Origin of the sequence: Pseudomonas sp. UYEF17, from assembly GCF_040546125.1 — a bacterium.
Lineage (GTDB): Bacteria > Pseudomonadota > Gammaproteobacteria > Pseudomonadales > Pseudomonadaceae > Aquipseudomonas > Aquipseudomonas putida_Z.
Genome location: NZ_JBEPNE010000008.1, coordinates 57672 through 171020, shown reverse-complemented (window position 1 = coordinate 171020; position 113349 = coordinate 57672). Strand labels below are relative to the sequence as shown.

Sequence of the window (113349 nt, the reverse complement as noted above, 5' to 3'; positions counted from 1 at the left end):
TGCCCGCCGGCTTGTTCAAAGGCCTGCACCATCGCCTCGATCACCTGGGTCGAGGCCAACAGGTTGCCCGCCGCCGCACATTGCTCACCGGCGAGGGCGTAGTGCGTGCCCAAGGCTTCCTTGCCAGTGAACAGCGCCACCTGGCCATGGCTGTCGATCACCGTGAGCTGGCGGTACTCGCTCCAGCCATTGGCGCTCAGCACCCGGTCCAGCGCAGCGGCAGGCGGCAACTGGCCCTGCTCCAGGGCATCGAGGATCTGCGGGCCCAGCGCCGGCAAGGTGATGTTCTGGGTGGCGACCGCACCCACACCGGCACGCACCCACGGGCAGCGGGCGCCCACGGCGATGCTCGAAGAGCTGATGGCGATACCGACCTGGCCGGTTTCCTGGCAACGACCGATGATGGAAAAAGTCATGTCATGGTTCCTGTTGTGCTGTGCGATACACGGCATTCTGGGTTGAACCTTTCGGCCGGCGAAACGACCTTTTTCCGAGGGGTTAGGCAGGAAAAAACTTTGCTCTGGCTGAGATCGAGCGCCGCCCGCGCGGCGCTTCGCAGCACAAGGCTGCTCCTACATCTGTTTCGGGCCAATCATTCCTGTCGGCAAAGCGCGCGGCCCCTTGGCGCCCACCTCGATATCGTGACTGGCAAACAAGGCGGTCGCGTGCGCTGGCATAGGCGTTACTGGCCCGAAACAGATGTAGGAGCAGCCTTGTGCTGCGAAGCGCCGCGCGGGCGGCGCTCGATTTGCGCACCACCTAAAAAACCACGACAGGCACCTGACCAACCCACCCCTGCAAGCCACAGAATCCAGGCCCTTCGCCGTTTTATCGGCAAGCCCCAGCTAAATACTATTTTCGCCATTTCCACGGCATCCCTAGTCTGGCCCCAGGCAACGGCGGTCCTCCAAACCGACCTGACAAAAACCGCCTGAACAAGGGCTCGGACATGACACTGAACAACCTCGAAATCGACACCCTCGTCGTCGGCGCCGGCCAGGCCGGCGTGGCCATGAGCGAACACCTGAGCAAGCTTGGCGTGCCGCACCTGGTGCTGGAGCGCAAGCGTATCGCCGAGGCCTGGCGCACCGGCCGCTGGGACTCGCTGGTAGCCAACGGCCCGGTCTGGCACGACCGCTTCCCGGGGCTGGAATTCAACCTCGACGCCGACGCCTTCGCCGGCAAGGACCAGGTGGCCGACTACTTCGAGCAGTACGTACGCAAGTACAACCTGCCCGTACGCACCGGCATCGAAGTGAAGAAAGTGCTGCGCAACAGCGACCGCCCCGGTTTTACCATCGAAACCAATGAAGGCGTGATTCGCGCCAACCGCGTGGTCGCCGCCACCGGCCCGTTCCAGAAGCCGGTGATCCCGGCCATCGCGCCGAAAGACAGCAACCTGCACCAGATCCATTCCGCTGCCTATTACAACCCCGAGCAGTTGCCAGAAGGCGCTGTGCTGGTGGTCGGCGCCGGTTCCTCGGGCGTGCAGATCGCCGAAGAACTGATGCGTGCCGGGCGCCAGGTGTACCTCTCGGTCGGCGCCCACGATCGCCCACCACGCGCTTACCGCAACCGCGACTTCTGCTGGTGGCTGGGCGTGCTGGGTGAGTGGGATGCGGAAATCGCCAAGCCTGGCCGCGAGCACGTGACCATTGCCGTCAGTGGCGCCCGTGGCGGCCACACCGTGGACTTCCGCGCCCTCGCCCACCAGGGCATGACCCTGGTCGGCCTGACCCAGTCGTTCGAGAACGGCGTGGCGCGCTTCCAGGACAACCTGGTCGAGAACATCAACCGCGGCGACGAAAACTACCTGGCCCTGCTGGATGCCGCCGATGCCTACATCGAACGCAACGGCCTGGACCTGCCGGAAGAACCCGAAGCCCGCAAACGCCTGGCCGACCCTGAGTGCATGCGCAACCCGCTGCAGCAGCTGGATCTGGCCAAGGCCGGCGTCACCAGCATCATCTGGGCCACCGGTTACGGTGTCGACTTCAGCTGGCTGCAGGTAGACACCTTCGACGCCAACGGCAAGCCCCAGCACCAACGCGGCGTGGCCCGCGAGCCGGGTGTGTACTTCCTTGGCCTGCCGTGGCTGTCGCGTCGTGGCTCGTCGTTCATCTGGGGCGTGTGGCACGACGCCAAGCACGTCGCCGGCCACATCGCCACGCAACGCACCTATACCGCCTACCGCGACCGCGAACAACGCGCAGCGGATGAGCAGCAACAACCCAAGATCAGCAACGTCAGCACCCTCGGAGCCCACTGATGCCTACCCATACCCGCATCCGCATGTTCAACACCAAGGTCACCTACCCCAACCAGACCCTGGACAACGACCTGTGCCAGGCGGTACGCGCCGGCAACACCATCTACGTGCGCGGCCAGGTCGGCACCGATTTCGAAGGCAACCTGGTGGGCCTGGGTGACCCACGGGCGCAGGCCGAGCAGGCGATGAAGAACGTCAAGCAACTGCTCGAAGAAGCCGGCTCGGACCTGTCGCACATCGTCAAGACCACCACCTACATCACCGACCCGCGCTTCCGCGAGCCGGTGTACAAGGAGGTAGGCAAGTGGCTCAAGGGCGTGTTCCCGATTTCCACCGGGCTGGTGGTGGCCGGGTTGGCCCAGGCCGAGTGGCTGATGGAGATCGATGTGATCGCCGTGGTGCCTGATTCGGTCTGACCGATCGGTTCAACCTGTAGGAGCGGCCTTGTGTCGCGAAAGGGCTGCAAAGCAGCCCCAGCAATTTCAGCTGTTGCGCATCAATCCTGGGGCCGCGTTGCGGCCCTTTCGCGACACAAGGCCGCTCCTACAGGGAATGCGCCAGCATTTAGAATGGGCTAGAAACCCACTGTTGCCGACAGCAGGTAGGTACGCGGCGTGGACAGCGTCAGCCCCGGCTCGCTGTCATCCGAAGCCCCGGCCGAACTCCAGTAGCGGTCGTCCAGCACGTTCTCGACACTGGCGCGCAAGGTAACCTGGGTGGCCTCCACCTTGAACGCATAACGCGCCCCCAGGTCGTAACGCTCCCAACCCTCGATCTGCTTGCTGTTGTTCTGGTCCAGGTACTGCGAGCTCGAGTGGATGCCCCGCGCCGTCAGGGTCAGGCCGTTCACCCCGGGCACGTCCCATTCGGCGCCAAGGTTGACGTTGTACTCGGGCGTGGCCGGCGCGCGGTTGCCATCGTAGGCGCCACCGATGGTGTCGGTCAGTTCGCTGTCGATGTACATCACCCCGCCCAGCACGCGCACGCCTTGCACGGGCTCGCCGAACACGCTCAGTTCGATACCGCGGTTGTCGCGCTTGCCATTGGGGCCGAACACCCGCGACGTGGGGTTGGTTTCGTAGGCGGGCTGGCGGATGCGGAAGGCACTGGCGGTAAAGGCGACCTGGCCCAGGTCGTACTTGGCCCCCACCTCGACCTGGCGGCTGGTGAACGGCGGAAAGATCTGGTCTTCGTTGACCGATGTCGACGGCGCGATCTTGCCCTGGCTCAGGCCCTCCATGTAGTTGGCATACAACGACAGCTGGTCGGTAACCTTGAGCAGCACACCGCCCGAGGGCGATACCTTCTCTTCATCGTAGGCGGTATCCCCCTTGATACCGTCGCTCCAGTCATCCACCTGCACCCGCTGCCAGCGCGCGCCCAGGGTCAGCAGCAGGCGGTCGTCGAAAAAGCCCAGGGTGTCGGCCAGGGCCACGCCGGAAAAGCGGTTTTCCGTGTACACCTCAGGGTCGATGCGGGTTGGCGTGCCCGGTGTCGGCGTGGCCACCGGGTGGTAGAGGTTACTGGGCGCCGAGGCGTAGCGGGCGCCACCGTTGGTGAAGTCCATGTAAAAGTAGGTGGCGGCCAGGTTCAGTTCGTGGCTGACCGGCCCGGTATGGAACCAGTTGCGCACGCCGGCCATGGCGGTACGCACGGTTTCATCCCGGGTGAAGTCGCGCGGCTGCACGGTGAAGTCGCCGGCATCGTTGCTGATGGACACGTTGTGGCGCAGGAAGTCATGGTTGCTCTTGCGCGCACCGACCGCGCCATAGGCCAGCAGCGACTCGCTGATATCGTACTCGGCATGCAGCGCACCGAAGGTGTCGTTGGTGCGCGCCTTGCTCCAGGCCTGGGCGTAATTGTGGCGTACGTCGTTGGCATCCGGCACCTTGGCGTTGGCACCGATCAGCACCCGCTCCTGCGGTGCATCGGTGTCGCGCTCGGTATGGCCGAGGTCTGCCGAAAGCCGCAGGCGCTCGCCACGAAAGTCCAGGCCCAGCACCGCCATTTCGCGCTCGACACGCTGGTGGTCCCATTCGGTATCGCCTGCCTGTTTCACGCCATTGAAACGCACGCCGAACTGCTGGCCTTCGCCAAAGCGCCGGCCAATGTCCACCGCACCGCCTGCCTGGCCCGCCGAAGCATAACTGCCGGTAAACTCGGTGAGCGGCTGGTCGCCGGCCCGCTTGGGCTGCACATTGATGCCGCCGCCGACACTGCCTCGCGGCGAAATGCCGTTGATCAGCTGGCTGGGGCCTTTGATGATGTCGACCCGGTCGGCCATTTCCATGTCGATCGAGTAGGTCGGCAGGATGCCGTACAGGCCGTTGTAGGCCACATCGCTGTTGAACAGGCTGAAGCCGCGAATGGTGAACTGCTCGAAGCGCCCACCCGCCGGGTTGGTGGCGCGCACCGATGGGTCGCTGGCGATCAGTTCGCCCAAGGTCCGCGCCTGCTGATTCTTCACCAGTTCGCTGGTGTAACTGGTGATGCTGAACGGGGTTTCCATGAAATCGCGCGTGCCGAGCAAGCCCTGTGAACCCTGACGGGCCACCTGGCCACCGGCATAGGGTTGCGTTTCGTTGCCTGCGGCCAGGCCACCGACGATGCTGGTCGGGGCGATTTCCAGCGCACCACTCGCCTGGGGGGCCGGCATCAACGTGAAAGCACCCTCGCCCACCGGCAGCAACTGCAGGCCACTGCCGCGCAGCAGCTGGGTGAAGCCTTCGTCGACACTGAAGCTGCCGGACAAGCCATTGCTCTGCCGGCCGTTGACCAGCGCCGGGTCCAGCGACAGGCTGACCCCGGCCTGGTCGGCAAACTGGGTAAGTGCGGCACCCAGGCTGGCGGCTGGCACCTGATAGCTGCGCCGGGCAGGTTCATCGGCCCAGGCCGGTGCACACAACAACAGGCTCATGGCGAACAACGGATGTGCCGCACGCGCCAGTGGGCGCAGGCGGCTGGACATGACAACAGGCATTGAACAAGGCTCCCCTTTATTTGCTCCTACCGGTAATGACCGGTGAGCGAAAAAAAGGGGACAGCCTCATGCGCGATTTTCTTGCGCGGCCAGGCTCACCCAGTAACGCGTGCGCGTGTGCACCTGCAACGGCAGGCTGGCGGCGAGCAAGGCCAGCACCCGGTCGGTGTCGTCGAGGCGGAAGGTACCGGTCACGCGCAGGGCCTCCAGTTCGGGCGCCCAGCGCAGCACGCCGGGGCGGTACCTGCGCAGCTCGTGCAGCAGCTCGCCCAAGGGGCGGTCCTCCAGGCGCAGCACGCCTTCGCGCCAGCCCAGCGGCCAGGCGTCCAGGCCGGTGACAGGGCCAACTCCGGCCACTTGCAGGCTGGCTTGCTGCCCGGCCTGCAGCAGCAGTGCCGGGCCTTGCCTCGGCTGCAGGTTGGCCGTGCCCTTGAGCACCGATACCCGGCAAGCCTGATCGACCAGGCGCAGGCACACCTCGCCGGCATCCAGCGCGACCTGGCCATAGGGCACCTGCAACGTCAGGCTCAGGTTGCCGGGCAACCTGACTGCCACTTCGCCACGCAGCAATGTCAGGCGACGCGCGCCCAGGTCGATATCCACCGCACTGTCGGTGTTCAACTGCACGAATGTGCCATCGCTCAGCAGCACCTGCCGGCGCTCCCCGACCGCGGTGTGCATGTCGGCGGTCCAGGCCTCCAGCGGCAGTTCGCGGCTTGCCAGCCAGGCCGCCGGCAACAATGCCGCCACGCCCAGGGCCTGCTTGAGCAGCGCCCGGCGGCCGCTATCCGGGCGGTCCAGGGTGGCCATGGCCAATGCGCCGGGTAGCGCGGAAAAGCGCTGGCGCAACAGCAGTGCCTTTTGCCAGGCGTGTTCGTGCAAGGTGCTGCTGGTGCGCCATTGTTCCAGGCGCTGCAGGTCACCCTCGCTGGCAGCGCCAGAGTCCACCAGCGCCAGCCAGCGCGCGGCGGCCTGCAGTGCCTCGCGGGTTTCAGGGGAATGGCTGGTCATTACAGTTCGGCCAGCAGGCAATGCTCGTAGGCTTGCGCCATGTAGCGTTTGACCGAGCGCTCGCAAACACCCAGGCGCTTGCCGATCTCGGCATAGCCCAGGCCCTCCAGCTGGCTCCAGAGAAAGGCCTTGCGTACCGGCGCCTTGAGGCCGTCGAGCAACTCGTCGAGGGCTTGCAGGGTTTCCAGCAGCAGCCAACGCTGCTCTGGCGAGGGCACATGCTGCTCGGGCAACTGCGCCAGTGCATCGAGGTAGGCTTGTTCCAGGCTGCGCCGCTGGTGGAAGTTGCTCAGCAGGCGCTTGCCCACGGTCAGCAGGTAGGCACGCGGTTCGCGAATGTCTGCCAGCGGCTGGGCGCTGGTTAGGATACGCAGGAAGGTATCCTGGCTGAGGTCGGCGGCATCCCAGGCATTGCCCATGCGCCGCCGCAGCCAGGTTTCCAGCCAGCCACGATGTTCCCGGTACAGGGCAGGCAGGCTATGCTCCGGTGGCGGCGCGGCGTCGATCATGGGGAAGGCCCTGCGGTGGCGTAAATAAGATTAATTCTAATTTACACCATGCCGCAGAACCAAGCGGTTTGTTACCTGTCAGGCAATCGCCGCATCCACCAGCACCTGCGCTTCCTGCACCAGGCGCTGCAGGTGCGCCTCGTCGATGAAGCTTTCGGCGTAGATCTTGTAGATGTCCTCGGTGCCCGAAGGGCGCGCGGCGAACCAGCCATTGGCAGTCATCACCTTCAGCCCGCCAATCGCCTGGCCGTTGCCCGGTGCATGGCTGAGGATCTGCACGATCGGCTCACCCGCCAATTCGGTCGACTTCACCTGCTCCGGCGCCAGCTTGCTCAACAAAGCCTTTTGCCGGGCATCGGCCTTGGCTTCGACACGGGTGGCGAACGGCTTGCCCAGCGCCTCGGTCAGGTCGGCGTAGGCCTGGCTCGGGTTGCGCCCGGTGCGGGCAGTCATCTCGGCAGCCAGCAAGGCCGGGATCAGCCCGTCCTTGTCGGTGGCCCAGACCGAGCCATCGCGGCGCAGGAACGAAGCCCCCGCGCTTTCCTCGCCACCAAAGCCCAACGTGCCGTCGAACAGGCCCTGGGCGAAGAACTTGAAGCCCACCGGCACTTCGTACAGCTCACGGCCCAGGCGCTGGGTGACGCGGTCGATCAGGCCGCTGGAGACCACGGTCTTGCCGACGGCGGCATCGCTGCGCCATTGCGGGCGGTGGCGGTACAGGTAGTCGATGGCCACGGCCAGGTAGTTGTTCGGCTGCTGCAGGCCATCGGGGGTGACGATGCCATGGCGATCGTGGTCCGGGTCGCAGGCGAAAGCCACGTCGAAGCGTTCGCGCAGGCCGATCAGGCCCTGCATGGCATAGGGCGAGGATGGGTCCATGCGTATCTGGCCGTCCCAGTCGACGGTCATGAAGCGGAAGGTCGGGTCGACCTCGGTGTTCACCACTTCCAGGTCCAGCTGGTAATGCTCGGCAATCGCCGACCAGTAGCGCACCCCTGCTCCGCCCAGCGGGTCGACGCCCAGGCGCAGCTTGGCGCTGCGGATGACGTCGAAGTCGATGACGTTTTCCAGGTCGGCCACGTAGTTGCTCACGTAGTCGTGGCGCTGGGTAGTGGATGCCTGCAGCGCCTGGGTATGGTCCATGCGCTTGACGCCCGCCAGGTCAGCGGCAAGCAGTTCGTTGGCCTTGGCCTCGATCCACTTGGTCACATCGCTGTCGGCCGGGCCGCCATTGGGCGGGTTGTACTTGAAGCCACCACTCTGCGGCGGGTTGTGCGACGGGGTGATGACGATGCCGTCGGCCAGGCCCTGCTCGCGGCCACGGTTATGGCAGAGGATGGCATGGGAAACCGCTGGTGTTGGCGTGTATTCGTCGTCCTTGGACAGCATTACCTGCACGCCATTGGCAGCCAGCACTTCCAGGGCGCTGGCGGTAGCCGGTGCCGACAGTGCGTGGGTGTCGGCGCCGATGAACAGCGGGCCATCGATGCCCTTCTCCTGGCGATACAGGCAGATGGCCTGGGTAATGGCCAGGACGTGGTACTCGTTGAAGCTCAATTCAAGCGAAGTGCCACGGTGCCCCGAGGTGCCGAAGGCCACCCGCTGGGCCGCCACGGCAGCGTCGGGGCGGCCGGTGTAGTAGGCGGTGAGCAGCCGGGGAATATCGACCAGCACGCTGGCCGGAGCCGGCTTGCCTGCCAAAGGACTGAGCGTCATGCAGAAACCTCGAGTTCAACGGATGTTGGTGTTGGAGCGTGCAGTGTACTGAGAGTTGCAATGCCGCGCGATGGGCGGCAGCAAAGAATCAGTGAGCACACCGCATACCCTGTGGGAGCGGCTTTAGCCGCGAAGAACCCAACGCGGTGCATGGCACCGGCTGCGCCGGTGTTCGCGGCTAAAGCCGCTCCCACAGGGTACTTGCCAGCCACCGCGGTGGCTGCTTCGCGGGCTCGCCCGCTCCCACAATGGACCCGAGCATGTCCCTCGTCTCTGTAATGACCGTCTAGAGTGGTACCCATACCCCCGAAAACGAGGTTCCATGGCTTTCCACCGCCTGACCCACACCCACCCGCGCCTGAGCATCGCCACTGTGGTCGGCCTGCTCGGCGCCTGGCTGATCCCTGCCGGCGACAGCGTGCAGCACATCCTCGCCGGCTGGAATCTTGGCGTATGGCTGTACCTGCTGCTGGTGCTCTACCTGACCTTGAGCGCCAATGCGGAAAAGGTACGCAAGGTCGCCCGCGTCGAAGACGAAAACGCCGGCCTGGTCCTGCTCACCGTGTGCATCGCCGCCATCGCCAGCCTCGCCGCCGTCACCCTGCAACTGGTGTCCAGCCGTGGCCTGCAAGGCACGGCGCTGGCCCTGCACTACCTCTATACCGGCCTGACCGTGGCTGGCTCCTGGCTGCTGATCGGCTGCATTTTCAGCCTGCACTACGCGCGGCTGTTCTATACCGGACAAAATCACGAACCGCCGCTGCGCTTCACCGATGGCGAACGCAACCCCGATTACTGGGACTTTCACTACTTCTCGTTCACCATCAGCATGGCCGTGCAAACCTCCGATGTGGGCGTCGCTGGGCGGGGCCTACGGCGGGTAGTGCTGGCACATTCACTAGTGGGGTTCGTATTCAACACGGCGATCCTGGGATTCACCATCAACATCGCTGCGGGGTTGCTCGGCTGATTGCACCGCTCGTCCGAAAACATCGTGCGGAGATGTCGATCAAAGTGGCAGAACCTGGCGGGTTATCTGCCCTCAACGTGCCGGGAAAACGTTTGCCTTGCGGGCCTGCGCCAAATGCCCTGCATGACAAGGATGTGACCGCTGTCATGCATTAGCACATTTGTCGTATTTGCAGCCGAGAATACTCCGTGGCAGGTGCTATGGTTACTTTCCCGGCGGCCGCATCGATGTGGCCACCCGCTCACCACGTCCAGGTACGGACAAGGAGGCTGGCATGAACAAGATGACGTTCCCCAACGCCTGCCAGGTGATGCGCTGGCATTTCCACCCGCTGGGCTTCGAAGCCAGCATGGATGCGCCGCGCAGCATGGTCGCGCGGCTGTTCGACCGCGCCACCGGCGAAACCCTGCTGGCGATTGCCGGCATTCCCTGCTCGGCGATCATGGCCGCCGCCGATGTAGAGCGCATCATCGAGGCCGTCGAGGCGGAGATGGATACCTTCATGCCCGCCTTCGCCTTGCGCGACGCGGTCTAACCCACTGCGGTACTTTCCTGGCGCATGGCCTGCAACTTGCCCATGAACTGCTCGGCCGGCACCGGCTGGCCCAGCAGGTAGCCTTGCAGCGAATCGCAGCCCAGGCGGGTCAGGAAGTCCTGCTGCCTGTCAGTCTCCACCCCTTCGGCGACGATGCGCAGGCCCAGCGCCTGGCCCAGCGCCACGATTGCCGAAACGATCGCCGCATCGTCGCTGTCCTGCTCCAGGTCGCGCACGAAACCGCGGTCGATCTTCAGCTCGTTGGCCGGCAGGCGCTTGAGGTACATCAGGCTGGAGTAGCCGGTGCCGAAGTCATCGATGGACAGGTCCACGCCCATGTCGGACAGCCGCTGCAGCACTGTCAGGCTGGCATCGGCGTCGTGCATGGCGGTGGTTTCGGTAATTTCCAGGGTCAGGCAGTTGGCCGGCAGGCTGTTCTGCTGCAGGGCCCGGGCCACGCTCTCGACCAGCCCGGCATGGCAGAACTGGATGGCCGACAGGTTCACCGCCATGCGCCAGCCGTGGTGCCCCTGGTCCAGCCACTGGCGCATCTGCCGGCAAGCCTCGATGAGCACCCATTCGCCAATGGGAATGATCAAGCCGGTCTTTTCCGCCAGGCCGATGAAACGGTCGGGCAGCAACAGGCCCTGCTGCGGGTGCTCCCAGCGCAGCAAGGCCTCGGCACCGATCGGCTGGCAATTCTGGGCGTCGAACTTGGGCTGGTAGTGCAGGCGGAACTGACGCTGCTCCAGGGCCTGGCGCAGGTCCTGCAGTAGCTGCAATTGCTGGCGGGCGTTGCTGTTCATCGACACGTCGAAGAAGCTATAGCCATTCTTGCCGGCGCTCTTGGCGTGGTACATGGCGGCGTCGGCATTGCGCAACAGCTCGTGCTGGTCCTGGCCATTGCCCGGGTACAGGACGATGCCCAGGCTCGCCGTCAGCTGCAGGTCATGCTCGGCCACGCGGAACGGCCGTGATACCAGGTTGACCTGCTTGACCGCCACATCCATGGCATCGTTCGGCTCGCGCAGCTGCACCAGCAGCACGAATTCGTCACCGCCGATGCGCGCCAACGTGTCCTGGCTATGCAGGTGCCCGCGCAGGCGGGTCGCCACCGCCTTGAGCAGCAAGTCGCCGACGTGGTGGCCGAAGGCATCGTTGACGGGCTTGAAACCGTCCAGGTCGATGAACATCAGGGCAAAGCAGCCGCCCTGCTCCGCTACCTTGGCGATGGCCTGCTCGATGCGGTCGGCCAGCAAAGTACGGTTGGGCAGGTCGGTGAGGGTGTCGTGCAGGGCCAGCTGGGTCAGTTCCTGGTTGGCCAGGGTCAGCGAACGGGCCAGCTCGGCGGTGCGTGCCTCCAGGCGGGCGTCCAGCACCGAGGTGAGCAAGGCCACCGCCAGTACCGCCAGGGTGGTGATCAGCACCAGGTAGACCAGGCCGTCGCCTTGCAGGCCTCCCCCGGCCAGCGCACCGCAGAAGCTGCCTTCGGGGAAATTCGCCGCGGCCATGCCGGTGTAGTGCATGCCGACGATGGCAAAGCCCATCACCACCGCCGCCAGGCCGCGAATCTGCCGCACATAAGGGGTGTGCGCGCGCAGACGGAAGGCGATCCACAAGGCCGCTGCCGAGGCGCCCACGGCAATCAGCAGCGAGGCCCCGAACAGCGTCGGGTCATAGTCGATGCCCGGCAGCATGCGCAGCGCGGCCATGCCGGTGTAGTGCATGCAGGCGATGCCGGCGCCCATGATCAGCGCGCCAAACGCCAGCTGCTGCCAAGGCAGGCTCGGCTGGCTGACCAGCCACAAGGCAAAGCCCGAGGACAACACGGCAATCAGCAGGGAGAACGCGGTCAGGGCAAGGTCGTAGCCCAGGTCGATGGGCAGGCTGAAGGCGAGCATGCCGATGAAGTGCATCGACCACACGCCGATGCCCATGGCCAGCGCGCCACCCCCCATCCACAGGCAGGCAGCCCGGCCTTTGGCCGTGGCGATGCGGCCGGTCAGGTCAAGGGCGGTATAGGACGCCAGGATCGCCACGCACAGCGAAATCAACACCAGCGAAGAGGAGTAGCTACCGGTCAGCATTGGGAGTTCCAGCGACGGGACGGGAGGCCCGGAAAAAGCTGACGATTGTACTCAAGCTTAGGCGAAACGCACGGGGTTTTTGCGAATGGGAATGGATCCAAAGACTGCGAGGGCCTGGACGGATGCGCGGTAGCTGTAGGAGCGGCCTTGTGTCGCGATCGGGCTGCGAAGCGGCCCCAGCGATCTGTGCTTGTACACAAAGTTCTGGGGCCGCTCTGCGGCCCGATCGCGACACAAGGCCGCTCCTACAGGGGTACGCGTCTGCGGGTCGGTTCAATCCTGCTCGGCGAAGGCTTGCCCGGCATCCCAACCACCACCCAGCGCGGCAACAAGCTGCACGCTTGCCACCAGGCGACCCTGCAGCAGGTTCAACACACTGCGCTCGTTGCTCAGCGCCGTGGTCTGCACGTTGACCACATCCAGGTAGCCGATCAGCCCGGCGCGGTACTGGTTCTCGGTCAGGCGCAGCGACTCGCGAGCGGCATCCAGTGCCTCCTGGCGCACCACCGCCTCATCGCCATACACCTTCAACTGCACCAGCAGGTTTTCCACTTCCTTGAAGCCGTCGAGCACGGTCTGGCGGTACTGCGCCACGGTCTGGTCATATACCGCCACCGTGCGGTCCACCTCGGCACTGCGCTTGCCGGCGTCGAACAAGGTCAGCGCCAGCTGCGGGCCTACGGACCAGTAGCGGTTGGGCAGTTCGATCCAGTTGCTGAAGCTGCTGCTGGAGTAACCACCACTCATGCTCAGGCTCAGGTCCGGGAAATACGCCGCCCGCGACACGCCGATGTTGGCGTTGGCAGCCATCACGTTACGCTCGGCCGCAGCGATGTCCGGGCGTCGCTCCAGCAACTGCGAAGGCAAGGCCACCGGAATTTGCGGCAGCGCCGGAATGGCCTTGCTGTCGGCCAGGGCGAAGTCCGCCGGGGCCTTGCCCAGCAACACGGCAATGGCGTTCTCGAACTGCGCGCGCTGCCAGATCAGGTCGATCAGGTCGGCCTGGGTGCTCTTGAGCTGGGTACGCGCCTGGGCCACCGCATCCGGGCCGGCGACGCCGGCGCGGTACTGGTTTTCGTTCATTCGCAGGGAACGCTCATAAGCTGCCACGGTGGCTTCCAACAGGCGCTTCTGCTCGTCGATCACCCGCAACTGCAGGTAGTTCTGCACCAGTTCCGACTGCTGGCTGAGGCGGATCGAGGCCAGGTCGGCCAGGCTGGCTTCGGCACTGGCTTCGTTGGCATTGAGGGTTTCGCGCAGCTTGCCCCACAGGTCGATTTCCCAGCTGACGCCGAGCTGGGCGTTGTAGGTGTTGCGAATGCCGCTGCTGTTGTTGGACAGGCTCGAACTGGAGCTGCCGGTGCCCTGGGCCGAGCGGTTCTTGCTGACGCTCAGGTCCAGGCTGGGGAACAGTGCCGCTCGGCTGCTGCGCACCAGCGCCTGGGCCTGGCGGTACTGGGCCTCCGATTGCGCCACGGTCTGGTTGCTGCGGTTGAGCTCTTCGACCAGCGCATTGAGCCCGGCATCGCCGTAGATTTCCCACCAGGCGCCGCGGGCAATGGCATCGGACGGCGTGGCCTGGGTCCAGCCTTCGGCATGCTTGAACTGCGCCGTGCTGCTCAGCTCCGGGCGGTGGTAGTCCGGGCTCAGGGTGCAGGCGCTGAGCAAGGCGACGCACAACCCGGCGCCGAGCAGGCGCGAGCCACGCCCACGGGTCAGCGTCTGCAGGGCGCGGTGAAGTGGGGTCTGGGCAAAAGTCATAGCGGGGTTTCCAGGGCGGCGTCGGTGCGCACGCCACGCCAACGGTTGAAACGGTGACGCAGGCGGTCCAGGTACAGGTAGACCACCGGTGTCGTGTAAAGGGTGAGGATCTGGCTGAACACCAGGCCGCCAATGATGGTCAGGCCCAGTGGCTGGCGCATTTCCGCGCCTTCGGCGCGGCTCAGCAGCAGCGGCAAGGCACCGAGGATGGCCGCCAGGGTAGTCATCAGGATCGGCCGCAGACGCAGCAGGCAGGCCCGGCGGATCGACTCTTCCGGTGTCAGGCCCTGGTGGCGCTCCAGCTGCAAGGCCAGGTCGATCATCAGGATGGCGTTCTTCTTCACCACGCCGATCAGCAGGAACAGCCCCAGCAGCGAGATCAGGCTGAACTCGCCGCCGGTGACGTACAGCGCCAGCAAGGCACCGACGCCGGCCGAGGGCAGTGTCGAGAGGATGGTCAGCGGGTGAATGTAGCTTTCGTAGAGGATGCCCAGCACCAGGTAGACCAGCACCAGCGCGCCAAGGATCATCAGCGGCTGGCCTTCCTGGGTCTTGGCGAAGGCATCGGCGGTACCACCAAGCTTGGCGATCACTTCCTCGGGCAAGCCCAGCTTGGCCACCGCACGCTCCAGCGCCGCCATGGCCTGGTCGGGGCTGTAGCCTTCGGCGACGTCGAAGGCGATGCTTTCGGCGGCGAACTGGCCTTCGTGGCTGACCCGGTCGTTGGCCAGGCTGTTCTCGTAGTGGGCGATGGTCGACAGCGGTACGCGGGCACCGTCGGCGGTAATCACCTGTACCTGCTCGAGGGTGCTCGGGTCCCAGGCGTACTTCGGGTTGATCTCCAGCACTACCTGGTACTGGTTGAGGCTGTCGTAGATGGTGGAGATCTGGCGCTGGCTGTAGGCGTTGTTCAGCACCGTGGTGACCATGTCCATGTCGATGCCCAGGCGCTTGGCCTGGTCGCGGTCGACCACCAGGGTCACCTGCTGGGTGCCGGCACCGTCGCGGGCGTCGATGGCCGTCAGTTGCGGCAGTGCACGCAGCGCCGCCACCACTTTCGGGAACCATTCGCGCAACGCCGTCAGGTCACCGCTCTGCAGGGAATACAGGTACTGCGAGGAGGTCTGGTCGCGGCCCCCGCCGCCCAGTTGCAGGTCCTGGTCGGCCATCAGGAACAGGCGCCCGCCAGGTACCTTGGGCATTTCCTTGCGCAGGCGCTCGATCACCTTCTGCGCGTCGATCTTGCGCTCGTTGATCGGTTTCAGGCGCACCAGCACCATGGCGTTGTTGGTGCCACTGTTGCCGCCGATGAAGCCGGCAACGCTCTGCACCGCCGGGTCGGCCAGCAAGGCGCGGCGGTAGATTTCCATTTTCGGTTGCATCACGCTGAACGACAGGCCGTCGTCGCCACGGATGAAGCCCATCAGTTGGCCGGTGTCCTGCTGCGGCATCAGCGTCTTGGGCACCACCACGTACAGGGCGATGTTGATGCCGATGGTGGCCAGCAGGCTGATCAGCGTCAGGCGCTTGTGGCGCAAGGCCCAGCCCAGGCTGCGGTCATAGGCATCGACCATGCGCTGGTGCAACTGGTCGCTCCAGCGCTGCAGGCGGTTCTGCTCGGCCTGGTGCGGCTTGAGCCAGCGGGCGCACAGCATCGGCGTGAGGGTCAGCGACACCACCAGCGACACGATGATCGCCGCCGCCAGGGTGATGGAGAACTCCTGGAACAGGTTGCGCACGATGCCGCCCATGAACAGGATGGAGACGAACACCGCCACCAGCGACACGTTCATCGACAGCAAGGTGAAACCCACTTCCTTGGCACCCAGGAAGGCCGCCTTCATCGGCGGCTGGCCGTCCTCGATGTGCCGGGAGATGTTCTCCAGCACCACGATGGCGTCGTCCACCACCAGGCCGGTGGCAAGAATAAGCGCCATCAGCGACAGGTTGTTGAGCGAGAACCCGCACAGGTACATGACCGCGAAGGTGCCCACCAGCGACACCGGCACCGCCAGGCTGGGGATCAGCGAGGCCCGCAGGCTGCCGAGGAACAGGTAGACCACCAGGATCACCAGCACCACGGCGATCAGCAGGGTGTGCTCGGCTTCCTTGAGGGTTGCCTTGATCACTGGCGAGCGGTCCATGGCCACGTTCAGTTGCACGCTGGCCGGCAGCAGCGACTGCAGGGCCGGCAGCTGCGCCTTGATCTGGTCGACCGTTTCGATGATGTTGGCGCCGGTCTGGCGGTTGACCACCAGCAGCACCGCGCTCTGGTCATTGAAGAAGCCGCTGTTGTAGCGGTTCTCGACGCCGTCGGTGATGGTCGCCACGTCGGACAGGCGCAGGATGGTGCCGTTCTGCTGGCGGATCACCACGGGCTCGTAGTCCTTGGCGCTTTCCAGCTGGTCATTGGCACGCACCTGCCAGTTGCGCTCGGCGTCCTCGACAAAGCCCATCGGCCGGCGCTGGTTGGCGTTGGACACCGCAGTGCGCACTTCATCCAGTGACAGGCCGTACTGGTTGAGCAATTGCGGCTCCACGGCAATGCGCACCGCCGGCAACGAACTGCCGCCGATCTGCACCTCCCCTACCCCAGGCACCTGGGCCAGGCTCTGCGACAGGATGGTGTCGGCCAGGTCGTACAGCTGGCCCTTCTGCAGCACGTCCGAGGTCAGCGACAGCACCATGATCGGTGCCTGCGACGGGTTGATCTTCTTGTAGGTGGGCATGCTGCGCATACCACTGGGCAGCAGGTTGCGGGTGGCGTTGATCGCCGCCTGCACCTCGCGCGCCGCACCGTCGATGTCGCGGCCCATCTCGAAGCCGATGATCACCCGTGTGGAGCCCTGGTTGGAGCTGCTGGTCAGGGTGGTCACGCCGGCAATGCTGCCCAGCTTGCGCTCCAGCGGCGTGGCCACGGTGGAGGCCATCACCTCCGGGCTGGCGCCGGACAGGTTGGCCGACACCACGATCACCGGGAAATCCATTTGTGGCAGCGGCGCCACCGGCAGCAGGCCGAAGCTGACCCCGCCCAGCAGCATGATCGCCAGGCTCAACAGCATGGTCGCCACCGGGCGACGGATGAAAGGACCGGACAGGTTCATGCCTCGGCCTGCTTCACGTCAGTGGCCGGGCGCCAGCGGCGGGCCAGGCGGTCGAAGTACAGGTAGATGACCGGGGTGGTGAACAACGTCAGCACCTGGCTGACCAGCAACCCGCCGACCATCACCAGGCCCAACGGCTGGCGCAGCTCGGCGCCGGAACCGGTGGCGAGCATCAGCGGCACGGCGCCGAACAGCGCGGCCAGGGTGGTCATCAGGATCGGCCGGAAGCGCAGCAGCGCCGCCTGGTAGATGGCATCGCGCGGGCTCATGCCCTGCTGGCGCTCGGCCTCGAGGGCGAAGTCGATCATCATGATCGCGTTCTTCTTGACGATGCCGATCAGCAGGATGATGCCGATGATGGCGATCATGCCCAGGTCGTTGCCGCTGATGAGCAAGGCCAGCAAGGCGCCGACCGCCGCCGACGGCAGGGTCGAAAGAATGGTCACCGGGTGGATGTAGCTCTCGTACAGCACGCCCAGCACGATGTACATGGTCACCACCGCCGCCAGGATCAACAGCAAGGTGCTCGACAGCGATGCCTGGAAGGCCTCCGCCGCGCCCTGGAAGCGGGTCTGCACGCCCAGCGGCATGCCGATGTCCTTCTGCACCTGCTCGATCACCTGCACCGCCTTGCCCAGCGAAGCGCCGTGGGCCAGGTTGAACGACAAGGTCACCGCCGGGAACTGGCCAATGTGGGAAATGGCCAGCTGGGCCTGGCGCTGCTCGATGCGCGCCAGCGCCGACAGGCGCACCTGGCCGCCATCGGTGGCCTTGACGTGGATCGATTCCAGCGCCTGCGGGCCGATCACCGCCGCATCCTGCGACTGCAGCACCACGCGGTACTGGCTGGCCTGGGTGTAGATGGTCGAGATCTGGCGCTGGCCGAAGGCGTCGTACAGGGCGTTGGTGATCTGCGACACGCTGATGCCCAGGCGGCTGGCCATGTCGCGGTCGATCACCAGGTACACCTGCAGGCCCTTGTCCTGCAGGTCGCTGGCCACGTCGGCCAGTTCCGGGCGCTGCTGCAGCGCCTGCACCAGCTTGCCGCTCCACTGCGCCAGCAGGTCGGCGTCCGGCGACGACAGGCTGAACTGGTACTGGGTACGACTGACCCGGTCTTCGATGCTCAGGTCCTGCACCGGCTGCATGAACAGGCGGATGCCCACCAGCCGGTCGACTTGCGGCTGCAGGCGGTTGATCACTTCGCTGGCAGTGACATCACGCTCGCCATGAGGCTTGAGGTTGATCAGCAGGCGGCCGCTGTTGAGCGTGGCGTTGTCGCCATCGACACCGATGTAGGACGACAGGCTCTGTACCGCCGGGTCCTGCAGGATCACCTTGCTCAGGGCTTGCTGGCGTTCGCTCATGGCGGCGAACGAGGTGGACTGCGGCGCTTCGGAAATGCCCTGGATCACCCCGGTGTCCTGCACCGGGAAGAAGCCCTTGGGCACCACCATGTACAGGAATACGGTGAGCGCCAGGCTGGCCACGGCCACCAGCAGCGTCAGCGGCTGGCGCTTGAGTACCCACTGCAGGGCGCTGCCGTAGTGCCTGATCAGCCAGTCGATCCAGGCGCCACTGGCGCGGTAGAACCGGCCCTGTTCCTCTTCCTTGGGCTCGCGCTTGAGCAGGCGTGCGCACATCATCGGCGTGAGGGTCAGCGACACCACCAGGGAAATCAGGATGGCCACCGCCAGGGTAATGGCGAACTCGCGGAACAGGCGGCCGACCACATCGGCCATGAACAGCAGCGGGATCAGTACTGCAATCAGCGAGAAGGTCAGCGAGATCAGGGTGAAGCCGATTTGCCGGGCGCCCTTGAGCGCAGCCTGCATGGGCGTCTCGCCCTCCTCGATGTGCCGGGAGATGTTCTCCAGCATGACGATGGCGTCGTCGACCACGAAACCGGTGGCGATGGTCAGGGCCATCAGCGTCAGGTTGTTGACCGAGAAGCCGGCCAGGTACATCACGCCGAAGGTACCGATCAGCGACAACGGCACGGCTATCGACGGAATGAGGGTGGCACTGAAACGGCGCAGGAAGACGAACGTGACCATTACCACCAGGGCGATGGCGATCAGCAGTTCGTGCTGCACGTCCTTGACCGCGGCGCGGATGGTCTGGGTGCGGTCGGTGAGCACCGAAACATCGAGGCCGGCCGGCAGGTTATCGGTGATCGACGGCAGCAGGGCCTTGATGCGGTCGACCACTTCGATGACGTTGGCGCCCGGCTGGCGCTGGATGTTCAGCAGCACCGCATGGTTTTCGTTGGCCCAGGCAGCCAGGCGCTCGTTTTCCGCGCCGTCGACAATTTCCGCGACGTCCTTCAGGCGCAGCGGTGCACCGTTGTTGTAGGCCAGGATCAGGTTGGCGTATTCCTCAGGGGAGCGCAGCTGGTCGTTGGCATCGAGCATCGACACCCGGGTCGGGCCGTCGAAGTTGCCCTTGGGCTGGTTGACGTTGGAGGCGCCGATCAGAGTGCGTACGTCCTCCAGGTTCAGGCCGTTGGCGGCCAGGGCATCGACGTTGACCTTGATCCGCACCGCCTGGCGCTGGCCACCGGCGATGCTGACCATGCCCACACCGCTGATCTGCGCGAGCTTCTGGGCCACGCGGGTATCGACCAGGTCGTTGAGCTTGGGCAGCGGCATGGTCTTGCTGGAGATGGCCAGGGTCAGCACCGGGGTGTCGGCCGGGTTGACCTTGTTGTAAACCGGCGGCGCCGGCAGGTCGCTGGGCAGCAGGTTGCTGGCGGCGTTGATCGCGGCCTGCACCTGTTGCTCGGCAACGTCCATGTTCATGTCGAGGTTGAAGCGCAGGGTCAGCACCGAGGCGCCGCCGGAGCTGGTCGACGCCATCTGCTCCAGGCCCGGCATCTGCCCGAACTGGCGTTCCAGCGGTGCGGTAACGGCGCTGGTCATGACCTGCGGGCTGGCACCGGGGTACAGGGTCATGACCCGGATGGTCGGGTAATCCACCTGCGGCAAGGCGGAAACCGGCAGCAGCTTGTAGGCGATCAGGCCGGCCAGGACGATGGCCAGCATGCTCAGCGTGGTGGCAACCGGCCGCAGGATGAACAGACGCGAGAGGTTCATGCGCCCGCCTTGCCTGCTGCGCTACCAGGCTGTGCTTTACCGGGCTGCACATCACCAGTGCTTGCCGAACCCTTGGCTTCCTGGCCTTGCAGGTGCTGGCCCGGGGTGGTCGGCACCTGCGAGCTGTCTTCGACCACTTCTACCTTGGTGCCTTCGCGCAGGCGGTCGGTGCCTTCCAGCACCAGGCGGTCGCCGGCCTTCAGGCCTTCGAGGATGACGCTGTTCTCGCCGTCGCTGGCGCCGACCTTGAGCTTGCGGATGTTGACCGTGTTCTGGTCATTGACCACGTAGGCGAAGGAGCCGTCATTGCCGAACTGGATGGCCGCCGCCGGGGCCATGGTCACCTGCTTGAGGGTGTCGGCCAGCAGGCGCACGTTGACGAACTGGTTGGGGAACAGGGCCAGGTCCTTGTTCTCGAAGCGGCCCTTGAACTTGAGGGTGCCGGTGGTGGTGTCGATCTGGTTGTCGATGCTGCCCAGCACGCCGGTGGACTGCAGCTTGCTGTCACTGCGGTCCCAGGCTTCGACCGGCAGGCTGGCACCGCTGCGGTAGCGTTTCAGCACGGTGCTCAGCTCGGTTTCCGGCAGGGTGAAGGCAACGCTGATCGGCTCGGTCTGGGTGATTACCACCAGCGCGGTGGTGTCGTTGGCGGCCACCAGGTTGCCCAGGTCGAGCTGGCGCAGGCCCACGCGGCCATTGATCGGCGCGCGGATCTGGGTGAAATCGAGGTTCAGGCGGGCGTCGTTGACCTGCGCCTGGTTGGTCTTCACCAGCCCCTGGAACTGCGCCACCTGCGCTTCGGCGGTGTCGAGGGTTTGCTTGGCGATGCTGTCTTCGGCGTACAGGCCTTTATAGCGGGCCAGGTCGACCTGGGCGTTCTTCAGCTGCGCCTGGTTCTGCGCCAGGGTGCCTTCGGCCTGTTGCAGGGCGATGCGGTACGAGCGCGGGTCGATCTCGGCGAGCAGGTCGCCGGCCTTGACCTGCTGGCCTTCCTTGAAGTGGATCTTGACCAGCTCGCCAGCCACGCGGCTGCGCACGTTGACGGTGTTGGTCGCGGTGACGGTGCCCAGGGCCTTGTAGTACAGCGGGAAGTCGCCCACCCGCACCGGCTCGACGCGCACCGGCACCGGGTCGCTGGAGCCGCCGAAGCCCGGGCGACCGCCCATCATGCCCATGCCCTTGCCACCGCGCCCGCCACCGGCTTCTTTAGGCGCAGGCGCCGCTGCGGGCCACAGCCACCAGGCCAGTGCAGCCACCAGCAGCAGGATCAGCAGGCCTACGAGCCAGCGACGAGGGGAACGGGAATTGGACGCTTGCATGGGTTGAACGAACCTTGTTCGGAATGACGACTTGGGGAGGATGAACGATAAGCACTGGCATCGTTTTAGCAAAGCGCCTTTACCAGAGGTTTACCTTTGCCTGACGTTGCCAAGGGGTTGAACTTTAAATGAAAACGGCCCGGAACGCGTTCCGGGCCGTTTACAGGGTGTTGCTTGGAGCGGTGGCGGGCTGAAAGGTTTCGGTTGCCTGTGCCGGCCCCTTCGCGGGTAAACCCGCTCCCACAGGGATATCACAGCTTTTGAAACCTGTGCCGTACCTGTGGGAGCGGGTTTACCCGCGAAGAGGCCGGTACAGGACTCAGCCGACCTACCCCACAACCCTTACTTCAGCACAGCCAGCGCTGCGTCGTAGTTCGGCTCATCAGCGATTTCGCCAACCAGCTCGCTGTGCAGCACCTTGTCGTTTTCGTCCAGTACCACCACGGCACGGGCAGCCAGGCCGGCCAGCGGGCCATCGGCGATGGCCACGCCGTAGTTTTCGAGGAACTCGCGGCCACGCAGGGTCGACAGGTTCTTCACGTTGTCCAGGCCTTCGGCGCCGCAGAAGCGTGCCTGGGCGAACGGCAGGTCGGCGGAGATGCACAGCACCACAGTGTTGGCCACATCGTTGGCCTGGGCGTTGAACTTGCGCACGGAGGTAGCGCAGGTCGGGGTGTCGACGCTCGGGAAGATGTTCAGCACCTTGCGCTTGCCGGCGTAGTCTTTCAGCGACTTGTCAGCCAGGCCTTCACCTACCAGGGAGAAAGCCGGAGCCTGGGCGCCGGTTTTCGGCAGTTCGCCGTTGACCTGAACCGGGTTGCCTTTGAGAGTCACTTGAGCCATGACGAAATCCTTATGCGGGGTTTGAAAAGGACACTGAGTTAAGCATGAAGGCGGCCGGGTGCCTATGGGGGCAGGTGAAATTGTTCTGTTGCCGGACAATTCTTGTGGACAAAAAAATGCCCGGGTGGCAACAAGCGACCCGGGCATTACTGTTGCAGATGGCGTATCAGCCCAGCAGGCCGTATACCACCGAGGTCAGCGCAACCAGGCCGACTACCACCACGAACACGTTGGAGGCAGCACCGCTGTACTTGCGCATGGATGGCACGCGGCGAATGGCGTACATCGGCATCAGGAACAGCAGCACCGCGAGGATCGGGCCACCGAGCGACTCGATCATGCCGAGGATGCTCGGGTTGAGGGTGGCGACGATCCAGCACACCACCAGCATCAGCGCGGCAACCACGCGGTCCAGGACCTTGGCGCTCGGGCGAGCGCCAGCCTTTGTGATGATGCCTTTCAGGCCTTCGCTGGCGCCGATGTAGTGGCCGAGGAACGACTTGGCGATGGCCACGAAGGCGATCAGCGGCGCAGCGAACGCGATGGTCGGGTTGCTGAAGTGGTTGGCCAGGTACGACAGGATCGACAGGTTCTGCGCCTTGGCCTCGGCCAGCTGGGCGCTGCTCAGGGTGAGCACGCAGCTGAACACGAAGAACAGCACCATCACCACCATCAGCAGGTGGGCACGGCGCAGGATCTGGCCGCTACGCTCATCGGCATGCTCGCCGTAGCGGCGCTTCTGGTCGACGGCAAAGGCGGAGATGATCGGCGAGTGGTTGAACGAGAACACCATCACCGGAATCGCCAGCCACAAGGTGTGCAGGAAGGCCGAGGCCGGTGGCACCTGGGTGGCGCTGTCGAGAATGCCACCGGTCCAGTGCGGCACCAGGTACAGGCCCAGCAATGCCAGGGCGACGATGAACGGGTAGACCAGCAGGCTCATGACCTTGACCGTGGCCTGCTCCCCGCAGCGCACGATGGCCAGCAGGCCGAGGATCAGCACGAACGACAGGATGGCCCGTGGCGGCGGCTGCATGTGCAGCTGGTGCTCCATGAAGCTGGACACGGTGTTGGTCAGCGCCACGCTATAGATAAGCAGGATCGGGAAGATCGCGAAGAAGTACAGCACGGTGATCGAGGCGCCGGCGGTAATGCCGAAGTGTTCCTTGACCACTTCGGTGATATCGCCGTCATTGCGCCCGGAAAGGACGAAGCGGGTCAGCCCGCGGTGAGCGAAATAGGTCATCGGGAAGGCCAGTATGGCCAGGATCAGCAACGGCCAGAAGCCGCCAAGGCCGGCGTTGATCGGCAGGAACAGGGTTCCGGCGCCGATCGCTGTGCCGAACAGGCCCAGCATCCAGGTGGTGTCGTGACGCGACCAGCTGCCGAGGGTGGCGGGGGTCGATTCTGCAAAGCGTTGTTCAACGCTTGGGGCCTGCTCATTCATTCCGGGTGAAGCTCCACTCGCAAGACTGCAACAGGCTGAGAATGGCGAAATAGACGTTTCGCCCAACTCAACCGAAAAAGGGAGCGCGATTGTGCACGGAAAGGTTGCACTTGCGAAGCCCTTTTCCGAGGAGCGGTTGCACTTGTCTTTACAAGCGGGTTGTGCCGGTGGACTGCAGGAAGGATTTGGGAGGTGTAGGAGCGGCCTTGTGTCGCGAAAGGGCCGCAAAGCGGCCCCGGCAATATTCGCGGCGAAGCTGCAAACGCCGGGGGCGCTGCGCACCCCTTTCGCGACACAAGGCCGCTCCTACAAAGGCCGCACCCCACAGAAGCGGCCTTGTGCGGTGTTACTTCTGGACGGCGGCGAAGGCTTCGGCAACCCGTTGCAGGTTGGCCGGGCGCAGGCCGGACATGCATACGCGGCCGCTGTCGATCAGGTACACGCCGAACTCGTCACGCAGGCGGCGCACCTGCTCGACGCTGAAGCCGGTGTAGCTGAACATGCCGCGCTGGCGCAGGAAGAACTGGAAGTCCTGGCCTGGCAGCAGCACGGCCAGGGCATCGACCAGCGCCTGGCGCATGTCGAGGATACGTTTGCGCATCACTTCGACTTCCTCGGCCCACTGGGCATTGAGGGCGGCATCGCTGAGCACGCCAGCAACCAGCTGGGCGCCGAAGTTGGGCGGGCTGGAGTAGTTGCGGCGCACGGTAGCCTTGAGCTGGCCGAGCACGCTCTGGGCAGTGGCGTCATCGTCGCAGACCACCGACAGGCCGCCGACACGCTCGCCGTACAGCGAGAAGATCTTCGAGAACGAGTTGCTGACCAGGCACGGCACGCCGGCGCGGGCCATTTCGCGGATGGCGTAGGCGTCTTCCACCAGGCCTTCGGCGAAGCCCTGGTAGGCGATGTCGAGGAACGGGATCAGCTGGCGTGCCTTGACCACTTCAACCACCTGCTGCCACTGGTGCTGTTCCAGGTCGGCGCCGGTGGGGTTGTGGCAGCACGGGTGCAGCAGCACCACGCTGTTGGCCGGCAGAGTCTGCAGGGTGGCCAGCATGCCGTTGAAGTCCACGCCACGGGTGGCCTGGTCGAAGTACGGGTAGGTATGCACCTTGAAGCCGGCGCCTTCGAAGATGGCGCGGTGGTTGTCCCAGGTCGGGTTGCTGACCCAGACTTCGGACTGCGGGAAGTAGCGCTTGAGGAAGTCGGCACCGACCTTGAGGGCGCCGGAACCACCCACGGTCTGCACGGTGGCCACGCGCCCGCCGGTCACGGCCGGGTGATCGGCACCGAACAGCAGTGCCTGGATCGCCTGGCGGTAGCTGGCCAGGCCTTCCATCGGCAGGTACAGCGAGGCTTCGTGGTCCTGGCCGGCGATGCGTTTTTCCACCGCATCCACAGCCGCCAGTTGCGGCACCACGCCGGCCTCATCGTAGTACAGGCCGATACTCAGGTTGACCTTGTCGGCGCGCGGGTCGGCCTTGAAGGTTTCCATCAACGAGAGGATCGGGTCGCCGGCATAGGCATCGACATGTTTGAACACAGCGTGCAGCTCCTTGGATCAGGACAGTTCGAAAAGGCAGCCCTGAGCATACCCGGAGTGCGGGCTCAGGAACATCAACTATTGTGCAAGGTTGTCTATGCAACATTGCATGGCTGAGGATTGGTGCAGGCAGTGAGGGCCTCATCGCCGGCAAGCCAGCTCCCACAGGTACACCACAGGCCTTGAGGTTTGTGGTGTACCTGTGGGAGCTGGCTTGCCGGCGATAGGGCCAGGTCAGCCAAGCAACTCTTTCAGGCCTTGCAACTCCTGCTCGGTCACCGCCACCCCCTCCTCCTCGGCCACCTCGCGCTCGCGGTAACGCCGCTCGCCCGGCATGCGCGTCAGCCCTACCGCCTGCATCTGCTCGACCAGTTCGCGGCTGCGCTGGGCAAACCGCTCGCCCTCGGCCTTGTTCGGGTCGATGACGATGATCAGCTGCCCGGTCCACGGCGTCTTCGCCCCCGGGTGCCCCGACCAGTCGAACTCCCAGGAGAAATGCCCGCCGGTCAGCGCCGCCGCCAGCAACTCGACCATCATCGACAAGGCCGAGCCCTTGTGCCCGCCAAATGGCAGCAAGGCGCCGCCTTCCAGAATCGCCTTGGGGTCGGTGGTCGGCTCACCATTGGCATCCACCCCCATGCCCTCCGGCAATTGCTGGCCAGCGCGCGCGGCAATCTGCACGTCGCCATGGGCCATGGCACTGGTGGCCATGTCGAAGACGATCGGGTCATGTTCGGCGCAAGGTGCGGCAAAGGCGATGGGGTTGGTGCCGAACAGCGGCTTGCGGGCGCCGTGCGGCACCACGCAGGTCATGCTGTTGACCACGCTCAGGGCTACCAGGCCTTCGTCGGCGAATGGCTCCACATCGGGCCACAGCGCGGCGAAGTGGTGCGAGTTGTGGATCGCCAGCACGGCGATACCAGCGTTGCGTGCCTTCGCCACCAGAAGTTCACGGGCCGCCGCCAGCGCCGGCTGGGCGAAGCCGCCTGCGGCATCGACGCGCACATAACCGGGCGCCACGTCGCTGACCTTCGGCGTGGCCTGGCCATCGACCCAGCCGCTGGCCAATGTCGAAACATAGCCAGGCATGCGGAACACCCCATGGCTATGGGCACCATCGCGCTGGGCGCTGGCGCAGTTGTGGGCCAGCACCCGGGCCACGCTTTCGCTGCAGCCATGGCGCTGGAAGATGCTCTGCAACAGGCCCTGCAGCTCGGTAAAAGGCACACGCACGACGGTGCTGGTGGAAGGTGCGGACATCTGAAGCTCCTTGTTGGAATTGGAATGGCTACAGCGTTGCAACGACAAAAACTTTCCTGCATGTGACAGCTATCTGTCAAATGTTGACTTGATGACAGAAAACAGCCATTTTCTTTCGCAAGCCTTACCCCTGGAGCCGCAGCATGAGCCAACTGATCAAGCAACGCCTGGAAAACAGCCTCGAAGGGGCCGCTGCTTCGGGCCGCAAGATCGCCAGCTACATGCTCGCCAACCTGCATGAACTGCCGTTTCAGACCTCGGCCAGCATTGCCGTCAAGCTGGGCGTCAGCGAATCCAGCGTCGGCCGTTTCTGCCGCTCATTGGGTTATGCCCATCTCAAGGCGTTGAAGCAAGACCTGCAGAACGACCTGGGCGATGGCCCGTGGCTGGTGGGCGACCGCCTGCAAGATTACCGCCAGAACCAGGACGCCAGCGACAACGCCGGCAGCCTGGAGCTGGAAATCGCTGCCCTGGTGCGCGTGCACGAGTATCGCCAGAGCAGCGCCTGGCACAGCGTCGCCCAGCGCCTGGCAAGCAAGCAGCGGGTGTTCATCGCCGGCTTCCAGACCGAGCGCGGCATCGCCATGTGCATGAGCCACCTGCTGCAGTACCTGCGCGATGGCGTGCAGCTGGTGGATATGAGTGCCGGGCACTTTGGCGAAGTATTGCTGGGCCGCGCCGAAGACAGCGCCCTGGTGGTGTTCGAAGCCCGCCGTTATTCCCGCCATGCCCTGCTGTTGTGCCAGAAGGCACGCGAGGCTGGCATTGCGGTCACCCTGGTGACCGACCCCTTCTGTGACTGGGCCGATGCCAACGCCGACGAGGTGTTCCGCATCCCCACCGAGTTCAACCTGTTCTGGGAGTCCACCTCGACCATGCTGTCGTGGGTGCACCTGATGGTCAACGAGGTCTGCAAGAAGCTCGGGCCGGATGTTGAAAAACGCTTGGAAGCAACTGCCGCTCTACATAACGAATTCGTCGGCTACACCTCGTGGTCGACGGGAAAACAATAATAGCAAGAGTGCAATGAGGTGCGAGATGAACAAGACCATGGCCTTGGTGGGTGCGTGCGCCCTGCTGCTGTCGGGTGCCGCCAGTGCCGAAACCCTGCGCTTCGCCACCGAGGGCGCCTACCCGCCCTTCAACTATGTCGACGCCAATAACCAGTTGCACGGCTTCGACGTCGACATCACCCATGCCCTGTGCGAGCAGATGAAAGTCGAGTGCACGCTGGTGGCCCAGGACTGGGAAGGCATCATCCCGGCGCTGATGGCACGCAAGTACGACGCGGTGGTCGCGTCGATGATCAATACCGAAGAACGGCGCAAGAAAATCGCCTTCACCGACCACTACTACCGCACCCCGCTGACCGTCGCCGTGGCCAAGGACAGCAAGATCAGCGACGCCCAGACCAACTTCGACGGCTACACCGTTGGCGCCCAGTCGTCGTCCACCCAGGCCATCTACGCCGAAGACGTCTACGCCAAGGCCGGTGCCGACGTGAAACTGTACCCGACCATGGACGAAGCCAACGCCGACCTGGCCGCGGGCCGCCTGGACGGGGTGATTGCCGACAAATTCCCACTGAACGAGTGGATGACCAAGAACGGCGGGGACTGCTGCAAGATCCTCGGCGACGTGGCCAACACCAAGGCCGATGCCGCCATTGCCGTGCGTAAGGACGACGAAGCCCTGCGCCAGCGCCTGAACACCGCGCTGCAGCAGATCGTCGCCAACGGCACCTACCAGAAGATCGCCAGCAAGTACTTCGCTTTCGATATCTACAACTGATCTTCAGGAAACTGCGCAATTTCTGTAGGAGCGGCCTTGTGTCGCGACAGGGCCGCAAGGCGGCCCCGGCAATCCCTGCTGCGGCATAGATCCTGGGGCTGCTCCGCAGCCCTTTCGCGACACAAGGCCGCTCCTACAAAAAGTCCGCGTTGCCCATCCTAGGGGTTCGTCATGCTCGATCAATTATCCTTGCTGTCCTTCGCCAGTGGAGGCTGGGGCCAGGCGCTGCTGGCCGGCGCGCTGGTCACCGTTTCCCTGGCCCTGGCCTGCCTGCCCATCGGCCTGCCGCTGGGCCTGGTGGTCGCCCTTGCAGCACGCTCGCGCAAGCGCTTGCCGCGCGCCTGGGCCACCACCTTCTCCACCGTGTTCCGTGGCCTGCCCGAACTGCTGACGCTGCTGATCATCTATTACGGCTGCCAGATCGCCGCACAGAAGATCCTCGCAGCCATGGGCTACCAAGGTGAGTTCCTGATCAATACCTTCCTCGCCGCAATGATCGCCTTCAGCCTGGTATTCGCCGCGTTCTCCAGCGAGATCTGGCTGGCAGCCTTCAAGACCCTGCCCAAGGGCCAGCTGGAAGCCTGCTCGGCACTGGGCCTGAGCAAGCGCACCGGCTTCTTCAAGGTGCTGCTGCCGCAATTGACCCGCATCGCCCTGCCCGGCCTGTCCAACAACTGGCTGTCGCTGCTCAAGGACACCTCGCTGGTCTCCACCATCTCGCTGGTCGACCTGATGCGCCAGACCAACCTGGCTGTCAGCGTGACCAAAGAGCCGATGTTCTTCTATGGCGTGGCCTGCCTGGGCTACCTGCTGTTCGCCGCCATTTCCGGGCGCGTGTTCGCCTTCATCGAACGGCGCAGCAACCGCCACCTGCAAGGAGCACGCGCATGAGCTTCGAACAACTGCTGGCGCTGGTCCTCGACCCCGACCTGCTGGACCGCTACGGCCCGCGCTTCCTCGATGGCCTGCTGGTAACGGCCAAGCTGGTGGCGATTTCCTTCAGCCTGGGTGCCGTGCTCGGCCTGTTGCTGGCCCTGGCGCGCATGTCGCGCAGCCTGCTGCTGCAGCGCATGGCCGCCGGCTACGTGTACTTCTTCCGCGGCTCGCCGCTGCTGGCCCAGCTGTTCCTTCTGTACTACGGCCTGGGTTCGCTCAAAGGCTTCTGGCAGGACGTCGGCCTGTGGTGGTTCTTCCGCGAGGCGTGGTTCTGCACCCTGCTGGCGTTCACCCTGAACACCGCCGCCTACCAGGCCGAGATCTTCCGCGGCAGCCTGATGGCCGTCGCCCCCGGCCAGCATGAGGCGGCGCGGGCGCTGAACCTGAAGCGCTCGACCACCTTCTTCAAGGTGATCCTGCCGCAGTCGCTGCTGGTGGCCATCGGCCCGCTGGGCAACGAACTGATCCTGATGATCAAGGCCAGCGCGATCGCCTCGCTGGTGACCATCTACGACCTGATGGGCGTGACCAAACTGGCCTTCTCGCGCAGTTTCGATTTCCAGATCTACCTGTGGGCCGCCGTGCTCTACCTGCTGATCGTCGAACTGGTGCGGCGCCTGCTGAAACACCTGGAAGCCCGCCTGGGCCGCCACCTGAACTGACCGAAGGATACGTTCCATGCATTGCCAGACCCTTGTCCTCGGCGCCGGCATCGTCGGCGTCAGCACCGCCCTGCACCTGCAGGCCCGCGGGCGCCAGGTGATCCTGATCGACCGCGACGAACCGGGCAGCGGCACCAGCCACGGCAATGCCGGGCTGATCGAGCGCTCCAGCGTGATCCCCTATGCCTTCCCGCGGCAACTGGGCGCGCTGCTGCGCTACGGCCTGAACCGCCAGCCCGATGTGCGCTACAGCCTGCTGCACCTGCCCAAGGCCGCCCCCTGGCTGTGGCGCTACTGGCGCCAGTCGGCCCCCGGTCGCCTGGCCGGGGCCGCCGCCGACATGCTGCCGCTGGTGCAGCGCTGCGTCGAGGAGCACGACGCACTGATCGCTGCCGCCGGCCTGGAAGGGCTGGTGCAGGCCAAAGGCTGGATCGAAGTGTTCCGTGACCCGGCGCTGTTCGAGCAGGCCAAGGCCGACGCCAAGGGCCTGAGCCGCTATGGCCTGCAGTTCGAAATCCTCGAATGCGGGCAGTTGCAGGCCCGCGAGCACCAGCTGGACGCCAGCGTGGTTGGCGGCATCCACTGGCTCGACCCCAAGACCGTGAACAACCCCGGCGCCCTCACCCGCGGCTACGCCACCCTGTTCACGCAGCGCGGCGGGCAGTTCCTGCATGGAGATGCGCGCAGCCTGCGCCAGGTCGACGGCCAATGGCGGGTCGACAGCCGCCGCGGCCCGATCACCGCCAACGAGGTGGTGGCCTGCCTCGGCCCGCAGTCGGCCGACCTGTTCAGCGGCCTGGGCTACCAGATCCCGCTGGCGATCAAGCGTGGCTACCACATGCACTACAGCACCCGTGACGGCGCGCAACTGGAGCATTCCATCTGCGACACCCAGGGCGGCTACGTGCTGGCGCCAATGGCCCGCGGCGTGCGCCTGACCACCGGTATCGAGTTCGACGCCAGCAGCGCGCCGGGCAATCAGATCCAGCTGGGCCGCTGCGAAGCCCTGGCGCGCAAGCTGTTCCCGGCCCTTGGCGAGCGCCTGGACGACACCCCCTGGCTGGGCCGCCGCCCCTGCCTGCCCGACATGCGCCCGGTGATCGGCCCGGCGCCGCGCCACCCGGGGCTGTGGTTCAACTTCGGCCACGCCCACCACGGCCTCACCCTGGGCCCGGTCAGCGGCCGGCTGGTGGCCGAACTGGTCACCGGCGAACGCCCCTTCACCGACCCCGCGCCCTACAGCGCGACTCGTTTCGACTGAACCCCTGCGGGAGAACAACAAGATGACCGCACCACTGAGCCTTGCCACCCTTGCACCCGAACCCGACCCACGCCCGGTGCTGATCCGCATCGAAGGCCTGAACAAGCACTACGGCGCGTTCCACGTGCTGCGCGACATCGACCTGCAGGTGCGCGAAGGCGAACGCATCGTGCTGTGCGGGCCGTCCGGCTCGGGCAAATCGACCCTGATCCGCTGCATCAACCGCCTGGAAGTGGCCCAGCAGGGCAGCATCAAGGTGGATGGCATCGACCTGGCGGCCACCACCCGCGAAGCGGCGCAGGTGCGCAGCGACATCGGCATGGTGTTCCAGCACTTCAACCTGTTCCCGCACATGAGCGTGCTCGACAACTGCCTGCTGGCCCCCACCAGCGTGCGCGGGTTGTCGCGCAAGGACGCCGAGGAGCGGGCGCGCATGTACCTGAGCAAGGTCGGCATCGAAAGCCAGGCGCACAAGTACCCCAGCCAGCTGTCCGGCGGCCAGCAGCAGCGCGTGGCGATTGCCCGGGCGCTGTGCATGAAGCCGCGGATCATGCTATTCGACGAGCCCACCTCGGCGCTGGACCCGGAGATGGTCGCCGAGGTGCTGGATGTGCTGGTGCAGCTGGCTGGCACTGGCATGACCATGCTTTGCGTCACCCATGAAATGGGCTTTGCCCGCCAGGTGGCCGAGCGGGTGCTGTTCCTCGAGGGTGGGCAGATCATCGAAGACAGCCCGCCGCAGGTGTTCTTCAACCAGCCGCGTACCGAGCGGGCCAAGGGGTTCCTGGCGCAGATACTGCACTGATTGAAAATGATGAAAGCTGGCGCGATATCTGTGTAGGAGCGGCCTTGTGTCGCGAAAGGGCTGCGCAGCAGCCCCAGGGTTTCAGCGCAGGTGCACAAATTGCCGGGGCTGCTTTGCAGCCCTTTCGCGACACAAGGCCGCTCCTACAGGTTCCGCGTGAGCCGAAGGAGTGAGCGACTCTGCCGGCCCTTCATTGCACCGCTGCAAAGACCCAACTGCATCGTTAAATATTATTGACCTTAACCCCCGCCAAACCCACGCCACCACAGGCCCGCATCGGTTTCAGCCCCCAAAAACCGGCGCATTCCCGGCCATCAAGCCCTGCTCCGTCGTTTGACATATCGAACGGCTCTGGCAAGCTATCTACAAGCCCCGACCGGAATCGTCGCCTCCGACGAGCCGGCAGTGCTCGGGGCTACAGGTTGCACCCATGGCCCCGCGCCGTGCACCTGCACAACAACGACAGGCCGAACCTGTCCCAAGGTGACATATGTCCAACAGCAACATTGGCAACAAGCAACCCTCCCTGCGCAAACCCGTCGTCCTGATGACCATGGGCAGCCAAGAGCGCAAAGGCCATGACTACCAGGTCATGACCCACAAATACATCACCCCGCTGGTCGAGTTTTCCGATTGCGTCCCGGTGCTGGTGCCCACCTGCTGCGGCATCGAAGACCTCGAGACCTATCTGGACATGGCCGACGGCGTGTACCTGACCGGCGCCGGCAGCAACATCGACCCGGCCCTGTACGGCCAGGAGAACGAGACCCCCGGCAAAGGCCAGGACCAGAACCGCGACCTGTTCGACATCCCGCTGGTCAAGGCCGCGATCAAGCGTGGCCTGCCGATCTTCGGCATCTGCCGTGGCATGCAGGAAATCAACGTGGCCCTGGGGGGCGACATCTACCAGAAGGTGTACGCCGAGCCTGGCTTCAACGACCACCGGGAAAACCCGGAAGACCCGGTCGAGGTGCAATACGCCCAGGTGCACGGCGTGAAGATCAAGCCGGACAGCTGGCTGCGCGACACCCTGGGTACCGACGAGATTCGCGTCAACTCGCTGCATGGCCAAGGCCTGCACAAGCTCGGCGCCGGCATCGAGGCCATCGCCCACGCCGAAGACGGCCTGGTCGAGGCGATCCATGCCCCGAGCATCTCGCCGTTCCTGTTCGCCGTGCAGTGGCACCCGGAGTGGCAAGCGGCGAAGAACCCGGATTCGATCAAGATCTTCCAGGCTTTCGGCGACGCTTGCCGGGCCCAGGTACGCAAGGCGCAGATCAAGCGCCAGCAAGCTGCCTGACCCCAGTTTCCTCTGCTTTGATCGCGGGGCGGCGCAAGGCCGCCCCCGTTTTCCCCGGTCACCCTCTGCTGGTCCCAGAACACTTCCCGTGGAAACGGGCGGCGGGCTTGTGCCTGTCTCCGCGATCGTTTTTTCCTGCCCCTCCAGAGATACGATGACTGATCGCGATTGGTCTGCCATCTGCGTCTCGTGCATCTGTTGTTGTCGCCTGTTCTGGCCTCTTCGCGGGTAAACCCGCTCCTACAGGGATCTCCGCAAATTTCAAGCGCGACGCGGTCCCTGTGGGAGCGGGTTTACCCGCGAAGAGGCCGGCACAGGCAATAACATTCCTTCCGCCCCTCCACAAAAAAATCTCTCAAGGGGACTAGTCATCGTACAAGTTGTACGATAACTTACCTCCAACGCAAAACAACACCCTTCACCCAAGCGCCACAGGATGCCAACAACAATGACTCCACAAGAACTCAAATCCATCCTCTCCCACGGCCTGCTGTCTTTCCCGGTCACCGACTTCAACGCCCAGGGCGACTTCAACCCGGCTGGCTACGTCAAGCGCCTGGAATGGCTGGCCCCGTACGGCGCCAGCGCCCTGTTCGCCGCCGGCGGCACCGGTGAGTTCTTCTCCCTGGCTGCCAGCGAATACAGCCAGGTAATCAAGACCGCCGTCGACACCTGCGCCAAGTCGGTACCTATCCTCGCCGGCGTCGGCGGCTCCACCCGCCAGGCCATCGAATACGCGCAAGAAGCCGAGCGCCTGGGTGCCAAGGGCCTGCTGCTGCTGCCGCACTACCTGACCGAAGCCAGCCAGGAAGGTGTCGCCGCCCACGTCGAAGCAGTGTGCAAATCGGTAAACATCGGCGTAGTCGTCTACAACCGCAACGTCTGCCGCCTGAACGCCGACCTGCTGGAAAAACTGGCCGAACGCTGCCCGAACCTGATCGGCTACAAGGACGGCCTGGGTGACATCGAGCTGATGGTGTCGATCCGTCGCCGCCTGGGCGACCGCTTCAGCTACCTGGGTGGCCTGCCGACCGCCGAGGTGTATGCTGCTGCCTACAAGGCCCTGGGCGTGCCGGTGTACTCCTCCGCCGTGTTCAACTTCGTGCCGAAGACCGCCATGGACTTCTACAACGCCATCGCCCGTGACGACCACGCCACCGTGGCCAAGCTGATCGACGACTTCTTCCTGCCGTACCTGGACATCCGCAACCGCAAGGCCGGCTATGCCGTGAGCATCGTCAAGGCTGGCGCCAGGATCGCCGGTTACGACGCCGGCCCGGTGCGTACTCCGCTTACCGACCTCACCGCCGACGAGTACGAAAAACTCGCCGCGCTGATGGACAAGATGGGCCCGCAGTAAGCGCCGCCCGCGGCCTGCCAGATGCCGCGCCCGGAGTGGGCCAGCCCCACTCCGGTTACAATTCGTGAGCCCGCACAAAAATAACTAGTGGGAGTACTACCAGCATGCAAGCGACGAAGAAGACGCATGTGCGCTACCTGATCCTGTTCATGCTGTTCCTGGTGACCACGATCAACTACGCTGACCGCGCCACCATTGCAATCGCGGGCTCCAGCCTGCAGAAAGACCTCGGCATCGATGCCGTGACCCTCGGCTACATCTTCTCCGCCTTCGGATGGGCATACGTGGCTGGCCAGATTCCTGGTGGCTGGCTGCTCGACCGCTTCGGTTCCAAGAACGTCTACGCCTTCAGCATCTTCACCTGGTCGCTGTTCACCCTGCTGCAGGGCTTTGTCGGTGGCCTGCCGGTGGCCTGGGCGGTGGTGACGCTGTTCACCCTGCGCTTTTTGGTCGGTTTTGCCGAAGCCCCGTCGTTCCCGGGCAATGCGCGCATCGTCGCGGCCTGGTTCCCGACCCAGGAACGCGGCACCGCCTCGGCCATCTTCAACTCGGCGCAGTACTTCGCCACCGCACTGTTCGCACCGATCATGGGCTGGATCGTGTTCAGCTTCGGCTGGGAGCACGTGTTCGTGGTCATGGGCGCACTGGGCATCGTGTTCTCCATGGTGTGGCTGAAGACCATCTACAACCCGCGCCAACACCCACGCATCAGCCCGGGTGAACTCGAGCACATCGAGCAGAACGGCGGCCTGGTGGACATGGACCAGAAGCGCGGCAACGACGGCCCGAAATGGGGCTACATCAAGCAACTGCTGACCAGCCGCATGCTGCTGGGCGTGTATCTGGGCCAGTACTGCATCAATGCCATCACCTACTTCTTCCTCACCTGGTTCCCGGTGTACCTGGTGCAGGAGCGCGGCATGACCATCCTCAAGGCCGGCTTCATCGCCTCGCTGCCGGCGGTCTGCGGCTTCATAGGTGGTGTGCTGGGCGGGGTGATCTCCGACTGGCTGCTGCGCCGCGGCAACTCGCTGACCTTCTCGCGCAAGCTGCCGATCGTCTGCGGCCTGCTGCTGTCGACCACCATGGTGTTCTGCAACTACGTCGACGCCGAGTGGATGGTGGTCGGTTTCATGACCCTGGCGTTCTTCGGCAAAGGCATCGGCGCACTGGGCTGGGCGGTAGTCGCCGACACCTCGCCGAAACAGATCGCCGGGCTGTCGGGCGGGCTGTTCAACACCTTCGGCAACATCGCCTCGATCACCACGCCGATCGTGATCGGCTACATCATCAGTGCCACCGGCTCGTTCAAGTGGGCCCTGGTGTATGTCGGCGCCAACGCCCTGGTGGCGGTGTTCAGCTACCTGGTGATCGTCGGCCCGATCAAGCGCATCGAGCTGCGTGAAAGCCCAAAGCCTGACGCCGAGCCAGCGGCCGGCAGCGAACTGGCCGGCTCGCGCCACTGAGTGAACACGCCCGCGTCGGCCAACCCGCCGCGGGCGGATGTACAAAAGCCTGAGAACCTGACAAGTAGGGCCCGAACATGCAGTTGATCGAACATTCCGACTCGCCCCGCTACGTCCGCCTGCACGACGACGACAATGTCGTGGTGGTGGTCAACGATGGCGGCCTGGGCGAAGGCGCCCGCTTCGCCGACGGCCTGACCCTGGTCGAAGGCGTGCCACAGAGCCACAAGGTGGCCACCGTAGCCATCGCCAAGGGCGAACCGGTGCGCCGCTACGGGCAGATCATAGGCTACGCGCTGGAAGACCTGCGCCAGGGCAGCTGGGTGCAGGAGAGCCAGCTGGCCATGCCGGCCGCGCCGGAGCTGGACAGCCTGCCACGCTGCGACGCCGTCCCGCAGCCGCTGCCGCCGCTCGAAGGCTTCACCTTCGAAGGCTACCGCAACGCCGACGGCACCGTCGGCACCCGCAACATCCTCGGCATCACCACCACCGTGCAGTGCGTGGCCGGCGTGCTGGAGCATGCGGTAAAGCGCATTCGCAGCGAGTTGCTGCCCAAGTACCCCAATGTCGATGACGTGGTGGCCATCACCCACAGCTATGGTTGCGGCGTGGCGATCAACGCGCGCGATGCCTACATCCCGATCCGCACGGTGCGCAACCTGGCGCGCAACCCCAACCTGGGCGGCGAGGCCCTGGTCATCAGCCTGGGCTGCGAAAAGCTGCAGGCCGGCCAGGTGATGCACGACAACGACCCGTCGGTGGACCTCAGCGACCCGTGGCTGTACCGCCTGCAGGACGCCAGCCTGGGCTTTGTGGAAATGATCGAACAGATCATGGAACTGGCCGAGACCCGCCTGAAGAAACTCGACCAGCGCCGCCGCGAAAGCGTGCCGGCCAGCGAACTGATCCTGGGTATGCAGTGCGGGGGCAGCGATGCCTTCTCGGGCATCACCGCCAACCCGGCGCTGGGCTACGCCGCCGACCTGCTGGTACGCGCTGGCGCCACCGTGCTGTTCTCGGAAGTGACCGAAGTGCGCGACGCCATCTACATGCTCACCTCACGGGCGGAAAACCAGGAGGTCGCAGACGCCCTGGTGCGCGAAATGGACTGGTACGACCGCTACCTGCAGCAAGGCGCCGCCGACCGCAGCGCCAACACCACGCCGGGCAACAAGAAAGGCGGCTTGTCGAATATCGTCGAGAAGTCCCTGGGGTCGATCGTCAAGTCCGGTAGCGGCGCCATTCAGGGCGTGCTCGGCCCGGGCGAGCGGGTCAACCGCAAAGGCCTGATCTTCTGCGCCACCCCGGCCAGCGACTTTGTCTGCGGCACCCTGCAACTGGCTGCCGGCATGAACCTGCATGTGTTCACCACCGGCCGCGGCACCCCGTACGGCCTGGCCATGGCGCCAGTGGTAAAGGTATGCACCCGCAGCGAGCTGGCCCAGCGCTGGCCCGACCTGATCGACATCGACGCCGGGCGCATCGCCAGCGGCCGCTCGACCATCGAGGAGCTGGGCTGGGAGCTGTTCCACTACTACCTGGACGTGGCCAGCGGCCGCAAGCAGACCTGGGCCGAACAGCATCGCCTGCACAACGACATCACCCTGTTCAACCCGGCACCGATTACCTGATGACCAGGGCTTGCCCGACTCAACATTGCAACGCGGTCCCTGTGGGAGCGGGTTCACCCGCGAACACCGGCAAAGCCGGTGCCATACACCGAGTTGCCTGCTTCGCGGGTGAACCCGCTCCCACAGGGTCCGAGCAAACGCCTCAAGCACGTTCTCTTCCTTCACTACTCTCTACAGGAGCACCCCATGCCTGAAATCCTCGGCCACAACTTCATCGCCGGCCAGCGCAGCGCCGCTGGCCAGCAGCGCCTGCAGAGCCTGGACGCCAGCACCGGCGAGGCCCTGCCCTACAGCTTCGCCCAGGCCACCGAAAGCGAAGTGGACCAGGCCGCCAAGGCCGCCGCCGCCGCCTTCGCCGAATTCCGCCAGCTGGCCCCGGCACGGCGCGCCGAATTCCTCGACGCCATCGCCGCCGAGCTGGACGAACTGGACGACACCTTCGTCGCCATCGTCTGCCGTGAAACCGCCCTGCCCCCCGCCCGTATCCAGGGCGAGCGCGGCCGCACCAGCGGCCAGATGCGCCTGTTCGCCCAGGTGCTGCGCCGTGGTGACTTCCTCGGTGCGCGCATCGACCTGGCCCTGCCCGAGCGCCAGCCCCTGCCACGCGTGGACCTGCGCCAGATGCGCATCGGCGTCGGCCCGGTCGCCGTGTTCGGCGCCAGCAACTTCCCGCTGGCCTTCTCCACCGCCGGTGGCGATACCGCTGCGGCCCTGGCCGCCGGTTGCCCGGTGGTGTTCAAGGCCCACAGCGGCCACATGGCCACCGCCGACCTGGTCGGCTGCGCCATCCAGCGCGCCGCCGAGCGCACCGGCATGCCCAAGGGCGTGTTCAACATGGTGTTCGGTGGCGGCGTCGGCGAGTGGCTGGTCAAGCACCCGGCCATCCAGGCCGTCGGCTTCACCGGCTCGCTGAAAGGCGGTGACGCCCTATGCCGCATGGCCGCCGAGCGCCCGCAGCCGATCCCGGTGTTCGCCGAGATGTCCAGCATCAACCCGGTCATCATCCTGCCGGGCGCCCTGGCCAAGCGTGGCGAAGCCATCGCCCGAGAACTGGCCGGTTCGGTGTGCCTGGGCGCAGGCCAGTTCTGCACCAACCCGGGCCTGGTGATCGGCCTGCAGTCGCCGCAGTACAGCCAACTGCTGGCCGAGCTTGGTCAGCACCTGAGCCAGCAGGCCGGCCAGACCATGCTCAACGCCGGTGGCCTGCGCAGCTACGTCGGTGGCCTGGAGCACCTGCACGCCCATGCCGGTATCGAGCACCTGGCCGGCCAGGCGCAGGCAGGCAGCCAGGCGCGCGCCCAGCTGTTCAAGGCCGATGCCCGCCTGCTGGTGGAGTCTGACCCGCTGCTGCAGGAAGAAGTGTTCGGCCCGACCACTGTTGCCGTGGAAGTGCAGGACAACGACCAGTTGCGCGCCGCCCTGCTCGGCCTGCGCGGCCAGCTGACCGCGACCCTGATCGGCGAGCCGGAAGACCTGCAGGCCTTCGCCTGGCTGGTGCCGCTGCTGGAAGAGAAAGTCGGGCGGATCCTGGTCAACGGCTACCCGACCGGTGTCGAGGTGTGTGATGCGATGGTGCACGGCGGGCCTTACCCGGCCACGTCGGATGCGCGCGGCACGTCGGTCGGCACCCTGGCCATCGACCGCTTCCTGCGCCCGGTGTGCTACCAGAACTACCCGCAGGCGCTGTTGCCTGAGGCACTGCGCGACGGCAACCCGCTTGGGCTGCGCCGGTTGGTGAATGGCCAGTGGAGGGAGGGCGCGATCTGACTGATTGACTGAAACAGGAAAGCCCCGCGCATGGCGGGGCTTTCTTTTTGGCTGTGCCGGCCTCTTCGCGGGTGAACCCGCTCCCACAAGATTATCCATAACCTGTAAGTACGGCGCGGCCCCTGTGGGAGCGGGTTTACCCGCGAAGAGGCCAGGTCAGGCAACAGAGAAGCCTCAGGCCCCCTGCGCCTCGGCCTCTGCATGCGCCTGGCGCAAGCGCTCGCGGCTGTTGCTCAGGTGCATGCGCATGGCCATCTTCGCCCCTTCGCTATCACGCCGGGCGATGGCTTCGTAGATCGCCTCGTGCTCATGCATCAGCCGGCTCATGTAGTGCGCCTGGTCATCATGGGCCAGGCGCGCCGAATTCAACCGGGTACGCGGGATGATACTGGTGCCCAGGTGGTTGATGATGTCGGCGAAGTAGTGGTTGCCGCTGGCCTGGGCAATGCGCAGATGGAACTGGAAATCCGCCGACACCGCATCCGTGGCGTGGGCAGCCCCTTCGTTGAGTTCGTCCAGCGCCGCACGCATGCCGGTCAGCTCTTCATCGCTGCGCCGCTGCGCCGCCAGGCCCGCCGATTCGATCTCCAGGGCAATGCGCAATTCCAGCACCGCCAATACTTCGCGCAGGGTGACCACGGTCGCCGGGTCGATACGGAAACCACCCGTGGCTGGCGCGTCCAGCACGAAGGTGCCAATGCCGTGGCGGGTCTCGACCTGCCCGGCGGCCTGCAGCCGCGAGATCGCTTCACGCACCACCGTGCGGCTGACACCCTCTTCGGCCATGATCTGCGATTCGGTCGGCAGCTTGTCGCCGCGCTTGAGCTGGCCGCTGCGAATGCGCTCGGTCAGCACCGTGACCAGTTCCTGGGCCAGACTGCGCGGCTTGCGCCGGGTCTTTGCCTGTACCTGCTGCTCTGTCATTGCCCTGTATTTCACCTTGAAAGACAGCGCTCATCATAGCGCAAGCAGTTGTACGATCACATACACGCAGTGCGGTATTTATTCGCTGGCTTGCACGCCACCAGTCGATTGCGAGCGACCATGGTCTGACGGCAAATTGCTGGCCCCCAGTGCCTGCTTGTGAAGGCAAACTTCGTTTTCCTTCAGATGCTTAGGACAGCAACATGCGAGTACTTCTAGCAACGATGGCCGGCTGCCTGCTGGCCACGCTCGCTTTCGGCGCCCAGGCTCGGGCGCTGAGCCAGAACGATCGCCACACTTGCGGCTGGGGCGCGCAGATAGCCGCCGAGGCGCAGCAGGCCAAGCTTTCCGGGGTAACCCTGTATGCCACGCGCAAGAAGCTGCAGGCGCGCAAATTCCCCAAACCGTGGATGCGCATGACCGCCTTCGGCATTACCGAACAAACCTACAACAGCCGCTCGCGGCTCAAGCCTGCAGCGATCAAGCAGACCTATTACGAGCAGTGCGTGCAGCATGCCGTAGCAAGGCGATAACGATTGCCCGCGTACCCTGTGGGAGCGGCTTTAGCCGCGAAGAAGCCAACGCGGTGCATGGCACCGGCTACGCCGGTGTTCGCGGCTAAAGCCGCTCCCACAGGGTCTCTGCTAATTCAATTAGTTATGTGCAATTCTATAGCCGCCATGGTGCGCCGGCCTCGAAGTGTGCTTCCAGCCACGCCTTGAAAGCCACCAGGGCGGCAGTGTTGAGGCGCGCGGTCGGCCGTACCAGGTAAATGCCTGCCGCCACATCCAGCTGCCATTGCGGCAGCACCCGCACCAAGCGCCCGGCAGTGAGGTCCTCGCCCATCAGCCAGTCCCCTCCCGCCAGGATGCCAACGCCACGCCGCGCCGCTTCCAGCAGGGCTTCGTTGTCGTTGCTGCGCAGGCTGCCGGCAACCTTGACACTCACCTGCTGCCCACCACTCATCAGTCGCCATTCAGGAAAGCTTCGCAAGCCACTGAAACCCAAGCAATTGTGCCCAGCAAGATCCTCCGGTTGCCCAGGTGCGCCATGCCGGGCCAGGTACTCGGGCGACGCACACAGGATGCGCAGGTGATCGCACAGCTTCCTGGCCACCAGGCGGTTGTCAGCCAGCTCACCAATGCGGATGGCGGCGTCGAAACCCTCGCCGATCAGGTCGACGAAACGATCGGCATACTCGGCCTCCACCATCACCTGCGGGTAGGCCAGCACGAAATCGGCCAGCATCCCGCTCAACCAGCGCCGGCCCATGGCTGCCGGCAATGCCAGGCGCAGGCGCCCACGTACCGTCGCCGCCCCTTCGGCCGCTTCCTGTTCGGCCTCGGCGATCAGCCGGTTGGCCTCGCGCACCTTGGCCACCAGCCGCTCGCCTTCATCGGTAAAGCGCAGTTGCCGCGTGCTGCGCTCCACCAGGCGAATGCCCAGGCGCACCTCCAGTGCACTCAGGCGCTTCGACAGCACCGTGGGGTGGCGCTCCAGCTGCCGCCCGGCAGCGGCAAACGAGCCCTGCTCGTGCAGCGCCAGCAAGGTGGCAAGTTCATCGGCGCGGCGGCTGTCGAAGGCATCCATGGCAAGGCTCGGCACAAGGCAGTAGGGGTGGAAGTCGGGTATCAGGCAGTAAGGACCAGCGCGCCCTCCGACTGCCCTTGCTCCAGGTCCCCGTGGGCCCTGGCCGCGTCGGCCAGCGGGTAGGCACGCCAGACCCGAGGCTGGATGATACCCTCGGCGACCGCCGCCAGCACATCGGCGGCGCGCTGCTGGTACTCATCGACCGTGCGGGTGTGCGCTGCCAGCGAGGGCCGGGTCAGGTACAGCGAGCCCTTGGCGTTGAGCGTGGCAACCTCGATGGCCGCCGGCGCGCCGGAGGTGCCGCCGAACGACACCAGCAAGCCACGCACCCGCAGGCTGTCCAGCGAGGCTTGCAGCGACACCTTGCCGACACAGTCATAGGCCACGTCCACGCCCTGGCCCTGGGTCAGCTCGCGGACCTGGCCGGCCAAGGTTGCCGCGTCGAACACCAGCACATGGTGGCAACCCGCTGCCTGCGCCCTTGCCACACTCTGCGGCCGTGATACCACGCCGATCACCGTCGCCCCCAGGTGCCGCGCCCAAGGCGCCATCAGCTGGCCCAAGGCACCGGCGGCACCGTACAACAATACTTGGCTACCCGGGCCCACGGCATAGGTGGTCTTCAGCAGGTACTGCGCCGTGATGCCCTTGAACAGCACGGCGGCGGCGGCCTGGTCATCCAGCTGCGGCGGCAGCTTGATCAGGCGCTCGGCCGGGTACAGGCGGCCGCTGGCGTAACCGCCAACCGGGCCCATGGCATAGGCGACCCGGTCGCCCACCTGCAGATCATGTACCCCTTCGCCGACGGCAGCGACCCGCCCAGCCCCTTCCAGCCCCAGCCCGGAAGGCAAGTCCAGTGGGGCACCGCCCTTGCGCTGCAACAGGTCGAGCGGGTTGACACCCATGGCCGTCTGTTCCAGCCAGACCTGGCCGGGCCCTGGGGCTTGTGCGTGCAAGTGTTCAAGCTGCATGACATCGGCAGTGCCGGTGCTGTTGAGAACGATACGGGTAGCCATGATCGAATCCTGTTGGATGGGTGTTCGAGTCAGGCTAATCAGGCGGGGAAAGTTGAACAATCAGGCGGGATGCAGATGATTTCTGCACCCCTTGCAGCAATTCGCTCAGTGCCTCAGCACCCGGTCAGCGCTACAGGCCGACGCTCGCCGGCAAAGAACAGCGGACGCAGGCGCACGCCGATCAGGTTGCCGGCATGGGGGCGCCCAGGCTACGCGGCTCGGGTGTTGCGGTTGCGGAAAGACCCATCGGAATACTCGGATAACAGTGAAACGGGTGGGGAGTATAACCCCAACGACTGACACGGTCCTTGTAGGAGCGGCCTTGTGTCGCGATGGGCCGCAACGCGGCCCCGACAACGTCAGCCATGATGCCGAAATCCTGGGGCCTCGACAGCCTTGGGCATTTGTTAAGCTGATGAAAACTGCCAGACACAACCAAGACCATTCGCACCATGGATGAACTACGCAAGATCGACCTCAACCTGCTGCTCGCCCTGCACGCCCTGCTGAGCGAAAAGCACGTGACCCGCGCCGCCCTGCGCCTGCACCGCAGCCAACCGGCGGTAAGCCACGCCCTGGCGCAGTTGCGCAAGCACTTCGACGACCCCTTGCTGGTGCGCCAGAACGGCCGCATGGCCTTGACCGCCCGCGCCCAATCGCTGGCCAAACCGCTGCACGACGCCCTGGGCAACCTCAACGGCCTGCTGGCCGCCCCACAGTTCGAACCGGCCAAGGCCCAGCGTCGCTTCAGGCTCTCGCTGTCCGACTATTCCTCGCGGATCATCCTGCCACCCCTGCTGCGCCATCTGCGCCAGGTCGCGCCCGGGGTGGACCTGGCCATCAGCCAGGCCAGCCGCGAAACCATGCTGGCCCAGTTGCTCGATGGTGAACTGGACTTGGCCCTGGGCATCTTCCCGGACCTGCCCCAGGCGATCACTGCGCAGCCGCTGTTCACCGACAGCTTCATCAGCGTTGCCGACCGCCAAGTGCTGCCGGCCAGCGGCGGCCTGGCCCTGGCCGACTGGCTGGCCCGCCCGCATGTGCTGATGGCCATGCACCCGGATGCCTTCGATGAAATCGAACGCGCCCTGGCCGCGCAAGGCCTGCGTCGGCGGATTGCCCTGGCCTTGCCGCACTGGAGTGCGGCAGTCGAAGTGCTGGCCGGCACCGACCTGGTCCTGACCGTGGCCAGCCGCGCGGTGGGCTCGCTGCACCAGCACAGGACATTGCGCCAGTTCGAGCCGCCACTGGCGATTCCTTCGTTCGATTACCAGCAAGCCTGGCATAGCCGCAAGGACGACGACCCCGGGCATCGCTGGCTGCGGGAAACCGTGTGGGCGTGCAGCCAGCCGGGGCGCTGATCAGCCTTCCGGCTGTTTCACCACGGCAGTGGCACTGGCCGGCGTGCCTGCTGCCCAGGTGCCCTGCACCAGCAGCACGCCGCAGAGGATCAGCACCACACCCGCCAACCTGGCCAGGTTGAGCGGCTTGCCCCCCAACCCCATCACCCCGAAGTGGTCTGCGACCACCGCCGTGATGATCTGCCCCGCCACCACCAGCACCAGGAAACCCGCTGCGCCCAGCCTGGGGGTGAGCGCCGCGGCACCGGCCACGTACAACGCCCCGAGCACACCGCCAACCCACAGCCACCAGGGCCCCTGCAAGGCCTTGCCCATGTCCGGCGCCGGCACCCTGAGGATCAGCAGTGCGGCGATCACTACCAGCGAACTTACCGTCAATGACGTGAACGCACCCCACAACCAGTGCCCCAGCGCCCGGCCGACGGCGGCATTACCCGCAGCCTGGAACGGCAGCACGGCACCGGCAAGCAACGCCAGGGCAAAGGGAAGCACCAGAAGGCACAAGGTCTTGCTGAACATGGCAGTCCTCATTCGTGACAGATGTTCAGGCGATGATCGGAAAATTCCCTTTATCCATGGAAATCGAAAGTGTGCACGCATGCTATTCGCCACATGGATACCAGCCAATTGGGCTAGGATGCTGCGCAGCCTCGGCGCCCGCGGCCTGAGCCGGCGGGTTCACGGCTGAGGCCAGACCAAACCGTATGTGATGGAGCACATTCGATGACAGATGAACGTACAACCCTGATCGACCATGGGCAGTTGCCCACCCGCAACCTGGCCGAATGCCTGGCAGTGGATCAAAGGACCTTGGTCAGTGCACTGGCAGGCCAGTTGCCCGACACGCTGATCGAACAACTGGCTACCTGCGCCGAAGAAACATGCTCGCAGGGCCTGTCAAAAAAAATCACGGGGATCGGCCTTGCCCTTGGGCAGTGGCTGGAACCCGCACCTGCGCCCCAGCGCCAGCAGGTGTTGGAGCAGTGCAGTGCACACAGCTCCGATACGGTGCGCAGCTGGGCGGCCTTCGCCCAGGCGCACCTGTCGCGCACGCTCGATCTCGAAGCCGCATTGCTGGCCCAGCTGCATTTTGCTCGCGATGAACATTTTGGTGTGCGCGAATGGGCCTGGATAGCCCTGCGCCCGCGCCTGGCTCAAGCGCTGGATGATGCCCTGGCCCTGCTTGCCCGACATGCCGGCGACAGCAACCCACTGGTACGACGCTTCTGTATCGAGGTGCTGCGCCCACGTGGCGTCTGGTGCGAGCACATCGCCGCACTCAAGCAAGCGCCCGAAGTGGCCGAGCCACTGTTGGTGCCGCGCCTGGCCGAAGCAGACAAGTATGCCCAGGACTCGGTTGCCAATTGGCTCAACGATGCCAGCAAGACTCGGCCCGATTGGGTGATACAGCTGTTCGAACGACATCCGCCGTCATGCAAGGCATCACGGCGGATCCATGCGCGGGCAACTCGTAGCCTGCCCCAATGAAGGGTCAGCGCGAGGTTTCGACGCGCAGCACTTCGGTGTAGATCGCGTCGACCGTCTGGCCGACCTTGAGGTTCTTCATGCGTGCCTGCAGGTCAGGGTTCTCGACCTTGACCACCTGCAGCTTGCCCTCCGGCGGCAACAGGCTCACCTCATGCGTCTTGAGGTCGATCTTCTTGATCTGCGAGGTCACCTTGACCTGGCGGAACGCCTCGCCGCCCGGGTTGGGGTTGTCCGCCGTGGCGCGAATGGTACCGGACTCTTCAGTCGCCTTCGGTGCACCGCCCACTTCGGGATTGAGCACATAGGCCACAGCACGGGTCACGTAGATGTCGACCTGGTCCCCCACTTTGAGGTTGGGCAGCGCCTTGGCCTTTTCCGTGAGCTGGAAGGTCACATCCTTCTTGGCGTCGGGGCCTTTCACCGTGACCTGGCGGCTGGCCAGGTCGATGGCCGTGACCTGCGTGGTGACGTGGCTTTCCAGCGCCTCGCTACCAATGGGAATACCGGCAGCCTGCACCGTGAAGCTGGCGGCGGACGCCAGGGTGGCAAGAGCAACAGCACGAGCGAGAGAACGAATCGGATTCATAGGCCTGCTTCCATGTGATCAAGACCGGATGGGGGCGTGAAATGTTCACGCTCCAACAAGCATAGCCCTTGCCTGGCACATTGCCGGCCCTCCCCCTTGCGACGCGTTTTGTCGTTTTTTTGCCACGAGCGCCCTTGCAACAGCAAATGCGAACTCTTTACACTTGCTTTACATTTACAAATCATTACTATTCGTGACCTCCAAATACAACAAAGAGTCACCTGTAATGGCAAAAAAGTCTGTTGCCCCAGCATCCATTTCCATGCTGGGCCTGTTGGTTGTGCCTGCGGTTCACGCAGCTGTCCAACCTGAATCGCAGGGTTCCCTCGCCTTACCCGCCACTGCCGTCACCAGCGCCTACGAGCAGCAAAGCTACAAGGCCAGCGAAAGCCGCAGCGCCATGAAGATCGACGCCCCGCTGCGCGACATCCCGCAAACCGTCAACGTCGTGCCCGAAAGCGTGATCAAGGACCAGGGTGCGCAGTCCATGGAAGATGTGCTGAAGAACGTGCCCGGCGTAGGCCTGTCCAACGGCGACGGCCAGCGTGACCAGGTGACCATTCGCGGCTTCAGCGCCATTGGCGACATGTACATCGACGGCGTGCGCGACGACGCCCTGTACTTCCGTGACCTGTCCAACATCGAGCGGGTCGAGGTGATCAAGGGCCCTGCCGCCGTGCTGTATGGCCGTGGCTCTTCGGGCGGCCTGATCAACAGCATCAGCAAGAAGCCGAGCTTCACGCCCAAGCGCGAAGTCGGCATGAGCTTCGACAGCGAAGGCAAGCGCCGCACCCAGTTCGACACCGGCTGGGCCGACCCGCAAAGCAACCAGGCCTACCGCGTGACCGGTGCCTTCGAAGACAGCGACACCTTCCGCGACGATGGCTACATCGACCGCAAGGCCATCGCGCCGTCGGCCTACTTCCGCCTCTCCGACGACCTGGAACTGAACCTGGGCGCCACCTACCTGTACGACAAGCGCCTGATCGACTTCGGCATCCCGGCGCTGGGCAACCGCCCGGTAGATGTGGACCGCGACAAGCGCTTCGGCTCCGGCGATGCCGACCAGGACTACGCCCGCAGCGAAGTGTTCTCGCTGACTGCCAGCCTGGACTACCGCATCAACGACGACTTCACCCTGACCAACACCAGCCGGTACTACCGCTACGACCTGGACCGCAACAACACCTTGGCCGACAGCAGCCCGACGCGCTTCGTCACCGCGCCTGACGGCGAACTGCTGGTCAAGCTCAACCGTGGCAACGTCGCCCGCGACGAGTACGGCATGTTCAACCAGACCGAACTCAAGCAGCAGGCGCAGCTTGCCGGCATGCAGCACAACCTGCTGTATGGCGTGGAGGTGGGCTTCCAGGACAAGTACCAGCGGGTGCTGAGCCAGAACAACGTGGCCCAGGTGCCGGTGTATCGCGACGCCCTGGTGCCGGTGCCGGAGCACGCCGCCAACCTGTCGTCCAAGGGCACCAACTTCCAGCAGACCACCGGCCTGTATGTGCAGGACATGATCGAGTTGAACGAGCACTGGAAGGCCCTGGTCGGCGTGCGTTATGACATCTTTGGCCAGGAGTACGACGACGACCGCGCGCAGAACGTAGACCTCGACCGTACAGACAAGACCTGGAGCCCACGTGCCGGCCTGGTCTACCAGCCGGATAACATCCAGTCCTACTATGTGTCGGTCAGCCGCAGCTACCAGCCTTCGGGCGAAGTATTCGCGGTCAGCCCGACCAACCAGCACCTGGAGCCGGAAGAAACCACCAACTACGAAATCGGCGCCAAGTGGGACCTGCTCGACAGCCGCCTGTCGCTGACCGCAGCGGTATTCCGCCTCGAGCGCACCAACATGAAGACCGCCGACCCGGCCAACCCCAACCTGACCGTGCTGGCCGGCGAGCAGCGTACCGACGGCTTCGAAGCCACCGTCAGCGGGCAGCTCACGGACAAGTGGCAGATCTACGCCGGCTACGCCTACCTGGATGCCGAGATCACCAAGTCCAACAGCAAGACCAACGGCGTTGCCAACGAAGGCCAGACCCCTACCCTGACGCCGCGTAACAGCGCCAACGTCTGGCTGGTGCGTACCCTGACCCCGGAATGGCGCGTGGCCGCCGGCGCCAACTACGTCGACGAGCGCTACACCGCACTCGACAACGTGGTGGTGATGCCGGGCTACACCACCTTCGACGCCGCGCTGCTGTACAGCGTGCCGCAGTGGGACGCCGCACTGCGCCTGAAGAACGTGTTCGACCGCGACTACTATGCCTCCGCGCACGGTTCGGTTGACCTGATCACCCCGGGTGCACCGCGTACGCTGGAAGCCAGCTTCAACTACCGCTTCTGATCGTTGCCCCAGGCGCAAGGCCTTGCCATGGTGCAAGGCCTTGCGCTGCATCTGGTGCGACGCAAGCGTTCACCGCTTCGCTTGAATGCAATATCCTGTGCAGAGTATGGCACCGGCCTTGCCGGTGTTCGCGGCGGGGAGTCCTGCGCCTCGGTAAGGAGAGCATATGAGCAGTAAACCGATTCGCCCTTACATGTCCTGGGCGCTGACCACCCTGCTCGCCTTCAGCCTGGCACTCACCGCCGGCTGCTCCAGCAAAGCCGGCAAGGCCAGGTACGCGACGCCCGCAACGGGCTCCAACTGCTTCGCCAAAGCCGTCCCCACCACCGGCGAAGGCGGCCTCGCGTGGGGCAATACGCTGAGCATTGCCCGGCAGAAATCGCTGAACAACTGCGTGCGTTATGCAAGCCGGTCAGGGGGCACACCGAAGACGTGCCAGGTGGTGATGGCCAAGTGCAAGAACTGAGCACTTGGCCCGTGGGCTCAACCTCTAATGATCACCACTTCAAGGTACTCACTCGGCACCACCAACGACGATGCGCCGCCCACATTGCTTTCATTCAGCAATTGCGCCAGATCCCGCTCCAGTGCCCCGGCCGCTTCCGGCTCCAGCGAGGCAAACGCCTTGTGCACCGGCCCGTACCAGGTGCGGAACACCTCGATGAAATGCGCCGCCGAGCGATAGCGGAAGTTGAAGTGCTGGCGGCTGACCTTCAATTCGCCCAGCGCCTCCTCGAACATCACACGCAACTGTTCTTCATCACCCCAGCGTGAAGGCGGCAGAGCCCCGGCTGGTGGCGGTACATGTCGCCCGAGGGTCTTGAACATCTGCCCGACGAACCCTTGCGGGGTCCAGTTGGCCAGGCCGATCCGGCCACCGGGCCGGCACACCCGGCCCAGTTCACGCGCGGCCTGGGCCTGGTCGGGCGCGAACATCACGCCGAAGGTGGACAGCACCGCATCGAATGTTCCATCGGCAAACGGCAGCGCTTCGGCATCGGCAGTCTGGAACACCACATTGAGGTGCTCGGCCCGCGCACGTTCTTCACCGCGCTTGAGCAGCTCGGGCACATAGTCGGTGGAGGTGACACGGCAGCCGCGCCGGGCAGCAGCCAGGGTGGCATTGCCGTTGCCGGCGGCGACATCCAGCACCTGCTCGTCCCAGCGCAGGTCACAGGCTTCGGCCAGGCGCTCGCCAACCAGTTGCAGGGTGGTGCCGATTACCGCGTAGTCGCCACTGGCCCACGCGGCTTGCTGGCGGGCTTTGAGGGCATTGGTATCCAAAGGGGTGCTCATGGTCTGCGCCTTCTTGTTGTGCGCGGCCGAGGTCCTTCTGGCGGTCAACGCGCCATGGATCGAGGGGATGGGAGCAAAACGCTACGCGCCTGGCAGGCGAAGCGGCAAGACAGATTGGGGATAGCGGTTATTTGAAACCGATATATGAAGGCGATCGACGTCGTTGTAGGAGCGGCCTTGTGTCGCGATGGGCCGCAAAGCGGCCCCGGCAATATCAGCTTCAATGCCAAAACGGGGGCCGCTTTGCGGCCCATCGCGACACAAGGCCGCTCCTACAGGAGTAACGCGTGGTCAGGCCAGTTTGGCCCGGGCCGCGTGCAGCTTCTTGTAGCTTTCGATCAGGCGCAGGTGGCGATCGAGGCCTTCGAGCTTCATGCTGGTCGGGGTCAGGCCATGGAAACGCACGCTGCCGTCCACCGAACCCAGCACCGCGTCCATGCGCGGGTTACCGAACATGCGGCGGAAGTTGGCTTCGTAGTCGTCCATTTCCAGTTCGTCGTCCAGCAGCACTTCCAGCACCACGTTCAGCGCCTGGTAGAACAGGCCGCGCTCGACGGTGTTGTCGTTGAACTGCAGGAACGCCTCGACCAGTTCCTTGGCGTCCTCGAAGCGCTGTACCGCCAGGCAGATCAGCAGCTTCAACTCGAGAATCGTCAGCTGGCCCCACACCGTGTTCTCGTCGAACTCCACGCCGATCAGCGTGGTGATGGTGGTGTAGTCATCCACATCGCAGTTGTCCAGGCGCTTGAGCAGCAGCTTGAGGGAACGGTTGTCCAGGCTGTGCAGGTTGAGGATGTCGGCGCGGAACGACAAGGCGCGGTTGGTGTTGTCCCAGATCAGGTCCTCGACCGGGTAGATCTCCGAGTAACCCGGCACCAGGATGCGGCAGGCGGTGGCGCCAAGGTTGTCGTACACCGCCATGTACACTTCCTTGCCCAGGTCCTCGAGGATGCCGAACAGGGTCGCGGCTTCCTGCACGTTGGAGTCCTCGCCGTGGCCGGAGAAGTCCCACTCGACGAACTCGAAGTCGGCCTTGGCACTGAAGAACCGCCACGACACCACGCCACTGGAGTCGATGAAGTGCTCGACGAAGTTGTTCGGCTCGGTCAGCGCGTGGCTTTCGAAGGTCGGTTGCGGCAGGTCGTTCAAGCCTTCGAAGCTGCGGCCCTGCAGCAGTTCGGTGAGGCTGCGCTCCAGCGCCACTTCCAGGCTCGGGTGGGCACCGAACGAGGCGAACACGCCACCGGTGCGTGGGTTCATCAAGGTCACGCACATGACCGGGAACTCGCCCCCCAGCGACGCATCCTTGACCAGCACCGGGAAGCCCTGCTCTTCCAGGCCCTGGATGCCGGCGACGATAGCCGGGTACTTGGCCAGCACTTCCTGCGGCACATCCGGCAGGCACAGCTCGCCTTCGAGGATTTCACGCTTCACGGCGCGCTCGAAGATTTCCGACAGGCACTGCACCTGCGCCTCGGCCAGGGTGTTGCCGGCGCTCATGCCGTTGCTGAGGAACAGGTTCTCGATCAGGTTGGACGGGAAGTACACCACCTGCTGGTCGGACTGGCGCACGAACGGCAACGAACAGATGCCGCGCGCGGTGTTGCCCGAGTTGGTGTCGTACAGGTGCGAGCCACGCAACTCGCCGTCCGGGTTGTAGATTGCCAGGCAGTGCTCATCGAGGATCTCGGCCGGCAGCGCATCGCGCGGGCCGGGTTTGAACCACTGCTCGTTCGGGTAGTGCACGAACGACGCGTTGGCCAGGTCCTCGCCCCAGAACTGGTCGTTGTAGAAGAAGTTGCAGTTCAGCCGCTCGATGAACTCGCCCAGCGCCGAGGCCAGCGCGGCCTCCTTGGTCGCGCCCTTGCCGTTGGTGAAGCACATCGGCGACTGGGCGTCGCGCACATGCAGCGACCACACGTTGGGCACGATGTTGCGCCACGAGGCGATCTCGATCTTCATCCCCAGCCCGGCGAGGATGCCCGACATGTTGGCGATGGTCTGCTCCAGCGGCAGGTCCTTGCCGGGGATGTAGGTGCTGGTGTCCGCCACCGGCATCAGCAGGCCCTGGGCATCGGCATCGAGGTTGTCGACCACTTCGATCACGAACTCGGGGCCGGTCTGCACCACCTTCTTCACCGTGCAGCGGTCGATGGAGCGCAGGATGCCTTGGCGGTCCTTCTCGGAAATATCCTCGGGCAGTTCGACCTGGATCTTGAAGACCTGGTTGTAGCGGTTTTCCGGGTCGACGATGTTGTTCTGCGACAGGCGAATGTTTTCGGTGGGGATGTCGCGGGTCTGGCAGTACAGCTTGACGAAGTAAGCCGCGCACAAGGCCGAAGACGCCAGGAAATAGTCGAACGGCCCCGGGGCCGAGCCATCACCCTTGTAGCGGATCGGTTGGTCGGCGATCACCGTGAAGTCGTCGAACTTGGCTTCGAGACGGAGATTGTCGAGAAAATTGACCTTGATTTCCATGCGGGATTACCGTGATTTAAGCGTGCAAAACGAAATTGGCCGGCATTATCCGGGTTTTCGCTGCGGAAGTCCTCCTCGCCTCCAAATGCGCTTTCTTGTAGGAGCGGCCTTGTGTCGCGATGGGCCGCAAAGCGGCCCCTTACAATACTGCATGCTGCCAAGATCCCGGGGCCGGTGCGCGCCCCACCGCGACACAAGGCCGCTCCTACAGGCGATAGCGCACATCGCCGCTTGCGCATTTCACCGAATTGCTTGCCTGATCCTCTGAACCTGCCCCCGCCAGCAGACCAGCGGTCACCCCGCTGTGCTAGCGTTTCTGCACTGGGGAGCACCGTATTCCCCGATCAGAAGAAACCAAGCGACAGCAACCGTTGACGGGCAGGTGAACCATGGAACTACGCATCAACCAGAAGACCTACCAGGTCGAGGCAGACGCCGACACGCCCCTGCTGTGGGTGATCCGCGATGACCTGGGGCTGACCGGCACCAAGTATGGCTGCGGCCTGGCCCAGTGCGGCGCCTGTTCGGTGCTGGTGGACGGCAACGTGGTGCGCGCCTGCGTCACCCCGGTGGCCGGCGTGGTCGGGCGCGAGGTGACCACCATCGAGGCGATCGAGGCCGATGCCGTCGGCAAACGGGTGGTCGCGGCCTGGGTCGAGCACCAGGTGGCCCAGTGCGGCTACTGCCAGTCCGGCCAGGTAATGGCGGCCACGGCGCTGCTCAAGCACACGCCCAAGCCCAGTGACGCGCAGATCGAGGCAGCCATGGTCAACCTGTGCCGCTGCGGCACCTACAACGCCATCCATGCCGCCGTGCATGAGCTGGCCCAAGGGGAGAAGGCCTGATGAACACACCTGTCGATACCCCCGCCGAACTGCTCAAGCTGCAACTGGGCGAAACGGTCAACCTGTCGCGTCGGCGCTTTCTTGCCGGCACGGCTGTCGGTGCCCTGGTGCTGGGCTTCGGCCTGCCCATGGGGTCGGCCCGCGTACAGGCAGCCGCCGCAGCAACCCCGGAGCGCGGTACCCAGGTGCCGGCGTTTCTGGAGATCCGCCCGGACGGCAAAGTGCGCCTGCTCAGCCCGTTCATGGAAGGTGGCCAAGGCCCCTTCACCGCCATGGCGCAGATCGTTGGTGAAGAGCTGGACGTCGACCCGGCCAATTTCGTTGTCGACAGCGCGCCGCCCGGCGAAGCCTATGTAGTGATGGAAAATGGCATGCGCATCACCGGCGGCAGCATGTCGGTGCGCATGAGCTACCCGACCATGCGCCGCCTGGGCGCCCTCGCCCGGGCCATGCTGCTGCAGGCGGGCGCCGAGCAGCTGGGCGTGCCGGTCGAAGAACTCTCCACCACGCCGGGCCACGTGGTACATACCACGACTGGCCGCTCCATCCCCTACGGTGAACTGGCCGGGCGGGCCATGGACCTGCCGGTGCCGGACCCGGCCAGCGTCAAGCTGCGCGACCCCAGCCAGTTTCGCTGGATCGGCAAGCCGGTACGTCGCCTGGATGCCTACGACAAATCCACCGGCAAGGCTGTGTACAGCATCGATATCAAGGTCGACGGCATGCTCCACGCTGCCGTGCAGCACGCGCCGCGCCTGGGCATGACCGTCGGCAGCCTGCGCAATGAAGACCAGGTCAAGGCCATGAAGGGCGTGCATTCGGTGCATCAGCTGCCGGGTGCCGTGGCCGTGGTTGCCGAACGCTGGTGGCACGCCAAGCGCGCGGTCGAAGCCATCCAGGTGGACTGGAAGGAGCCCGCGGCCGACAGCCCGGTACGGCCAATGCCGGCCGACTTCTCCAGCGATGGCTGGCGCGAGCACCTGGCCACGGTCACGGGCCCGGCGCGCTACGACGAAAACCAGGGCGATGTGGCCGGCATGCTGGCCAGTGCCAAGACCCGGGTCGAAGCAACCTACCACAACCAGTACCTCAACCACGCCCAGCTGGAACCGCCGTCGGCACTGGCGCGCTTCAACCCGGACGGCACCCTGGAGGTGTGGCTGCCCAACCAGGCACCGGACATGTTCCGTGACGACATTGCCAAGCGCACCGGCCTGGCCCCGGCGCAGATCACCCTGCATTCACCGTTGCTGGGCGGTTTCTTTGGCCGCCACTTCTTGTACGACTCGGCCAACCCCTACCCACAGGCCATTGCATTGGCCAAGGCGGTCGGCCGGCCGGTGAAACTTATCTGGAGCCGCGAAGAGGAATTCCTCCGCGATGTGCTGCGCCCGGTCGCCGTGGTGAAGTTCCGCGCCGGGCTGGATGCCGACGGCCTGCCGGTGGCAATCGAAGCCGTGAGCGCCACCGAAGGCCCGACCGAAGCCATCGCTGGCAAGCAAGGCGAAAAACTCGACCCGACCGCGCTCGAAGGGCTGTCGGGCAAGTCCTACGCCATCGCCAACAAGCGCATCGCGCAGATCTACGTGAAAGGCCCGGCCATGCTCGGCTACTGGCGCTCGGTGGGCAACTCGCTGAACGACTTCTTCTATGAGTCGTTCCTCGACGAACTGGCCGACAAAGGCGGCAAGGACCCGTTCGAACTGCGCCTGCACCTGCTGCGCGACAACCAGCGCCTGACCAACCTGTTGCAGGCCGTCGCCGAACTGTCCGGCGGCTGGAAACGTGGGCCGTTCACTGCCGAGGATGGCAGCAAGCGAGCGCGCGGCGTGGCCATGGCCTCGCCGTTCGGCTCGGAGGCAGCGGTCATTGCCGAGGTGTCGATCGAGAATGGCCAGGTCAAGGTGCACGACATCTGGCAGGCCATCGACCCGGGCAGCATCGTCAACCCGGCGATCATCGAGCATCAGGTCAACGGCGCCGTCGCCCTGGGCCTGTCGCAGACACTGCTGGAAGAAGCGGTATACGTGGATGGCAAGCCGCGCGCGCGCAACTACGACCTGTACCCGATCTTGCCGCCGTCGCGCATGGCCAGGGTGCATGTGCGCATTGTCGAAAGCGGGGCGAAGATGGGTGGCATCGGCGAGCCACCGTTGCCCGCGGTGGCACCGGCGGTGGCCAACGCAGTCGCACAGTTGACCGGCCAGCGCGTGCGCAGTCTGCCATTGAGCCGCCATACCTTCAGCTGAGCAGACAAGGACGCCCCATGACCCACCGTTTCGCAAGAACCGCTGGCTGGCTGGCGCTGCCGTGCCTGGTCGCGGCAGGCCTGCTGGCCTGGTACGTCACCCGCGAGCCCGCCTCGCCATTTGCCGATGCGCAGGCCACCACTGCCGACCCGGCTTTGGTCAGCCGTGGCGAGTACGTGGCCCGCCTCAGCGACTGCGTGGCCTGCCACAGCCTGCCGGACGGCAAACCGTTCGCCGGCGGGCTGGAAATGGCCACCCCGCTGGGAGCAATCCACGCCACCAACATCACCCCCGACCGCGACACCGGCATCGGTGGCTACAGCCTGGCCGACTTCGACCGTGCCGTGCGTCAGGGCGTCGCGCCCGGTGGCCGGCGGCTGTACCCGGCCATGCCCTACCCGTCCTACGCCAAGCTCAGCGATGACGATGTAAAGGCGCTGTACGCCTTCTTCATGCAGGGCGTGCAACCCGTGCAACAGGCCAACCTTGCCAGCGACATTCCCTGGCCGCTGAACTGGCGCTGGCCCATTGCCATGTGGAACGGCCTGTTCGCCGCCACCACGCCATACGCCGACCAGGCCGGGCAGGATGCCCAGTGGAACCGCGGCGCCTACATCGTCCAGGGCCCTGGCCACTGTGGCAGCTGCCATACGCCACGCGGCCTGGCCTTCAACGAAAAGGCCCTGGATGACAGCGGCAAGCCGTTCCTCGCTGGTGCCCTGCTCGATGGCTGGTATGCACCGAGCCTGCGTGCCGACCCTAACACCGGGCTGGGGCGCTGGAGCGAGGCCGAGATCGCGCAGTTCCTCAAGACCGGGCGCAACCGGCATGCGGTGGTATTCGGCTCGATGACCGAGGCATTCAACAACTCCACGCAGTTCATGAGTGACGACGACCTGGCCGCCATCGCCCGCTACCTGAAGTCGCTGCCCGGCGACCCGCAACGCGACGGTGAGCCGTGGCAGTACCAGGCCGAAACGACGGCGGCGCGGCTCGACAGCCCTGGGGCGCATACCTATGTAACCCGCTGTGCGTCGTGCCACGGCCTGGACGGCAAGGGCCAGGCCGAATGGATGCCGCCTTTGGCCGGCGCTACTTCGGCACTGGCCAAGGAAGACGCCTCGGCGATCAATATCACCCTCAATGGTTCGCAGCGGGTGGTGACGGCCGGGTTGCCCGATGCCTATCGCATGCCGGCCTTCCGTGAGCAATTGAGTGATCAGGAAATTGCTGATGTGCTGGGTTTCGTGCGCAGTGCCTGGGGGAACAATGGTGGCGCGGTGAATGCCCAGGCGGTGGGCAAGTTGCGTGGGCATACCGACCCGGCCAGCAGTAGCCCGATCATTTTGCATATGCGATGAATTTGGTGGCTGTACCGGCCTCTTCGCGGGTGAACCCGCTCCCACAGGTACTGCACAGGTCTTAGGGGTGATGCAAATCCTGTGGGAGCGGGTTCACCCGCGAAGAGGCCGGTACAGCCACCCATGAACACCAGGCTTTACCGGAGTACCCATGGAAAGCATCGACCTGCTGGTCCTGCGCACCACCCGAGACTGGCTCGCCGCCGGCCACCGCACCCTGCTCGCCACGGTCGCCCGCACCTGGGGCTCTTCCCCCCGCCCAGTGGGCTCGATGATGGCCCTGCGCAGTGACGGCCGTGTGGTTGGCAGTGTTTCTGGCGGCTGCATCGAGGACGACCTCATTCACCGCTACACCAGTGCCTACGGCGGCCCCGGCATGCCCGGCGGCCTTCCCCAGGTGGTGCGCTATGGCGTCAGCGCCGACGAGGCCCACCGCTTCGGCCTGCCCTGTGGCGGCACCCTCGAACTGGTGCTGGAATTCGCCCCGTCGCTGCCACACGTGGAGCAACTGCTCGCCGGCCTCGACGGCGGCAATCTGGTACGCCGTGGGCTCGACCTGCGCAGCGGCGAGGCCAGCCTCACCGCCACCACCACGCCCGAACTGTTCAGCTTCGATGGCCAGCACATGCTCAGCACCCTTGGCCCCGGCTACCGCCTGCTGCTGATCGGTGCCGGCGCGCTGGCCGAATACCTGGCGACCATGGCCCTGTTCAATGGCTTCAGCGTTTCACTGTGCGACCCGCGCCCCGAGTACACGGCAGGCTGGAACGTTGCCGGCGTCAACCACCTGGCCGGCATGCCGGACGACGTGGTCCGCGCCTTCGCCCCAGACCTGCGCAGCGCCATCGTCGCCGTCAGCCACGACCCCAAGCTGGACGACCTGGCCCTGCTCGAAGCCCTGCACAGCCCGGCATTCTACATCGGTGCCATCGGCTCACGGCGCAACAGCCAGCTGCGCCGCGAGCGGCTGATCGAACACTTTGGCGAAAGCGAAGCGTCGTTGCAGCGCCTGCACGGCCCTATCGGCATTTATATCGGTAGCAAGACCCCGGCCGAGATTGCCGTCAGCGTCATGGCCGAGATCCTCGCGGCGAAGAACGATGTCACCCTGCCCGGCGCAGTCAGCGTGACCCGGGCCAAGGAAGCCGAGCAACTGGCCCGGTCCTTGTAGGAGCGGCCTTGTGTCGCGATGGGGCGCGAAGCGGCCCCGGCGATATCTGCGGCGAAGCTGAAAACAGGGGGCGCTGCGCGCCCCATCGCGACACAAGGCCGCTCCTACAAGGACCGCATACCAGGCTGCTATTTATTGCCAACGCTCCAGGTTTTGCTGCAACAGCTGCTCCGGCAACGCTCCGGCAACGATCTTTTCCATCTCCCTCGCCAGCGCCTCACGCAGCTTCGGCTGGTTGCAGGGCGAGTCATGCGACAGCGCCAGGTACAGCCCTTCGCTGGATATCGGTGGCTCCAGCACCTGCAAAGTGTCGGCAATCCCCAATGTGCGCGCCAGCGCCAAGCCGGGATACTGCTCGTACACCACATAATCGCTGCGCTTGTGCATCAACTTCTCGAATGCCTGCCTGGCACCGGGTACCGCTTCGAGGGTGAGGTTGGTCCTGGCGTAGTCGTCGAACTGCTGGCCGTGGCTGTTGTTGACCAGCGTGCCACCTTTGCGCCCCTTCAGGTCGGCCCATTGCCGGTAGGCAAAGGTATTGTCCTGGCGCACCCAGACAACACTTGGGGTATGCAGGAATGCCGGGGCAATGAAGTCCATCTGTTGCCGGCGGGCCTCGGTCAGGAAATACCCGGCCATCAGATCGATCCGGCCCGTGCGCACTTCTTCCTGGGCGCGCGACCACGGCCCGCCGTAGACCACCTCGATTTCCAGCCCCAGCTGCTTGCCCAGGTACTTGAGCAGGTCGGCATTGGCACCGATCAGTTGCTCGGGGTTCTGCGGGTCGCGCCACAGGTAGGGGGGGTATTCCGGGTTGCCGGTGGCAGTCAGCCGCCGGCATTCCTCATGCGCTACCGCCGCCAGCGGCAGCAGCAGGCACGGCAGCAGCAACAAGGCGTGGCGAAAGCAGCGCTCGATCATCGACAACCCTCGGCACATGTGACATCCGCAGACCCGGAGCGGTGGCCAAAGGCTGCCACATCCTGTGGTCGACTGCAGCACCCATCTGTGCGTGCTGTAGACAGTCTGGACCATGTATGGCCATCAGGTTGGCCTTTTATCGGCCAGAAGGAGCGGCCCTCGTACTTCAGGCCCCCTGCCGGCGCATCGCCAGGATCGCTGCGCCAAAACCGATGAAGGTGGTGCCCACCACCCGGCTGACCCAGCGCGACAGCGACGGCCGGGTCAGCACGCCCTTGGCCCGCGCCGCCAGCGCGGCATACAGACTCAGCGAAACCAGCGACAACGCCACGAATATCCCGGTCAGGATCAGGAACTGCGGCAGCAGCGCCGCCCCCTGGTCGATGAACTGCGGGAACAGTGCGGTGAAGAACATGGTCGCCTTGGGGTTGGTCACTGCCGTGAGGAAGGCCGACTTGTAGAGCTTCAGCGGCGTGGGCCGGACCTTGGCCACACCCTCTGCGGCGCCCTGCGCCAGCATCGGGCTCTTTTTCAGCAATTGCCGCGCCCCCAGGTAGAACAGGTAGCCCGCCCCCAGGATCTTCACGGCGTTGAACAGCATTTCGGAACTGGCCAGCAGCGCGCCCAAGCCCAGCATGGCTGCAGCAGAAAGGCAGAACAGGCCCGAACCATTGCCCAGCGACGACCAGATCGCGCTGCGCTGGCCATGGGCCAGGCTGTTGTTGATGGCCATCAGGGTGGCAGGGCCGGGGCTGGCGATCGCGATGGCAGCGACCAGGGTAAAGGCAAACAGCGAGTGAGAATCCATTTTCAGGCTCGTCAGACAATCAGGAAAGGCCGCGCACTGGGTGCGCAGGTTCAGTCGGCATTCTGCCGCTTGGCCGCCTTCTTGGCGATAGCCTTCATCCGCGTTGCCGCCCGCTGCACGGTGGCCATCTTCTCGGGGCGTTTCATGCCCCGCCATTTGCGGATTTCGTCACGGGTGCGGCCGCAGCTCACGCACAACTCGCTATTGAGCTGGCACAGCGAGACGCAAGGGTTATCGATGTCTTTGGCCATGCCGCCACTCAGCCGGGCATTTCTGCCCGCGCACGCTCGGCGGCGCCGTGGAACACCTGGCGCACTTCCTCGGCCTTGATCTTGCTGACCGACCTGGCGGCCAGCAGCTCGTCGACCACGCGCAAGCCCTGTTCCAGGGCGGTGGCCAGTTGCTCGGGGTCGGAGGCGTCAGCGATATCACCCAGATAAGGAGCGATGAGATACACGTAACGGTCCTGCAGCTTGAGCGCTTCCAGCGCGTCGAGGGCTTTCTGGAACCGATCGGCAGCGGCAGGGCTCATGCTCAATTTATCGAAATGAATCAGGCTCACACGGTCAGTGGCCATTTGGACGAATCTCCGTTTCCTGGTACGGCCAGGCCCACAAGCAGCAGCGCGTCTACGGTGCTCGGATGTGCAGGCCCGGGGAATGCCCATCAGGGTACCAGAACGCGAAGCAGAAAGGGCCATCGCCCCCAGAACTAAAAGTATTTGGCAGGTCGCGTAATGGACGCCCCGGGGCGTTATCGGGACAGGAGCCGCCGTTTCGTGCGCAGGATAATCCCGCCAGCAATCTCCCCGCCGAGGCAGTCATCGAACTCGGTAGCCCACACAACAACAAGCCTGCACCTGCAGGTAAGCCAGAAAGGGGCCTCATCATTCATGGCAAAGGAACACATCACCGAAACGCTCGACCTTGGCGTGACGGACCCCTCGAAAACCGCGGAAGCGCGCCAGGACCGGCGTTTCGAGGGCAAGCTCGACTGGATCGTCTTTGGTTTCACCAGCCTCCTGGCAATCGCTTTCGTCCTCTGGGGCTTCCTCAACCAGGCCAGCCTCGCCAGCAGCGCCTCCAGCGCGCAATCCTGGGTCATTCTCAACTTCGGCTGGTTCTTCGTGCTCACCTCCACGCTGTTCGTGGTGTTCGTGCTGTGGCTGGCGGCCAGCCGTTACGGCCGGGTCCCGCTGGGCCGTGATGGCGAACAGCCAGAATTCCGTACGGTGTCGTGGGTGGCGATGATGTTCAGCGCCGGCATGGGCATCGGCCTGATGTTCTTCGGCGTTGCCGAACCGCTGTCGCACTATGTGTCGCCACCGCCCGGGACGGCCACCGGGCAGTCCAGCGAAGCGATGCAGGTGGCCATGGCCACCACGCTGTTCCACTGGACCCTGCACCCCTGGGCCATGTACGCCATCGTCGGCCTGGTGATTGCCTATGGCACCTTCCGTCGCGGCCGCTCGCAGCTGATTTCCGCCGCCTTCCGGCCGTTGATCGGCAAGCATGCCAACGGCCCGCTCGGCCGCCTGATCGACATGATGGCGATCTTCGCCACGCTGTTCGGCTCGGCGGCCTCGCTGGGCCTGGGCGCGCTGCAGATCGCCGGTGGCCTGGAGTACAACGGCTGGATCGAAAGCCCCGGCAAGCTGTTCTACATCTCGATCATCACCCTGCTGACCATCGCCTTCGTCACCTCGGCGGTGTCGGGCATCGGCAAGGGCATCCAGTGGCTGTCCAACACCAACATGGTGCTGGCGCTGGTGCTGGCGCTGTTCGTGTTCATGGTCGGCCCGACCCTGCTGATGCTCAACCTGCTGCCAACCTCGATCGGCATCTACGTCAAGATGCTGCCGGAAATGATGGCCCGCACCAACGCCAGCGGCGGTGAGCAGATGAACAGCTGGCTGGCCGGCTGGACCGTGTTCTACTGGGCCTGGTGGATTTCCTGGACGCCGTTCGTGGGCATGTTCATCGCCCGCATCAGCCGCGGCCGCACCATCCGCCAGTTCGTTACCGGGGTGCTGCTGGTACCGAGCCTGGTCAGCCTGGTGTGGTTCACCATCTTTGGCGGCGCGAGTATCGACGCCCTGCGCGAAGGCGCCTTCCAGCTGGCCAATGGTGCGGTCAACAGCAACCACGCGCTGTACCAGTTGCTGGACAGCTACCCGCTGGCCTCGGCGACATCGGTGCTGGTGATGGTTCTGGTGGGTATCTTCTTCGTCTCCGGTGCCGATGCGGCCTCGCTGGTGATGGGCACGCTGTCGGAACACGGCACCACCACGCCATCGCGACGTACGGTGATCTTCTGGGGTGCGCTGACCGGTACGGTGGCGGCGATCATGCTGGCAATCGGCGACCCGCGCGACCCCGGCGAGGCGCTGACCGGCCTGCAGAACCTGACCATCGTCGTGGCCCTGCCGTTCGTGGTGGTGATGGTGCTGCTGTGCCTGGCGCTGTACCGCGACCTGCGCAAGGACCCGATGATGCTGCGCCACCTGCGCGGCAACGAACTGATCGAGAAGGCCGTGCTGTATGGCGCGGTGAAGCATGGCGAAGAGTTCTACATCGTGGTGCAGGAGAAGAAGACTTCGGCCAAGCCGGCGTCGGCAGAGGCCGAGGTGACCGGCAACTGATCGGGCAAGCCTGCTCCCACAGGGACCGCGTGAGCCGGAGCCTGCGCCGTACCTTGTGGGAGCGGGTTTACCCGCGAAGCAGGCGGCGCGGTGGATGGCACCGGCTTTGCCGGTGTTCGCGGCTAAAGCCGCTCCTACACAGGTACGGCGCAGGTTTCAGGTGCCCAATCAATCGCGCAGGAAGCTTTCCTCGAACGGGTAATGGGTCAACAGCTCATACCCGTCCTCGGTCACCAGCAACTGGTTTTCCAGCTTGATCCCGTCATGCCCACCCACTTCGCCCACATAGGCCTCCACGCACAAGGCCATGCCCGGCTGCAGTTCGCCTTCGTAGCCATAGGACTCGAGGTCTTCCGGGTAACGAATGCTCGGGTACTCATCGCATAGCCCCACCCCATGGAACATCACGCCGTAACGCTGCGCGCGGCAGCTCTCGGGCAAGCGGTGGCCGTTGCGGGTAAGTTCGGTGAAGCGCACGCCAGGCTTGACCATTTCGGCGTTGACATGGATGTGCTCATGGGCAATGCGGTACAGGCGCTTCTGCTCTGCCGTGGGCTCCAGGCCACCGCAGATCCAGCTGCGCGACATGTCCACGCAGAAGCCATATACACCAATCAGGTCGGTGTCGAACGACAACAGGTCACCATCACCGAGCACCCGCGGGCCGGACTCCTGGAACCAGGGGTTGGTACGCGGGCCAGAGCTGAGGATGCGGGTTTCGATCCATTCGCCGCCGCGGCGGATATTGCCGCTGTGCAGCGCCGCCCACACATCGTTCTCGGTGGCCCCGGCACGCATGGCCTGGCGCATTTCGGCCACCGAGGCTTCGCAGGAAGCCACGGCGCAGCGCATGGCGAGGATTTCGTCGGGGCCTTTGATCAGCCGGGCGAATTCGATCACTTCCTGGCCATTGTGCACCTGTACGCCGAGCGCATCGAGGGCGCGCAGGCCGGCGACTTCGATGCGGTCCACGGCCAGGCGGCGGTTGTTGCCGACATGGGTGCGCAGCAGTTCGTCGACCTGGGCGCAGAAGCGCCGGGCGTGCTCCTCGGTGCGGTCACCGGTTTCGAAATAGAAGAACGAAGCGCCACTGCGCAGTTCGCTGACCAGCGGCAAATGCGCGGACAGGTGATCGCAGCCATGGAAATCCCACAGCACCACATGGCCGCTGGCGGCGACGAAACAGGCACGCGCGGGATTGTGGGTGGTCCACAGCTGCATGTTGGTGGTGTCGGTGGCATAGCGGATGTTCAGTGGGTCGAACAGCAGGATGCCACCCAGGTCGCGGGCCACCAGCTGCTCGCGAATACGCTGCAGGCGGTACTCGCGCATGGTTGGCAGGTGCGGCGCCTGCAGGCCGAGGGCAGCCCACTCGGCAAAGGCCAGCGGCGTAGGGCCGATTTCGGTGCGGTCGTTGTCATCGACCGAACCGTCGGCCTTGAGCGCAGCGGCGCGCTGGCGCGACGGGTCGATACGGCGGGCATTGGCGGGGATCGAGAACGGCGATGTCATCATGGCGTGCGGATTTCCTGGTTCTTGTTGTCTGGAAAACAGCGATGCATCGGGGTTGACGTACGCTCCATCGTGCGTTGATGCGCCTGCTCGTTCGATCAGTCCCTTTGAATGAACAGCGGAGCCCCCAATTGCTACCCGAGTCTAGGGCGGGGCTGCGAGCCGATACATCGACATTTTCTAGGGCTTATTGATTACAAAAACTCATGGTCAAGCACGCCCACCCCGATCAGCCCCCGATCAAGATGCCTTCACTGCCGTAATCATCCCTTCAACGCCGCCTCTATCTTGGCCACATCGATCTTGCCCATCTGCATCATGGCCTCGAACGCCCGCTTGGCCGCCGCCCGGTCGGGGTGCCCGATGGCTTCGATGAGGATGCGCGGGGTGATCTGCCACGAAATCCCCCATTTGTCCTTGCACCAGCCGCAGACGCTGGCCTCGCCGCCATTGCCGACAATGGCATCCCAAAAGCGGTCGGTCTCGGCCTGATCCTCGGTGCTGACCTGAAATGAAAACGCCTCGCAGTGCGTGAAGGCCTTGCCTCCATTGAGCCCCACGCAGGGAATGCCCATGACGGTGAATTCGACCGTGATCACGTCGCCCTCCTTGCCCGACGGGTAGTCACTCGGCGCCTTGTGCAGCGCGATTACCTTGCTGTCGGGGAAGACGCTGGCGTAGAAGTTTGCTGCCTCCTCGGCATCATTGTCGTACCAGAGGCAGATGGTGTTCCTGGCAGTCATGGCCTTGCTCCATGAGCGAATGTGAGCCCATGAGTCTAGCCCCGGCAAGCAGGGTGAACTCACAGGATCGACAAGGGGTACTCCACGACATTTGCCTCATTGGCAATGCAGCAAAGCCAAGCCGGGTCCTGCAACATCCTGCAGACATTTCCGACGTCAGGTAGTGAACCCGCCTACAAAAAAACGGTCTTTCGCTGACGGTCAACTCACCGACCGGTTCATCGGCCCAGTCACCGGGCCTACTTTTGTCCTGTTTCAGCGAAGACCCAACATGCCCGATTCCCGCCCAACTGCTTCCGCCCTCACTGCCCTGCGCGGCGGCCTGATCGCCACCCTGGTGGCCCTTGCCGCACCGGTGCACGCCGAAGAGCCTGCCAGCGACGCACGCTGGGTCAGCGACAGCCTGAGCACCTATGTGCGCAGCGGCCCCACCGATGGCCACCGCATTGTCGGTACGCTCAAGTCCGGGCAGAAGCTGACCCTGATCGGCAGCCAGGGCAACTACAGCCAGGTGCGCGGGCAGAACGGCGATGTGGTGTGGATTCTCAGCAACGACCTGCAGTCAGTGCCAGGCCAGAGCGAGCGCCTGCCGCAGCTCGATGCCCAGGTCGCGGACCTGACCGGGCAGTTGAAGAACATCGACGACAGCTGGAAGAGCCGCGTGCAGGGCATGCAGGAAACCCTGGATTCACGCAAGAAGCTGATCGACGAACTGGAGGCGCGCAACAAGGCCCTGAATGAACAGCTAGACCAGAGCCAGTCGCAACTGCGCGATACCCAGGCCCGCCTGGGGGACGAGAACAAGCAGGTGATGATGCGCTACATGGTGTATGGCGGCAGCATTGCCGGCGCGGGCTTGCTGGCGGGGCTGATCCTGCCGGCGCTGACCCGTGGGCGCAGGAAGAACGATCGCTGGTTCTGACTGGGCTTTCCTGCACTGGCCTCTTCGCGGGTAAACCCGCTCCCACAGGTACCGCGCTGGCCTTGAGTCTGTTGGAGATGCTGTGGGAGCGGGTTTACCCGCGAAAGGGCCAGGAAGCGCTTATCTGCTACGTGCCTTGTTGTAGATAGTCTTGGCCTGGTCGGCCGAGGCCTGACACTGCTTCATATCACCCTTGCTCTGAGCATCCTTGGCATTTTGCAGGTGGACTTTGAAGTCATGGGCCATGCCGCCATGCATTGCCTGGCCACTGGCCTTGTCGAAATCCTCAAGTTCCTTGATCTTGGCCGCACAGTTGCTCGCCGGGTCTGCGTGTGCGGCAAAACTGAGGACCGAGGCAATCACCAGCAAGGGTATGCATTTCGTGGATTTCATGGAGCGTTCTCCTGGAAAACCTGAAGGGTCGTCGAGATGACATTGGCTCGACGCAGCAAACAGCATAGTCGGCCATACGCCCCAGCGCCTCGGCTCGGCCCGGGGGCTATGCCCCCTCGGCAAACAGGAAATCGATGAACACCCGCACCCGCAGCGGCATGTGCCGGGCCTGGGGGTAGATCAGCATGAACGGCCGCGAAGTGCCGCCAAACTCGGCGAGCACTTCCACCAGTTCGCCACTGGCCAGTGCGTCCTGCACGGTAAAGCGATAAGCCTGCATCAGCCCGCCGCCATGACGCACCAGCGTGGCGGTGGCGAGGAAGTCGCCCAGGCAGGTGAACCCACCCTGGGTTTCGATCTCCACCTGCTGGCCATCCTGAAGGAAGCTCCACGGCGGGCGGCGGCCACTGCTGGGCAGTTCGAACTGGATGCACTCATGTTGCAGCAAGTCGTGTGGTGTTCGTGGCGTGCCGGCACGGGCCAGGTAGCCCGGCGTGGCCACCACCACCAGTTCGGCATCTTCCAGGCGACGCGCCACCAGCCGCGAATCGGCCGGCTCGCGACCACGAATGGCCAGGTCGAACGGTTCCTCGGCAAAGTCGACGTTGCGGTTGCTGACATGCACATCCACCTGCACCTTTGGGTAACGCTGGCGAAACCGCGGCAGCAGCGGCAATAGCCGGTGATGAGCATAGGGCGTGGGTGCACTGATACGCAGGCGGCCGCTCGGCTCGACCTGCCCGCCCGTGACCTGGCGCTCGGCCTCGACCAGCTGCCCCAGTGCCTGCCGACATTGCTGGTAATAGGCCTGGCCGGCTGCGGACAGGCGCATCTGCCGGGTGGTGCGGACGAACAGGCGCACACCCAGGCGCTCTTCCAGGCGCGCCACGCTGCGGCTGACCGCCGCCGGCGTAACGCCGGCCTCCGTGGCCGCGGCAGTGAAGCTGCCGCTGTCGGCGGCCAGGCAGAACAGCTCCAGGCTGCCCAGTTGCAGATCGTCGAAATGGCGGGTCATGACGGCTCGATTGATTACATGATGTATCGATTGAAATGCCCCGCGCCTCATTTTTCAAGTGCTGATTGCAACCTACAGTGGCTTCACACCGAGCCCATGGCTCACTTCACTGGAGATCATGCACATGAACACGCCACGCACCGTCATCATTACCGGGGCCTCGAGCGGCCTGGGTTTCGCCCTGGCCGAGGCCTTCCTCGAACGCGGCGACAACGTGGTCGGCAACGCCCGCAGCCAGGCCCGCCTTGAGCAAGCCGCCGCCCGCCTCGGCAACCCATCGCGCTTCATCGGCGTGGCTGGCGACATCGCCGAGCTGGGCACGGCGCAGCGCCTGTTCGCCAGCGCCGAGCAAGCCTTTGGCGGGGTCGACCTGCTGATCAACAACGCCGGCATCTTCATTGCCAAGCCATTTGCCGAGTACAGCGAAGCGGATGTCGACGCCCTGGTCGGCACCAACCTCAAGGGGTTCTTCTACCCGGCCCAGGAAGCGGCGCGGATCATGACCAGGCAAGGGCATGGGCAGATCATCGCCATCACCGCCTCCATCGCCTTGCAACCGGACACCCGCGTGCCAGCCCTGCTGCCGGTACTGGTCAAGGGTGGCCTGAACCAGGCGGTGAAAGGCCTGGCGCTGGAACTGGCAGCCAGCGGCGTGCAGGTGAACGCGGTGGCGCCGGGGATCATCGAAACACCGCTGCATGGCGGCAACACACAAGGCATGGGCGCGCTGTCACCCAGTGGCCGCACCGGCTTGCCACAGGATGTCGTGGATGCAGTGTTGTATCTGGCCGACTCACGCTTCGTCAGCGGCGTGATCCTGCCGGTGGATGGCGGTAGCACCGCTGGCACCTGGCACTGACAGAGGAGCGAGAACCATGCCCTATGTCCATATTCGCGTAACCGATGAAGGCGTGAGCGCTGAGCACAAGCGCCAGCTGATCGAACAGACGACCCGCATGCTGCAGCAGGTGCTGGGCAAGCCGCCGGCCAGTACCTTTGTGGTGATCGAGGAGGTACCGACCGATAACTGGGGGGTTGGCGGAGAGACAGTGACCGCGCTGCGGGCCCGAGAGCGGGGTTGAAGCCTGGGGCCGCTGTGCGGCCCTTTCGCGACACAAGGCCGCTCCTACAAGAGGTCGCGTTCCCTTGTAGGAGCGGCCTTGTGTCGCGAAAGGGCTGCAAAGCAGCCCCAGGGCCCTCACTGGCGCAACCGCTCCAACGCCTGCAACACATACCCCGTGGCCCGCTCCACCTGCCCTTCCCGGCAGGCAATGCCCAGTTGACGCCACAACCCCGGCCGCAGCGGCCGGCGGGCGATGCGCCGGTCCAGCTCGGCCGACTCCCCCTCCTGCGGCAGCAGCGTCGCCCCATACCCGGCCCCGACCAGGCTCTTGATCGCATCGTTGTAGTTCAGCTCGATTCGCGGCTCGGGGTACAACCCCGCTGCCGCGAACCACTCGCCGGTCACCCGCGAAAGCTGGGTGCTGCTGTCGTTGAGGATCAACGCCCGCTGCGCCAGCCAGGCCGGCGTGACCTTGGCCGGTGGCTGCCAGTCGGCCGGCACGTAGGCCAGGATCGGGTCGCGCCGCCAGGGCGTAACCGCAAGCCCTTTGCCGGCCACCTGTGGCAAGGCCACCAGGCCGATATCCAGCGTGCCCTCGCGCAAGCGCGCCAACGAGGCCTGGGAGGTCAGCACCTGTACCTGCACATCGATCCCCGGGTGCACCGTACGCAGGTGCTCCAGCGCCTGCGGCAGCAGGTGGGCGATGGCGCCGGTGGAAGCGCCCAGGCGCACCCGGCCGGTCAGGCCCTCGACCTGTCGGCGCACTTCATCCAGCGCAAGGTCGGCGTCGGCCAGCAGGCGACGGGCACGGGCCAGCAGGGTTTCGCCGATGACCGTGGGCCGCACCTGGCCACGGGTGCGGGTAAGCAACGGGGCGCCGATGCGCGCCTCCAGTTCGGCCACGTGCAGGCTGATGGTGGGCGGTGCCAGGTTGAGCTGGCGGGCGGCTTCGGCAAAGGAGCCCAGGTCGGAGATGACCACCAAGGTGCGGAGGCGATCGAGGCTGATTTCGCGCATGGGCCAAACTCATTCAGAAAAGATGAATATATCGATCATCATATTCAAATTTTCTTTACCAGAGCCACAAGCGAGCATAGGCCATCCCTCCCCGACCGGACTTCGACCATGCACACCCCTGTTGTCTTCATCGACGGTGACCAAGGCACCACCGGCCTGCAGATCCATGCCCGCCTGCAAGGCCGCAGCGATCTGCGCCTGCTGACCCTGCCCGAAGCCGAGCGCAAAGACCCGCAACGGCGCCGCGAGGCAATCAACAGCGCCGACATCGCCCTGCTGTGCCTGCCCGACGATGCCGCCCGCGAGGCCGTGGCGGCGATCCACAACCCGCAGGTGCGGGTGATCGACGCAAGCTCCGCGCACCGCACCAGCCCAGGCTGGGTCTATGGCCTGCCGGAGCTCGACGAGCAGCAAGCCGAGCGCATCGCGCACAGCAAGCGCGTCAGCAACCCCGGCTGCTACCCCACCGGCGCCATCGCCCTGTTGCGCCCACTGGTCAAGGCCGGCCTGCTGCCAGCGGATTACCCGCTGAACATCCACGCCATCTCCGGCTATTCCGGTGGTGGCCGCGCCGCAGTCGAACGGCATGAACAGCCCGCCGCCGGCAAAACCCCGGCCCTGCAACTGTACGGCCTGGAACTGGCGCACAAGCACGTGCCGGAAATCCAGCAGCACGCCGGGCTGTCGGCGCGGCCGATGTTCATGCCCGGCTACGGTGCCTACCGCCAAGGCATCGTGCTGAGCATCCCGCTGCAGTTGCGCCTGCTGCCCGGCCAGGTCAGTGCCGAACAGCTGCAGGCCTGCCTGCAGCAGCACTACCAGGGTGCCCGCCACGTCCAGCTGATGCCCCTGCACCAGCACGGCGCAGCGCCAAACCTCGACCCCGAGGCGTTGAACGACAGCAACGACCTGCGCCTGGCGCTTTACGCCAACCCTGAGCATGGCCAGGTGCTGCTGACCGCAGTGTTCGACAACCTGGGCAAAGGTGCCTCCGGTGCGGCGGTGCAAAACCTCGACCTGATGCTCGGTGCATTGCAGGTACAAGGCTGATCGGCAAAACCGGTTAGACTGTACAGCCCGCGCCCGCATGGCGCGGGCCGTCCATCTACCCGCCGGAGCCTGCCCCCCGATGTTCATCCTGAGCCGCCTCGACAGCGTGCCGCCTGAATCTTTCCAGAACCAGATCCGCGAACTGGTGATCCACCACGTCGGCGAACTGAGCAGTGTCGCCATCAGTGCCGACAACCCGCTGTACCCGCTGTACCAGTACGGCGTCGGCATGGAGGTGCACCAGTACCTGCAAGCACTGGACGGCACCCGCGGCCTGGCCGTGACGCTAACCCTGGCGCTGGATGCAGAGGCACCGGACCAATTGCTGGGGTTTGCCCTGTCGCTGCCGGCCGAGGACGACGAACAGGCGTGCGCCCTGGCGTTCCTGGCCGTGCGCGCCAGCCATCGTCGCCAGGGCATCGCCCGCGCCCTGCTGGGCGACCTGCAGGCACGCCATGCCTGCGTCGAGCTGAATGCCTTTGCCAGCCAGGTACCGTGGTTCGAGGCGATGGGCATGCAGGTGGTGGCCGCCAACGGGCCGCAGGTACTGATGAGCAGTACCGGGCGGGCTAGCGGCGCGCTGATCGGGCGGCTGGATATTGCGCCGATCTACCAGACGGCGGAAGTGATGCAGATCCATACCTACCTGCTCAACCAGCAGGGTGAGGATGCGATGATCGAAGCGGAGCAGATGCGGGATGAGCGACTGGACGAACTGACTGCTCAGGCTCAGGAGTGTGTACGGCAGCGCAAGACAGTGCATTGACCCAAGGGCCTGTGGGAGGTTGCCCAGCCCTTTGGGCTGCGCTGTCGCACAGATAACTGAATTCGCAAGCGATCCTCGTACCCTGTGGGAGCGGCTTTAGCCGCGAAGAATCCAACGCGGTGCATGGCACCGGCTGCGCCGGTGTTCGCGGCTAAAGCCGCTCCCACAGGGTCCCTGCTAATTCAATGAGTTATGTGCAGTTCCATGGGAGCGGGTTTAGCCGCGAAGAAGCCCCACTGGCCCCTCAGCCATGCACCCAACGCCGGTGCAGCCCACGCGCCAGGGCATCCAGCAAAAACCCCAGCACCCCGATCAGCAGCACCATTGCCATCAGCTCGGAATACGCCAGCCGGTCGCGGGTATCGAGAATGAAGTACCCCAGCCCCGCACTCACCCCGAGCATTTCGCACGGCACCAGCACGATCCACAGGATGCCGATGGCCAGGCGCACGCCGGTCAGCACATGGCCGATCACCCCGGGCACGATCACCTTGCACAAGGTCTCCCGGCGCGTGGCACTCAAACTGCGGCTCAACTGCAACCAGCGCGGGTCCAGCTGCCTTACCCCGGCCGCCGTGTTCAGCAAGATCGGCCACAACGCGGCAAACGCCAGCAGGAAGTAGATAGGCTGGTCCCCCACGCCCATCAGCATCACCACCACCGGCATCCACGACAGCGGCGAGATCATCCGCAGGAACTGGAACGCCGGTGTGGTCGCAGCCTCCAGGTGCCGGTAGCTGCCCACCAGCAAGCCCAGCGGCACGCCGATCAGCAGCGCCAGCAGCAGCCCGACCAGGATACGCTTGAGGCTCACCAAGATATGCCCGTACACCTCGCCCTGCCCCAGCAACTCGACCAGGCTGGCCAGGGTCGCTGCCGGCGAAAAGCGCGCCGACAGGCCATCGGCCTGGCCGAACAGCGCGACACCGGCCCACCACAACAGCAACAAACCCAGCAACCCGGCCAGCCCCAGGCCGGCATGAACGACATGCGTGCGCATCAGACCGCGAACTCCTCGCTACGCTCGAAGTTATCGGCAATGCCGAACACCGACGGCCCGCCAACGCTGGCGATGGCGTTGCGCACGAAGCGGTCGTCGACCAGGTCGCGGGCGGTCTGTGCCGGGTCCAGGCCGGCCAGGAACGCGCTGTCGCCCTCGATCAGGGTGGTTTTCAGGCGCTTGACCAGCTCTTCGGTGTAGCTAGGGAACGGGTAAGGCTGGAAATCGATGCGCTTTTCGTCCCACTGCTGGTGGCGAATGGCGCCACTGGCAATGTAACCGGCACGGTCCTCGGCGGCCGGGGCCAGCACTTTGCCGAGCACTGCTGGTTCATGCGGGGTGTACTTGTTGGGGCCGGCCTTGGACAACAATGCGGCGGCCTCGGCGCGGTGGTCACGGGTCCAGTGCTGGGCCTTGACGATGGCGTTGACCACCTTCTGCGACCACTCCGGGCGGTTGTTCAGGTCGTGCTCGTGCATGAACACCACGCAGCAGGCGTGGTTGCGCCACACATCGCCGGTAAAGCGCTGCACGCGGCCAACCTTGAGGTTCTCGGCCAGGGCGTTGAATGGCTCGGCGACGATATAGCCAGCGATGCGTTTGCTGGCCAGCGCCGGCGGCATGTCGGACGGCGGCAATACCAGCAGGTTGACTTCGTTGCCGGCCAGCGGCGCATTGGCCGGCTTCGACACCGGGGTCAGGCCGTTGTCGTTGAGCATCTGTTGCAGCACCACGTTGTGGATCGAGTACCAGAACGGGATGGCCACGGTCTTGCCGCCCAGCTGTTTCATGTCGCTGATGTCCGGGGCCACGGTCAGGCCTGAACCGCCCACGTGGTTCCAGGCCACCACCTTGGCCGGCACCTTGCTGCCGTAGCGGGCCCATACGGTCATCGGCGACAGCAGGTGGATGACGTTGACCTGGCCGGAGATGAACGCCTCGATCACCTGCGCCCAGCTGCGCAGCAGTACCGGGCGCTCGGCCTTGATGCCTTCGGCCTCGAACAGGCCGTTGTTGTGCGCCACCAGCAGCGGCGTGGCGTCAGTGATCGGCAGGTAGCCGATACGCACTGGCGCGTCCGGCTCGGCGGCGGCGCGGGCCTGCAGGCTCGACAGCAACGGCAGTGCTCCGGCGGCCGTGAGCATGGCGCCGAGCTTGAGGAAATCGCGACGCGAAGAAGAGGAACAGCAGTCATCCATGCACATGGACAGCCTCCGAGGGCAACGGGGTTGGGGTAGGTTCGACTGTGCGGCTTGCCCGCCGAAGGGTTTTGAGGATTTCGATGCGCAAGGCGCCCAGTTCCTCGACCCGCTGCGTCCGTGGTTGCGGCAGGTCGATGCGCCACTGGCCGAGGGTATGCGCTGGGTGGTTGCCCAGTAGCAGGACCCGGTCGGACAGCAGCAGGGCTTCGTCGATATCGTGGGTGATCAGCACCGCCGCCGTGTTGTGGGTGGCGATCAGTTGCAGCAGCAGTTGCTGCATGTCGGCCCGGGTCACTTCATCCAACGCGCCGAACGGCTCGTCGAGCAACAGCACTTCGGGCTGGCGGGCCAGGCATCGGGCCAGCGCGGTGCGCTGGGCCATGCCGCCGGACAACTGCGCCGGGTACTGGCCGCGAGCATGGGCCAGGCCCACGGCGGCAATCGCATGGTCGATGCGTGCGCGCCGTTCGGCGGCGGCAAGTTTTGGCTGGCGGGCGAAGTCCAGGCCGAAGGCGACGTTCTTCTCCAGGCTCAGCCAGGGCAACAGGCTCGGGTCCTGGAAGGCCACCGCCAGGCGTGGGTGCGGGCCCTGCAGCGGCTGGCCGTGCAGGGTCACGCTGCCACCGCGGGGCTGCTGCAGGCCGGCCAGTACCCGCAGCAGGCTGGACTTGCCGACCCCGCTGGGGCCGAGGATGGTCACCACTTCGCCAGGGGCCAGCTGCAGGTCGAACTGCGCCAGCACCGCCTGCCAGCCACCCTCGCGCGGGTAGCCCAGGCTGATGTCGCGGGCTTCGAGCAACACTTGGCTCATGCCGCGCCCGCCTGGCGTTGCAGTTCGGCGCGCAGTTGCACCAGGCTGGGCGTGACGATCGGCACGAAGGCCGACTCGCGCCAGCGGCGGGCAAAGCCTTCGCCGTACTCGCTGAGGTAGGCCTTGCCACCACTGGCCTGCAACTCCAGTTGCACGGCGTCGGCAGCGCTTTCGGCCAGGGTGATGCGCAGCTTGAACAAGGCTGCCGGCTGCTGCTGGAAGCGGCCATCGAGCAGGCCCTGCTTGAGCTCGCTCACGGTGTTTTCCAGGCGCTCGCCGAGCACCTGGCGTGCTTCGTCGAGGAACGAGGCACGGCCATGCAGGTGTGCCTGCACTTCCGCCAGCGCCCGCCGCGCCAGGCCAATGGCCATGCCGCACTGCAGCGCCAGGAACGCCGGGCGTACCCGGGGCAGGAACTCACGGGCATTTTCGTGCAGCAACCAGCCACGCTGCAATTGCACCTGGTGGAAGGCCAGTGCCGCGGTGTTGCTCGACTGCAGGCCCATCAGTTGCAGGTCGTCGGAGCGCTCCAGGCCCTGCGCGTCGGACGGAATGGCTAGCACGAACGGTGCACCACCGGCTTCGTCTTCGATAGCCGCAGCCACCACGAAGCCGCTTTTGCGCAGGTTGGTCACCCAGTGCAGGCGACCTTCCAGCTGCCAGCCATCGGCTTGCGGGCACCCGCGCACCTGCAACGCTTCGATGCCGGACAGGAACTTCATGGCGTTGGACAGCCCGGTGGCGCCGGCCAGTTCGCCAGTCAGCAGGCGCGGCAGCAGGCGCTCGCGCAGGGGCTGGTTGGGGCTGTGCAACAGGTATTCGATGAAGGCGCGCTGGCCCCAGCAGACGAACGCCGCTGCCAGCGAGCGGCTGGCGATTGCGGCAATGGCCTCGACCGCGTCGGTCACCTGCCCGCCCGTGCCGCCCAGGGCCGGGTCGACACCGACCCGCAGCAGCTGCGATTCGGCGATTTGCGCCAGCACCAGCTGCGGCTCGCACTGGCCGCGGTCAATGGCCTCGGCATTGGCATCCAGCCAGTGTCGAAATGCACAATCTTGCATGGTCTTGCTCCTTTGAAAACGCCGGGGCCGCTTGGCGGCCCATTCGCGGCACAAGGCCGCTCCTACAACGATCGCGGTACGACCGGTGTCACGCGCGGATCATGCAGAAGGTTGCCAGCGGTACTTGCCGAGCTCGTCATTGAGCGGCGTCTGGGCGAACACATTAGCAAAGTTGCACAGGGTTGCGAGGCTCACGCCCAGAATCACCTCCAGGGCGTTGCCTTCGCTGAAACCGGCTGCGCGGAAGGCCTGGTAAGTGGCCTCGCTGACATTGCCACGGGTGGCGATGACTTCGCGGGCGAACGCGGCCAGGGTTTCATACCGGGCATCGGGCAGCTCGCCACGGGCACGCAGGGCATCGACCACCTCCTGCGGCAGCTTGGCCTTGTTCAGGGCCACGGCCGTGTGGCCGGCCACGCAGAAGTCACAGCCATGCTGGGTGGCGGCAATCAGCTGCACCACTTCACGCTCGGCCAGGCTAAGTTCGGCTTTGCCGTTGAGTGCCGAAACGGTCACGTAGGTTTCCAGCGCCGCCGGGGCATTGGCCAGCACGCCCAGCAGGTTGGGGATGAAGCCGGAATTCTTCTGGGCGTTCTCGAGGAACGGACGGGCCGCTTCCGGGGCGCTCTGCAGCGTGTGTAAAGTAATGCGCGAGGACATGGAGTGGTCTCCTTTGATGGGTGTCACTACAGTCTGTTGGTTATAAGAACTACCCTCCATATTCATCAGTCGCCTTTCCTTGCTCTTGAGTCTTTGCATTAGATGATTTCGTCCAGCCACCTTGTCGATTGGTTATTAGAGGGCCTGGAGCTCGATGCCAGCCTGTTCCATGTGGGCCGCTACTGCGGCGGCTGGCACGCCAGCACCCAAGGCATGGGCCGGGCCAGTTTCCACCTGGTGGTGCAAGGGCATTGCTGGCTGCACATCGACGGCCAGCCCGAGGCTCTGCGCCTGGAGGCCGGCGATGCGGTGTTCCTGCTGCGCGACCTCGGCTATCGCCTGGCCAGCGACCAGGACCCGGCCAGTGCCTGCGCCCAGCCACGCCAGCACATGCAGGCCATGGACGCCGATGCGGTCGATGGCGTGGGGCTGGTATGTGGTTTCTTCCACTTCAGGCCGGGCTTGTCGGCGCTGATCGTCGACGGCCTGGCCGACTGGATATTGCTGCGCGCCGATGAACCGGCCGGGCATGCGGCGCGGGCATTGTTCGAGCTGATCCTGGAGGAATGCCGGCGCGCCACCGGGCCGTCACAGGCGTTGCTGGAGCGGCTGACGCACTTGTTATTCCTGTATGTGCTGCGCCAGCAGGTGCATGCCGGGCAATCGCTGGGCGGGCTGGTAGCCCTCGCCCGGCAACCGGCGTTTGCCGGGTTGCTGGAGCAGCTGATCGAGCAACCGGGGCAAGCGTGGACGCTGGAAAGCATGGCCGCCTGCACCGGGTTGTCGCGGTCAGCGTTTTTCAAGCGTTTCAATGAACTGGCGGGGCAGTCGCCGGGGCAAGTACTGCTGGCGTTGCGCATGCGCCATGCCAGCCAGTTGCTGCGGGCGGGGCATACCGTGGAGCAGGTCGGGGCACAGGTGGGGTATCAGTCGGTGGCGGCGTTTACCCGGGCGTTCGCCAAGGCGGTGGGGGTGCAGCCGGGGGCGTATCGGCGGCAGCATGAGGGGCGTTAGCCTACACTGGCCTCTTCGCGGGTGAACCCGCTCCCACAGGGATATCAAAATCTCTGGAACTTGTGGGGTACCTGTGGGAGCGGGTTTACCCGCGAAGAGGCCGGCACTGGCAGCAGATTCAGACCTGACTGACCGGAATATCCCCTGCCCCTTTACCCTCCCGCCGCTCACCCATCCAGGCATTGACCTTCTGCCCGAACTCGGCCGGCGCCTTGCGCCCGAACCGCCGCGCCAGATCAAGGATGGTCTGCTGCGCCAGGGCCTCTTCCATGCGCTTCTGCGCACCCAGCATCACCGCATGGATCGCGCAGGTGCCCTCGGTCGCCCAACCCGGCGGCGAACCCTCGAACAGGCTGCAACGCTCGCGAACTTCGCGGCAGTCGAAGATCTTCTTTGGCCCATCGATGGCATTGACGATATCCAGCACGGTGATTTCATCCGACGGCCGCGCCAGTCGGAAGCCGCCACGCACGCCCTCGGTGGCGGCCACCAGCCCGGCACGAGCCAGCTTGGTAAAGACCTTGGCCAGGTACTCCTGCGGTACACCCTGCAACTCCGCCAGGTCGCGCACGCTGGACTCGCGCGAGTCGCCCCGCTCGTCCACCAGGAACAGCAGGCAATGGATACCGTATTCGACGCCAGCACTGTAGAGCGACATATCTATCTCCGACCAATCTTGTCGCAAATAATACGCCGATAGCATCCGCACCGCAAAGCGCAAAGCTGCCACCGGTCGGCCTTGTTTTTCCCTTAAGCCCAGTAAATACAGCTATTCGAGCCGCGAAATGGTGATGCGGAGTGTCGGCATGTGGAAAAAAAGACTTGCACGCACAAACTACGATCAATACAGTCGTAGTTATTCGAGAGGCACACAACCCGCCCTCGAAGTCCCTTTCGAACCTTGCGGAGCACCTTCATGAAATCGAACATCCTCATCATCGGTGCCGGCTTTGCCGGTGTATGGAGCGCCCTGAGCGCTGCGCGCCTGCTCGATCAGGCCCAGCGTGCCGACATCAACATCAGCGTCCTCGCTCCACAGCCTGAACTGCGCATCCGCCCGCGCTTCTACGAGGCTGACGTGCACGGCATGAAGGCCCCGCTGGGCGAGCTGTTCGAAGCCGTGGGCATTCACTTCATCCCGGGCAACGCCGACAGCATCGATACCGAAGGGCGCAGCGTCAGCTACACCGACGCCCAGGGGCACCGGCAACAGATCGCCTACGACCGCCTGATCCTTGCCGCCGGCAGCCAGGTCGCACGCCCGGCAGTGCCTGGCCTGGCCGAACATGCATTCGATGTCGACCAGATGGAATCGGCCATGCGCCTGGAACAGCACCTGGTCGGCCTGGCCACCCTGCCCGCTTCGCCTGCACGCAACACCGTGGTGGTCTGCGGTGGTGGCTTCACGGGTATCGAAACCGCTACGGAAATGCCTGCCCGCCTGCGTGCCATCCTCGGCGCCAGTGCAGCGGTGCGGGTGGTGGTGGTCGACCGTGGTGCGCAAGTTGGTGCGGCGCTGGGCGCCGGTATCACGCCGTCGATCATCGCCGCCTGCGAACAGGCCGGGGTCGAGTGGAAGGCGGGGGCTTCGGTGGTGGCTGTCGATGCCGGCGGCGTTACCCTGGACAATGGCGAGCATATCGCCAGCAACACCGTGATCTGGACCGTTGGCGTGAAGGCCAGCCCGTTGACCGCACAGGTTGCCGGCGAGCGCGACAACTTCGGCCGGCTGAAAGTGGACGGCCACCTGAAGGTGCTGGGCCAGGACCATGTGTACGCCACGGGCGACACCGCCTGGGCCGCTGTGGACGAACTGGGCAACCACGCCCTGATGACCTGCCAGCACGCCATCCCCATGGGCCGCCACTCCGGCAACAACGCCGCGGCCGACCTGCTCGGCCTGCAGCCGGTGGTGTACCGCCAGCCCAAGTACGTCACCTGCCTGGACCTGGGCGAATGGGGCGCGACGTTCAGCGAGGGTTGGGAGCGCGAACTGAAGCTGCACGGCCAGGAAGGCAAAGACCTCAAGCGCCAGATCAACTCGGTGTGGATCTACCCGCCAGCGGCTGATCGCGCCTTGGCACTGGCCGCTGCCGACCCGCTGATCGCGATCGTCTGACCGCAGCAAACTGACAAAACCGCCACCTGTTGGCGGTTTTGTCTTTTGATGTCATGACATGAAATGACTGTCCGAAAATGATGGCCATATGGCATCATTCAAATCAAAAAGAATTCAAGAGGGTGAAGCACACAACTTAATCCGCAGCGCTTCCAGAGCCTGGCGCCACACCCGGTGACCCGGCCATCCGCCCAAGCTCCTGAGGGCCTGCACGCCACCGTCAAGGAGGATGTCATGCAATTAAGGAATTTGAAGATCGGCATTCGCGCTGCCTGCGTGTTCGCCCTGTTGGGTATCCTGGTCCTGTTCATGGGCCTTGCCGCACTTTATGAAACCCGGCAGATGGACAAGGCCACGGACGAAATCCGGGACAACTGGATGCCCGCCGTGGTGGCCCTGAGCGAAATCAGCAGCAACCTTGGTCGCGCCCGCGCCCTCACCCTGCGTACCGCACTGGTCGACAACCCCAGCGAACGCAGCCGCAACCTGCAGTTGCTCGACGGCACCAATGCCGAGATGACGGATGGCCTGAAGGCATACGAAGGTACCATCACCGCCGCCGATGACCGCGCCCTGTTCGACACCTTCAATAGCGCGCACCAGCAATACCTCGAGCTGCAAGCACGCGTACTGCAGGACATTGTTGCTGGCCGCATGGAAGCCGCCAGGCAGCAGATCAACGGCCCCCTGACCCAACGCGCCGACAGCATGATGCAGGCCATGGCGGCGCTGATCGCCTACAACGGCAAAGGTGCCGAACAGGCCTCGCAGCTCAGCAGCGACGTGGCTGACGAAGCGTTCACCGCGATCATTGTCTCGCTGCTGGTGATCATGCTGGCCCTGGTCGCCATTGCCACCCTGCTCACTCGCAGTATCGTCGTGCCGCTGGCCGATGCGGTGAGCGTGGCCGAACGCGTGGCGACCGGCGACCTGACCCAGGACATCCGTGTAATCGGCCGCGACGAGCCAGCCTTGCTGCTGCGCGCCCTGGGCCGCATGCAGGGCAGCCTGCGCGACACCATCCGCAAGATCGCCGCCTCGTCCGACCAGTTGGCCTCGGCTTCGGAGGAACTGCACACCGTCACCGAAGACACCAGCCGCGGCCTGCACCAGCAAAGCGCGGAGATCGACCAGGCGGCCACCGCCGTCAACCAGATGACTGCGGCGGTCGAGGAAGTGGCGAACAATGCCGTCAGCACCGCCGACGCCTCGAAGGGCGCCGACCAGACCACCCGTGATGGCCGCGACCGGGTCAACCAGGCGCTGGCGTCCATCCAGCATCTGGTGGCTGACGTGACCGGTACCTCGACCGAGATCGAACAGCTGGCCAACAATGCCAACGAGATCAGCCGCGTGCTGGACGTGATTGGCGCGATTGCCGGGCAGACCAACCTGCTGGCGCTGAATGCCGCCATCGAAGCGGCCCGCGCCGGCGAGGCGGGCCGTGGCTTTGCCGTGGTGGCCGATGAGGTACGCGCCCTCGCCCACCGTACCCAGCAGTCGACCGCCGAAATCGAGCAGATGATTGCCGGCATCCAGAACGGTACCGAGCGGGCGGTGACGGCGATGCACAGCAGCCAGGGCCGCGCCAGCGGCACGCTGGAGGTGGCGCAAGGCGCCGGTCAGGCGCTGGAGGTGATTGCCGAGGCGATTGCCTCGATCAACCAGCGCAACCTGGTCATTGCCAGCGCTTCGGAGGAACAGGCGCAGGTAGCGCGGGAGGTGGACCGCAACCTGGTGAACATTCGCGACCTGGCGATGCAGACATCGGCGGGGGCCAACCAGACCAGTGCGGCGGCGCAGGATCTGTCGCGGTTGGCGGTGGACCTGAATGGCCTGGTGGCGCAGTTCAAGGTTTGAGCTGAAATAGCCGGGGCCGCGTTGCGGCCCATTCGCAGCGCAAGGCTGCTCCTACATGCAACGCGATTCCTTTGTAGGAGCAGCCTTGCGCTGCGAATGGGCTGCAAAGCAGCCCCTGTTACAGCAACGCCAATCTATCAGTCATTGACACTCACAACCCGCCCCGCCTTCTCGGCAGCCTTGCCCCGGGTCGCCAGGCAGTAATACAGCGGCACCGTCACCAGCAGGCCGAACAGCCACGACAGGTCAGCCCCTTCGACGATATTGGAATACGGCCCCACATACAGCGACGTATTGGCAAACGGCAGCTGCACCAGGATGCCGCAGGCATAGGCAATGATCGCGTGGTGGTTGAAGCGGCCATAGATGCCGCCGTCGGCACTGAAGATCGAGGCGATGTCGTACTGGCCCTTCTTGATCAGGTAGAAGTCGATCAGGTTGATCGACGCCCACGGCACCAGCACCAGCAGCAGTGCCAGGATCAGGCCGATGAACTGGCCGATGAAGTCCGCCGAGGCATTCAGCGCGACCATGCCGCAGCCCATCAGAATCACCGCAGCCAGCACCACCCGCACCTTGATGCTCGGCGTCCACTCGGCGATGAAGGTCTGGATCGCGGTCACGATCGACAGCACCGCGCCATACAGGTTGAGGGCGTTGTGGCTGATGATGTTGAGCAGGAACAGCACCATCAGGATCGGGCCCAGCCAGCCGGTGGCCTGCTTGACAGCGTCCATCGCATCGGTGCCTTCCGGCACGCACAGCACCGCCACCGCACCAAAGCTGAAGCACAGGATGGTGCCCAGGGTAGCGCCGAAGTAGGTGGCCCAGAACGGCTTGGCAATGCCCACTTCACGCGGCAGGTAGCGCGAGTAGTCGGAGGTATACGGCGAGAAGCTGATCTGCCAGATGGTGCCCAGCGACACGGTGGCGATGAAGCCCGACAGGTTGAACGCGCCACGGCTGAAGAAGTCGGCCGGCAGTTCCTGGGCGAACATCATGATGAAACCGGCCAGCAACGCCGAACCCATCACCCAGGTACCGATGCGGTTGAGGATGTGGATGAAGCGGTAGCCGATCACGCCAATGGCGGTGGCACTCAGCGCACCGATCACGATCGCGCCCGGCATCGGCACGCTCGGGGTGATGCCGTGGATGGTCTTGCCCGCCAGGACGATGTTGGAAATGAAGAAACCGACATAGATCAGCGCGGTGAAGAACACGATCAGCAAGGCGCCGTAGCGGCCGAACTGGCCACGGCTCTGCACCATTTGCGGAATGCCCAGCTGCGGTCCCTGCGCAGAAGCAAGGGCAATGACCACGCCCCCGACCAGATGGCCCAGCACGATGGCGACCAGGCCCCATAACAGGTTCAGGTGGAACACCTGGACCACCATGGCGCCGGTGACGATGGGCAGTGGCGCGATGTTGGTACTGAACCAGAGGGTGAACAGGTCGCGCGCCTTCCCGTGGCGCTCGGCAGGTGGAACGTAATCGACCGTGTGATTCTCGACAAACTGGTGTTGCGACGACGGTTGGGACATAGGATTCAGCTCGAAAGGTCGTTTTTATCTTTGTAAGGAAACCGCATCTAGGCGGCCTCTCAGCTGCGGACCATATTATGGTATTCCAAACTTTTGACAACACTGATCCGTAGGAAAAAACGCCCACTGATCCGCTCGCGCAACCCCTGCGGCAAACCGCCTCACCGCTCAAAGCCACGGTATACGAGGGCTTGAGCCGTTCATCGCGCAATACCCTCGCTTGAAAATTCCGCTTGCAAAATAGGTATTACGGTATACCATCAGACACATCAACGATAAAAACCGCGGACCACCGCAGCCCTATAGAGGTACACCAGATGATCGACGCAACCGTCTACAAGCATGTCCTGGGCTCCTTCCCGTCCGGCGTTACCGTCATCACCACCCTGGACGACGATGGCTCGGTCGTCGGCCTGACCGCCAGCGCCTTCTCCTCCCTGTCGATGGACCCGCCGCTGGTGCTGTTCTGCCCCAACTACACCTCCGACTCCTACCCCGTGCTGATCCGGCAGAAGCGCTTCGCCATTCATCTGTTGTCCGGTGAACAGCAGGCCGAAGCCTATGCGTTCGCCAAGAAGGGCAAGGACAAGGCCAGTGGCATCGAGTGGACCCTGAGTGAACTGGGCAACCCGATCCTGGCCGGTGCCACCGCGGTCATCGAATGCGAACTGTGGCGCGAATACGAAGGTGGCGACCACGCCATCATGGTCGGCAAGGTGCACAACCTGATCGTCCCTGAAGAGGCGCCACGGCCGATGGTGTACTGCCGCGGCAAGATGGCCAGCCTGCCGGCCTTTGCCTGAAGCCTATTCTGAATCGAGACCGCTGGCGCCAACCCTGCCAGGCGCCAGCCCCTTTCAAGCGTTGAGGAAAGCCCCATGAAATTTTCGTTGTTCGTGCACATGGAACGTTGGGATGAACAGGTCAGCCACCGCCAGCTGTTCGAAGACCTGACCGAACTGACCCTGATGGCCGAGAACGGCGGTTTCAGCACCGTGTGGATCGGCGAACACCACGCCATGGAATACACCATTTCGCCAAGCCCGATGCCGCTGCTGGCCTACCTGGCTGCGCGCACCGACAAGATCCGCCTGGGCGCCGGCACCATCATCGCGCCGTTCTGGAACCCGATCCGCGTGGCGGGCGAATGCGCCCTGCTCGATGTGATCAGCAATGGCCGCATGGAAGTGGGCCTGGCGCGTGGCGCCTACCAGTTCGAATTCGACCGCATGGCAGGCGGCATGCCGGCCACCGACGGCGGCAAGGCCCTGCGCGAAATGGTGCCGGTGGTGCGCAAGCTGTGGGAAGGCGACTACGCCCATGACGGCGAAGTCTACAAGTTCCCCACCTCCACCAGCGTGCCGAAGCCGTTCAACGCCACCCCACCGATGTGGATCGCCGCCCGCGACCCGGACTCGCACAACTTCGCCGTGGCCAATGGCTGCAACGTCATGGTCACCCCGCTGATGAAGGGTGACGAGGAAGTGCTGGACCTGAAGAACAAGTTCCAGGCTGCCCTGGACAACAACCCGGGCGTGCCGCGCCCGCAACTGATGGTGCTGCGCCACACCCACGTGCACAGCCCGGCCGAGCCGGAAGGCTGGAAGGTCGGCGCCCAGGCCATCTCGCGCTTCTACCGCACCTTCGATGCCTGGTTCGGCAACAAGACCACCCCGGTCAACGGCTTCCTCGAGCCGAGCCCGGAATCGAAGTTCGCCGAAGTGCCGGCGTTCGAGCTGGAGAACATCCGCAAGAACACCATGATCGGCACGCCGGAAGAGATCATCGCGCGTATCAAGTACTACCAGGAACTTGGCGTCGACGAGTTCAGCTTCTGGTGCGACAACAGCCTGCCCCACGCCGAGAAGAAGAAATCGCTGGAGCTGTTCATCAAGGAAGTGGTGCCGGCGTTCGCCTGATTTCCCATTACCTGAAACATTGCGGGACGCGCCCGCTCCCGTGGGCCTTGTGGCCCGCGTGAGCGGGCTTTTTTTTGGGGAGTGATCCGTTGCCTGTACTGGCCTCTTCGCGGGTGAACCCGCTCCCACAGGTATGACGCAGACCATGAACCCTGTGGGGTACCTGTGGGAGCGGGTTCACCCGCGAAGAGGCCGGTACAGAACGCCACAAAAACCCCGATACACAGCGCCTTTCGTCCCCTCGCAAGAGAAATTTCCAGCCACCTCTTGCACAACAAATATTATGGTATACCATCAGACAGCAAGAGCTGATAACCCTCACCAGGAGCCACCCATGAGTTTCGAAATCCGCAAGATCGTCACCTACTCCGAAGAGACCCGCATCGAAGGCGGCAAGGCCACCGACAAGCCGGTGACCATGGTCGGCCTGGCCGTCGTGATCAAGAACCCATGGGCCGGTCGCGGTTTCGTTGAAGATCTGAAGCCGGAAATCCGTGCCAACTGCTCGGACCTGGGTGCCCTGATGGTCGAGCGCCTGACTGCAGCCATCGGCGGCGCCGACAAGATCGAAGCCTACGGCAAGGCCGCAGTCGTCGGCGCCGACGGCGAAATCGAACACGCCTCGGCGGTGATCCACACCCTGCGCTTCGGCAACCACTACCGCGAAGCGGTACAGGCCAAGAGCTACCTGAGCTTCACCAACAAGCGCGGCGGCCCGGGCACCTCTATCCAGATCCCGATGATGCAGAAGGACGACGAAGGCCTGCGCTCGCACTACATCACCCTGGAAATGCAGATCGAAGATGCCCCGCGCGCCGATGAAATCGTCGTGGTCCTGGGCGCCTCCGACGGCGGCCGCCTGCACCCGCGCATCGGCAACCGCTACATCGACCTGGAAGAACTGGCTGCCGAAAAAGCCAACGCTCAATAACAACAACCAAGACGGGCCGGGGCGTGGCGTGCTTACCCGCCGCGCCCGACCTTCAAGGAGCGCCCTCCATGATTCAGCCTGTCGCTGAACGCACACCCGCCGGCACCAGCTACCTGTCCGTCGGCCAGGGCCAACCCGTGGTACTGATCCACGGCGTGGGCCTGAACAAGGAAATGTGGGGCGGTCAGTTCGTTGGCCTGGCCAACGACTACCGCGTCATTGCCTACGACATGCTCGGCCACGGCCAGAGCGCACTGCCGGCCGCGGACATCGGCCTGGAAGGCTATGCCGCCCAGCTCGCCGAACTGCTCGACCACCTGCAGATCGCGCAAGCCACCGTGATCGGCTTCTCCATGGGCGGCCTGGTCGCCCGGGCGTTCGCCCTCGGCTACCCGCAGCGCCTGGCCGCACTGGTAGTGCTCAACAGCGTGTTCAACCGCACCCCCGAGCAGAGTGCCGGCGTTATCGCCCGCGCCGCCCAGGCTGCGCAGCTGGGCCCCGACGCCAACGTCGACGCCGCGCTCGACCGCTGGTTCAGCCGTGAATACAAGGCTGCCAACCCGGCGCAGGTCGCCGCCATTCGCCAGGTGCTGGCGAGCAACGACCCGCAGGGCTACCACACCACTTATTCGCTGTTCGCCACCCAGGACATGTACCGCGCCGCCGACCTGGCCAGTATCCAGGTGCCGACGCTGATCGCCACCGGCGAACTCGACTCGGGCTCCACCCCGGCCATGACCCGCCAGCTCGCCGCCAGCATTCCTGGCGCGCACAGCGTGGTCCTCGCCGAGCAACGGCATATGATGCCGGTGGAAGCACCGCGTGAAGTCAACAAGATGCTGCTGGACTTCCTCGCGCAAGCCCGCACCCTCACCGAATCCGCCAAGGGGATTGTTGCATGACCCTCGTTCGTTTCCAGATGTGCATCGACGGCCAATGGCGCGATGCCCAGAGCGGCAAGACCTTCGACAGCCTCAACCCGGCCACCGCCCAGGCCTGGGCGCAACTGCCCGACGCCGACGAGGCCGATGTGGAGCTGGCCGTGCAGGCCGCCCAGCGTGCCTTCGACAGCAAGGAGTGGCGCAGCATCACCGCCACCGCGCGCGGCAAGCTGCTGCGTCGCCTGGGTGACCTGATTGCCGAAAACAAGGAACACCTGGCCCAGCTGGAAAGCCGTGACAACGGCAAGCTGATCCGCGAAACCCGCGGCCAGGTCGGCTACCTGCCAGAGTTCTTCCACTACACCGCTGGCCTTGCCGACAAGCTTGAAGGCGGCACCCTGCCGCTGGACAAGCCCGACCTGTTCGCCTACACCGTGCACGAGCCGATCGGCGTGGTGGCCGGGATCATCCCGTGGAACAGCCCGCTGTACCTCACCGCCATCAAGCTGGCCCCGGCCCTGGCCGCCGGCAACACCATCGTGCTCAAGCCGTCCGAGCACGCCTCGGCGACCATCCTCGAGCTGGCCCGCCTGGCCCTCGAGGCCGGCTTCCCGGCCGGTGTGGTCAACGTGGTCACCGGCTACGGCCCCAGCACCGGCGCGGCGCTGACCCGCCACCCGCTGGTGCGCAAGATCGCCTTCACCGGCGGCGCCGCCACCGCCCGCCACGTGGTACGCAGCAGCGCCGAGAACTTCGCCAAGCTGTCGCTGGAGCTGGGCGGCAAGTCGCCGAACATCATCTTCGCCGACGCCGACCTGGACAGCGCCATCAACGGCGCCGTGGCCGGCATCTATGCCGCCTCCGGGCAAAGCTGCGTGGCCGGCTCGCGCCTGCTGGTGCAGGACGAGATCTTCGACGAGTTCGTCGAACGCCTGATCGCTCGCGCCAAGCGCATCCGCATCGGCAACCCGCAGGACGATGCCAGCGAAATGGGCCCCATGGCCACCGCGCAACAGCTGGCTGTGGTCGAAGGCCTGGTGGCCGCGGCCAAGGCCGAAGGCGCCAAGCTGCACATGGGCGGCAAGCGCGCCGAGGTCGAGGGTGACGGCTGGTTCTACGAGCCGACCCTGTTCGAGTGCGACAGCAACTCGATGACCATCATGCAGGAAGAGGTGTTCGGCCCGGTTGCCGCGGTAATCCGCTTCAAGACCGAGGAAGAGGCCCTGGCCATCGCCAACGACTCGCAGTTCGGCCTGGCCGCCGGCATCTGGACCCGCGACCTGGGCCGTGCCCACCGCCTGGCCCGCGACGTGCGTTCGGGGATCATCTGGGTCAACACCTACCGAGCCGTGTCGGCTATGGCGCCGATCGGCGGGTTCAAGAACAGCGGCTACGGCCGTGAGAGCGGCATCGATTCGGTGCTGGCCTATACCGAGCTGAAGACCGTGTGGATCAACCTGTCCACCGCGCCGATGCCCGACCCGTTTGTGATGCGCTAAGAGGTAGCACAAGATGATCGAACCAGGCATCTACAAAGACGTGATGGGCTCCTTCCCGTCCGGCGTCACGGTGGTCACCACCCTCGACGCCGACGGTGGCATCGTCGGCATAACCGCCAGCGCGTTCAGCGCGCTGTCGATCGACCCGGCGCTGGTGCTGTTCTGCCCCAACTACGCCTCCGACACCTACCCCATCCTGCGTGACAGCAAGCAGTTCGCGATTCACCTGCTGTCCGCCGACCAGACCGCCGAGGCCTATGCCTTCGCCGGCAAGGGCAAGGACAAGGCCAAAGGCATCGACTGGCACCTGAGCGAGCTGGGCAACCCGCTGCTGGCCAAGGCCACGGCGATCATCGAGTGCGAACTGTGGCGCGAGTACGACGGCGGTGACCACGCGATCATCGTCGGCGCGGTGAAGAACCTGGTGCTGCCGGCCGAGCCGGTAACCCCGATGGTCTACCACAAGGGCAAGCTGGGCGCCCTGCCGCCCCTGGGCTGATAGACCGCTTTGGCTTCTTCGCGGGCTCGCCCGCTCCCACAGGTACTGCGCAGGTTTCAGCACCTGTGCAATCCCTGTGGGAGCGGGCAAGCCCGCGAAGAAGCCAACACCGATGACCCTGTTTTGATCCGGAGTACTGCACATGAGCAATGAAAAGTACGAAAAAGGCCTGCAGATCCGCACCCAGGTACTGGGCGAGGACTACGTCAACCGCTCGATCCAGAACGCCGACGACTTCACCAAGCCGTTGCAGGAGCTGGTCACCGAATACTGCTGGGGCCACGTCTGGGGCCGCGAAGGCTTGTCGCTCAAAGAGCGCAGCATGATAAACTTGGCCATGATTTCCGCGCTCAACCGGCCCCACGAGCTCAAGCTGCACATTCGCGGCGCCTTGCGTAATGGCCTGAGCCGTGAACAGATTCGCGAGATCCTGCTCCAGGTCGGCATTTATTGCGGCGTGCCCGCGGCGGTGGACAGTTTCCGCCTGGCCCGCGAAGCGTTCGCTGAAGCCGATGCGGAGTCAACCCGTTAACACCGGGCTGTTCGAACCCACGCAAGGAGCACCCAAGGTTCGTGGTGCTGTTGCGGTTGCGGCCGGGCAGCCTCTTTAAGAGCGCACTTGATGAAACGCCAGCCACTCGACGACAGCTTCAAGGTCAACCGCAACCCCGTTACCCTGCGCGAAATCGTGCTCGACAAGCTGCGCGCCGCGATCATGAACTTCCACCTGCTGCCAGGCGACCGCCTGGTCGAGCGCGACCTCTGCGACCGCCTCGGCGTCAGCCGCACCTCGGTGCGTGAAGCCCTGCGCCACCTCGAATCCGAAGGCCTGGTGGAATTCGCCGACGCCAAGGGCCCGCGCGTGGCCATCATCACCCTGGAAGACGCCCGCGACATCTACGAGCTGCGCTGCGTGCTCGAAGGCCTGATCGTGCAGCTGTTCACCCTCAACGCCAAGGCCAAGGACATCCGCGCCCTGGAACGCGCGCTGGAGGTCAACCGCGAAGCCCTCGAGGAAGGCGAACTGCAACAGGTGCTGGACTCGGTACAAGGCTTCTACGATGTGCTGCTGGAAGGCTCCGGCAACCAGGTGGCGGCCCAGCAGCTGCGCCAGTTGCAGGCGCGCATCAGCTACCTGCGCGCCACCTCGGTGTCGCAGGAGAACCGCCGCGGCGCCAGCAACCGCGAAATGGAAAAGATCGTCGAGGCGATCAAGAGCGGCGACCCGCTGGTTGCCCACCAGGCCTCGGTCGACCACGTCCGCGCCGCCGCCAAGGTGGCCCTGGACTACCTGCGCCAGAAGCAGGATGACAACGTCAAGGTGCGCGAGATGGTCGAGCCCCTGGCCTTGAAGGACCCACGCATATAAGCCACCCACAGGCCACCGATCATGCCCAACGCCCCGCGCTACTGCCCGCACTGCACCACGGAACTGGCCCGGGGCGTTCCCACTGGCGACACCCACGAACGCCTGCACTGCACCGGCTGCGGCTACATCCACTACATCAACCCGAAGATCATCGCCGGCTGCATCATCGAGCGTGATGGCAAGTACCTGCTGTGCCAGCGCGCCATCCCGCCGCGCCCCGGCACCTGGACCTTGCCGGCCGGGTTCATGGAGGCCGGCGAAACCACCGAGCAGGCGGCCCTGCGCGAGGTCTGGGAAGAAAGCGGCGTACGTGCCGAAATCGTCTCGCCGTACTCGATCTTCAGCGTCCCGAAGATCAGCGAGGTCTACATCATCTTCCGCGCCATCGCCACCGAGGAAACCGGGCAGTACGGGGTGGAAACGCTGGAGTACAGGTTCTTCGAACCGGACGAGATCCCGTGGGACGAGATCTACTACCCGGCAATCCGGCAAATTCTCGAGCGCTATATCCTCGAGCGGCAGGCCGGGGTTTATGGCATCTACATGGGCAATGACGACACAGGCAAGGTGCATTTCATTCGCTAGCCTGTACCGGCCTCTTCGCGGGCCTGCCCGCTCCCACCTGTACGGCGCAAAGCTTGAGCAATGTGCTATCCCTGTAGGAGCGGGCAAGCCCGCGAAGAGGCCGGTACAGCCACCAAAAATTCTCGCCAAACGTCTATTCTGGATGCACCCTTAAGGCCTTACGCAAAAGGACCAGCAGAGCACATGGCAAAATGGCTAGACGGCGGCGGGCTGATGGCCGAGCGCATCCGCAACCACGATTGGGCCGCCACCACACTGGGCCCGCTGCAGCACTGGCCCGACCCGCTGAAAACCAGCCTGGCCCTGTGCCTGGCCTCGCGCTTCCCACAAGCTGTGCTCTGGGGCCCTGACCTGCTCACCCTGCACAACGACGCCTTCTCGCAGATACTCGGGCAAAAGCCCTCGGCATTGGGCATCCCCTTCCGCGCCGTGTGGCAGGAAGCCTGGGCCGACATCGGCCACATGGCCAACCGCGCTCTGGCCGGCGAGGCGGTGTACATCGAAGACTTCCCGCTCGTCATCGACCGCAACGGCAGCCCCGAACGGGCCTATTTCACCTTCTGCTACAGCCCCATCCGCGACCACGACGGCAAGGTGCTGGGCATGCTCGATACAGTCACCGAAACCACCGCCAGCGTGCTCGCCAACCAGCGCCTGAAATTCCTCGACGACCTGGGCCGCGCCGTGGCCGACGCCACCGACCCGGACCAGATCCTTGCCACTACCACGCGCATGCTGGTCGAGCACCTGCAACTGTCGAGTTGCGCCTATGCGGTGATGGAGCCCGACGAAGACGGTTTCACCATCTGCGGTGACGCCGTGGCGCCCGGCTCGCCGCATCTGTTGGGCCGCTATCGCTTGCAGGATTTCGGCAAGCTGGCGCTCGGCCGCCTGCGCAGTGGCCTGCCGTTGGTCATCCAGGACAACCTGAGCGAGCTGTCCCCGGAGGAAGCTGCCACCTTCCAGGCCATCGGCATTACCGCGACCATTTGCATGCCCCTGATCAAAGGCGGCCGGCTGACCGCGCTGATGGCCATCCACGACAAGGCGCCACGGGAGTGGACCCACTATGAACAGGCGCTGATCAGCGAAGTCACCGAGCGCTCCTGGGCGCATGTCCAGCGGGTGCAGGCCCACACCGAAGTGCGCGAGGCCATGGCGGCACTGGAGGCGCTGAATGCCACCCTCGAACAGCGCGTGGATGAACGCACCAGCCAGTTGCTGTACACAGAAGCCGTGCTGCGCCAGGCCCAGAAGCTCGAAGCCATCGGCCAGCTGACCGGCGGCGCGGCCCATGACTTCAACAACCTGCTGACCATCATTCGCTCGTCGCTGCATTTTCTGCAGCGCCCCAACCTCGATGCACAGCGCCGCGAGCGCTACCTCAAGACCATGTCCGACACTGTCGACCGCGGTACCAGGCTGACCGGCCAGTTGCTGGCCTTCGCCCGCCGCCAGGCCCTGAGCCCGCAAGTGTTCGAGGCCGGGCCACGGCTGGAAGCCATGGCCGACATGCTCGACACGGCCACCGGTGCGCGGATCCAGGTCGAGCTGCAGTTACCGCAGGCGCCTTGCCATATCCGCGCCGACCTCAACCAGCTGGAAACCGCGGTAATCAACCTGATGCTCAACGGCCGCGATGCCATGGCCGGCGAAGGCACCTTGCAGCTGCGCCTTCAGGCCGACCAGCGCCTGCCCGCCCTGCGCGGCCAGGCGCCACAACCGGGCCAGTTCGCGGCGATTTCGGTGAGCGACAGCGGTGTCGGCATTGCCGCCGAACTGCTGGAGCGCATCTTCGACCCGTTCTTCACCACCAAGGCACCGGGTGAAGGCACCGGGCTCGGGCTGTCGCAGGTGTTCGGTTTTGCCAAGCAGTCCGGGGGCGATGTGCAGGTGAACAGTGTCCCGGGCCAGGGCACCACCTTTACCTTGTACCTGCCCCAGGAGCCGCCGCCTGAGGCCTAGCGGTCAACGCCGCCCTTCGGCCAGCATGCGCACGGCCAGGCCCGCCAGCACCGTACCCATCAGCCAGCGCTGAACCTGCTGCCACAGCGGGCGACCGGCGAGGAATACGGCGATGGACCCTGCCATGATCGCGATCAGTGCATTGACCGAAACGCTGATGGCGATCTGCGTCGACCCCAGCACCAGCGACTGCAGCAGCACGCTGCCATGCCCCGGCTCGATGAACTGCGGCATCAACGACAGGTACATGACGGCGATCTTGGGGTTTAGCAGGCTGGTGGCAAAGCCCATGGTGAACAGCCGCCGCGGGCTGTCGGCAGGCAGGTCGCGAACCTGGAACGGCGAACGGCCACCAGGGCGCAGCGCCTGCCAGGCCAGGTACAACAGATACAGCGCGCCACCGATGCGCAGCGCGTCGTAGGCAAAAGGCACGGCCATCACCAGGGCGGTGATGCCCAGCGCGGCGCAGAACATGTAGATGACGAAGCCCAGGGCCACACCACCCAACGAAATCAGCCCGGCCTTGCGGCCCTGGCAGATCGAGCGGGAGATCAGGTAGATCATGTTCGGCCCTGGGGTCAGGACCATGCCGAGGCAGATCAGGGCGAAGGTGAGCAGTTGCGTGGTTTCGGGCATGGGGCACGTCCTGATTGTGCGTTGAAGTGCTGCGAGTTTATCCGAGGCCATGCATGTCGTCTTTACCCTTGGCACTCGCCTGCCAGGTTAACGCGGCAACCTGTAGGAGCGGCCTTGTGTCGCGATGGGCTGCAAAGCAGCCCCAGGATTTCAGCGCAGGTGCACAAATCGCCGGGGCTGCTTTGCAGCCCTATCGCGACACAAGGCCGCTCAAGGGCCAGCGCAGGCCAGTGAGTCAGCTGATCTGGCCGGCTATCAAGCCCAGGGCCACCGTGATCATCGCCACCCCCGACACCCGCCCGACCAGCTTCGCCGCCCCCGGCCGGGTGCTCAGCACGGCTTTGGCGCCATAACCGACCAGCGAATAGATCACCAGCGAGCTGCACAGGTGCACCAGGCCCAGCAGCAAGATCTGCAACGGCACCGGCCAGCTCGACTGCGGGTCGGTGAACTGCGGCAACAACGCCAGGAACAGCAAAAACACTTTCGGGTTCAGGCCACTGACGCAAAACCCTTTCAATGCCCAGCGGGACCCCGACTCCCCCGCACCATCCTGCCCGGCCGCCGGCAATGCCGGGCTCAGCAGCAGGTTGCCACCCAGCCACAGCAGGTAGCTGCACCCCGCCAGGGTCAGCAAGGTCAGCGCCAGCGGGTGGCCGGCCAGCAGGCTGCCGACCCCGGCCGCCACCACCAGGGTCGCAAGGAAATGCCCCGACAACATCCCCGCCACCGCGGGCATCACCCAGCGCCCGCGCATGCCGGCCGAAATGGCATAGGCCCAGTCCGCGCCCGGGGTAATCACGAACAGCATCGACACGGCCCAGAACGCCGTCAGAACACTGAGAGCCACCTGAATCTTCCTTTTTCCACTGCTTTGGGATGACGAAAGATTACGGATTCCGTCGAGGGATTTTCTTTCGTATATTCCCCAACAGACCTCAATTACTGGAAGATCCTTCTCGATGGACAGGACTGATCGAAAAATCCTTGCCGAACTGCAAAAAGACGGTCGGCTATCGGTGACCGAGTTGGCAGACCGTGTGGGGCTCAGCCTGTCGCCCTGCCATCGGCGCTTGAAGGCGCTGGAGGAATCAGGGGCGATTCTCGGCTATCACGCCCGCTTGGCGCCGAGCGCCCTGGGGCTGAACTTTGCCGCGCTGGTGTTCGTGACCCTGCGCGAAGTCACCCGCCAGCCGGTAGCGGACTTTGAAGCGGCGCTGGCCGAAATCCCGCAGATCGTCGAGGCGCAGCGGCTGTTTGGCGACCCGGATTACCTGCTGCATGTGGTGGCCAAGGATTTGCCGGCGTTCCAGAAGCTGTATGACGAGCAGCTGACCAGCATTCCCAATGTGAAGCGGTTGAGTTCGACCCTGGTGATGAAAGAGGTGATTCAGGATCGGTTGTTGCCCATGTAGCGTTGTTGCCTGTACCGGCCCTTTCGCGGGCTCGCCCGCTCCCACAGGTGCACCACAGAACCTGAAAGCTGCGCCGTACCTGTGGGAGCGGGCAAGCCCGCGAAAGGGCCAGCACAGGCAACCATTCAGCCGCCCTGAAAAGGCGCACACCGCACCACCACCGCCCACCACAAACTCCCTGCCACCCCGCCAGCCCCTCTAGCCCAAGCCCTCCCGCCCCCTGGCACCCTCCTTGCTACCGCCCCCCGCTTAACCTTTTGTCAGCCTTAGGTTTTTTAAGGTTTATGGGCACATATTTACTAATTTCTCGTTATCCCCGCGCCCCGCATCATCGCTCCAACAAGAACGCGTCGCCCTTCGCCGGCACGCCCCCGGGCAGCTCCCGATGCCCTACCTTGCCTTGGAGTCAGTCATGACCAGTGCAGCCAATTCGGCACCCCTCATAGAAAAACACACGATCGGCTACGTGCCCCCGCAAGACCGCCATGGAAAGGTAAGGGATCTGTTCACACTGTGGTTCGGCGGCAACATCGCGCCGCTGCCCATCGTCACCGGCGCGCTGGGCGTGCAACTGTTCCACCTGAACCTGGTATGGGGCATCGTCGCCATCCTGGTCGGCCACCTGGTCGGTGGCGTACTGATGGCGCTGCACTCGGCCCAGGGCCCGCAGATGGGCATCCCGCAGATGATCCAGAGCCGCGCCCAGTTCGGCTCGCTCGGCGCGCTGCTGGTGGTGGTGATCGCCGGGGTCATGTACATCGGCTTCTTCGCCTCCAACATCGTCCTCGCCGGCAAGTCGCTGCACGGCGTGGTCGATGCCGTGCCGGTACCGGTGGGCATCGTCATCGGTGCGCTGGGCTCGGGCATCATCGGCATCATCGGCTACCGCTTCATCCACGTGCTCAACCGCATCGGCACCTGGGTGCTGGGTATCGGCATCGTGGTCGGCTTCGGCTACATCTTCAGCCACGTGCAAAGCGACGACTTCCTCACCCGCGGCGGCTTCAACCTGGCCGGCTGGCTGGCCACCGTGTCGCTGGCGGCACTGTGGCAGATAGCCTTTGCGCCCTACGTGTCGGACTACTCGCGCTACCTGCCGGCGGACGTGAAGGTCAGCTCGACGTTCTGGACTACCTACCTGGGCTCGGCCCTGGGTTCGAGCCTGTCGTTCATCTTCGGCGCCGTGGCGGTGCTGGCGATCCCGGCCGGCATGGACACCATGGACGCGGTCAAGCTGGCCACCGGTACCCTCGGCCCGATCATGCTGGTGCTGTTCCTGCTCAGCGTGATCAGCCACAACGCCCTCAACCTGTATGGCGCAGTGCTGTCGATCATCACCCTGGTGCAAACCTTCGCCCACCGCTGGATCCCCACCGCCAAGAGCCGCGCCGTGCTGTCGCTGGTAGTGCTGACGGCCTGCTGCGTGGTGGCGGTGTTCGCCTCGGCGGACTTCATCGGCCACTTCGTCGACATGGTGCTGGTGCTGCTGGTGGTACTGGTACCGTGGACAGCGATCAACCTGATCGACTTCTATGCCATCCACAAGGGTGACTACGATATCCAGTCGATCTTCCAGGTCGATGGCGGCATCTACGGGCGCTACAACCCGCAGGCGCTGATTGCCTATGCCGTGGGCATCGTGGTGCAGATCCCGTTCATGAACACGCCACTATATGTCGGGCCGATTTCCGAGCATATCAACGGAGCGGACCTGTCGTGGCTGGTGGGGCTGGCGGTTACTTCGCCGCTGTACTGGTGGCTGGCCAGCCGTGACAGCGCCTACCGTCGCCGGCAGATGAGTGCCAAGGTGGCCATGGGGCACTGATTCAACCAGTGCCGGCCTCTTCGCGGGCTTGCCAGCTCCTACAGGAATATCGCATGTCTCAGGATCTGTGCTTTCCCTGTGGGAGCGGGTTTACCCGCGAATAGGCCGGTACAGGCAACACATCAATCAGAGGTTGTAGGCCCGCTCATTGTGCTCCGCCAGGTCCAGCCCCTGTTCTTCCTCTTCCCGGCTGGCCCGCAGCCCGATGGTCAGCTTGATCGCCCCCAGAATCGCCCAACTCACCACAAAGCAATACACGAAGGTGAACGCCACCCCCTTCACCTGCACCAATGCCTGCCCGACCGGTGACGCACCCTCCACATAGCCGCCCAACGAAGGCGCGGCAAAGACCCCGGTAAGGATCGCGCCGACCATTCCGCCCACGCCATGCAGGCCGAACACATCCAGGCTGTCGTCGTAGCCCAGCGCCTGCTTCAACCGGGTCACGGCAAAGAAACAGATGGCCGCGGTCAACAGCCCGATCACCAGCGCGCCCAGCGGCCCGACAAATGCACAGGCCGGGGTAATCCCGACCAACCCTGCCAAAGCCCCTGAAGCCGCACCCAAGGCCGTCGGCCGACCATGCGCCACCTTCTCGGTCAGCAACCAGCCGACAATCCCAGCACAGGCCGCCACCATGGTCGCCAGCATCACCACCCCCGCCGCCTGGTTGGCCGCCAGCCCCGAGCCGACGTTGAAGCCGAACCAGCCCACCCACAGCAACCCGGCGCCCACCAGGGTGAAACCGAGGTTGTGCGGCGGCATGGCCACCTGCGGGTAGCCCTTGCGCTTGCCCAGCATCAACGCCGCAGCCAGCGCTGCCACACCGGAGTTGATATGCACGGCGGTACCACCGGCAAAGTCCAGCACGCCCCAGTTGACCATCAACGCCCCCGGCCCGCCCCAGACCATATGCGCGATCGGCGCGTACACCAGCACGAACCAGGCGGCCATGAACAGCAACGAAGCACTGAACTTCATGCGCTCGGCAAAACCACCGGCAATCAGCGCCGGGGTGATGATGGCGAAGGTCAGCTGGAACACCGCGAACACGCCTTCGGGGATGCTACCGACCAGGCTGTCATGGCCGATGTCCAGCATCAGCGCCTTGTCCAGCCCGCCGATGAAGCTGTTGACGGTCAACTGCCCCTCGACCATGCCGGTGGTGTCTACCACCAGGCTGTAGCCGAACAGCACCCAGAGAATGCCGATCACCCCGGCAACGGCGAACAGCTGGGTGAATACCGAGAGGAAGTTCTTGGCCCGCACCATGCCACCGTAGAACAGTGCCAGGCCCGGGATGCACATCATCAGCACGAACATCGCGGCGCAGATCATCCAGGCGGTGTTGCCGGTGTCCAGGGTGGGGTCGGCGGCGTGGGCCCGGGTGGTCAGGGCTAACAACATTACAGCGAGGGTGAGGTGCTTCATGGAGTCACTCCTGTGTGAATGGTGGGGGTGCCCTGGGGCTGCCTTGCAGCCCATCGCGACACAAGGCCGCTCCTACAGGGGGCCGCGCAGGCTCAGAGACGCGGTCCCCTGTAGGAGCGGCCTTGTGTCGCGAAAGGGCCGCAAAGCGGCCCCAATTACCAATAACTCAGTACTGCGCCTGCCCCGGCACCCAGGCGGTCCCCGCCAACGGCACTCGCGCCATCGCCGCAGCCTCCACGGTCAACGCCACCAGGTCCTCCGGGTCGAGGTTGTGCAAGTGCGACTTGCCACACGCCCGCGCCATGGTCTGCGCCTCCAGCACCAGCACCCGCAGGTAGTTGGCCAGGCGGCGCCCGGCCTCCTCCGGGTTCAGGCGCCTGGCCAGTTCCGGGTCCTGGGTGGTAATGCCGGCCGGGTCGCGGCCGTTCTGCCAGTCGTCATAGAAACCGGCCGCCGAGCCGATCTTCTTCAGTTCGGCATCCAGCCGCGGGTGGTTGTCACCCAGCGCGATCAGCGCCGCAGTGCCAATGGCCACCGCATCAGCCCCGAGGGCCATGGCCTTGGCCACGTCGGCACCGTTGCGAATACCACCGGAAACGATCAGCTGCACCTTGCGGTGCATGCCCATTTCCTGCAGCGCCTGCACTGCCTGCGGAATGGCCGGCAGGATCGGGATGCCGACGTGTTCGATGAACACTTCCTGAGTCGCGGCAGTACCGCCCTGCATGCCGTCGAGCACGATCACATCGGCACCTGCCTTCACCGCCAGCTTTACGTCGTAGTACGGGCGGCTGGCGCCGATCTTCACGTAGATGGGTTTTTCCCAGTCGGTGATCTCGCGGATCTCGGCAATCTTGATCGCCAGGTCATCCGGGCCGGTCCAGTCCGGGTGGCGGCAGGCGCTGCGCTGGTCGACGCCGATCGGCAAGGTGCGCATGCCGGCCACGCGCTCGGTCACCTTCATGCCCAGCAGCATGCCGCCACCGCCCGGCTTGGCACCCTGGCCGAGGACGATCTCGATGGCATCGGCCTTGCGCAGGTCGTCGGGGTTCATGCCGTAGCGCGACGGCAGGTACTGGTACACCAGGTGCTGCGACTGGCCGCGTTCTTCCGGGGTCATGCCGCCGTCGCCCGTGGTGGTGCTGGTGCCGGCGATGGTCGCACCACGGCCCAGCGCCTCTTTGGCGTTGGCCGACAACGCGCCGAAACTCATGCCGGCGATGGTCACCGGAATTTTCAGGTGGATCGGCTTCTTGGCGAAGCGGGTGCCCAGCAGCACATCGGTGCCGCATTTTTCGCGGTAGCCTTCCAGCGGGTAGCGCGACACGCTGGCACCCAGCAGCAGCAGGTCGTCGAAGTGCGGCACGCGGCGCTTGGTGCCGCCGCCGCGGATGTCGTAGATGCCGGTTTCGGCGGCACGCTGGATTTCCTGGATGGTCAGGCGGTCGAAGGTGGCCGACTCACGCAGTACTGGTGGGAATTGCTCGCTCATGGGAATGCTCCTGGATCAGTACGCGCTGGCGTTGTCGACTTTGAAGTTGTACAGCTGGCGAGCCGAGCCGTAGCGTTTGAAATCGGCAGCCTTGTGGTCCAGGCCGGCCTTGTTCAGCAGTTCCTGCAGCTCTTGCAGGTGCTCGGCGCGCATCTCTTTCTCGATGCAGTCCGAGCCCAGCGACTGCACCGCACCCTTGACGTAGATGCGCACCTCGTACAGCGAATCGCCCAGCGCATCGCCGGCATCGCCACACACCACCAAACGCCCGGCCTGGCCCATGAAGCAGCTCATGTGGCCGATGCTGCCGCCGACGACGATATCCACGCCCTTCATGGAAATACCGCAACGCGCGCCGGCGTCGCCCTCGATCACCAGCAGCCCGCCATGGGCGGTGGCGCCGGCGGCCTGGGAGGCGCTGCCCTTGACCCGCACCGAGCCGGACATCATGTTCTCGGCCACGCCGACACCGACGTTGCCATGCACGGTGACGCTGGCCTGCTGGTTCATGCCGGCGCAGTAGTAGCCGGCGTGGCCTTCGATATCCACGGCCACGGCGGCGTTGATGCCCACGGCCAGGTTGTGCTTGCCGTCGGGGTGGGTCACCCGCCATTCGTGGTCCTGCACCTCACCGTGCAAGGACTGGTTGAGGACACGCACCGAGGTGCTGGAAAGGTCGATCGTCTTCATGTGGTTCTCCAGTGGTTCGGTGGCAGGTCAGGCGCTTTCGCGTTCCCAGACGTACAAGGTGGCCGGGGCCGGTTCCCAGACCTTGGCGTTCTCGATGCCCGGCAGGCTGGCCAGCGCCTGGTACTCCGAGGCCATGGCCACGTAGTCGTCGGTCTCGGCCAGCACGGCGGGCTTGCAGGCGATCGGGTCGCGGATCACGGCAAAGCCGTTGCGCGTGCCGATGGCGAAGGTGAAGAAGCCGTCCAGGTCTTCCAGGGCGCCATCCAGGGCCTGAGCCAGGCTATCGCCCTGCTGCAGGCGCCAGGTCAGGTAACCGGCGGCCACTTCGGTGTCGTTGTCGGTCTCGAAGCTGATGCCTTCGCGCTTGAGCTCCTGGCGCAGGCGGAAGTGGTTGGACAGCGAGCCGTTGTGCACCAGGCACAGGTCGGCGCCGGTGGAGAACGGGTGGCTGCCTTCCATGGTCACGGCGCTTTCGGTGGCCATGCGGGTATGGCCGATGATGTGGCTGCCTTTCATGCCGGCCAGGCCGAAGCGGCTGGAGATTTCCGCCGGCAGGCCCATGCCCTTGAGGATCTCGATGCTCTGCCCGGCGCTCATGATGCGCACGTCAGGGGCCAGTTCGCTCAGGGCCTGGCGGGCCGACGCCTCGCGGGTGTGCACCTTGAGCACGGCGGCGCTGGCGTTCTGGAACCAGTCCAGCGAGCAGCCCAGGCGCCCTTCCAGCTGGCCCATCAGCGCCGCCCAGGGGTAGTTGATGTCAGTGGCCTGCAGGGTCAGCTTGACCCAGCCATCGGCCACTTCGTCGCCGTAGATGGCAAAGCCGGCGCTGTCCGGGCCACGGTCGGTCATGGCTTCGAGCATGGGTTCGAAGAGCTTGCCGAGCTGGGCTTCCAGCTCGGTTTTTTTCAGGTACAGACCTACGATTCCACACATGATGATGCTCCTTACTAGGCAGTGGGCGACCGCGTTCGTGCTGGCCGCCCAAGGGATTGGGGGGCGGTCAGAAGAATTCGGTGTAACGCTGGATTTCCCAGTCGGAGACGTGGCGGCAGTACTCCACCCACTCCATGCGCTTGAGCTTGATGAACTCATCGACGATCTCGGCGCCCAGCACTTCGCGGAACAGCGGGTCGGCCTCCAGGGCGTCGGCGGCTTCCTTCAACGACTGCGGCAAGGTCTTGATGCCGCGTGCGGCAATCTCTTCCAGGCTCAGGTTGTAGAGGTTCTCGTTGCACATCTCGCCCGGCTCCAGCTGACGGTCGATGCCATCGAGGCCGGCAGCGATGATCGCGGCGGTGACCAGGTATGGGTTGCAGCCAGCGTCCGGCAGGCGGAACTCCAGGCGGCCATAGGGGATGCGCACCATCGCCGAGCGGTTGTTGGCGCCGTAGGCGACAAACGCCGGGGCCCAGGTGGCGCCGGATAGCGAGCGGCCGACCACCAGGCGCTTGTACGAGTTGACCGTGGGCGCGGCGAAGGCGCACAGCGCCGGGCCATGGGCCAACAGGCCTGCGGCAAAGTGGTAGGCCAGCTTCGACAGGCCCATGCCGCTGCTGTCGGACGGGTCATGGAACAGGTTCTTGTTGGTGCTGCTGGCCAGCGACAGGTGGAAGTGCATGCCATTGCCGGCGCGCTTGGGGTCGGGCTTGGGCATGAACGAGCAGATCATCCCCAGGTCGTTGGCGATCTCGCCGGCGGCCATGCGGAAGAAGGTGAAGCGGTCGGCCGACTCCATGGCGTCGCTGTAGGTGTAGTTGATCTCGAACTGGCCGTTGGCGTCCTCGTGGTCGATCTGGTAGATGTCGAAACCCACCGGCTGCAACGCCTCGGTCAGGCGCTCGAGGAACAGCCGCGAGCGCGACAGGCCCTTGTAGTCGTAGCACGGCTTGTCGAGGTTGTCGGAAGCGTCCACCAGTTGCAGCTTGCCATCCTCGTCGCGGCGGAACAGGCTGAACTCGGGCTCAAGGCCGGTGTTCAGGGTCCAGCCTTTGTCGGCCAGGCGCTGCACCTGCTGCTGCAACACGTAGCGGCTGTCGTAGGGCCAGGGTTGGCCGTTTACGTGGCCTACACACACCACCCGGCCGTAACCCGGCTGCCACGGTACCGGGATCAAGGTGGAAAGGTCGCCGCGGGCCATGAAGTCGGGGCCGTGCGGTTCCATGCCCATGCCGCAGATGGCGAACCCGGCAAAGCCGGCGCCCTCCTCGGCCACCATCTTCAGGCCCGAGACCGGCACCGATTTGGTCTTCGCCGAGCCATGGATATCGACGAACTGCGCCAGCACGTACTTGATGCCGTGCTGATCGAGGGTGCGCTGGGTTTCTGCTGGCAACATGGGTTGAACACTCCTGGGTAAGGGGCAATGATTCCGCATGGGAAACTTACTTTCCTCACAGGAATGCAATGTGCTTGCCAACTTTGTTCAGGGTGCAACCTTTTGTTGCCTGTTCGGGCCTCTTCGCGGGCCTGTGGGAGCGGGCGTGCCCGCGAAGAGGCCGGTACGGGCAACCCAAAACCCAAGCAGATTTCCATGCGCCATTTATGGGAAACTTGTTTTCACCCGAGGAAAGATGCAGCCACCGCAGCTGCATTTCGCACTTTCCCAGTGCGAAAACTTTATTCTTGAACTGAAACCGTGCAGGACATTCGATGCCAACCGAAACCGAACCGCGCCTTCGCCTGGAGCAGTACCTGGGCCTGCAGATCAAGCGCCAGCGCCAGGCCCAGTCCCTCAAGCTCGCCGACGTGGCGCGCATCGCCGGCATCAGCCAAGGCATGCTGAGCAAGATCGAGAACGCCCAGGTGTCCACCAGCCTCGACACCCTCAGCCGCCTGTGCGATGTGCTGGGCATGCCGATGGCCAAGCTGTTCAGCCAATATGACCAGCCCGACGGCAATGCCTTATTGGTGAAAGCCGGTGAAGGGCTGGAGGTGGTGCGCCGCGGTACCGAAAAAGGCCACACCTACCATTTGCTCAATCACGCCAGGGGGCCGAAGAAGAACTTCGAGGCGTACATGGTGACCATGGACGACGCCAGCGAAGAGTTCCCGACCTTCGCCCACCCCGGCACCGAGTTTCTCCACTTGCTGGAGGGTGAACTGGTGTACCGCCACGGCAACCAGCTCTATCACATGCAGGCCGGCGACAGCCTGACCTTCGACGGCGAGACCCCGCACGGCCCCGAGCAGCTGGTGCAGGTACCCATCCGCCTGTTGTCGATCATGAACTACGGCGACGAGTGACGCGGCGCAGCAAGGCAACAACCGATGTCGCGATCAGACAAGCACACGTCGCCCGCGATCGCCTTCAGAACTGTGTCTACAAAAATAATACACACATCGACCAGCCCCGCGCCGTGGGCTGATCGGTGCGGTATTCGCGAGTAAAACAGCCTCGCTTCACAATTCCAACGCTGTGGCGCCTTTTTGCACCGGGCAGTTCGTCCGGGCTCATAACGATAAAACTCCCAGTATTAGAGACCCGCGCCGCGCCAGCCGGGAGTGTTTGCGCGCGCCACATTGTGAAGACTTGACTGCCATGATCGCGACTTCAATCCCCGTAGCCGGTGCTGCCACCGGCCACCGTAACGCCCTGTGCGTTGCCCATATCGCCGCTGTGCTGTTCGGCCTGACCGGTATCCTCGGTCACCTGATCGAGGCCGACGCCAGCATCATCACCTTCGGCCGCGCCACCTTCGCCTTCATCGCCCTGGGCTTCGTCGCCGGGCTCAAGGGCACGCGCCTGCTCGACGCCCTCACCCTGCGCAACCTGCCGGTGCTGGGCCTGACCGGCGCCCTGCTGGCTGCCCACTGGGTAACCTTCTTCATCGCCGTGAAGGTTGGCGGCGTGGCCGTGGCCACCTTGGGCTTCGCCAGCTTCCCGGCGTTCATCGCCATGATCGAGCGCGGCGTGTTCGGCCAGCGTATCGGTGCCGTGCAAGGTTTGCTGCTGCTGATGGTCACGGCCGGTCTGGTGTTGGTGGTACCGACCTTCGACCTGCTCGACAAAGGCACCGTCGGCCTGCTCTGGGGTCTGGGCTCGGGCCTGGCGTTCGCCCTGCTGACCGTGGCCAACCGCCGCAACGGCTCGAGCATGAACGCGATGCAGGTGGCGTTCTGGCAGAACGTGGTGGTGGCTGCGCTGGTGGCGCCGTTTGCCTTCACTCACCTGGGCAACACCAGCCTGGCTGGCAGTGACTGGGTCAACCTGGCGCTGTTGGGCGTGTTCTGCACCGGGCTGTCGCAGTTCCTGTTCGTCAAGAGCCTGGAAGGCCTGGAAGCGCGCACGGCCGGCATGATCATAGCGCTGGAGCCGGTGTACGCGATCATCGGCGCCTGGTGGTTGTTCGGTGAGCAGCCAAGCCTGCGCATGGCCGCTGGCGCTGCGCTGATCGTGCTGGCGACCATCCTGGCGGCGGCGCGCAAGGCACCAGCGGAACAAGGCGATACCAGCCGCTGCGCGCATTGATGAATGTGCTTGCCTGAACGGGCCTCATCGCCGGCAAGCCGGCTCCCACAGGGTAATCACAGGGCTCGAGCCTGATGCTTTACCTGGGAGCAACTGTCTTGCTCAAATTCTGAAAGTTGGCGCAATCCCTGTGGGAGCGGCCTTGTGTCGCGAAAGGGCTGCAAAGCAGCCCCAGCAATTTCAACTGTTGCGCATCAATCCCGGGGCCGCGTTGCGGCCCTTTCGCGACACAAGGCCGCTCCCACAGGTACAGCGACAACCTCGAGATCAACGCTGCACCTGTGTGTGTGGCTTGCCGGCGATGAGGTGGGTACAGGCGACTAAGCGCCCTCAGGCAGCAGACTGCGGTCAAACATGAACGCCCGCTCCCCCTGTGGTGTGTACTGATACAACTGCTGCGGCCGGCCCAGCCTGGGCTGGTTCTTCTCCCCGGTGTCCCTCACCCACCCCTGCTCGCGCAAGCGCTCCAGGCGTTTGCGCAGCGAGGTGTTGTTCACCGCCTGCCCCAGGCACGCCTGCACCGCACCTAGCGCATCCAGCACAGTGAACTTCTCCGCCAGCAGGTACAGCGGCAGGCTGCTGTACACCGTCTTCGCCGCCAGCCGCTCACGGGCCCGCTCCACCAACAGGTTGTGATCAAAGGGCAACAGCACCTTGCGCGCCAATACGCTGTCCAAGTCGAAAAACGCCAGTTGCTCGCCCTCGACGACCTGCCCGGGTTCGAGCAATGCCAGGTAATAGGTGCTGAGTGACCATCCACGCGGGTCGCGGAAAGCATTGCCCTCGGTGCCCACCTGTTCCATGTAGCACGGTACGACCTGGGTTTTCTCGCGCAGCGCGCGTTCGGCAGCAGCTTCCAGGCTGGTGTCGGGGGTGCGGCCATTGACGATCACCCCGGGCAAGGCCCACTGGCCGGCATGCGGTTCACGCTCACGACGGTGCAACAGCACCTGCAGATGCTGAGCTTCGGGGGCCATGCGCAGGGCGACGATATCGACGCTGGCCAGGACTTCGACTGCATTCACCGGGCGACTCCTTGTTCAAGCTCATCATAATCCACCAGAGCATCTAAGTAAGGCAAGCAGAAAGCCCGTTTCAAAAGTTGCTTGACACACTTAATACACCAAGTGAATTATGTATCTATTCCAGCGAAGAGCACCGCCATGAAGATCGCCAGTTTCGATGTCGACGCCCAGAACGGCTTCACCAGCAACGTGCCGCAAGAGCTGCCGGTTCCCGAAGGCAATGAAATCGCGGCAGATCTCAATACCATGGCCTTGCGCGCCGACCTGCGCCTGGGCAGCAAGGACGCCCACCCGGCCAACGCCGCCTGGGTAGTCGCCGACCCCGCGCACATGCTGCAGCCCCTGCAGCTGGCCAACGCCGACCTGACCTGGGTCAGCCACTGCGTCCCCGGCACACCCGGCTTCGAGTTGCTGCCCGGCCTGCCGGCCCCCATCGACTACGACTATTTCGTGTGGAAAGGCGTCGAGCCCGACCTGCACCCCTACGGTGCCTGCTACCACGACCTGGCCGAACGCCGCTCCACCGGGGTGATCGAGTACCTCAAGGTGCAGCAGGTGGGCGCGGTGATCGTCGGTGGCCTGGCCCTGGACTATTGCGTCAGGACCACCGCCCGCCAATTGCGCCATGCCGGCTTCCAGGTGCTGTTGTACCTGCCGGCCTGCCGTGCGCTCACCCAGGCAGGCGCCATCGAGGCGTGTGGCGCCCTGGCCGCCGACGGCGTGATCCTCTGCGGCGACGAAGCCGCGCTCGACCACCAGCTCTCTCTGATCAAGGAGGACCGCCCATGAGCGACAGCGTTTTCGGCCCACGCATCATCCAGAACCTGCTGGACACCGACTTCTACAAGATCACCATGATGCAGGCGGTGCTGCACAACTACCCCAACGCCGAGGTGGAATGGGAGTTCCGCTGCCGTAACGGCGAGAACCTCGCACCTTACCTGGCGGAAATCCGTTACCAGGTCGAACAACTGGCCGATGTCAGCATCACGCATGACCAGCTCGCCTACCTGGAGAAGATCCCGTTCATCAAACCGGACTTCATCCGCTTTCTCAGCCTGTTCCGCTTCAACCTGCGCTATGTACAGGTAGGCCTGGATGATGCCGGGCAACTGGCGATTCGCGTGCGCGGGCCGTGGTTGCACGTGATTCTCTACGAGATCCCGCTGCTGGCGATCATCAGCGAGGTGCGCAACCGCTACCGCTACCGCGAGGTGGTGATCGAGCAGGTCCGCGAGCGCCTGTATCAGAACCTCGACTGGCTGAAGGCCGAGGCCAGCGCCGAAGAACTGGCCGGTTTCCAACTGGCCGACTTCGGCACCCGGCGGCGCTTCTCCTACCGGGTGCAGGAAGAGGTGGTGCACATTCTGAAGCGTGACTTCCCGGGCCGCTTTGTCGGTACCAGCAACGTGCACCTGGCCCGCGAATACCAGCTCAAGCCGATCGGCACCATGGCCCACGAGTGGTTCATGGCCCACCAGCAACTCGGCCCGCGCCTGGTCGACAGCCAGGCTGCCGCGCTGGAATGCTGGGTGCGGGAATACCGGGGGTTGCTGGGCATCGCCCTGACCGACTGCATCACCATGGACGCGTTCCTCTGCGATTTCGACCTGTACTTCGCCAAGCTGTTCGATGGCCTGCGGCATGATTCGGGCGATCCGCTGGCCTGGGCGGAAAAAGCCATTGCCCACTATGAGCGGCTGGGGATCGACCCGAAGAGCAAGACCCTGATCTTTTCCGACGGGCTGGACCTTGCCAAGGCGCTGGGGCTGTACCGGGCGCTGCATGAGCGGATCAATGTGAGCTTTGGCATTGGTACCAGGCTGACCTGCGATGTCCCGGGGGTGGAGCCGATGAACATCGTGATCAAGATGACGGCCTGCAATGGGGCACCGGTGGCCAAGATTTCCGACAGCCCGGGCAAGACACAGTGCCGGGATGAGAACTTCGTGGCCTATCTGAAGCATGTGTTTCGGGTGGATTGAGGTTGCCTGTGCCGGCCTCTTCGCGGGCTCGCCCGCTCCCACAGGTACTGCACCGCATTCAAGAACCGTGAAAAACCTGTGGCAGCGGGCAAGCCCGCGAAGAGGCCAGCACAGTCACCCCACCTCTTGCAGACCAACACACAACTCCAGAAACCGCGCTGCAGCCCGCGACGGGGTGGCTGCATGCGGCACCAGAATGGAAAACCGCCGCACCAACGCCTGCGGCACAACCTGCAACCGCTGCAACGCCCCATCTTCATGCCGGATCGACATCGCCGACACAAAACCAATCCCCATCCCGGCCCGCACTGCCTCCTTCACCCCTTCCACCCCGGCAATCTCCAGCGCCACGCGCATCGCCACGCCGCTGCGGGCAAATGCCCGCTCGACGATCTGCCGCACACCCGAGCCACTCTCGCGTAATACCAACGGGTAAGCCCCCAGCGACGCCAGCGTCTGTCGGTCACTGCCAGCCAGCGGATGACCACGCGGCACGATGGCCACGATCTCGTCCTCCCGCCACGCCGTCACCGCCGTGCCCAATGGCAGTTCCTGCCCAGGCGGCCCTTCGATCAGGGCGATATCGACGCTGTCCAGCGCAGCGACGATTTCTGCCGTATTGCCGTTGGAAGTGCTCACCAGCACCTCCGGGTAGCGGGCATGGAAATCGGCAATCAGGTAAGGCAGCAGGTAGCTGGCCGGCGTGGTACTGGCGCCGATGCGCAAGGTACCGCGCTCCAGCCCGCGCATGGCCTCGCGCAATGCCTGGGCCTGACGGAAGGTTTCGCGCAGGCGCTCGGCATGGGCCAGCAATTGCTCGCCGGCTGCTGTCAGCCGCACACCACGGCCGGCGCGCTGATACAGCGGCTCGCCAAAGGCCTCCTGCAGCAGCTTGAGCTGGCCAGACACCGCCGGCTGCGACAAATGCAGGGCCTGGGCCGCATGGCTGATGTTGCCGTGCTCGGCGACGGTGGCGAACGTTATCAGTTGTTCTGGGGTCATGAATGAAAAATATCAGCTAACCGGATATTTGCCATCCTAAATTACGATTTTTTATAAGCTTATAACCAGATTAACGTAAGCCATGTCGAAATACCTTTCCGGAGGACTCACATGGCCACGGCTCCGTCCAACCCCGCCTTTGCACCTACCCTCTCTACCCGAGGGCGGCTCAATGGCATCCTGTTCGTCGCGCTGTTCGCGCTTGCGGTCACCCAGTTGGCCGCCCTGCCCGCCATCGCCAACCTGGGTATCAGCCCGCTGATCGTCGGTATCGTCGCCGGTGCGCTTTACGGCAATGCACTGCGTGACGGTGTACCGGCAAGCTGGGCGGCGGGTATCAACTTTTCCGCCCGCGGCCTGCTGCGCATTGCCGTGGCCTTCTTCGGCCTGCGGGTAAGCCTGCAGGAAATTGCCGAAGTCGGCTGGTCCGGGCTCATCGTGTCGTTGCTGGTGGTGCCCAGCACCCTACTGATCGGCCTGTGGTGCGGCATGAAGCTGTTCAAGCTGGACCGCGATACCGCCTTGCTGACCGCCGCCGGCAGCGCCATCTGCGGCGCCGCCGCGGTTCTGGCCTTCGAGTCGGCGCTGCGCAGTGCACCGCACAAAAGCGCCATGGCGGTTGGTAGCGTGGTGCTGTTCGGCACCCTGTCGATGTTCCTCTACCCATTGGCGATCAATGCCGGCTGGCTGCACCTGGACGCCATGGGCGCCGGGCTGTTCCTGGGTGGCACCATTCACGAGGTGGCCCAAGTGGTCGGTGCGGCCAGCAACGTCAGCCCCGAGGCCACGCATATCGCCACCATCGTCAAGATGACCCGGGTGATGCTGCTGGTACCGGTACTGCTGGTGGTGGGCCTTTGGATCAGCCGCGCGCGTCAGCCGGGCCAGGCACAGGGCAACGGGCGCATCGCCATGCCCTGGTTCGCCTTCGGCTTCCTCGCGCTGGTACTGGTGAATTCGCTGCAGGTGTTGCCGGGCAGCGTGACGCAAGCGGTTAACAGCCTGGATACCTTCGCCCTGACCATGGCCATGACCGCGCTGGGGATGGAGACGCGCCTCAGCCAGATTCGCCAGGCCGGGCCGCGGGCGCTGGCCACCGGGGCGCTTCTCAACCTCTGGCTGGTGTTTGGTGGCGTGGCGATTACCCTTGGCGTGCAGAAGCTGTTGGGATGACTTGAGACCGAGTCGCCTGCTTCGCGGGTAAACCCGCTCCCACAGGTATCGCGCTGCTTTCGGAACCTGCGCCGTACCTGTGGGAGCGGGTTTACCCGCGAAGCAGGCGGCTCGGTCTGATGAGGTTTTTGTTGCCCCCCCTCGTTGCCGTCCACATTTCTCGGTATGGTGTTGTCAAAGAAGGATGTTTTACCCGCACAGGAAAGACTTAGATGCCTCAACGCAATGTCATCAATGCATCCGTCAGCCCCAAAGGCAGCCTGGAGACGCTGTCACAACGTGAAGTGCAGCAACTGAGTGAAGTCGGTACCGGTAGCCTTTACACCCTGTTCCGCCAGTGCGCCCTGGCCATCCTCAACACCGGCGCCCATGTCGACAATGCCAAGACCATCCTCGAGGCCTATCAGGACTTCGAGGTGCGTATTCATCAACAGGACCGCGGCGTGCGCCTGGAGCTGCTGAATGCCCCGGCCGACGCCTTCGTCGATGGCGAAATGATCGCCAGCACCCGTGAAATGCTGTTCAGCGCCCTGCGCGACATCGTCTACACCGAAAGCGAGCTGGCCAGCCAGCGCATCGACCTGGAAAGCTCCCAGGGCATCACCGACTATGTCTTCCACCTGCTGCGCAACGCTCGCACCCTGCGCCCGGGCGTGGAGCCGAAGATGGTGGTGTGCTGGGGTGGCCATTCGATCAGCAGCGAGGAATACCAGTACACCAAGAAGGTCGGCCACGAGCTGGGCCTGCGCAAGCTGGATGTGTGCACCGGCTGCGGCCCGGGTGTGATGAAGGGCCCGATGAAGGGCGCCACCATTGCCCACGCCAAGCAACGCATGCACGGCAGCCGCTACCTGGGCCTGACCGAGCCGGGCATCATCGCCGCCGAAGCGCCCAACCCGATCGTCAACGAACTGGTGATCCTGCCGGACATCGAGAAGCGCCTGGAAGCCTTCGTCCGTGTCGGCCACGGCATCATCATCTTCCCGGGCGGTGCCGGCACGGCCGAGGAGTTCCTCTACCTGCTGGGCATCCTCATGCACCCGGACAACCAGAACCTGCCGTTCCCGGTGGTACTCACCGGCCCGCGCAGTGCCGAGCCGTACCTGCAACAGTTGCACGCGTTCGTCGGCGCCACCCTGGGTGAAGCGGCGCATCGCTTGTACGAGATCATCATCGATGACCCGGCGGAAGTTGCCCGGCACATGGTCGAAGGACTCAAGGCGGTGAAGCAGTTCCGCCGCGAGCGCAACGATGCCTTCCACTTCAACTGGCTGCTGAAGATCGAGGAGAGCTTCCAGCGGCCGTTCGACCCGACCCACCAGGCCATGGCCGACCTCGACCTGCGGCGCGAGCTGCCAGCGCACGAACTGGCTGCCAACCTGCGCCGGGCGTTTTCCGGCATCGTCGCCGGCAACGTGAAGGACAAGGGCATCCGCCTGATCGAGGAACACGGGCCGTATCAGATCCGTGGCGACAGCGCCGTGCTGGACCCTCTGGGCCGGCTGTTGCAGGCGTTCGTCGACCAGCATCGTATGAAGTTGCCTGGCGGCGCGGCGTATGTACCGTGCTACCAGGTGGTGACCTGATTCGCCATTCTTGCTGACTTGCTGAGGCCCCATGGACGGGGCCTGCAGCTATTTGGCTTTTTGGATGTGGGCATTTGCATCGAGTAGGCATTCATTCGCGATGGTGGCGCTGAGTCACCTTTCCGCCCTTACGGCGGGTCCCTTTTTGTCGTGGCAAAAAGGAACCAAAAACCGTCGGCTCCCATCATCCGGCCCCTACGCTTCGCTCCGGGGTCCCCTCGCTACGGGCCTGCTCCCGGGAGTACGCGCTGCAGGCCCCATCCATGGGGCCTCAGCGCTTGACGGGCATCCATGCCCGTCACCTCCCTCCGCAGTCCCTTCGCTCGGCCTCCTGAAGTCGCAATCGGCGGCGCCTGAACTATCGCGCGCTTAGAAGCAAAAGCAAAAGCAAAAGCAAAAGCAAAAGCAAAGGCAGACGCAAAGGCAAAACTGCTACTAACTGAGGTCGGCCATCGGTCGTTCGACGAAGCGGATGCTGTCGCGCCCACCGCGCTTGGACTGGTACAAGGCGACATCCCCCTGCTCGATCAAGGCCGCAAGGCTCGTCGGCGGCTGGTCGAACAGGTTGGCGCCGATACTAAGGGTGACCGGCTGCGGCGTAGGTACCGCCTTGCTTGCATACTGCTGGAACTGCTCGCGCAGCAGTCCACCCAGTTCCATGACCCGTTCGCTGCTCGCACCACACAGCAGAATGACGAACTCATCACCGCCCAGCCGCGCGGCCAGCGAGCGCTCGGGCAGCACCGTGCGAATCATCTCGCTCAGGGCAATCAGCAAGCGGTCCCCTGCAACATGCCCGTGCAGGTCGTTGACCAGCTTGAAGTTGTCGATATCGATCAGTAGCAAGGCCCCGGGCTGCGCCGAATCCACTGCCTTGAAGAAAGGCCCCGCCCGCACCTCCAGTGCACGCCGGTTGTACAGCGCCGTCAACGGGTCACGGGCCGCCAGGCGGGCAATCCGCTCCTCGCGCCGGTAGCGCACGGTGCCGGTCATCGACAAGGCAATCAGCATGATCGCCATCGCACCTTCGACCAACGAAACCTGAATGATCAGCCCGCCGAAGGTGGCCAAGTCAATCAGCGTACCCGGTGTGATCGCAATGATCGCCTTGGCCGCATAGAACAACCCATGCGCCAGCAACACATAGCGCAACTGCACCGCGCCGACACTCAGCGACTTGCCATGCGGCCGCAACAACCAGCTGGCCTTGAGCGTCAACAGCGCCACCAGCAACGAGTTGACCATCAGCATCACCTTCGACCACTGCGGCCCAACAGGCATCAGCAGCAAGGCAAACCACACCAGCACGACCGATAACCAGATACGCGACAGCCGCACCTGGGTGAAGCGCAACACCCCCACCAGGAAGAACCAGTGCGCCACCACCAGCAAGCCGTTGGCGAACCAGATACCGATCAGCAACAAACCGATGCCGCGCAGCAAGGCCAGGGTGGAACCAATCGTGATGGTGGCAAAGCCTGCGCTCCAGAACAGCAGCGACGGCTCGCGTACGCTGCGCCACTCGATCGCCAGGTACAACGCAGCCGCGGCAGCCAGGGCGATAGAGATAGTCAGCATCGTGGGTGGATCAAGCGCCATGAACGGTTTGGCCTATCTGGTTGACGAGGAAAAGGCCCGATTGTATGCGCTCGTGATGACTTTTCAGAGGAGCCTTACACCACCAGCCTGAAAATGATAGCCCAGCCCTGGCCGATACCCGTGCGAGTGAATGTCATATTGACATCAGCCTGTCATTTGCACCACAAAAACCGCTGTCGTTATGACAACACACCAGCGCAACACGCCCATCTGCAAGGGCTGCCCAGCTGGCACGAAAGCTGAACCATTCTCTTTCGCCACTACCTGCCTTGCGGAAATAACCATCATGAAAAATATCCTCCTCCCTCTGGCGATGTCCCTGTCCATCGCCCTGCCCGCCTGCGCCGACGAGGTGCTCTCGGAAAGCCCCGACAACACGGTGGGCTATGGCGCCGGCGGCGTCAGCGGCCTGATGGTCGGCGCCGCGCTCGGTGGCCCGTTCGGCGCCATCGCCGGTGCAGCCCTGGGTGCATTTGGCGGCGCCGCCGTGCAACAAGGCAGCGGGCACAGCGACGCGGCCTACGTGGTACGCCATGACGACGGCAGTACCCAGCGCTATCGCTCGCCCAATGCCCGCTTCAAGCCCGGTGATCAGGTGCAGGTGAGTGGTATTCGCCTGGCCCCGGCGCAGTAAAGCGCACCGCTCAACCTGTTGCCGGCGCTGACGGTGCTGGCATCGTGGGCGATCCTGAGCGAGGAGATTTCGCTGTATCAGGTCGTCGGGTTGGCGGTGGTGCTGTTTGCGGTGTCGCGGCTCAAGCCGCGGGGCAAACAGGAAACAAAGGTGGCTGAGGCCAAAGGTGCAGCAGCCTGACTGCGGTCACTGTGGGAGATTGCCCAGCCCTTTGGGCTGCGCTGTCGCACAGATAACTGAATTCGCAAGCGATCCTCGTACCCTGTGGGAGCGGCTTTAGCCGCGAAGAATCCGACGCGGTGCATGGCACCGGCTGCGCCGGTGTTCGCGGCTAAAGCCGCTCCCACAGCATCCCTGCTAATTCAATGAGTTATGTACAGTTCTATGAGAGCGGCTTTGCGTCGCGAGAGGGCTGCAGAGCAGCCCCGGCAATTTTGGTAGTGACACCAACGTCTGGGGCCGCTTT

The 113349-nt window shown here is 64.7% G+C and carries 101 protein-coding genes (1 of these 101 cut by a window edge); 53 read left to right on the top strand and 48 right to left on the bottom strand.

What is annotated here, in order from left to right; translation table 11 throughout:
- Positions 1 to 416: the 5' portion of a DUF1028 domain-containing protein gene (locus ABIB24_RS15085; protein ID WP_025338853.1), read on the bottom strand. It extends 262 nt beyond the left edge of the window; the window shows 416 of its 678 coding nt (coding positions 1-416); the start codon lies at positions 414 to 416; its stop codon lies off the left edge, out of view.
- A 533-nt stretch (positions 417 to 949) separates the two neighbouring features.
- On the opposite strand from ABIB24_RS15085, the gene ABIB24_RS15080 reads away from it, so the two are divergent.
- Together ABIB24_RS15080 and ABIB24_RS15075 are read left to right on the top strand one after the other, a co-directional pair.
- Positions 950 to 2269: a flavin-containing monooxygenase gene (locus ABIB24_RS15080; protein WP_025338852.1), complete on the top strand. Its 1320-nt coding sequence runs from the start codon at positions 950 to 952 to the stop codon at positions 2267 to 2269.
- Positions 2269 to 2685, top strand: coding sequence for a RidA family protein (locus tag ABIB24_RS15075; protein ID WP_025338851.1), 417 nt, complete (start codon positions 2269 to 2271; stop codon positions 2683 to 2685). The genes ABIB24_RS15080 and ABIB24_RS15075 overlap by 1 nt, the downstream gene beginning before the upstream one ends.
- 158 nt (positions 2686 to 2843) lie before the next feature.
- On the opposite strand, the gene ABIB24_RS15070 is transcribed toward ABIB24_RS15075, so the two are convergent.
- The 4 genes from ABIB24_RS15070 to pgm all read right to left on the bottom strand — a co-directional run bounded on the left by ABIB24_RS15070 (position 2844) and on the right by pgm (position 8485).
- A complete protein-coding gene (locus ABIB24_RS15070) occupies positions 2844 to 5249 on the bottom strand; it encodes a TonB-dependent siderophore receptor (RefSeq protein WP_354316824.1) in 2406 nt (801 codons plus the stop codon).
- A gap of 66 nt (positions 5250 to 5315) precedes the next feature.
- On the bottom strand, positions 5316 to 6260 hold the full coding sequence (locus ABIB24_RS15065; protein WP_085705235.1) for a FecR domain-containing protein: 945 nt from the start codon (positions 6258 to 6260) through the stop codon (positions 5316 to 5318).
- Positions 6260 to 6769 carry a sigma-70 family RNA polymerase sigma factor gene (locus tag ABIB24_RS15060; protein WP_274078792.1) on the bottom strand — a complete coding sequence of 170 codons (510 nt, stop codon included), beginning with the start codon at positions 6767 to 6769 and terminating at the stop codon, positions 6260 to 6262. The genes ABIB24_RS15065 and ABIB24_RS15060 overlap by 1 nt, the downstream gene beginning before the upstream one ends.
- A gap of 78 nt (positions 6770 to 6847) precedes the next feature.
- Positions 6848 to 8485 carry a phosphoglucomutase (alpha-D-glucose-1,6-bisphosphate-dependent) gene (gene pgm / locus ABIB24_RS15055; protein WP_354316823.1) on the bottom strand — a complete coding sequence of 546 codons (1638 nt, stop codon included), beginning with the start codon at positions 8483 to 8485 and terminating at the stop codon, positions 6848 to 6850.
- A 322-nt stretch (positions 8486 to 8807) separates the two neighbouring features.
- Between pgm and ABIB24_RS15050 the strand changes: the two genes are divergently transcribed.
- Positions 8808 to 9455 carry a DUF1345 domain-containing protein gene (locus tag ABIB24_RS15050; protein WP_354316821.1) on the top strand — a complete coding sequence of 216 codons (648 nt, stop codon included), beginning with the start codon at positions 8808 to 8810 and terminating at the stop codon, positions 9453 to 9455.
- Between the two features lie 274 nt (positions 9456 to 9729).
- Positions 9730 to 9990: a DUF1652 domain-containing protein gene (locus ABIB24_RS15045; protein WP_046615421.1), complete on the top strand. Its 261-nt coding sequence runs from the start codon at positions 9730 to 9732 to the stop codon at positions 9988 to 9990.
- Here ABIB24_RS15045 and ABIB24_RS15040 read toward each other — a convergent pair.
- The 9 genes from ABIB24_RS15040 to ABIB24_RS15000 form a co-directional block, all read right to left on the bottom strand.
- Positions 9987 to 12077, bottom strand: coding sequence for a putative bifunctional diguanylate cyclase/phosphodiesterase (locus ABIB24_RS15040; RefSeq protein WP_274120703.1), 2091 nt, complete (start codon positions 12075 to 12077; stop codon positions 9987 to 9989). The two genes, ABIB24_RS15045 and ABIB24_RS15040, sit on opposite strands and share 4 nt — an antisense overlap.
- A 273-nt stretch (positions 12078 to 12350) precedes the next feature.
- Positions 12351 to 13838 (bottom strand): efflux transporter outer membrane subunit, encoded by a 1488-nt coding sequence (locus ABIB24_RS15035; protein ID WP_274120705.1) that lies wholly within the window; start codon positions 13836 to 13838, stop codon positions 12351 to 12353.
- Complete coding sequence (locus tag ABIB24_RS15030) at positions 13835 to 16942, bottom strand: efflux RND transporter permease subunit (protein ID WP_085617032.1); 3108 nt, start codon at positions 16940 to 16942, stop codon at positions 13835 to 13837. Before ABIB24_RS15030 ends, ABIB24_RS15035 begins: the two co-directional genes overlap by 4 nt.
- Positions 16939 to 20037 (bottom strand): MdtB/MuxB family multidrug efflux RND transporter permease subunit, encoded by a 3099-nt coding sequence (locus ABIB24_RS15025; RefSeq protein WP_286101750.1) that lies wholly within the window; start codon positions 20035 to 20037, stop codon positions 16939 to 16941. Before ABIB24_RS15025 ends, ABIB24_RS15030 begins: the two co-directional genes overlap by 4 nt.
- Complete coding sequence (locus ABIB24_RS15020; protein WP_354316817.1) at positions 20034 to 21356, bottom strand: MdtA/MuxA family multidrug efflux RND transporter periplasmic adaptor subunit; 1323 nt, start codon at positions 21354 to 21356, stop codon at positions 20034 to 20036. The genes ABIB24_RS15025 and ABIB24_RS15020 overlap by 4 nt, the downstream gene beginning before the upstream one ends.
- Before the next feature lie 342 nt (positions 21357 to 21698).
- Entirely contained in the window at positions 21699 to 22199 is a 501-nt protein-coding gene (gene tpx / locus ABIB24_RS15015; RefSeq protein ID WP_025338839.1) for a thiol peroxidase, read from the bottom strand.
- 166 nt (positions 22200 to 22365) lie between these two features.
- A complete protein-coding gene (locus ABIB24_RS15010) occupies positions 22366 to 23646 on the bottom strand; it encodes a serine/threonine transporter (protein ID WP_085591525.1) in 1281 nt (426 codons plus the stop codon).
- A gap of 346 nt (positions 23647 to 23992) precedes the next feature.
- Positions 23993 to 25189: an amino acid aminotransferase gene (locus tag ABIB24_RS15005; RefSeq protein ID WP_354316814.1), complete on the bottom strand. Its 1197-nt coding sequence runs from the start codon at positions 25187 to 25189 to the stop codon at positions 23993 to 23995.
- 234 nt (positions 25190 to 25423) lie between these two features.
- Entirely contained in the window at positions 25424 to 26449 is a 1026-nt protein-coding gene (locus ABIB24_RS15000; protein WP_354316812.1) for an Ldh family oxidoreductase, read from the bottom strand.
- Positions 26450 to 26592: 143 nt separating this feature from the next.
- Here ABIB24_RS15000 and ABIB24_RS14995 point away from each other — a divergent pair, with 143 nt between their 5' ends.
- The 11 genes from ABIB24_RS14995 (at position 26593) to ABIB24_RS14945 (ending at position 39428) form a co-directional block, all read left to right on the top strand.
- Positions 26593 to 27462 carry a MurR/RpiR family transcriptional regulator gene (locus ABIB24_RS14995; RefSeq protein ID WP_354316810.1) on the top strand — a complete coding sequence of 290 codons (870 nt, stop codon included), beginning with the start codon at positions 26593 to 26595 and terminating at the stop codon, positions 27460 to 27462.
- Positions 27463 to 27487: 25 nt separating this feature from the next.
- On the top strand, positions 27488 to 28240 hold the full coding sequence (locus ABIB24_RS14990; RefSeq protein WP_025338834.1) for a transporter substrate-binding domain-containing protein: 753 nt from the start codon (positions 27488 to 27490) through the stop codon (positions 28238 to 28240).
- 171 nt (positions 28241 to 28411) lie between these two features.
- The gene (locus ABIB24_RS14985; RefSeq protein ID WP_004376260.1) at positions 28412 to 29131 is read left to right on the top strand and encodes an ABC transporter permease; all 720 of its coding nucleotides are present in this window, start codon (positions 28412 to 28414) and stop codon (positions 29129 to 29131) included.
- Complete coding sequence (locus ABIB24_RS14980; protein ID WP_025338833.1) at positions 29128 to 29838, top strand: ABC transporter permease; 711 nt, start codon at positions 29128 to 29130, stop codon at positions 29836 to 29838. Before ABIB24_RS14985 ends, ABIB24_RS14980 begins: the two co-directional genes overlap by 4 nt.
- Positions 29839 to 29854: 16 nt before the next feature.
- Positions 29855 to 31099, top strand: a complete 1245-nt coding sequence (locus ABIB24_RS14975; protein ID WP_025338832.1) for an NAD(P)/FAD-dependent oxidoreductase — start codon at positions 29855 to 29857, stop codon at positions 31097 to 31099.
- A gap of 22 nt (positions 31100 to 31121) precedes the next feature.
- Complete coding sequence (locus ABIB24_RS14970) at positions 31122 to 31904, top strand: amino acid ABC transporter ATP-binding protein (RefSeq protein ID WP_013972988.1); 783 nt, start codon at positions 31122 to 31124, stop codon at positions 31902 to 31904.
- Positions 31905 to 32394: 490 nt separating this feature from the next.
- Complete coding sequence (locus ABIB24_RS14965; protein ID WP_085591542.1) at positions 32395 to 33204, top strand: gamma-glutamyl-gamma-aminobutyrate hydrolase family protein; 810 nt, start codon at positions 32395 to 32397, stop codon at positions 33202 to 33204.
- Between the two features lie 448 nt (positions 33205 to 33652).
- Positions 33653 to 34564 carry a 5-dehydro-4-deoxyglucarate dehydratase gene (gene kdgD, locus ABIB24_RS14960; RefSeq protein WP_025338830.1) on the top strand — a complete coding sequence of 304 codons (912 nt, stop codon included), beginning with the start codon at positions 33653 to 33655 and terminating at the stop codon, positions 34562 to 34564.
- A 104-nt stretch (positions 34565 to 34668) separates the two neighbouring features.
- Positions 34669 to 36030 carry an MFS transporter gene (locus ABIB24_RS14955; RefSeq protein ID WP_015270698.1) on the top strand — a complete coding sequence of 454 codons (1362 nt, stop codon included), beginning with the start codon at positions 34669 to 34671 and terminating at the stop codon, positions 36028 to 36030.
- 77 nt (positions 36031 to 36107) lie between these two features.
- Positions 36108 to 37661, top strand: a complete 1554-nt coding sequence (gene garD, locus ABIB24_RS14950; RefSeq protein WP_025338828.1) for a galactarate dehydratase — start codon at positions 36108 to 36110, stop codon at positions 37659 to 37661.
- 186 nt (positions 37662 to 37847) lie between these two features.
- Positions 37848 to 39428: an aldehyde dehydrogenase (NADP(+)) gene (locus ABIB24_RS14945; protein WP_354316804.1), complete on the top strand. Its 1581-nt coding sequence runs from the start codon at positions 37848 to 37850 to the stop codon at positions 39426 to 39428.
- Positions 39429 to 39602: 174 nt separating this feature from the next.
- Here the strand turns inward: ABIB24_RS14945 and ABIB24_RS14940 are convergent, their stop codons facing one another.
- Positions 39603 to 40352, bottom strand: coding sequence for a FadR/GntR family transcriptional regulator (locus tag ABIB24_RS14940; protein ID WP_013972994.1), 750 nt, complete (start codon positions 40350 to 40352; stop codon positions 39603 to 39605).
- Positions 40353 to 40555: 203 nt separating this feature from the next.
- On the opposite strand from ABIB24_RS14940, the gene ABIB24_RS14935 reads away from it, so the two are divergent.
- Positions 40556 to 40885: a hypothetical protein gene (locus ABIB24_RS14935; RefSeq protein ID WP_023660807.1), complete on the top strand. Its 330-nt coding sequence runs from the start codon at positions 40556 to 40558 to the stop codon at positions 40883 to 40885.
- A gap of 136 nt (positions 40886 to 41021) precedes the next feature.
- Here the strand turns inward: ABIB24_RS14935 and ABIB24_RS14930 are convergent, their stop codons facing one another.
- Together ABIB24_RS14930 and ABIB24_RS14925 are read right to left on the bottom strand one after the other, a co-directional pair.
- Positions 41022 to 41942 carry a LysR family transcriptional regulator gene (locus ABIB24_RS14930; protein ID WP_137163714.1) on the bottom strand — a complete coding sequence of 307 codons (921 nt, stop codon included), beginning with the start codon at positions 41940 to 41942 and terminating at the stop codon, positions 41022 to 41024.
- Between the two features lie 41 nt (positions 41943 to 41983).
- Positions 41984 to 42958 carry a quinone oxidoreductase family protein gene (locus ABIB24_RS14925; protein WP_137163713.1) on the bottom strand — a complete coding sequence of 325 codons (975 nt, stop codon included), beginning with the start codon at positions 42956 to 42958 and terminating at the stop codon, positions 41984 to 41986.
- A gap of 452 nt (positions 42959 to 43410) precedes the next feature.
- Between ABIB24_RS14925 and ABIB24_RS14920 the strand changes: the two genes are divergently transcribed.
- A complete protein-coding gene (locus ABIB24_RS14920) occupies positions 43411 to 44319 on the top strand; it encodes a LysR family transcriptional regulator (RefSeq protein ID WP_137163712.1) in 909 nt (302 codons plus the stop codon).
- On the opposite strand, the gene ABIB24_RS14915 is transcribed toward ABIB24_RS14920, so the two are convergent.
- Positions 44320 to 44838: a DMT family transporter gene (locus tag ABIB24_RS14915; RefSeq protein WP_025338822.1), complete on the bottom strand. Its 519-nt coding sequence runs from the start codon at positions 44836 to 44838 to the stop codon at positions 44320 to 44322. It lies immediately after the preceding gene.
- A 204-nt stretch (positions 44839 to 45042) separates the two neighbouring features.
- Between ABIB24_RS14915 and ABIB24_RS14910 the strand changes: the two genes are divergently transcribed.
- Complete coding sequence (locus ABIB24_RS14910; RefSeq protein ID WP_137163711.1) at positions 45043 to 45807, top strand: hypothetical protein; 765 nt, start codon at positions 45043 to 45045, stop codon at positions 45805 to 45807.
- Positions 45808 to 45811: 4 nt separating this feature from the next.
- On the opposite strand, the gene ABIB24_RS14905 is transcribed toward ABIB24_RS14910, so the two are convergent.
- Positions 45812 to 46393 (bottom strand): hypothetical protein, encoded by a 582-nt coding sequence (locus ABIB24_RS14905; protein ID WP_137163710.1) that lies wholly within the window; start codon positions 46391 to 46393, stop codon positions 45812 to 45814.
- A gap of 226 nt (positions 46394 to 46619) precedes the next feature.
- On the opposite strand from ABIB24_RS14905, the gene ABIB24_RS14900 reads away from it, so the two are divergent.
- Both ABIB24_RS14900 and ABIB24_RS14895 read left to right on the top strand, forming a co-directional pair.
- On the top strand, positions 46620 to 48752 hold the full coding sequence (locus tag ABIB24_RS14900; protein ID WP_354316799.1) for a TonB-dependent receptor: 2133 nt from the start codon (positions 46620 to 46622) through the stop codon (positions 48750 to 48752).
- A gap of 166 nt (positions 48753 to 48918) precedes the next feature.
- Complete coding sequence (locus ABIB24_RS14895; RefSeq protein ID WP_354316797.1) at positions 48919 to 49218, top strand: hypothetical protein; 300 nt, start codon at positions 48919 to 48921, stop codon at positions 49216 to 49218.
- A gap of 17 nt (positions 49219 to 49235) precedes the next feature.
- Here ABIB24_RS14895 and ABIB24_RS14890 read toward each other — a convergent pair whose 3' ends face one another.
- Together ABIB24_RS14890 and ABIB24_RS14885 are read right to left on the bottom strand one after the other, a co-directional pair.
- A complete protein-coding gene (locus ABIB24_RS14890; protein WP_354316795.1) occupies positions 49236 to 50048 on the bottom strand; it encodes a class I SAM-dependent methyltransferase in 813 nt (270 codons plus the stop codon).
- 291 nt (positions 50049 to 50339) lie between these two features.
- Positions 50340 to 52526, bottom strand: coding sequence for an OsmC domain/YcaO domain-containing protein (locus tag ABIB24_RS14885; protein ID WP_025338816.1), 2187 nt, complete (start codon positions 52524 to 52526; stop codon positions 50340 to 50342).
- A gap of 389 nt (positions 52527 to 52915) precedes the next feature.
- Between ABIB24_RS14885 and ABIB24_RS14880 the strand changes: the two genes are divergently transcribed.
- From ABIB24_RS14880 to ABIB24_RS14865, 4 genes are all read left to right on the top strand, one after another.
- Positions 52916 to 53371, top strand: a complete 456-nt coding sequence (locus ABIB24_RS14880) for a (2Fe-2S)-binding protein (RefSeq protein WP_003259224.1) — start codon at positions 52916 to 52918, stop codon at positions 53369 to 53371.
- Positions 53371 to 55620 carry a xanthine dehydrogenase family protein molybdopterin-binding subunit gene (locus ABIB24_RS14875; protein ID WP_354316792.1) on the top strand — a complete coding sequence of 750 codons (2250 nt, stop codon included), beginning with the start codon at positions 53371 to 53373 and terminating at the stop codon, positions 55618 to 55620. The genes ABIB24_RS14880 and ABIB24_RS14875 overlap by 1 nt, the downstream gene beginning before the upstream one ends.
- 17 nt (positions 55621 to 55637) lie before the next feature.
- Positions 55638 to 56981, top strand: a complete 1344-nt coding sequence (locus ABIB24_RS14870) for a c-type cytochrome (protein WP_274078787.1) — start codon at positions 55638 to 55640, stop codon at positions 56979 to 56981.
- A gap of 151 nt (positions 56982 to 57132) precedes the next feature.
- Positions 57133 to 58152, top strand: a complete 1020-nt coding sequence (locus ABIB24_RS14865; RefSeq protein ID WP_085665658.1) for an XdhC family protein — start codon at positions 57133 to 57135, stop codon at positions 58150 to 58152.
- Positions 58153 to 58284: 132 nt separating this feature from the next.
- Here ABIB24_RS14865 and ABIB24_RS14860 read toward each other — a convergent pair whose 3' ends face one another.
- The 4 genes from ABIB24_RS14860 to ABIB24_RS14845 form a co-directional block, all read right to left on the bottom strand.
- Positions 58285 to 59073: a substrate-binding periplasmic protein gene (locus tag ABIB24_RS14860; RefSeq protein ID WP_075044978.1), complete on the bottom strand. Its 789-nt coding sequence runs from the start codon at positions 59071 to 59073 to the stop codon at positions 58285 to 58287.
- A 166-nt stretch (positions 59074 to 59239) separates the two neighbouring features.
- Entirely contained in the window at positions 59240 to 59881 is a 642-nt protein-coding gene (locus tag ABIB24_RS14855) for a LysE family translocator (protein WP_025338811.1), read from the bottom strand.
- Positions 59882 to 59931: 50 nt separating this feature from the next.
- Positions 59932 to 60132, bottom strand: a complete 201-nt coding sequence (locus ABIB24_RS14850) for a DUF1289 domain-containing protein (RefSeq protein WP_012271937.1) — start codon at positions 60130 to 60132, stop codon at positions 59932 to 59934.
- A gap of 8 nt (positions 60133 to 60140) precedes the next feature.
- On the bottom strand, positions 60141 to 60458 hold the full coding sequence (locus tag ABIB24_RS14845) for a hypothetical protein (protein ID WP_137163704.1): 318 nt from the start codon (positions 60456 to 60458) through the stop codon (positions 60141 to 60143).
- A gap of 315 nt (positions 60459 to 60773) precedes the next feature.
- Between ABIB24_RS14845 and ABIB24_RS14840 the strand changes: the two genes are divergently transcribed.
- Positions 60774 to 62522 (top strand): BCCT family transporter, encoded by a 1749-nt coding sequence (locus ABIB24_RS14840; protein ID WP_274120714.1) that lies wholly within the window; start codon positions 60774 to 60776, stop codon positions 62520 to 62522.
- A gap of 168 nt (positions 62523 to 62690) precedes the next feature.
- Here the strand turns inward: ABIB24_RS14840 and dddP are convergent, their stop codons facing one another.
- Together dddP and ABIB24_RS14830 are read right to left on the bottom strand one after the other, a co-directional pair.
- Positions 62691 to 64037, bottom strand: a complete 1347-nt coding sequence (gene dddP, locus ABIB24_RS14835; protein ID WP_354316787.1) for a dimethylsulfonioproprionate lyase DddP — start codon at positions 64035 to 64037, stop codon at positions 62691 to 62693.
- A gap of 260 nt (positions 64038 to 64297) precedes the next feature.
- The gene (locus ABIB24_RS14830) at positions 64298 to 64777 is read right to left on the bottom strand and encodes a VOC family protein (protein ID WP_354316785.1); all 480 of its coding nucleotides are present in this window, start codon (positions 64775 to 64777) and stop codon (positions 64298 to 64300) included.
- A 271-nt stretch (positions 64778 to 65048) separates the two neighbouring features.
- Between ABIB24_RS14830 and ABIB24_RS14825 the strand changes: the two genes are divergently transcribed.
- The gene (locus tag ABIB24_RS14825; RefSeq protein WP_085692793.1) at positions 65049 to 65699 is read left to right on the top strand and encodes a TIGR04211 family SH3 domain-containing protein; all 651 of its coding nucleotides are present in this window, start codon (positions 65049 to 65051) and stop codon (positions 65697 to 65699) included.
- Between the two features lie 120 nt (positions 65700 to 65819).
- Here the strand turns inward: ABIB24_RS14825 and ABIB24_RS14820 are convergent, their stop codons facing one another.
- Complete coding sequence (locus ABIB24_RS14820; protein WP_025338805.1) at positions 65820 to 66092, bottom strand: PA2433 domain-containing protein; 273 nt, start codon at positions 66090 to 66092, stop codon at positions 65820 to 65822.
- 106 nt (positions 66093 to 66198) lie between these two features.
- Positions 66199 to 67107: a LysR family transcriptional regulator gene (locus ABIB24_RS14815; protein ID WP_003259239.1), complete on the bottom strand. Its 909-nt coding sequence runs from the start codon at positions 67105 to 67107 to the stop codon at positions 66199 to 66201.
- Positions 67108 to 67231: 124 nt separating this feature from the next.
- Here ABIB24_RS14815 and ABIB24_RS14810 point away from each other — a divergent pair, with 124 nt between their 5' ends.
- Together ABIB24_RS14810 and ABIB24_RS14805 are read left to right on the top strand one after the other, a co-directional pair.
- A complete protein-coding gene (locus ABIB24_RS14810) occupies positions 67232 to 67966 on the top strand; it encodes an SDR family NAD(P)-dependent oxidoreductase (RefSeq protein WP_137163700.1) in 735 nt (244 codons plus the stop codon).
- A 16-nt stretch (positions 67967 to 67982) separates the two neighbouring features.
- Entirely contained in the window at positions 67983 to 68189 is a 207-nt protein-coding gene (locus ABIB24_RS14805) for a tautomerase family protein (protein ID WP_025338803.1), read from the top strand.
- Positions 68190 to 68305: 116 nt separating this feature from the next.
- Here the strand turns inward: ABIB24_RS14805 and ABIB24_RS14800 are convergent, their stop codons facing one another.
- On the bottom strand, positions 68306 to 69187 hold the full coding sequence (locus ABIB24_RS14800) for a LysR family transcriptional regulator (protein ID WP_025338802.1): 882 nt from the start codon (positions 69185 to 69187) through the stop codon (positions 68306 to 68308).
- A gap of 108 nt (positions 69188 to 69295) precedes the next feature.
- Here ABIB24_RS14800 and argC point away from each other — a divergent pair, with 108 nt between their 5' ends.
- Together argC and ABIB24_RS14790 are read left to right on the top strand one after the other, a co-directional pair.
- Positions 69296 to 70237, top strand: a complete 942-nt coding sequence (gene argC / locus ABIB24_RS14795) for an N-acetyl-gamma-glutamyl-phosphate reductase (protein ID WP_013973018.1) — start codon at positions 69296 to 69298, stop codon at positions 70235 to 70237.
- 79 nt (positions 70238 to 70316) lie between these two features.
- Positions 70317 to 71003, top strand: a complete 687-nt coding sequence (locus ABIB24_RS14790) for a GNAT family N-acetyltransferase (protein ID WP_025338801.1) — start codon at positions 70317 to 70319, stop codon at positions 71001 to 71003.
- Between the two features lie 244 nt (positions 71004 to 71247).
- Here ABIB24_RS14790 and ABIB24_RS14785 read toward each other — a convergent pair whose 3' ends face one another.
- The 5 genes from ABIB24_RS14785 to ABIB24_RS14765 all read right to left on the bottom strand — a co-directional run bounded on the left by ABIB24_RS14785 (position 71248) and on the right by ABIB24_RS14765 (position 75737).
- Positions 71248 to 72003: an ABC transporter permease gene (locus ABIB24_RS14785; RefSeq protein ID WP_274120796.1), complete on the bottom strand. Its 756-nt coding sequence runs from the start codon at positions 72001 to 72003 to the stop codon at positions 71248 to 71250.
- Positions 72003 to 73208, bottom strand: coding sequence for an ABC transporter substrate-binding protein (locus ABIB24_RS14780; RefSeq protein WP_085591593.1), 1206 nt, complete (start codon positions 73206 to 73208; stop codon positions 72003 to 72005). The genes ABIB24_RS14785 and ABIB24_RS14780 overlap by 1 nt, the downstream gene beginning before the upstream one ends.
- Positions 73195 to 74016 (bottom strand): ABC transporter ATP-binding protein, encoded by an 822-nt coding sequence (locus ABIB24_RS14775; protein ID WP_025338798.1) that lies wholly within the window; start codon positions 74014 to 74016, stop codon positions 73195 to 73197. Before ABIB24_RS14775 ends, ABIB24_RS14780 begins: the two co-directional genes overlap by 14 nt.
- A complete protein-coding gene (locus ABIB24_RS14770) occupies positions 74013 to 75077 on the bottom strand; it encodes an acyl-CoA dehydrogenase family protein (protein ID WP_137163695.1) in 1065 nt (354 codons plus the stop codon). Before ABIB24_RS14770 ends, ABIB24_RS14775 begins: the two co-directional genes overlap by 4 nt.
- 99 nt (positions 75078 to 75176) lie before the next feature.
- Positions 75177 to 75737, bottom strand: coding sequence for a carboxymuconolactone decarboxylase family protein (locus ABIB24_RS14765; protein WP_003259243.1), 561 nt, complete (start codon positions 75735 to 75737; stop codon positions 75177 to 75179).
- A 102-nt stretch (positions 75738 to 75839) separates the two neighbouring features.
- On the opposite strand from ABIB24_RS14765, the gene ABIB24_RS14760 reads away from it, so the two are divergent.
- Positions 75840 to 76751 (top strand): AraC family transcriptional regulator, encoded by a 912-nt coding sequence (locus tag ABIB24_RS14760; RefSeq protein ID WP_274079124.1) that lies wholly within the window; start codon positions 75840 to 75842, stop codon positions 76749 to 76751.
- Between the two features lie 118 nt (positions 76752 to 76869).
- On the opposite strand, the gene ABIB24_RS14755 is transcribed toward ABIB24_RS14760, so the two are convergent.
- Positions 76870 to 77409: an RrF2 family transcriptional regulator gene (locus ABIB24_RS14755; RefSeq protein WP_003259245.1), complete on the bottom strand. Its 540-nt coding sequence runs from the start codon at positions 77407 to 77409 to the stop codon at positions 76870 to 76872.
- A gap of 258 nt (positions 77410 to 77667) precedes the next feature.
- Between ABIB24_RS14755 and ABIB24_RS14750 the strand changes: the two genes are divergently transcribed.
- Both ABIB24_RS14750 and ABIB24_RS14745 read left to right on the top strand, forming a co-directional pair.
- Positions 77668 to 78870: an NAD(P)/FAD-dependent oxidoreductase gene (locus ABIB24_RS14750; RefSeq protein WP_286919389.1), complete on the top strand. Its 1203-nt coding sequence runs from the start codon at positions 77668 to 77670 to the stop codon at positions 78868 to 78870.
- Between the two features lie 234 nt (positions 78871 to 79104).
- Entirely contained in the window at positions 79105 to 80730 is a 1626-nt protein-coding gene (locus tag ABIB24_RS14745) for a methyl-accepting chemotaxis protein (protein WP_354316777.1), read from the top strand.
- 137 nt (positions 80731 to 80867) lie between these two features.
- On the opposite strand, the gene ABIB24_RS14740 is transcribed toward ABIB24_RS14745, so the two are convergent.
- Positions 80868 to 82274 carry a purine-cytosine permease family protein gene (locus ABIB24_RS14740; RefSeq protein ID WP_274120793.1) on the bottom strand — a complete coding sequence of 469 codons (1407 nt, stop codon included), beginning with the start codon at positions 82272 to 82274 and terminating at the stop codon, positions 80868 to 80870.
- A 317-nt stretch (positions 82275 to 82591) separates the two neighbouring features.
- Between ABIB24_RS14740 and ABIB24_RS14735 the strand changes: the two genes are divergently transcribed.
- The 10 genes from ABIB24_RS14735 (at position 82592) to ABIB24_RS14690 (ending at position 91922) form a co-directional block, all read left to right on the top strand.
- Positions 82592 to 83077 (top strand): flavin reductase family protein, encoded by a 486-nt coding sequence (locus tag ABIB24_RS14735; protein WP_274120792.1) that lies wholly within the window; start codon positions 82592 to 82594, stop codon positions 83075 to 83077.
- A gap of 75 nt (positions 83078 to 83152) precedes the next feature.
- Positions 83153 to 84193, top strand: coding sequence for an LLM class flavin-dependent oxidoreductase (locus ABIB24_RS14730; RefSeq protein ID WP_025338791.1), 1041 nt, complete (start codon positions 83153 to 83155; stop codon positions 84191 to 84193).
- A gap of 334 nt (positions 84194 to 84527) precedes the next feature.
- Positions 84528 to 85124: an amino acid synthesis family protein gene (locus ABIB24_RS14725; RefSeq protein ID WP_003258678.1), complete on the top strand. Its 597-nt coding sequence runs from the start codon at positions 84528 to 84530 to the stop codon at positions 85122 to 85124.
- Between the two features lie 68 nt (positions 85125 to 85192).
- On the top strand, positions 85193 to 86026 hold the full coding sequence (locus ABIB24_RS14720; protein ID WP_025338790.1) for an alpha/beta fold hydrolase: 834 nt from the start codon (positions 85193 to 85195) through the stop codon (positions 86024 to 86026).
- Complete coding sequence (locus tag ABIB24_RS14715) at positions 86023 to 87504, top strand: aldehyde dehydrogenase (RefSeq protein WP_015270730.1); 1482 nt, start codon at positions 86023 to 86025, stop codon at positions 87502 to 87504. Before ABIB24_RS14720 ends, ABIB24_RS14715 begins: the two co-directional genes overlap by 4 nt.
- Positions 87505 to 87517: 13 nt before the next feature.
- Positions 87518 to 88003: a flavin reductase family protein gene (locus ABIB24_RS14710; RefSeq protein WP_003258675.1), complete on the top strand. Its 486-nt coding sequence runs from the start codon at positions 87518 to 87520 to the stop codon at positions 88001 to 88003.
- A 142-nt stretch (positions 88004 to 88145) separates the two neighbouring features.
- Positions 88146 to 88535 carry a carboxymuconolactone decarboxylase family protein gene (locus ABIB24_RS14705; protein WP_008100863.1) on the top strand — a complete coding sequence of 130 codons (390 nt, stop codon included), beginning with the start codon at positions 88146 to 88148 and terminating at the stop codon, positions 88533 to 88535.
- A gap of 90 nt (positions 88536 to 88625) precedes the next feature.
- Positions 88626 to 89372: a GntR family transcriptional regulator gene (locus tag ABIB24_RS14700; RefSeq protein WP_013973031.1), complete on the top strand. Its 747-nt coding sequence runs from the start codon at positions 88626 to 88628 to the stop codon at positions 89370 to 89372.
- 21 nt (positions 89373 to 89393) lie between these two features.
- Positions 89394 to 89957 (top strand): NUDIX hydrolase, encoded by a 564-nt coding sequence (locus ABIB24_RS14695; RefSeq protein ID WP_274120790.1) that lies wholly within the window; start codon positions 89394 to 89396, stop codon positions 89955 to 89957.
- 183 nt (positions 89958 to 90140) lie between these two features.
- Entirely contained in the window at positions 90141 to 91922 is a 1782-nt protein-coding gene (locus ABIB24_RS14690; RefSeq protein WP_354316772.1) for an ATP-binding protein, read from the top strand.
- A gap of 3 nt (positions 91923 to 91925) precedes the next feature.
- Here ABIB24_RS14690 and ABIB24_RS14685 read toward each other — a convergent pair whose 3' ends face one another.
- Positions 91926 to 92558 carry a LysE family translocator gene (locus ABIB24_RS14685; RefSeq protein ID WP_023660833.1) on the bottom strand — a complete coding sequence of 211 codons (633 nt, stop codon included), beginning with the start codon at positions 92556 to 92558 and terminating at the stop codon, positions 91926 to 91928.
- 235 nt (positions 92559 to 92793) lie between these two features.
- Positions 92794 to 93408 (bottom strand): LysE family translocator, encoded by a 615-nt coding sequence (locus tag ABIB24_RS14680; protein WP_015270734.1) that lies wholly within the window; start codon positions 93406 to 93408, stop codon positions 92794 to 92796.
- Between the two features lie 112 nt (positions 93409 to 93520).
- On the opposite strand from ABIB24_RS14680, the gene ABIB24_RS14675 reads away from it, so the two are divergent.
- Together ABIB24_RS14675 and ABIB24_RS14670 are read left to right on the top strand one after the other, a co-directional pair.
- On the top strand, positions 93521 to 93973 hold the full coding sequence (locus ABIB24_RS14675; RefSeq protein ID WP_015270735.1) for an Lrp/AsnC family transcriptional regulator: 453 nt from the start codon (positions 93521 to 93523) through the stop codon (positions 93971 to 93973).
- A gap of 412 nt (positions 93974 to 94385) precedes the next feature.
- Positions 94386 to 95798 (top strand): purine-cytosine permease family protein, encoded by a 1413-nt coding sequence (locus ABIB24_RS14670; protein ID WP_025338785.1) that lies wholly within the window; start codon positions 94386 to 94388, stop codon positions 95796 to 95798.
- Between the two features lie 126 nt (positions 95799 to 95924).
- Here ABIB24_RS14670 and ABIB24_RS14665 read toward each other — a convergent pair whose 3' ends face one another.
- The 5 genes from ABIB24_RS14665 to glnT all read right to left on the bottom strand — a co-directional run bounded on the left by ABIB24_RS14665 (position 95925) and on the right by glnT (position 101746).
- Positions 95925 to 97229: an ammonium transporter gene (locus ABIB24_RS14665; protein ID WP_354316768.1), complete on the bottom strand. Its 1305-nt coding sequence runs from the start codon at positions 97227 to 97229 to the stop codon at positions 95925 to 95927.
- 166 nt (positions 97230 to 97395) lie between these two features.
- Positions 97396 to 98721: an FMN-binding glutamate synthase family protein gene (locus tag ABIB24_RS14660; protein WP_013973039.1), complete on the bottom strand. Its 1326-nt coding sequence runs from the start codon at positions 98719 to 98721 to the stop codon at positions 97396 to 97398.
- Between the two features lie 15 nt (positions 98722 to 98736).
- A complete protein-coding gene (locus tag ABIB24_RS14655) occupies positions 98737 to 99411 on the bottom strand; it encodes a GltB/FmdC/FwdC-like GXGXG domain-containing protein (RefSeq protein WP_025338783.1) in 675 nt (224 codons plus the stop codon).
- Positions 99412 to 99438: 27 nt separating this feature from the next.
- Positions 99439 to 100344: a class II glutamine amidotransferase gene (locus ABIB24_RS14650; RefSeq protein WP_354316765.1), complete on the bottom strand. Its 906-nt coding sequence runs from the start codon at positions 100342 to 100344 to the stop codon at positions 99439 to 99441.
- Between the two features lie 67 nt (positions 100345 to 100411).
- Positions 100412 to 101746, bottom strand: a complete 1335-nt coding sequence (gene glnT / locus ABIB24_RS14645; RefSeq protein WP_015270738.1) for a type III glutamate--ammonia ligase — start codon at positions 101744 to 101746, stop codon at positions 100412 to 100414.
- A 314-nt stretch (positions 101747 to 102060) separates the two neighbouring features.
- Here glnT and ABIB24_RS14640 point away from each other — a divergent pair, with 314 nt between their 5' ends.
- Both ABIB24_RS14640 and ABIB24_RS14635 read left to right on the top strand, forming a co-directional pair.
- Entirely contained in the window at positions 102061 to 102654 is a 594-nt protein-coding gene (locus ABIB24_RS14640; protein ID WP_025338781.1) for a helix-turn-helix domain-containing protein, read from the top strand.
- A gap of 295 nt (positions 102655 to 102949) precedes the next feature.
- Positions 102950 to 103879, top strand: a complete 930-nt coding sequence (locus tag ABIB24_RS14635; protein WP_025338780.1) for a DMT family transporter — start codon at positions 102950 to 102952, stop codon at positions 103877 to 103879.
- A 320-nt stretch (positions 103880 to 104199) separates the two neighbouring features.
- Here ABIB24_RS14635 and ABIB24_RS14630 read toward each other — a convergent pair whose 3' ends face one another.
- Positions 104200 to 104904 (bottom strand): NUDIX hydrolase, encoded by a 705-nt coding sequence (locus ABIB24_RS14630; protein WP_137163685.1) that lies wholly within the window; start codon positions 104902 to 104904, stop codon positions 104200 to 104202.
- Positions 104905 to 105042: 138 nt separating this feature from the next.
- Between ABIB24_RS14630 and ABIB24_RS14625 the strand changes: the two genes are divergently transcribed.
- Both ABIB24_RS14625 and pncB read left to right on the top strand, forming a co-directional pair.
- The gene (locus ABIB24_RS14625) at positions 105043 to 105693 is read left to right on the top strand and encodes an isochorismatase family protein (protein WP_354316761.1); all 651 of its coding nucleotides are present in this window, start codon (positions 105043 to 105045) and stop codon (positions 105691 to 105693) included.
- The gene (pncB, locus tag ABIB24_RS14620; RefSeq protein WP_354316759.1) at positions 105690 to 106889 is read left to right on the top strand and encodes a nicotinate phosphoribosyltransferase; all 1200 of its coding nucleotides are present in this window, start codon (positions 105690 to 105692) and stop codon (positions 106887 to 106889) included. The genes ABIB24_RS14625 and pncB overlap by 4 nt, the downstream gene beginning before the upstream one ends.
- Positions 106890 to 107003: 114 nt before the next feature.
- Here the strand turns inward: pncB and ABIB24_RS14615 are convergent, their stop codons facing one another.
- Positions 107004 to 107891 (bottom strand): LysR family transcriptional regulator, encoded by an 888-nt coding sequence (locus ABIB24_RS14615; protein ID WP_015270743.1) that lies wholly within the window; start codon positions 107889 to 107891, stop codon positions 107004 to 107006.
- Positions 107892 to 108002: 111 nt separating this feature from the next.
- Between ABIB24_RS14615 and ABIB24_RS14610 the strand changes: the two genes are divergently transcribed.
- Both ABIB24_RS14610 and ppnN read left to right on the top strand, forming a co-directional pair.
- Positions 108003 to 109064, top strand: coding sequence for a YeiH family protein (locus tag ABIB24_RS14610; protein ID WP_354316757.1), 1062 nt, complete (start codon positions 108003 to 108005; stop codon positions 109062 to 109064).
- Between the two features lie 212 nt (positions 109065 to 109276).
- Positions 109277 to 110650, top strand: coding sequence for a nucleotide 5'-monophosphate nucleosidase PpnN (ppnN, locus tag ABIB24_RS14605; RefSeq protein ID WP_025338773.1), 1374 nt, complete (start codon positions 109277 to 109279; stop codon positions 110648 to 110650).
- Between the two features lie 435 nt (positions 110651 to 111085).
- On the opposite strand, the gene ABIB24_RS14600 is transcribed toward ppnN, so the two are convergent.
- Both ABIB24_RS14600 and ABIB24_RS14595 read right to left on the bottom strand, forming a co-directional pair.
- Positions 111086 to 112228, bottom strand: a complete 1143-nt coding sequence (locus tag ABIB24_RS14600; protein WP_354316754.1) for a GGDEF domain-containing protein — start codon at positions 112226 to 112228, stop codon at positions 111086 to 111088.
- A 165-nt stretch (positions 112229 to 112393) separates the two neighbouring features.
- A complete protein-coding gene (locus tag ABIB24_RS14595; protein ID WP_155951618.1) occupies positions 112394 to 112537 on the bottom strand; it encodes a hypothetical protein in 144 nt (47 codons plus the stop codon).
- Here ABIB24_RS14595 and ABIB24_RS14590 point away from each other — a divergent pair.
- Together ABIB24_RS14590 and ABIB24_RS14585 are read left to right on the top strand one after the other, a co-directional pair.
- A complete protein-coding gene (locus ABIB24_RS14590) occupies positions 112536 to 112883 on the top strand; it encodes a YMGG-like glycine zipper-containing protein (RefSeq protein ID WP_039613879.1) in 348 nt (115 codons plus the stop codon). The genes ABIB24_RS14595 and ABIB24_RS14590 overlap by 2 nt on opposite strands.
- A 33-nt stretch (positions 112884 to 112916) precedes the next feature.
- Positions 112917 to 113063: a hypothetical protein gene (locus ABIB24_RS14585; protein ID WP_274079136.1), complete on the top strand. Its 147-nt coding sequence runs from the start codon at positions 112917 to 112919 to the stop codon at positions 113061 to 113063.
- Positions 113064 to 113349 lie beyond the last annotated feature (286 nt).

Bases quoted from the DNA above. Each gene is read 5' to 3' on its own strand.
- ABIB24_RS15080 (WP_025338852.1), top strand. From the start codon at position 950: ATGACACTGAACAACCTCGAAATCGACACCCTCGTCGTCGGCGCCGGC.
- ABIB24_RS15075 (WP_025338851.1), top strand. From the start codon at position 2,269: ATGCCTACCCATACCCGCATCCGCATGTTCAACACCAAGGTCACCTAC.
- ABIB24_RS15070 (WP_354316824.1), bottom strand. From the start codon at position 5,249: ATGCCTGTTGTCATGTCCAGCCGCCTGCGCCCACTGGCGCGTGCGGCA.
- ABIB24_RS15065 (WP_085705235.1), bottom strand. From the start codon at position 6,260: ATGACCAGCCATTCCCCTGAAACCCGCGAGGCACTGCAGGCCGCCGCG.
- ABIB24_RS15060 (WP_274078792.1), bottom strand. From the start codon at position 6,769: ATGATCGACGCCGCGCCGCCACCGGAGCATAGCCTGCCTGCCCTGTAC.
- pgm (WP_354316823.1), bottom strand. From the start codon at position 8,485: ATGACGCTCAGTCCTTTGGCAGGCAAGCCGGCTCCGGCCAGCGTGCTG.
- ABIB24_RS15050 (WP_354316821.1), top strand. From the start codon at position 8,808: ATGGCTTTCCACCGCCTGACCCACACCCACCCGCGCCTGAGCATCGCC.
- ABIB24_RS15045 (WP_046615421.1), top strand. From the start codon at position 9,730: ATGAACAAGATGACGTTCCCCAACGCCTGCCAGGTGATGCGCTGGCAT.
- ABIB24_RS15040 (WP_274120703.1), bottom strand. From the start codon at position 12,077: ATGCTGACCGGTAGCTACTCCTCTTCGCTGGTGTTGATTTCGCTGTGC.
- ABIB24_RS15035 (WP_274120705.1), bottom strand. From the start codon at position 13,838: ATGACTTTTGCCCAGACCCCACTTCACCGCGCCCTGCAGACGCTGACC.
- ABIB24_RS15030 (WP_085617032.1), bottom strand. From the start codon at position 16,942: ATGAACCTGTCCGGTCCTTTCATCCGTCGCCCGGTGGCGACCATGCTG.
- ABIB24_RS15025 (WP_286101750.1), bottom strand. From the start codon at position 20,037: ATGAACCTCTCGCGTCTGTTCATCCTGCGGCCGGTTGCCACCACGCTG.
- ABIB24_RS15020 (WP_354316817.1), bottom strand. From the start codon at position 21,356: ATGCAAGCGTCCAATTCCCGTTCCCCTCGTCGCTGGCTCGTAGGCCTG.
- tpx (WP_025338839.1), bottom strand. From the start codon at position 22,199: ATGGCTCAAGTGACTCTCAAAGGCAACCCGGTTCAGGTCAACGGCGAA.
- ABIB24_RS15010 (WP_085591525.1), bottom strand. From the start codon at position 23,646: ATGAATGAGCAGGCCCCAAGCGTTGAACAACGCTTTGCAGAATCGACC.
- ABIB24_RS15000 (WP_354316812.1), bottom strand. From the start codon at position 26,449: ATGTCCGCACCTTCCACCAGCACCGTCGTGCGTGTGCCTTTTACCGAG.
- ABIB24_RS14995 (WP_354316810.1), top strand. From the start codon at position 26,593: ATGAGCCAACTGATCAAGCAACGCCTGGAAAACAGCCTCGAAGGGGCC.
- ABIB24_RS14990 (WP_025338834.1), top strand. From the start codon at position 27,488: ATGAACAAGACCATGGCCTTGGTGGGTGCGTGCGCCCTGCTGCTGTCG.
- ABIB24_RS14985 (WP_004376260.1), top strand. From the start codon at position 28,412: ATGCTCGATCAATTATCCTTGCTGTCCTTCGCCAGTGGAGGCTGGGGC.
- ABIB24_RS14980 (WP_025338833.1), top strand. From the start codon at position 29,128: ATGAGCTTCGAACAACTGCTGGCGCTGGTCCTCGACCCCGACCTGCTG.
- ABIB24_RS14975 (WP_025338832.1), top strand. From the start codon at position 29,855: ATGCATTGCCAGACCCTTGTCCTCGGCGCCGGCATCGTCGGCGTCAGC.
- ABIB24_RS14970 (WP_013972988.1), top strand. From the start codon at position 31,122: ATGACCGCACCACTGAGCCTTGCCACCCTTGCACCCGAACCCGACCCA.
- ABIB24_RS14965 (WP_085591542.1), top strand. From the start codon at position 32,395: ATGTCCAACAGCAACATTGGCAACAAGCAACCCTCCCTGCGCAAACCC.
- kdgD (WP_025338830.1), top strand. From the start codon at position 33,653: ATGACTCCACAAGAACTCAAATCCATCCTCTCCCACGGCCTGCTGTCT.
- ABIB24_RS14955 (WP_015270698.1), top strand. From the start codon at position 34,669: ATGCAAGCGACGAAGAAGACGCATGTGCGCTACCTGATCCTGTTCATG.
- garD (WP_025338828.1), top strand. From the start codon at position 36,108: ATGCAGTTGATCGAACATTCCGACTCGCCCCGCTACGTCCGCCTGCAC.
- ABIB24_RS14945 (WP_354316804.1), top strand. From the start codon at position 37,848: ATGCCTGAAATCCTCGGCCACAACTTCATCGCCGGCCAGCGCAGCGCC.
- ABIB24_RS14940 (WP_013972994.1), bottom strand. From the start codon at position 40,352: ATGACAGAGCAGCAGGTACAGGCAAAGACCCGGCGCAAGCCGCGCAGT.
- ABIB24_RS14935 (WP_023660807.1), top strand. From the start codon at position 40,556: ATGCGAGTACTTCTAGCAACGATGGCCGGCTGCCTGCTGGCCACGCTC.
- ABIB24_RS14930 (WP_137163714.1), bottom strand. From the start codon at position 41,942: ATGGATGCCTTCGACAGCCGCCGCGCCGATGAACTTGCCACCTTGCTG.
- ABIB24_RS14925 (WP_137163713.1), bottom strand. From the start codon at position 42,958: ATGGCTACCCGTATCGTTCTCAACAGCACCGGCACTGCCGATGTCATG.
- ABIB24_RS14920 (WP_137163712.1), top strand. From the start codon at position 43,411: ATGGATGAACTACGCAAGATCGACCTCAACCTGCTGCTCGCCCTGCAC.
- ABIB24_RS14915 (WP_025338822.1), bottom strand. From the start codon at position 44,838: ATGTTCAGCAAGACCTTGTGCCTTCTGGTGCTTCCCTTTGCCCTGGCG.
- ABIB24_RS14910 (WP_137163711.1), top strand. From the start codon at position 45,043: ATGACAGATGAACGTACAACCCTGATCGACCATGGGCAGTTGCCCACC.
- ABIB24_RS14905 (WP_137163710.1), bottom strand. From the start codon at position 46,393: ATGAATCCGATTCGTTCTCTCGCTCGTGCTGTTGCTCTTGCCACCCTG.
- ABIB24_RS14900 (WP_354316799.1), top strand. From the start codon at position 46,620: ATGGCAAAAAAGTCTGTTGCCCCAGCATCCATTTCCATGCTGGGCCTG.
- ABIB24_RS14895 (WP_354316797.1), top strand. From the start codon at position 48,919: ATGAGCAGTAAACCGATTCGCCCTTACATGTCCTGGGCGCTGACCACC.
- ABIB24_RS14890 (WP_354316795.1), bottom strand. From the start codon at position 50,048: ATGAGCACCCCTTTGGATACCAATGCCCTCAAAGCCCGCCAGCAAGCC.
- ABIB24_RS14885 (WP_025338816.1), bottom strand. From the start codon at position 52,526: ATGGAAATCAAGGTCAATTTTCTCGACAATCTCCGTCTCGAAGCCAAG.
- ABIB24_RS14880 (WP_003259224.1), top strand. From the start codon at position 52,916: ATGGAACTACGCATCAACCAGAAGACCTACCAGGTCGAGGCAGACGCC.
- ABIB24_RS14875 (WP_354316792.1), top strand. From the start codon at position 53,371: ATGAACACACCTGTCGATACCCCCGCCGAACTGCTCAAGCTGCAACTG.
- ABIB24_RS14870 (WP_274078787.1), top strand. From the start codon at position 55,638: ATGACCCACCGTTTCGCAAGAACCGCTGGCTGGCTGGCGCTGCCGTGC.
- ABIB24_RS14865 (WP_085665658.1), top strand. From the start codon at position 57,133: ATGGAAAGCATCGACCTGCTGGTCCTGCGCACCACCCGAGACTGGCTC.
- ABIB24_RS14860 (WP_075044978.1), bottom strand. From the start codon at position 59,073: ATGATCGAGCGCTGCTTTCGCCACGCCTTGTTGCTGCTGCCGTGCCTG.
- ABIB24_RS14855 (WP_025338811.1), bottom strand. From the start codon at position 59,881: ATGGATTCTCACTCGCTGTTTGCCTTTACCCTGGTCGCTGCCATCGCG.
- ABIB24_RS14850 (WP_012271937.1), bottom strand. From the start codon at position 60,132: ATGGCCAAAGACATCGATAACCCTTGCGTCTCGCTGTGCCAGCTCAAT.
- ABIB24_RS14845 (WP_137163704.1), bottom strand. From the start codon at position 60,458: ATGGCCACTGACCGTGTGAGCCTGATTCATTTCGATAAATTGAGCATG.
- ABIB24_RS14840 (WP_274120714.1), top strand. From the start codon at position 60,774: ATGGCAAAGGAACACATCACCGAAACGCTCGACCTTGGCGTGACGGAC.
- dddP (WP_354316787.1), bottom strand. From the start codon at position 64,037: ATGATGACATCGCCGTTCTCGATCCCCGCCAATGCCCGCCGTATCGAC.
- ABIB24_RS14830 (WP_354316785.1), bottom strand. From the start codon at position 64,777: ATGACTGCCAGGAACACCATCTGCCTCTGGTACGACAATGATGCCGAG.
- ABIB24_RS14825 (WP_085692793.1), top strand. From the start codon at position 65,049: ATGCCCGATTCCCGCCCAACTGCTTCCGCCCTCACTGCCCTGCGCGGC.
- ABIB24_RS14820 (WP_025338805.1), bottom strand. From the start codon at position 66,092: ATGAAATCCACGAAATGCATACCCTTGCTGGTGATTGCCTCGGTCCTC.
- ABIB24_RS14815 (WP_003259239.1), bottom strand. From the start codon at position 67,107: ATGACCCGCCATTTCGACGATCTGCAACTGGGCAGCCTGGAGCTGTTC.
- ABIB24_RS14810 (WP_137163700.1), top strand. From the start codon at position 67,232: ATGAACACGCCACGCACCGTCATCATTACCGGGGCCTCGAGCGGCCTG.
- ABIB24_RS14805 (WP_025338803.1), top strand. From the start codon at position 67,983: ATGCCCTATGTCCATATTCGCGTAACCGATGAAGGCGTGAGCGCTGAG.
- ABIB24_RS14800 (WP_025338802.1), bottom strand. From the start codon at position 69,187: ATGCGCGAAATCAGCCTCGATCGCCTCCGCACCTTGGTGGTCATCTCC.
- argC (WP_013973018.1), top strand. From the start codon at position 69,296: ATGCACACCCCTGTTGTCTTCATCGACGGTGACCAAGGCACCACCGGC.
- ABIB24_RS14790 (WP_025338801.1), top strand. From the start codon at position 70,317: ATGTTCATCCTGAGCCGCCTCGACAGCGTGCCGCCTGAATCTTTCCAG.
- ABIB24_RS14785 (WP_274120796.1), bottom strand. From the start codon at position 72,003: ATGCGCACGCATGTCGTTCATGCCGGCCTGGGGCTGGCCGGGTTGCTG.
- ABIB24_RS14780 (WP_085591593.1), bottom strand. From the start codon at position 73,208: ATGTGCATGGATGACTGCTGTTCCTCTTCTTCGCGTCGCGATTTCCTC.
- ABIB24_RS14775 (WP_025338798.1), bottom strand. From the start codon at position 74,016: ATGAGCCAAGTGTTGCTCGAAGCCCGCGACATCAGCCTGGGCTACCCG.
- ABIB24_RS14770 (WP_137163695.1), bottom strand. From the start codon at position 75,077: ATGCAAGATTGTGCATTTCGACACTGGCTGGATGCCAATGCCGAGGCC.
- ABIB24_RS14765 (WP_003259243.1), bottom strand. From the start codon at position 75,737: ATGTCCTCGCGCATTACTTTACACACGCTGCAGAGCGCCCCGGAAGCG.
- ABIB24_RS14760 (WP_274079124.1), top strand. From the start codon at position 75,840: ATGATTTCGTCCAGCCACCTTGTCGATTGGTTATTAGAGGGCCTGGAG.
- ABIB24_RS14755 (WP_003259245.1), bottom strand. From the start codon at position 77,409: ATGTCGCTCTACAGTGCTGGCGTCGAATACGGTATCCATTGCCTGCTG.
- ABIB24_RS14750 (WP_286919389.1), top strand. From the start codon at position 77,668: ATGAAATCGAACATCCTCATCATCGGTGCCGGCTTTGCCGGTGTATGG.
- ABIB24_RS14745 (WP_354316777.1), top strand. From the start codon at position 79,105: ATGCAATTAAGGAATTTGAAGATCGGCATTCGCGCTGCCTGCGTGTTC.
- ABIB24_RS14740 (WP_274120793.1), bottom strand. From the start codon at position 82,274: ATGTCCCAACCGTCGTCGCAACACCAGTTTGTCGAGAATCACACGGTC.
- ABIB24_RS14735 (WP_274120792.1), top strand. From the start codon at position 82,592: ATGATCGACGCAACCGTCTACAAGCATGTCCTGGGCTCCTTCCCGTCC.
- ABIB24_RS14730 (WP_025338791.1), top strand. From the start codon at position 83,153: ATGAAATTTTCGTTGTTCGTGCACATGGAACGTTGGGATGAACAGGTC.
- ABIB24_RS14725 (WP_003258678.1), top strand. From the start codon at position 84,528: ATGAGTTTCGAAATCCGCAAGATCGTCACCTACTCCGAAGAGACCCGC.
- ABIB24_RS14720 (WP_025338790.1), top strand. From the start codon at position 85,193: ATGATTCAGCCTGTCGCTGAACGCACACCCGCCGGCACCAGCTACCTG.
- ABIB24_RS14715 (WP_015270730.1), top strand. From the start codon at position 86,023: ATGACCCTCGTTCGTTTCCAGATGTGCATCGACGGCCAATGGCGCGAT.
- ABIB24_RS14710 (WP_003258675.1), top strand. From the start codon at position 87,518: ATGATCGAACCAGGCATCTACAAAGACGTGATGGGCTCCTTCCCGTCC.
- ABIB24_RS14705 (WP_008100863.1), top strand. From the start codon at position 88,146: ATGAGCAATGAAAAGTACGAAAAAGGCCTGCAGATCCGCACCCAGGTA.
- ABIB24_RS14700 (WP_013973031.1), top strand. From the start codon at position 88,626: ATGAAACGCCAGCCACTCGACGACAGCTTCAAGGTCAACCGCAACCCC.
- ABIB24_RS14695 (WP_274120790.1), top strand. From the start codon at position 89,394: ATGCCCAACGCCCCGCGCTACTGCCCGCACTGCACCACGGAACTGGCC.
- ABIB24_RS14690 (WP_354316772.1), top strand. From the start codon at position 90,141: ATGGCAAAATGGCTAGACGGCGGCGGGCTGATGGCCGAGCGCATCCGC.
- ABIB24_RS14685 (WP_023660833.1), bottom strand. From the start codon at position 92,558: ATGCCCGAAACCACGCAACTGCTCACCTTCGCCCTGATCTGCCTCGGC.
- ABIB24_RS14675 (WP_015270735.1), top strand. From the start codon at position 93,521: ATGGACAGGACTGATCGAAAAATCCTTGCCGAACTGCAAAAAGACGGT.
- ABIB24_RS14670 (WP_025338785.1), top strand. From the start codon at position 94,386: ATGACCAGTGCAGCCAATTCGGCACCCCTCATAGAAAAACACACGATC.
- ABIB24_RS14665 (WP_354316768.1), bottom strand. From the start codon at position 97,229: ATGAAGCACCTCACCCTCGCTGTAATGTTGTTAGCCCTGACCACCCGG.
- ABIB24_RS14660 (WP_013973039.1), bottom strand. From the start codon at position 98,721: ATGAGCGAGCAATTCCCACCAGTACTGCGTGAGTCGGCCACCTTCGAC.
- ABIB24_RS14655 (WP_025338783.1), bottom strand. From the start codon at position 99,411: ATGAAGACGATCGACCTTTCCAGCACCTCGGTGCGTGTCCTCAACCAG.
- ABIB24_RS14650 (WP_354316765.1), bottom strand. From the start codon at position 100,344: ATGTGTGGAATCGTAGGTCTGTACCTGAAAAAAACCGAGCTGGAAGCC.
- glnT (WP_015270738.1), bottom strand. From the start codon at position 101,746: ATGTTGCCAGCAGAAACCCAGCGCACCCTCGATCAGCACGGCATCAAG.
- ABIB24_RS14640 (WP_025338781.1), top strand. From the start codon at position 102,061: ATGCCAACCGAAACCGAACCGCGCCTTCGCCTGGAGCAGTACCTGGGC.
- ABIB24_RS14635 (WP_025338780.1), top strand. From the start codon at position 102,950: ATGATCGCGACTTCAATCCCCGTAGCCGGTGCTGCCACCGGCCACCGT.
- ABIB24_RS14625 (WP_354316761.1), top strand. From the start codon at position 105,043: ATGAAGATCGCCAGTTTCGATGTCGACGCCCAGAACGGCTTCACCAGC.
- pncB (WP_354316759.1), top strand. From the start codon at position 105,690: ATGAGCGACAGCGTTTTCGGCCCACGCATCATCCAGAACCTGCTGGAC.
- ABIB24_RS14615 (WP_015270743.1), bottom strand. From the start codon at position 107,891: ATGACCCCAGAACAACTGATAACGTTCGCCACCGTCGCCGAGCACGGC.
- ABIB24_RS14610 (WP_354316757.1), top strand. From the start codon at position 108,003: ATGGCCACGGCTCCGTCCAACCCCGCCTTTGCACCTACCCTCTCTACC.
- ppnN (WP_025338773.1), top strand. From the start codon at position 109,277: ATGCCTCAACGCAATGTCATCAATGCATCCGTCAGCCCCAAAGGCAGC.
- ABIB24_RS14600 (WP_354316754.1), bottom strand. From the start codon at position 112,228: ATGCTGACTATCTCTATCGCCCTGGCTGCCGCGGCTGCGTTGTACCTG.
- ABIB24_RS14590 (WP_039613879.1), top strand. From the start codon at position 112,536: ATGAAAAATATCCTCCTCCCTCTGGCGATGTCCCTGTCCATCGCCCTG.
- ABIB24_RS14595 (WP_155951618.1), bottom strand. From the start codon at position 112,537: ATGATGGTTATTTCCGCAAGGCAGGTAGTGGCGAAAGAGAATGGTTCA.